The organism is Micromonospora echinospora (assembly GCF_014203425.1).
In the GTDB taxonomy this organism is placed as follows: domain Bacteria; phylum Actinomycetota; class Actinomycetes; order Mycobacteriales; family Micromonosporaceae; genus Micromonospora; species Micromonospora echinospora_A.
In genome coordinates, this window is sequence record NZ_JACHJC010000001.1 from 2,496,941 (window position 1) to 2,611,258 (window position 114,318).

At 70.7% G+C, this 114,318-nt stretch carries 104 protein-coding genes, 17 tRNA genes and 4 pseudogenes (2 of these 125 only partly in view); 71 read left to right on the plus strand and 54 right to left on the minus strand.

What is annotated here, in order from left to right:
* Positions 1-1,981: the 3' portion of an AfsR/SARP family transcriptional regulator gene (locus FHU28_RS11855; RefSeq protein WP_184683661.1), read on the plus strand. 1,016 nt of this gene lie to the left of the window's left edge; the window shows 1,981 of its 2,997 coding nt (coding positions 1,017-2,997); its start codon lies off the left edge, out of view; it ends in the stop codon at positions 1,979-1,981.
* Positions 1,982-1,993: 12 nt separating this feature from the next.
* Here the strand turns inward: FHU28_RS11855 and FHU28_RS11860 are convergent, their stop codons facing one another.
* A complete protein-coding gene (locus FHU28_RS11860) occupies positions 1,994-2,695 on the minus strand; it encodes an NUDIX hydrolase (RefSeq protein ID WP_184683663.1) in 702 nt (233 codons plus the stop codon).
* Positions 2,696-2,970: 275 nt separating this feature from the next.
* On the opposite strand from FHU28_RS11860, the gene FHU28_RS11865 reads away from it, so the two are divergent.
* The 10 genes and pseudogenes from FHU28_RS11865 to FHU28_RS32285 form a co-directional block, all read left to right on the plus strand.
* Positions 2,971-3,135 carry a hypothetical protein gene (locus FHU28_RS11865; protein ID WP_184683665.1) on the plus strand — a complete coding sequence of 55 codons (165 nt, stop codon included), beginning with the start codon at positions 2,971-2,973 and terminating at the stop codon, positions 3,133-3,135.
* A gap of 178 nt (positions 3,136-3,313) precedes the next feature.
* The gene (locus tag FHU28_RS11870) at positions 3,314-4,075 is read left to right on the plus strand and encodes a hypothetical protein (RefSeq protein ID WP_184683667.1); all 762 of its coding nucleotides are present in this window, start codon (positions 3,314-3,316) and stop codon (positions 4,073-4,075) included.
* 7 nt (positions 4,076-4,082) lie between these two features.
* Positions 4,083-4,511 carry a hypothetical protein gene (locus FHU28_RS11875; protein WP_184683669.1) on the plus strand — a complete coding sequence of 143 codons (429 nt, stop codon included), beginning with the start codon at positions 4,083-4,085 and terminating at the stop codon, positions 4,509-4,511.
* A complete protein-coding gene (locus FHU28_RS11880) occupies positions 4,508-5,347 on the plus strand; it encodes a hypothetical protein (RefSeq protein WP_184683671.1) in 840 nt (279 codons plus the stop codon). The genes FHU28_RS11875 and FHU28_RS11880 overlap by 4 nt, the downstream gene beginning before the upstream one ends.
* Positions 5,348-5,362: 15 nt before the next feature.
* A complete protein-coding gene (locus FHU28_RS11885) occupies positions 5,363-6,592 on the plus strand; it encodes an OmpA family protein (protein ID WP_184683673.1) in 1,230 nt (409 codons plus the stop codon).
* Positions 6,589-9,363: an ATP-binding cassette domain-containing protein gene (locus FHU28_RS11890; RefSeq protein WP_184683680.1), complete on the plus strand. Its 2,775-nt coding sequence runs from the start codon at positions 6,589-6,591 to the stop codon at positions 9,361-9,363. The genes FHU28_RS11885 and FHU28_RS11890 overlap by 4 nt, the downstream gene beginning before the upstream one ends.
* Entirely contained in the window at positions 9,345-10,046 is a 702-nt protein-coding gene (locus FHU28_RS11895; protein WP_184683682.1) for a PASTA domain-containing protein, read from the plus strand. The genes FHU28_RS11890 and FHU28_RS11895 overlap by 19 nt, the downstream gene beginning before the upstream one ends.
* Positions 10,043-12,007 carry a 5'-methylthioadenosine/S-adenosylhomocysteine nucleosidase gene (locus FHU28_RS11900; protein ID WP_184683684.1) on the plus strand — a complete coding sequence of 655 codons (1,965 nt, stop codon included), beginning with the start codon at positions 10,043-10,045 and terminating at the stop codon, positions 12,005-12,007. Before FHU28_RS11895 ends, FHU28_RS11900 begins: the two co-directional genes overlap by 4 nt.
* Before the next feature lie 154 nt (positions 12,008-12,161).
* Positions 12,162-12,771, plus strand: a pseudogene (locus FHU28_RS33320) (transposase family protein); the annotation flags it as partial.
* A pseudogene (locus tag FHU28_RS32285) lies at positions 12,710-13,072 on the plus strand (HNH endonuclease family protein); the annotation flags it as partial. The pseudogenes FHU28_RS33320 and FHU28_RS32285, both read left to right, overlap by 62 nt.
* A 189-nt stretch (positions 13,073-13,261) precedes the next feature.
* On the opposite strand, the gene FHU28_RS11915 reads toward FHU28_RS32285, so the two are convergent.
* Positions 13,262-14,017, minus strand: coding sequence for a DUF6745 domain-containing protein (locus tag FHU28_RS11915; RefSeq protein WP_184683690.1), 756 nt, complete (start codon positions 14,015-14,017; stop codon positions 13,262-13,264).
* Between the two features lie 399 nt (positions 14,018-14,416).
* Here FHU28_RS11915 and FHU28_RS11920 point away from each other — a divergent pair, with 399 nt between their 5' ends.
* Both FHU28_RS11920 and FHU28_RS11925 read left to right on the plus strand, forming a co-directional pair.
* Complete coding sequence (locus FHU28_RS11920; RefSeq protein WP_116508994.1) at positions 14,417-16,261, plus strand: Hsp70 family protein; 1,845 nt, start codon at positions 14,417-14,419, stop codon at positions 16,259-16,261.
* A gap of 46 nt (positions 16,262-16,307) precedes the next feature.
* Positions 16,308-18,254, plus strand: coding sequence for an AfsR/SARP family transcriptional regulator (locus tag FHU28_RS11925; protein ID WP_116508996.1), 1,947 nt, complete (start codon positions 16,308-16,310; stop codon positions 18,252-18,254).
* Between the two features lie 170 nt (positions 18,255-18,424).
* Here FHU28_RS11925 and FHU28_RS11930 read toward each other — a convergent pair whose 3' ends face one another.
* Together FHU28_RS11930 and FHU28_RS11935 are read right to left on the minus strand one after the other, a co-directional pair.
* On the minus strand, positions 18,425-19,039 hold the full coding sequence (locus FHU28_RS11930) for a hypothetical protein (protein WP_152037870.1): 615 nt from the start codon (positions 19,037-19,039) through the stop codon (positions 18,425-18,427).
* Positions 19,040-19,141: 102 nt separating this feature from the next.
* Positions 19,142-19,798, minus strand: a complete 657-nt coding sequence (locus tag FHU28_RS11935) for a NucA/NucB deoxyribonuclease domain-containing protein (RefSeq protein WP_184683692.1) — start codon at positions 19,796-19,798, stop codon at positions 19,142-19,144.
* A gap of 836 nt (positions 19,799-20,634) precedes the next feature.
* Between FHU28_RS11935 and FHU28_RS11940 the strand changes: the two genes are divergently transcribed.
* Positions 20,635-22,260, plus strand: a complete 1,626-nt coding sequence (locus tag FHU28_RS11940) for a polymorphic toxin-type HINT domain-containing protein (protein WP_184683694.1) — start codon at positions 20,635-20,637, stop codon at positions 22,258-22,260.
* 6 nt (positions 22,261-22,266) lie between these two features.
* Positions 22,267-22,800: a hypothetical protein gene (locus FHU28_RS11945; protein ID WP_184683696.1), complete on the plus strand. Its 534-nt coding sequence runs from the start codon at positions 22,267-22,269 to the stop codon at positions 22,798-22,800.
* Between the two features lie 630 nt (positions 22,801-23,430).
* On the opposite strand, the pseudogene FHU28_RS11950 reads toward FHU28_RS11945, so the two are convergent.
* Positions 23,431-23,859, minus strand: a pseudogene (locus FHU28_RS11950) (transposase); the annotation flags it as partial.
* Here FHU28_RS11950 and FHU28_RS11955 point away from each other — a divergent pair.
* The 4 genes from FHU28_RS11955 (at position 23,843) to FHU28_RS11970 (ending at position 28,041) form a co-directional block, all read left to right on the plus strand.
* On the plus strand, positions 23,843-24,601 hold the full coding sequence (locus FHU28_RS11955) for a formylglycine-generating enzyme family protein (RefSeq protein ID WP_184683705.1): 759 nt from the start codon (positions 23,843-23,845) through the stop codon (positions 24,599-24,601). The pseudogene FHU28_RS11950 and the gene FHU28_RS11955 overlap by 17 nt on opposite strands.
* Before the next feature lie 32 nt (positions 24,602-24,633).
* On the plus strand, positions 24,634-25,092 hold the full coding sequence (locus tag FHU28_RS11960; RefSeq protein WP_184683707.1) for a DUF3592 domain-containing protein: 459 nt from the start codon (positions 24,634-24,636) through the stop codon (positions 25,090-25,092).
* Between the two features lie 259 nt (positions 25,093-25,351).
* Positions 25,352-25,633 carry a hypothetical protein gene (locus tag FHU28_RS11965; protein WP_184683709.1) on the plus strand — a complete coding sequence of 94 codons (282 nt, stop codon included), beginning with the start codon at positions 25,352-25,354 and terminating at the stop codon, positions 25,631-25,633.
* A 254-nt stretch (positions 25,634-25,887) separates the two neighbouring features.
* Positions 25,888-28,041, plus strand: coding sequence for a tetratricopeptide repeat protein (locus tag FHU28_RS11970; RefSeq protein WP_311773569.1), 2,154 nt, complete (start codon positions 25,888-25,890; stop codon positions 28,039-28,041).
* Positions 28,042-28,575: 534 nt separating this feature from the next.
* Here FHU28_RS11970 and FHU28_RS11975 read toward each other — a convergent pair.
* The 7 genes from FHU28_RS11975 to FHU28_RS12005 form a co-directional block, all read right to left on the minus strand.
* Positions 28,576-28,725, minus strand: coding sequence for a hypothetical protein (locus FHU28_RS11975; RefSeq protein ID WP_184683711.1), 150 nt, complete (start codon positions 28,723-28,725; stop codon positions 28,576-28,578).
* A 126-nt stretch (positions 28,726-28,851) separates the two neighbouring features.
* Positions 28,852-29,088: an IS3 family transposase gene (locus FHU28_RS11980; protein ID WP_116509107.1), complete on the minus strand. Its 237-nt coding sequence runs from the start codon at positions 29,086-29,088 to the stop codon at positions 28,852-28,854.
* A gap of 25 nt (positions 29,089-29,113) precedes the next feature.
* Positions 29,114-30,184: an IS110 family RNA-guided transposase gene (locus tag FHU28_RS11985; RefSeq protein WP_116509105.1), complete on the minus strand. Its 1,071-nt coding sequence runs from the start codon at positions 30,182-30,184 to the stop codon at positions 29,114-29,116.
* Between the two features lie 201 nt (positions 30,185-30,385).
* Positions 30,386-31,099: an IS3 family transposase gene (locus tag FHU28_RS11990; protein ID WP_184683714.1), complete on the minus strand. Its 714-nt coding sequence runs from the start codon at positions 31,097-31,099 to the stop codon at positions 30,386-30,388.
* On the minus strand, positions 31,096-31,407 hold the full coding sequence (locus FHU28_RS11995) for a transposase (protein WP_013283497.1): 312 nt from the start codon (positions 31,405-31,407) through the stop codon (positions 31,096-31,098). The genes FHU28_RS11990 and FHU28_RS11995 overlap by 4 nt, the downstream gene beginning before the upstream one ends.
* Positions 31,408-31,608: 201 nt before the next feature.
* A complete protein-coding gene (locus FHU28_RS12000; protein WP_184683718.1) occupies positions 31,609-31,809 on the minus strand; it encodes a hypothetical protein in 201 nt (66 codons plus the stop codon).
* 314 nt (positions 31,810-32,123) lie between these two features.
* The gene (locus FHU28_RS12005) at positions 32,124-32,942 is read right to left on the minus strand and encodes a class I SAM-dependent methyltransferase (protein WP_184683720.1); all 819 of its coding nucleotides are present in this window, start codon (positions 32,940-32,942) and stop codon (positions 32,124-32,126) included.
* Positions 32,943-32,986: 44 nt separating this feature from the next.
* Between FHU28_RS12005 and FHU28_RS12010 the strand changes: the two genes are divergently transcribed.
* Positions 32,987-33,559: a TetR/AcrR family transcriptional regulator gene (locus FHU28_RS12010; protein ID WP_184683722.1), complete on the plus strand. Its 573-nt coding sequence runs from the start codon at positions 32,987-32,989 to the stop codon at positions 33,557-33,559.
* Positions 33,560-33,692: 133 nt separating this feature from the next.
* Here the strand turns inward: FHU28_RS12010 and FHU28_RS12015 are convergent, their stop codons facing one another.
* From FHU28_RS12015 to FHU28_RS12045, 7 genes are all read right to left on the minus strand, one after another.
* Complete coding sequence (locus tag FHU28_RS12015) at positions 33,693-34,664, minus strand: site-specific integrase (protein WP_184683725.1); 972 nt, start codon at positions 34,662-34,664, stop codon at positions 33,693-33,695.
* Positions 34,665-35,071: 407 nt separating this feature from the next.
* Positions 35,072-36,298, minus strand: coding sequence for an MFS transporter (locus FHU28_RS12020; protein ID WP_116509074.1), 1,227 nt, complete (start codon positions 36,296-36,298; stop codon positions 35,072-35,074).
* Positions 36,299-36,440: 142 nt separating this feature from the next.
* Positions 36,441-37,634, minus strand: coding sequence for a molybdopterin molybdotransferase MoeA (locus tag FHU28_RS12025; RefSeq protein ID WP_225980474.1), 1,194 nt, complete (start codon positions 37,632-37,634; stop codon positions 36,441-36,443).
* 86 nt (positions 37,635-37,720) lie between these two features.
* Complete coding sequence (gene narI / locus FHU28_RS12030) at positions 37,721-38,482, minus strand: respiratory nitrate reductase subunit gamma (protein WP_116509076.1); 762 nt, start codon at positions 38,480-38,482, stop codon at positions 37,721-37,723.
* Entirely contained in the window at positions 38,479-39,099 is a 621-nt protein-coding gene (gene narJ / locus FHU28_RS12035; RefSeq protein ID WP_116509078.1) for a nitrate reductase molybdenum cofactor assembly chaperone, read from the minus strand. The genes narI and narJ overlap by 4 nt, the downstream gene beginning before the upstream one ends.
* Positions 39,096-40,793, minus strand: a complete 1,698-nt coding sequence (gene narH / locus FHU28_RS12040; RefSeq protein ID WP_184683728.1) for a nitrate reductase subunit beta — start codon at positions 40,791-40,793, stop codon at positions 39,096-39,098. The genes narJ and narH overlap by 4 nt, the downstream gene beginning before the upstream one ends.
* Positions 40,793-44,458 (minus strand): nitrate reductase subunit alpha, encoded by a 3,666-nt coding sequence (locus tag FHU28_RS12045; protein ID WP_184683730.1) that lies wholly within the window; start codon positions 44,456-44,458, stop codon positions 40,793-40,795. The genes narH and FHU28_RS12045 overlap by 1 nt, the downstream gene beginning before the upstream one ends.
* Positions 44,459-44,651: 193 nt before the next feature.
* Between FHU28_RS12045 and FHU28_RS12050 the strand changes: the two are divergent.
* Positions 44,652-44,890 (plus strand): annotated as a pseudogene (locus FHU28_RS12050) (hypothetical protein); the annotation flags it as partial.
* Positions 44,891-44,939: 49 nt separating this feature from the next.
* Here the strand turns inward: FHU28_RS12050 and FHU28_RS12055 are convergent.
* The gene (locus FHU28_RS12055; RefSeq protein ID WP_064447300.1) at positions 44,940-45,380 is read right to left on the minus strand and encodes a hemerythrin domain-containing protein; all 441 of its coding nucleotides are present in this window, start codon (positions 45,378-45,380) and stop codon (positions 44,940-44,942) included.
* A gap of 129 nt (positions 45,381-45,509) precedes the next feature.
* Positions 45,510-46,316, minus strand: a complete 807-nt coding sequence (locus FHU28_RS12060; RefSeq protein WP_184683733.1) for a DUF2249 domain-containing protein — start codon at positions 46,314-46,316, stop codon at positions 45,510-45,512.
* Positions 46,317-46,365: 49 nt separating this feature from the next.
* On the opposite strand from FHU28_RS12060, the gene FHU28_RS12065 reads away from it, so the two are divergent.
* The 6 genes from FHU28_RS12065 (at position 46,366) to FHU28_RS32560 (ending at position 51,887) form a co-directional block, all read left to right on the plus strand.
* Positions 46,366-47,073 (plus strand): helix-turn-helix transcriptional regulator, encoded by a 708-nt coding sequence (locus FHU28_RS12065; protein WP_116509086.1) that lies wholly within the window; start codon positions 46,366-46,368, stop codon positions 47,071-47,073.
* Positions 47,070-48,197, plus strand: coding sequence for a hypothetical protein (locus tag FHU28_RS12070; RefSeq protein WP_184683735.1), 1,128 nt, complete (start codon positions 47,070-47,072; stop codon positions 48,195-48,197). The genes FHU28_RS12065 and FHU28_RS12070 overlap by 4 nt, the downstream gene beginning before the upstream one ends.
* Complete coding sequence (locus FHU28_RS12075) at positions 48,197-49,519, plus strand: hypothetical protein (protein WP_184683737.1); 1,323 nt, start codon at positions 48,197-48,199, stop codon at positions 49,517-49,519. The genes FHU28_RS12070 and FHU28_RS12075 overlap by 1 nt, the downstream gene beginning before the upstream one ends.
* 3 nt (positions 49,520-49,522) lie before the next feature.
* Positions 49,523-50,875 carry a multicopper oxidase domain-containing protein gene (locus tag FHU28_RS33055; protein WP_116509091.1) on the plus strand — a complete coding sequence of 451 codons (1,353 nt, stop codon included), beginning with the start codon at positions 49,523-49,525 and terminating at the stop codon, positions 50,873-50,875.
* 5 nt (positions 50,876-50,880) lie between these two features.
* Positions 50,881-51,639: a YwiC-like family protein gene (locus FHU28_RS12085; protein ID WP_116511761.1), complete on the plus strand. Its 759-nt coding sequence runs from the start codon at positions 50,881-50,883 to the stop codon at positions 51,637-51,639.
* A gap of 77 nt (positions 51,640-51,716) precedes the next feature.
* Complete coding sequence (locus FHU28_RS32560; RefSeq protein ID WP_225980475.1) at positions 51,717-51,887, plus strand: hypothetical protein; 171 nt, start codon at positions 51,717-51,719, stop codon at positions 51,885-51,887.
* A gap of 374 nt (positions 51,888-52,261) precedes the next feature.
* Here the strand turns inward: FHU28_RS32560 and FHU28_RS12095 are convergent, their stop codons facing one another.
* From FHU28_RS12095 to FHU28_RS12105, 3 genes are all read right to left on the minus strand, one after another.
* Positions 52,262-52,540 carry a tyrosine-type recombinase/integrase gene (locus tag FHU28_RS12095; RefSeq protein WP_260412906.1) on the minus strand — a complete coding sequence of 93 codons (279 nt, stop codon included), beginning with the start codon at positions 52,538-52,540 and terminating at the stop codon, positions 52,262-52,264.
* Positions 52,541-52,898: 358 nt separating this feature from the next.
* Positions 52,899-53,156 (minus strand): YrhB domain-containing protein, encoded by a 258-nt coding sequence (locus FHU28_RS12100; RefSeq protein ID WP_260413412.1) that lies wholly within the window; start codon positions 53,154-53,156, stop codon positions 52,899-52,901.
* 64 nt (positions 53,157-53,220) lie between these two features.
* Positions 53,221-54,159 (minus strand): hypothetical protein, encoded by a 939-nt coding sequence (locus tag FHU28_RS12105; protein ID WP_184683743.1) that lies wholly within the window; start codon positions 54,157-54,159, stop codon positions 53,221-53,223.
* A gap of 276 nt (positions 54,160-54,435) precedes the next feature.
* Between FHU28_RS12105 and FHU28_RS12110 the strand changes: the two genes are divergently transcribed.
* From FHU28_RS12110 to hpxZ, 6 genes are all read left to right on the plus strand, one after another.
* Complete coding sequence (locus tag FHU28_RS12110; RefSeq protein WP_311773570.1) at positions 54,436-55,101, plus strand: GntR family transcriptional regulator; 666 nt, start codon at positions 54,436-54,438, stop codon at positions 55,099-55,101.
* 104 nt (positions 55,102-55,205) lie between these two features.
* A complete protein-coding gene (gene atzF, locus FHU28_RS12115) occupies positions 55,206-56,996 on the plus strand; it encodes an allophanate hydrolase (RefSeq protein WP_184683747.1) in 1,791 nt (596 codons plus the stop codon).
* A gap of 39 nt (positions 56,997-57,035) precedes the next feature.
* Entirely contained in the window at positions 57,036-57,725 is a 690-nt protein-coding gene (gene biuH, locus FHU28_RS12120; protein WP_184683749.1) for a biuret amidohydrolase, read from the plus strand.
* Between the two features lie 9 nt (positions 57,726-57,734).
* On the plus strand, positions 57,735-58,427 hold the full coding sequence (locus FHU28_RS12125) for a cysteine hydrolase family protein (protein ID WP_184683751.1): 693 nt from the start codon (positions 57,735-57,737) through the stop codon (positions 58,425-58,427).
* A 12-nt stretch (positions 58,428-58,439) separates the two neighbouring features.
* A complete protein-coding gene (locus tag FHU28_RS12130) occupies positions 58,440-60,068 on the plus strand; it encodes a SulP family inorganic anion transporter (protein ID WP_260412907.1) in 1,629 nt (542 codons plus the stop codon).
* An 81-nt stretch (positions 60,069-60,149) separates the two neighbouring features.
* Entirely contained in the window at positions 60,150-60,545 is a 396-nt protein-coding gene (hpxZ, locus tag FHU28_RS12135) for an oxalurate catabolism protein HpxZ (protein ID WP_184683753.1), read from the plus strand.
* Between the two features lie 144 nt (positions 60,546-60,689).
* Here hpxZ and FHU28_RS12140 read toward each other — a convergent pair whose 3' ends face one another.
* Positions 60,690-61,319: a hypothetical protein gene (locus tag FHU28_RS12140; protein WP_184683755.1), complete on the minus strand. Its 630-nt coding sequence runs from the start codon at positions 61,317-61,319 to the stop codon at positions 60,690-60,692.
* A gap of 953 nt (positions 61,320-62,272) precedes the next feature.
* Between FHU28_RS12140 and FHU28_RS12145 the strand changes: the two genes are divergently transcribed.
* Positions 62,273-64,054 carry a hypothetical protein gene (locus FHU28_RS12145; protein WP_184683757.1) on the plus strand — a complete coding sequence of 594 codons (1,782 nt, stop codon included), beginning with the start codon at positions 62,273-62,275 and terminating at the stop codon, positions 64,052-64,054.
* 670 nt (positions 64,055-64,724) lie between these two features.
* On the plus strand, positions 64,725-65,633 hold the full coding sequence (locus tag FHU28_RS12150) for a zinc-binding dehydrogenase (RefSeq protein ID WP_184683759.1): 909 nt from the start codon (positions 64,725-64,727) through the stop codon (positions 65,631-65,633).
* Positions 65,634-65,972: 339 nt separating this feature from the next.
* Here the strand turns inward: FHU28_RS12150 and FHU28_RS12155 are convergent, their stop codons facing one another.
* From FHU28_RS12155 to FHU28_RS33250, 3 genes are all read right to left on the minus strand, one after another.
* A complete protein-coding gene (locus FHU28_RS12155) occupies positions 65,973-67,712 on the minus strand; it encodes a PQQ-dependent sugar dehydrogenase (RefSeq protein ID WP_184683761.1) in 1,740 nt (579 codons plus the stop codon).
* A 27-nt stretch (positions 67,713-67,739) separates the two neighbouring features.
* Positions 67,740-68,807 carry an SMP-30/gluconolactonase/LRE family protein gene (locus tag FHU28_RS12160; RefSeq protein ID WP_184683762.1) on the minus strand — a complete coding sequence of 356 codons (1,068 nt, stop codon included), beginning with the start codon at positions 68,805-68,807 and terminating at the stop codon, positions 67,740-67,742.
* Positions 68,808-69,039: 232 nt separating this feature from the next.
* Complete coding sequence (locus FHU28_RS33250; RefSeq protein ID WP_376700867.1) at positions 69,040-69,201, minus strand: hypothetical protein; 162 nt, start codon at positions 69,199-69,201, stop codon at positions 69,040-69,042.
* A 208-nt stretch (positions 69,202-69,409) separates the two neighbouring features.
* On the opposite strand from FHU28_RS33250, the gene FHU28_RS32570 reads away from it, so the two are divergent.
* The 6 genes from FHU28_RS32570 to FHU28_RS12190 all read left to right on the plus strand — a co-directional run bounded on the left by FHU28_RS32570 (position 69,410) and on the right by FHU28_RS12190 (position 70,385).
* Positions 69,410-69,541 (plus strand): hypothetical protein, encoded by a 132-nt coding sequence (locus tag FHU28_RS32570; protein WP_260413721.1) that lies wholly within the window; start codon positions 69,410-69,412, stop codon positions 69,539-69,541.
* A gap of 76 nt (positions 69,542-69,617) precedes the next feature.
* Positions 69,618-69,690: transfer RNA gene (locus tag FHU28_RS12170), tRNA-Trp, on the plus strand.
* A gap of 185 nt (positions 69,691-69,875) precedes the next feature.
* Positions 69,876-69,948, plus strand: a tRNA-Ala gene (locus FHU28_RS12175).
* 126 nt (positions 69,949-70,074) lie between these two features.
* Positions 70,075-70,148 (plus strand) — tRNA-Glu (locus tag FHU28_RS12180).
* 15 nt (positions 70,149-70,163) lie between these two features.
* Positions 70,164-70,236: transfer RNA gene (locus tag FHU28_RS12185), tRNA-Gly, on the plus strand.
* Between the two features lie 74 nt (positions 70,237-70,310).
* A tRNA-Leu gene (locus tag FHU28_RS12190) sits at positions 70,311-70,385 on the plus strand.
* Between the two features lies 1 nt (position 70,386).
* Here the strand turns inward: FHU28_RS12190 and FHU28_RS12195 are convergent.
* Complete coding sequence (locus FHU28_RS12195) at positions 70,387-70,557, minus strand: hypothetical protein (RefSeq protein ID WP_184683764.1); 171 nt, start codon at positions 70,555-70,557, stop codon at positions 70,387-70,389.
* Positions 70,558-70,620: 63 nt separating this feature from the next.
* Between FHU28_RS12195 and FHU28_RS12200 the strand changes: the two genes are divergently transcribed.
* The 13 genes from FHU28_RS12200 to FHU28_RS12260 all read left to right on the plus strand — a co-directional run bounded on the left by FHU28_RS12200 (position 70,621) and on the right by FHU28_RS12260 (position 73,190).
* Positions 70,621-70,696: transfer RNA gene (locus tag FHU28_RS12200), tRNA-Met, on the plus strand.
* A gap of 1 nt (position 70,697) precedes the next feature.
* A tRNA-Leu gene (locus FHU28_RS12205) sits at positions 70,698-70,781 on the plus strand.
* Positions 70,782-70,795: 14 nt separating this feature from the next.
* Positions 70,796-70,868, plus strand: a tRNA-Ala gene (locus FHU28_RS12210).
* Positions 70,869-71,024: 156 nt separating this feature from the next.
* A tRNA-Arg gene (locus tag FHU28_RS12215) sits at positions 71,025-71,097 on the plus strand.
* A 5-nt stretch (positions 71,098-71,102) separates the two neighbouring features.
* A tRNA-Pro gene (locus tag FHU28_RS12220) sits at positions 71,103-71,175 on the plus strand.
* Between the two features lie 168 nt (positions 71,176-71,343).
* Positions 71,344-71,416, plus strand: a tRNA-Lys gene (locus FHU28_RS12225).
* Positions 71,417-71,500: 84 nt separating this feature from the next.
* Positions 71,501-71,574, plus strand: a tRNA-Glu gene (locus FHU28_RS12230).
* A 100-nt stretch (positions 71,575-71,674) separates the two neighbouring features.
* Positions 71,675-71,746, plus strand: a tRNA-Val gene (locus tag FHU28_RS12235).
* Between the two features lie 20 nt (positions 71,747-71,766).
* Positions 71,767-71,840, plus strand: a tRNA-His gene (locus FHU28_RS12240).
* Positions 71,841-71,925, plus strand: a tRNA-Tyr gene (locus FHU28_RS12245).
* Between the two features lie 3 nt (positions 71,926-71,928).
* A tRNA-OTHER gene (locus FHU28_RS12250) sits at positions 71,929-71,992 on the plus strand.
* A 4-nt stretch (positions 71,993-71,996) separates the two neighbouring features.
* A tRNA-Cys gene (locus FHU28_RS12255) sits at positions 71,997-72,067 on the plus strand.
* 100 nt (positions 72,068-72,167) lie between these two features.
* Positions 72,168-73,190, plus strand: a complete 1,023-nt coding sequence (locus FHU28_RS12260) for a LysR family transcriptional regulator (RefSeq protein ID WP_260412909.1) — start codon at positions 72,168-72,170, stop codon at positions 73,188-73,190.
* Here the strand turns inward: FHU28_RS12260 and FHU28_RS12265 are convergent.
* The 8 genes from FHU28_RS12265 to FHU28_RS12300 are packed head-to-tail and all read right to left on the minus strand — an operon-like array spanning position 73,115 to position 81,296.
* Positions 73,115-74,350, minus strand: coding sequence for a vWA domain-containing protein (locus FHU28_RS12265; RefSeq protein WP_184683767.1), 1,236 nt, complete (start codon positions 74,348-74,350; stop codon positions 73,115-73,117). The two genes, FHU28_RS12260 and FHU28_RS12265, sit on opposite strands and share 76 nt — an antisense overlap.
* Positions 74,347-75,165, minus strand: a complete 819-nt coding sequence (locus FHU28_RS12270; RefSeq protein ID WP_184683770.1) for an SRPBCC family protein — start codon at positions 75,163-75,165, stop codon at positions 74,347-74,349. Before FHU28_RS12270 ends, FHU28_RS12265 begins: the two co-directional genes overlap by 4 nt.
* On the minus strand, positions 75,162-76,031 hold the full coding sequence (locus FHU28_RS12275) for an AAA family ATPase (protein WP_184683772.1): 870 nt from the start codon (positions 76,029-76,031) through the stop codon (positions 75,162-75,164). The genes FHU28_RS12270 and FHU28_RS12275 overlap by 4 nt, the downstream gene beginning before the upstream one ends.
* Positions 76,028-76,600 (minus strand): nucleotidyltransferase family protein, encoded by a 573-nt coding sequence (locus FHU28_RS12280; protein WP_311773571.1) that lies wholly within the window; start codon positions 76,598-76,600, stop codon positions 76,028-76,030. The genes FHU28_RS12275 and FHU28_RS12280 overlap by 4 nt, the downstream gene beginning before the upstream one ends.
* A gap of 8 nt (positions 76,601-76,608) precedes the next feature.
* The gene (locus FHU28_RS12285; protein WP_184683778.1) at positions 76,609-77,475 is read right to left on the minus strand and encodes an XdhC family protein; all 867 of its coding nucleotides are present in this window, start codon (positions 77,473-77,475) and stop codon (positions 76,609-76,611) included.
* 10 nt (positions 77,476-77,485) lie between these two features.
* A complete protein-coding gene (locus FHU28_RS12290; protein ID WP_184683781.1) occupies positions 77,486-79,876 on the minus strand; it encodes an aerobic carbon-monoxide dehydrogenase large subunit in 2,391 nt (796 codons plus the stop codon).
* Positions 79,873-80,421, minus strand: coding sequence for a (2Fe-2S)-binding protein (locus FHU28_RS12295; RefSeq protein ID WP_184683783.1), 549 nt, complete (start codon positions 80,419-80,421; stop codon positions 79,873-79,875). The genes FHU28_RS12290 and FHU28_RS12295 overlap by 4 nt, the downstream gene beginning before the upstream one ends.
* A 2-nt stretch (positions 80,422-80,423) precedes the next feature.
* Positions 80,424-81,296: an FAD binding domain-containing protein gene (locus tag FHU28_RS12300; protein ID WP_184683784.1), complete on the minus strand. Its 873-nt coding sequence runs from the start codon at positions 81,294-81,296 to the stop codon at positions 80,424-80,426.
* A gap of 116 nt (positions 81,297-81,412) precedes the next feature.
* Here FHU28_RS12300 and FHU28_RS12305 point away from each other — a divergent pair, with 116 nt between their 5' ends.
* Positions 81,413-82,486: an XdhC family protein gene (locus FHU28_RS12305; protein ID WP_184683785.1), complete on the plus strand. Its 1,074-nt coding sequence runs from the start codon at positions 81,413-81,415 to the stop codon at positions 82,484-82,486.
* Between the two features lie 20 nt (positions 82,487-82,506).
* Here the strand turns inward: FHU28_RS12305 and FHU28_RS12310 are convergent, their stop codons facing one another.
* Positions 82,507-83,610, minus strand: a complete 1,104-nt coding sequence (locus FHU28_RS12310; RefSeq protein ID WP_184683786.1) for an FUSC family protein — start codon at positions 83,608-83,610, stop codon at positions 82,507-82,509.
* Between the two features lie 248 nt (positions 83,611-83,858).
* On the opposite strand from FHU28_RS12310, the gene FHU28_RS12315 reads away from it, so the two are divergent.
* Positions 83,859-84,608 (plus strand): ABC transporter ATP-binding protein, encoded by a 750-nt coding sequence (locus FHU28_RS12315; RefSeq protein WP_184683787.1) that lies wholly within the window; start codon positions 83,859-83,861, stop codon positions 84,606-84,608.
* Positions 84,605-87,076 (plus strand): ABC transporter permease, encoded by a 2,472-nt coding sequence (locus tag FHU28_RS12320; protein WP_184683789.1) that lies wholly within the window; start codon positions 84,605-84,607, stop codon positions 87,074-87,076. The genes FHU28_RS12315 and FHU28_RS12320 overlap by 4 nt, the downstream gene beginning before the upstream one ends.
* 8 nt (positions 87,077-87,084) lie before the next feature.
* Here the strand turns inward: FHU28_RS12320 and FHU28_RS12325 are convergent, their stop codons facing one another.
* Positions 87,085-88,470 carry a MarR family transcriptional regulator gene (locus FHU28_RS12325; protein ID WP_260412911.1) on the minus strand — a complete coding sequence of 462 codons (1,386 nt, stop codon included), beginning with the start codon at positions 88,468-88,470 and terminating at the stop codon, positions 87,085-87,087.
* Positions 88,471-88,478: 8 nt separating this feature from the next.
* Complete coding sequence (locus FHU28_RS12335; RefSeq protein WP_184683791.1) at positions 88,479-89,726, minus strand: FAD-dependent oxidoreductase; 1,248 nt, start codon at positions 89,724-89,726, stop codon at positions 88,479-88,481.
* A 91-nt stretch (positions 89,727-89,817) separates the two neighbouring features.
* Here FHU28_RS12335 and FHU28_RS12340 point away from each other — a divergent pair, with 91 nt between their 5' ends.
* Complete coding sequence (locus FHU28_RS12340; protein ID WP_184683793.1) at positions 89,818-90,201, plus strand: PadR family transcriptional regulator; 384 nt, start codon at positions 89,818-89,820, stop codon at positions 90,199-90,201.
* A complete protein-coding gene (locus FHU28_RS12345) occupies positions 90,198-91,094 on the plus strand; it encodes a hypothetical protein (RefSeq protein ID WP_184683795.1) in 897 nt (298 codons plus the stop codon). The genes FHU28_RS12340 and FHU28_RS12345 overlap by 4 nt, the downstream gene beginning before the upstream one ends.
* A 139-nt stretch (positions 91,095-91,233) precedes the next feature.
* Here the strand turns inward: FHU28_RS12345 and FHU28_RS12350 are convergent, their stop codons facing one another.
* The gene (locus FHU28_RS12350; RefSeq protein ID WP_184683797.1) at positions 91,234-92,322 is read right to left on the minus strand and encodes an epoxide hydrolase family protein; all 1,089 of its coding nucleotides are present in this window, start codon (positions 92,320-92,322) and stop codon (positions 91,234-91,236) included.
* A gap of 85 nt (positions 92,323-92,407) precedes the next feature.
* Between FHU28_RS12350 and ygiD the strand changes: the two genes are divergently transcribed.
* Both ygiD and FHU28_RS12360 read left to right on the plus strand, forming a co-directional pair.
* Positions 92,408-93,379: a 4,5-DOPA-extradiol-dioxygenase gene (gene ygiD, locus FHU28_RS12355; protein WP_311773572.1), complete on the plus strand. Its 972-nt coding sequence runs from the start codon at positions 92,408-92,410 to the stop codon at positions 93,377-93,379.
* A 133-nt stretch (positions 93,380-93,512) separates the two neighbouring features.
* On the plus strand, positions 93,513-94,490 hold the full coding sequence (locus FHU28_RS12360) for a phosphotransferase family protein (protein ID WP_184683799.1): 978 nt from the start codon (positions 93,513-93,515) through the stop codon (positions 94,488-94,490).
* An 8-nt stretch (positions 94,491-94,498) separates the two neighbouring features.
* Here FHU28_RS12360 and FHU28_RS12365 read toward each other — a convergent pair whose 3' ends face one another.
* The gene (locus FHU28_RS12365) at positions 94,499-94,912 is read right to left on the minus strand and encodes a nuclear transport factor 2 family protein (protein ID WP_184683801.1); all 414 of its coding nucleotides are present in this window, start codon (positions 94,910-94,912) and stop codon (positions 94,499-94,501) included.
* 96 nt (positions 94,913-95,008) lie between these two features.
* Between FHU28_RS12365 and FHU28_RS12370 the strand changes: the two genes are divergently transcribed.
* The 6 genes from FHU28_RS12370 (at position 95,009) to FHU28_RS12395 (ending at position 100,881) form a co-directional block, all read left to right on the plus strand.
* On the plus strand, positions 95,009-95,863 hold the full coding sequence (locus tag FHU28_RS12370) for an aldo/keto reductase (protein WP_184683803.1): 855 nt from the start codon (positions 95,009-95,011) through the stop codon (positions 95,861-95,863).
* 47 nt (positions 95,864-95,910) lie between these two features.
* Positions 95,911-97,179 (plus strand): MFS transporter, encoded by a 1,269-nt coding sequence (locus FHU28_RS12375; RefSeq protein ID WP_184683805.1) that lies wholly within the window; start codon positions 95,911-95,913, stop codon positions 97,177-97,179.
* 145 nt (positions 97,180-97,324) lie between these two features.
* Positions 97,325-98,233, plus strand: a complete 909-nt coding sequence (locus tag FHU28_RS12380) for an ABC transporter ATP-binding protein (RefSeq protein ID WP_184683807.1) — start codon at positions 97,325-97,327, stop codon at positions 98,231-98,233.
* A 9-nt stretch (positions 98,234-98,242) separates the two neighbouring features.
* A complete protein-coding gene (locus FHU28_RS12385; protein ID WP_073827262.1) occupies positions 98,243-98,983 on the plus strand; it encodes an ABC transporter permease in 741 nt (246 codons plus the stop codon).
* A 3-nt stretch (positions 98,984-98,986) separates the two neighbouring features.
* Positions 98,987-100,249, plus strand: a complete 1,263-nt coding sequence (locus FHU28_RS12390; protein WP_184683809.1) for a sensor histidine kinase — start codon at positions 98,987-98,989, stop codon at positions 100,247-100,249.
* A 2-nt stretch (positions 100,250-100,251) separates the two neighbouring features.
* On the plus strand, positions 100,252-100,881 hold the full coding sequence (locus FHU28_RS12395; RefSeq protein WP_116509224.1) for a response regulator: 630 nt from the start codon (positions 100,252-100,254) through the stop codon (positions 100,879-100,881).
* A 53-nt stretch (positions 100,882-100,934) separates the two neighbouring features.
* Here FHU28_RS12395 and FHU28_RS12400 read toward each other — a convergent pair whose 3' ends face one another.
* Positions 100,935-101,144 carry a hypothetical protein gene (locus tag FHU28_RS12400; RefSeq protein WP_116509226.1) on the minus strand — a complete coding sequence of 70 codons (210 nt, stop codon included), beginning with the start codon at positions 101,142-101,144 and terminating at the stop codon, positions 100,935-100,937.
* Positions 101,145-101,336: 192 nt separating this feature from the next.
* Between FHU28_RS12400 and mraY the strand changes: the two genes are divergently transcribed.
* On the plus strand, positions 101,337-102,440 hold the full coding sequence (gene mraY, locus FHU28_RS12405) for a phospho-N-acetylmuramoyl-pentapeptide-transferase (protein WP_184683811.1): 1,104 nt from the start codon (positions 101,337-101,339) through the stop codon (positions 102,438-102,440).
* 21 nt (positions 102,441-102,461) lie between these two features.
* Here mraY and FHU28_RS12410 read toward each other — a convergent pair whose 3' ends face one another.
* From FHU28_RS12410 to FHU28_RS12435, 6 genes are all read right to left on the minus strand, one after another.
* Positions 102,462-102,791, minus strand: coding sequence for a cupin domain-containing protein (locus FHU28_RS12410; protein WP_116509229.1), 330 nt, complete (start codon positions 102,789-102,791; stop codon positions 102,462-102,464).
* Positions 102,792-102,878: 87 nt separating this feature from the next.
* Positions 102,879-103,658 carry an ABC transporter ATP-binding protein gene (locus FHU28_RS12415; protein ID WP_184683813.1) on the minus strand — a complete coding sequence of 260 codons (780 nt, stop codon included), beginning with the start codon at positions 103,656-103,658 and terminating at the stop codon, positions 102,879-102,881.
* Positions 103,655-104,674 carry a FecCD family ABC transporter permease gene (locus FHU28_RS12420; RefSeq protein ID WP_184683815.1) on the minus strand — a complete coding sequence of 340 codons (1,020 nt, stop codon included), beginning with the start codon at positions 104,672-104,674 and terminating at the stop codon, positions 103,655-103,657. The genes FHU28_RS12415 and FHU28_RS12420 overlap by 4 nt, the downstream gene beginning before the upstream one ends.
* A complete protein-coding gene (locus FHU28_RS12425) occupies positions 104,671-105,660 on the minus strand; it encodes a FecCD family ABC transporter permease (RefSeq protein WP_225980483.1) in 990 nt (329 codons plus the stop codon). The genes FHU28_RS12420 and FHU28_RS12425 overlap by 4 nt, the downstream gene beginning before the upstream one ends.
* Positions 105,650-106,465 carry a siderophore-interacting protein gene (locus FHU28_RS12430; RefSeq protein ID WP_116509233.1) on the minus strand — a complete coding sequence of 272 codons (816 nt, stop codon included), beginning with the start codon at positions 106,463-106,465 and terminating at the stop codon, positions 105,650-105,652. The genes FHU28_RS12425 and FHU28_RS12430 overlap by 11 nt, the downstream gene beginning before the upstream one ends.
* The gene (locus FHU28_RS12435) at positions 106,462-107,463 is read right to left on the minus strand and encodes an ABC transporter substrate-binding protein (protein WP_116509235.1); all 1,002 of its coding nucleotides are present in this window, start codon (positions 107,461-107,463) and stop codon (positions 106,462-106,464) included. The genes FHU28_RS12430 and FHU28_RS12435 overlap by 4 nt, the downstream gene beginning before the upstream one ends.
* A gap of 105 nt (positions 107,464-107,568) precedes the next feature.
* Between FHU28_RS12435 and FHU28_RS12440 the strand changes: the two genes are divergently transcribed.
* The gene (locus tag FHU28_RS12440) at positions 107,569-108,441 is read left to right on the plus strand and encodes a helix-turn-helix domain-containing protein (protein ID WP_116509237.1); all 873 of its coding nucleotides are present in this window, start codon (positions 107,569-107,571) and stop codon (positions 108,439-108,441) included.
* 40 nt (positions 108,442-108,481) lie between these two features.
* Here the strand turns inward: FHU28_RS12440 and fmdA are convergent, their stop codons facing one another.
* Positions 108,482-109,735 carry a formamidase gene (fmdA, locus tag FHU28_RS12445; protein ID WP_116509239.1) on the minus strand — a complete coding sequence of 418 codons (1,254 nt, stop codon included), beginning with the start codon at positions 109,733-109,735 and terminating at the stop codon, positions 108,482-108,484.
* A 21-nt stretch (positions 109,736-109,756) separates the two neighbouring features.
* Entirely contained in the window at positions 109,757-110,035 is a 279-nt protein-coding gene (locus tag FHU28_RS12450; protein ID WP_116509241.1) for an FmdB family zinc ribbon protein, read from the minus strand.
* Positions 110,036-110,241: 206 nt separating this feature from the next.
* Here FHU28_RS12450 and FHU28_RS12455 point away from each other — a divergent pair, with 206 nt between their 5' ends.
* Both FHU28_RS12455 and FHU28_RS12460 read left to right on the plus strand, forming a co-directional pair.
* Positions 110,242-111,432 (plus strand): cellulose binding domain-containing protein, encoded by a 1,191-nt coding sequence (locus FHU28_RS12455; RefSeq protein ID WP_184683817.1) that lies wholly within the window; start codon positions 110,242-110,244, stop codon positions 111,430-111,432.
* Positions 111,433-111,466: 34 nt separating this feature from the next.
* Entirely contained in the window at positions 111,467-112,594 is a 1,128-nt protein-coding gene (locus FHU28_RS12460) for a glycoside hydrolase family 53 protein (protein ID WP_116509244.1), read from the plus strand.
* Between the two features lie 25 nt (positions 112,595-112,619).
* Here FHU28_RS12460 and FHU28_RS12465 read toward each other — a convergent pair whose 3' ends face one another.
* The 3 genes from FHU28_RS12465 to FHU28_RS12475 all read right to left on the minus strand — a co-directional run.
* Complete coding sequence (locus FHU28_RS12465) at positions 112,620-112,958, minus strand: DoxX family protein (RefSeq protein ID WP_116509246.1); 339 nt, start codon at positions 112,956-112,958, stop codon at positions 112,620-112,622.
* A 101-nt stretch (positions 112,959-113,059) separates the two neighbouring features.
* Entirely contained in the window at positions 113,060-113,398 is a 339-nt protein-coding gene (locus FHU28_RS12470) for a hypothetical protein (RefSeq protein WP_116509248.1), read from the minus strand.
* A 179-nt stretch (positions 113,399-113,577) separates the two neighbouring features.
* Positions 113,578-114,318, minus strand: the 3' portion of a protein-coding gene (locus tag FHU28_RS12475; RefSeq protein WP_116509250.1) for a hypothetical protein. 1,779 nt of this gene lie beyond the right edge of the window; the window shows 741 of its 2,520 coding nt (coding positions 1,780-2,520); the start codon falls outside the window, past its right edge — the gene reads right to left on this strand; its stop codon occupies positions 113,578-113,580.

Consider the following 114,318-nt stretch of genomic DNA (forward strand, 5'->3'; position numbering starts at 1 on the left):
GGCGCAGTTCCTGCGTGCCTTCGGAGTGCCCGCCGTGCCGGACAGCGAGGCGGAGCGGATCTCGATGTACCGCACGCTGCTCGCCGACCGACGGGTGTTGGTGGTCCTCGACGACGCCGCGACGGGTGCCCAGATCAGCGACCTGATCCCCGCCAACCCCGGCTGCGCCGTACTGGTGACGTCGCGGCGGCGGCTCCCGGAGATCGCCGGCGCCCATCACGTGCCCCCGCTGGAGCCGCTGGACCACGGCTCCGCCACCGAGCTGTTCGTGCGTGTGGCCGTCAGCTCCGGCATCGACCTGAGCGGCGATCCGGGGGCGGTCGACCGGGTGGTGCGCCTGTGCGGAGGGCTGCCGCTCGCTCTGTGCATCGCCGGCGCGCTGCGGGTGCACGACCACCCCCGCCCCACTGCGGAGCTGGCCGAGCGGCTGGCGCGGCAGGGGCCGGAGGCCTTCGCGTACGGCGAGCAGAGCGTGGCCCGTGCGATCGGCGCGGGCTTCGACCGCCTGGACGAGGACGCACGCCTGCTCTTCCTTGGGCTCGGCCTGCTGCAGTTGCCCAGCTTCGGCCTGTGGACGGCGGCCGCTCTGCTTGACGGCACGGGGGTCGACGCGGCGGCGGCCCTGTCCCGGCTCGCCGCGAGCAACATGATCGAGCTGGTCGAGTCCGAGGTGCGGTACCGATTCCACGACCTGACCCGGGAGTACGCCCATCGGCGGGCGCTGAGGGCGTACGCCGACCCCCGAGAGCGGGATGCCATGGTGCTCCGGACGTACCGGGCGCTGTTGACACTTGCCAGGAGTGCGCATGCCGCGCTGTACGGCGGCGACTTCGAGGTGGTGCACAGCGACGAGCCCGACTGGGCGGCGCCTCCGATGGTGCTGGAAGAGGTCACGCAGGCGCCGCTCGGATGGTTCGAGAAGGAGCGGTTGACCATCCGCGCGGCGGTCGACCGTTGTGCCGAGCTGGGGGCCGTCGGCCTCTGCTGGGACCTCGCGGTGTCCGCGCACGAATTCTACACGGTGCGCGGGTACTTCGGCGACTGGTACGCCACGCACCAGGCCGCGTTGCGGGCGTGCCGGGACGCGGGGGACACGCGTGGTGAAGGCGTGATCCTCGCCTGCCTGGGCCAGCCGGCGCTCGTCGCGAGCCGACGCGGTGGCGTGTCCGGCCTTCCGGAGCTGAAGCGCGCGGTGGACCTGCTCGTCGAGTGCGGCGACCGGCACGGACAGGCGATCGCGTTACGCACGCTCGCCAACGCGCTGCGCCGCAGCGGTCATCTGACCCGACCCCTCGCCCTGTTCCGGGAGGCGCTGGCGTGCTACGAAGCGAGCCAGGACGCGGTGGGCACGTGGCAGACCCTCCGCTTCATCGGCCAGACGCACCTCGACCTCGGTGAACACGACGAAGCGTTGGAGGTGCTGCACCAGACCGGGAAGGTGGCCCAGATGCTCGGGCAGCCGCGCCTGCTCGCGCAGACGACGTACTGGCTGGGCCAGACCTGTCTGGCCAAAGGCGATGTGGCCAGGGCGTCATCCGCCTTCGAAGCGGTCCGCGAGGCGTACCCCGAAGCGACCGGAATCGGTCACGCGTACGCCGTGCACGGGTTGGGTGAGGTGGCATGCCAGACCGGCGCGTACGAGGAGTCCGGCCAGCGCCTCGCGGTCGCGGCCGACCTGGCTCGGGAAGGGGCCGACGCGGTGCTCGAAGGGCGGGTGCACGTCTCCATGGCCACTCTCCATGCCGCCCTGGACCGGCCCGGAGAGCAGATCTCCACACTGCAGCGTGCCGTGGAGTGTTTTGCTGCCTGCGGTGCCGTCTACCTCGAGGTGCAGGCCCTCGCTGCCCTCGCCGAGGCGCTCGCCGCCCAGGACGACGAGCACGCCGCACGCGCCGCCTGGGGCAGAATCGACGAGCGGTACGCGGCGACGGGCGTGCCAGCCGAGGACCGCCTTGCCCGACGGCCGGATCCGGCGCGGTGACCGCGAGGCGACCTAGCCGTCCGTACCGGGCGAGGCCCGCAGGATCGGCGGATGGAGAGCCTCGGCGCTCCCGCGCCGGTACAGCGCGGCGGGCCGGCCCGTCGGTGGTATCCGTCTGGTGCCGGTCGGTTCGATGAAGCCGGGTGTCTGCACCACCTTGCGGCTGAAGTTGCGGGGATCGAGAGTGACGTCCCACACCACCTCGTACACGTGGCGCAGGTCCCCGACAGTGAATGTCGGCCCGCAGAAGACCGTCGCCAGCGTCGTGAACTCGAGACGGGTGCGAGCCCGCTCGACCGCGTCCCGCAGGATCTGGTTGTGGTCGAACGCGAGATCGTCCCGGACATCCTCGACTGGTGCCCAGCAAGCTCGGGAGGCGTCCGACCCTGCGGTGGGGATCGGAAGGTCGGGAGCGATGGCCAGATAGGCGACGCTCACCACCCGGCCCCGTGGGTCACGGTCCGGGGCGCCGTAGGTGGCGAGCTGCTCCAGGTGCAGGACCGCGCCGTCGAGGCTGGTCTCCTCGACCAACTCCCGCTCGGCTGCCTGGCGCAGGTCCTCGCCGGCGCGCAGGAAGCCGCCCGGCAAGGCCATTCGCCCCTGGTAGGGGTCATTCGCGCGTTCGATCACCAGCACCTGCAACTGGCCGTCCCGCACCGTCAGGATCACGAGGTCGACGGCGAGACGGAGCCAGAGGTGTTCACGGTCGGTCACTCGACGAGAGTATCTTACTGTCCTCTTGACACAAAGCCGGGGCGAAACTTAGTGTCATTCTCACAGCAAGGCTGAAGCGGCTGGCCGTGGACGTACGACCGGTTGATGTGGAGGCCTTACATCGCCACCGGGGGACCTGTCGTCGGTGGCTCGGGAGCCAATCGCGCGCACGGCGCCGTGCAGGGGTAGGCCAGCCCCGCCCTCCCGTCCGGTCGGGCGGTGGGCAACGCGGTATCCCGTCCGTTGCTTCCCTGACGCATCCGGAAGGAATCATCATGCGCCCATCGCCCCGCCGTCGCCGCGCACTGCGGCTCGCGACCGCTGCCGTCGCGCTCGCCGCACTCCTCCCCGCACCGGTGGACCCGGCTCGCGGTGTCCTCGCCGGCGGCGTCTGCCCGACCGGCACCAACTGGGACAACCGCATCCGGGCGTGCCGGTAGAGCCCGGTAGAGATTCGGTAGAAGTTCACACAACGCTGGTACCGGAAGCAACCGAAACATGTTGGTAGCCGACGGCGCCGGTGGGTCCGGTCAGGACGGAACCCTCCGGCGCCGTCGCCACCGCCGCATAGGACCGCTGCGGCCGGCACCGAACGAGCTGGACGGCAGGTGGAGACACGTGAGGAAGACGTACGTCTATCGCAAATGGACAGCCGCGCCCGCGCGGCCGGTACGGTACCTGCCGCACCACGCTCTGGCCGACTGGTTCCACGGGTGGCGTGACGGGAAGCGCCGTGTCCCCGCGCTGCCCCGGCAGGCCACCGACGAGGAAGGCGAACCAGTCCAGGCCAGCACCGCCCCGGGATCCGACTTCGACGAGACCCGACGGTTGGTCACCACTCCTCGGCTCGAAGCCCTCCGCCGGCGAGCCGAAGAGCAGATCGCCACCGAGGACACGGTCTTCCTCGCCGTGCAGGACCCGCTCGCCCGGGAACTGCAGGCGCTGATACCGGTGGTGGAGGAGTGGCGTCGCAAGGTCGTCGAGGCCGCGGCCAAGCTCGACCTCGCACGCCAGGCCCCGGCCGACGAGGACCTCAAGGAGCGCCGCACAGCCGAGGCGGACCGTCCGGACAGTCTGGTGCGTCAGCGGCGACTGGCGGAACACGCACGGCGGCTGGCGAACGCCGAACTCGCCCACGAGCGGGCCTGCGACCACCTCGAGCTCCACCTGCGGCACCGGGCCGAAATAACCGAAACCCTCCGGCACCAGGAACGAGCCTTCCAGGCGCGCAAGCGCCGGCTCAAGGAACACGCGGGGCGTCGGGTGGCCACCTACTGGCAGCAGTTGGTGCGCTCGCACGACGACGGCCCCGAACTCAACAGCCATCTACGCCCCATCGGACCGGATCTTCCCGGCTGGACGGGGTCGGGAGACGAGTGAGGACGTCATGGCAGGAATGACGCTGGGCACGCCCCTGCGGATGCGCATCGGAATCGGCCGTCTGTTCGGCCGGTTCATGCTGGGCGGATCTCCGACCCCGAGGCCCTTCCGACCGCAGCCGGTCGACCCGGAGGCGGCGCGACGGGAGATCGACCGCTACGTCGACCGGCTCGCCCCGGAGGCCATCGACGAGTGCACGGGACACGCCCTGGACAACCTCATCAACGCGCGGGCGGACGCGTGGCTCGCCGAGTTGGCCGTCCACTACGCCGAGTACCAGGTCGACGTAGAGCGGTATCTCGCCGCGGCGGACGCCGTGGTGGCGTGGCAGGGCGCTCTCACCCGCTACTACTACCAACGGTACGAAGACCTCACGCTCGCCCACGACTTCGCTCACGAGCGGCTGGCCGGCGGTTACCAGGGGCGGCCGCGATGAGCCTGCAACGTACCGATCGCCAGCGGCCCGACTTCGACGGGCAGAAGGGCAACGGCTACGACGACGCAGCACTGCTCGCCGGCCGTCCGCTCGGCTCCGTCGTGCATCTGCTGGTGCTCGCCGCCGCGGCTGCCGCCGACTACGGCCAGTTCTACGGCGTAGTGAAGGTGGTGCTGCCGGAACTCACCGAACGCATGGCGCTGATGATCGTGGCCGGCTTCACGGCCGTCGTGCTCTTCCTCGCCCACGCCGCCGGCGCGACCTTCCGCGACCGGCGGGCCGGAGTCCAGTGGATCCGACGCCCACTGCCCTGGTTGTGCGTGTGCGGCTGGCTGGTCCTCGGCGCTGCCGCCTTCTACGTACGCCTGGCGCAGCAGCCGGACAGCGTGGCGGGCGTCATCCAACGGGAGGGCGAGCCGGCCGTGCCGGCCGCGGCCGGCACGGAACTCCACCTGGGGCCGGCGGCGATCGTGTTCGTCGCGTTGTACGTCGCCACCGGACTGGTCGCCGGAATCGGCGGATATCTCACTCACAACCCCGCCCACAGCGCTCACCTGCGTGCGCGTATCGCGAAGGCGCTCGCCGCCCGCCGGGCGGCCCGGGCGGCCCTGGCCATGCAGGTCGCCAACGGGAACCGGGAACTGCAGGAGTCGTACCAGCAGAAGGCCGTCGAGGTGCTCCGCCGGGAGAGCGATCGGCGCCTGGCGCTGGCAGAGGAGCTGAAGCAACACGCCCGGCTGGTCATGGCCCAGCGGGCCAAGGACCCCGCGCTGACCGACGCGCTCTTCGAACCCGACCGCAACCCCTACCACCCCCCACGGCCGCCAGAGGCCTGAGGCAAGGGAGAGATGATGATCCACCGCTCGACGAACCGAGTGCGACAGGTCGCGCCGCTGCTCGCCGCCGGCCTGGTGCTGACCGGCTTCTCCGGATGCGGCAGCGACGAGCCCGTCCCCGCACCGGGCGGTCCGACCGGTGCCACGGCCGTGGCGGACGGTTGCGAGCTTCCCACCGGGCCCCTCGCGGTGGCCTACGGCGCCCGGGCCAACACCCCCGATCCTCGCCTGCCTGAGGCGGTGTCGGATCTCATCGACCGGAGCCTGGACGGCGGACACCCCGTCTCGGCGATTCGGCTGGACGGGACCCCGGAGAAGGCCTTCTCCGCGACCTTCAAGTCCACGGCGGGCAATGGCGATGGCCGGGACGTCCAGTTGAAGCGGTTCCGGCAGAGCGTCGACGCCGAGTTCGCCAACGTACGGGCGGAGCAGCAAGAGGCCGACGTCCTTGCCGCTCTGAGTCTGGCGGCCCGGTCCGTTCCCGAGGACGGTGGCACCGTTGTCCTGGCCGACTCCGGACTGCAGACCACTGCTCCGTTGGACTTCCGTGACGGCGCGCTGCTCGCGGCCGAACCCACCGAGGTGACGACGTTCCTCAAGAAGCATCGGCTGCTGCCCGAGCTGAATGGGCGCGTCGTGGTGTTGGTGGGAATCGGCGACACGGTCGCCCCCCAACCGACGTTCGACCAGCGGACGCACAACAATTTGATCGCCATCTGGAAGGCGGTGGCCACCGAGGCCGGAGCCCGGTGCGTTGCGGTCTTCGACGGACCCGGGGCGAACCGGCCCCGGTCGGGACAGTTGCCGGCGGTGACTCCGGTTTCGCCCCCGCCCGAGCCGACGCCGGTGACGTGCGGACAGACCGTGCTGCCAAACAGCGGAAAGGTCGGCTTCCTGCCCGACCGGGCGGTCTTCGTGGACCCGGCGGCGGCCCGTTCCGCGCTGGCCGAGTTGGCACCGACGATGACTGCTGGTAACCAACGCATCGACCTGATCGGCACCACCGCCACCGACGGCACCCGGGAGGGGCGACGCCGGCTCTCACTGGAGCGGGCGGAGGCGGTGAAGAAGATCCTCGTCGAACTCGGTGTACCCGCCGTCCGAATCACGACGAAGGGTGTCGGCACAGAGTGGGACGGCCACGTTCCCGATCTCGACCGGAATGGCGTACTGATACCCGGACCCGCGGCGAAGAACCGGTCGGTCGTCGTCCGGCTGTACTGCCCGTCCGGGACCACCCGGTGAAACCCATCCGGTACGGGCCGTTCGCCCGGGCCGCCGACTGGTACCAGGGGTGGCGGGATGGCAGGTCCGGCATCCCGCCCAGACCCCGGACCCGAGGGCACCGGGTCACCACCGCCCACCGGGAGGTGCTGATCCGCCGGGCGCAGGACGCGTTCGACCATGAGTACCTGCGCATGGAGACGCTGCTGTTCGGCGCCGGGCAGACGATGGTGGGGGCGGAGGCGCGCAAGCGAGGCAGCCTAGCGATGCTGCGCCGGGCCGAAGCCGAGAGCGCCGCGCTCGGCCGCGAGCTCACACCCGAGGAACTCGGGCGACGGCGGACCGGTGAGAAGGCCGCCGACCCCCGGATCGTTGCAGACCGCCGAAAACGGGAGCAGCACAAGCGCCGCACGGGTGTGCTCACCATGATCCGTGACATACACCGGGAGGTGACCGACGCGGAGGTCCAGCTCGCCCGGGCCGGCCGCGAGGCGACCGTGCAGCGGGAGGTGGCCTATGCCCGGGTGCGACGCATTCACGAACACACCCACCGGCGACTGGCCGCCTACCGGCGTCGCCTGGTGCGGTCGCACCCGGACGGCCCCTGGGTGAACCAGGTGCTGGGCGTGCTCGACCCGGAGATCCCCCAGTGGGCGTTGCCGGAGCACGACGGGCCCGGGCACGAGCGGGCTGAGGTCGACTACCCGCCGCCGCCTCCTCGGTCCGTTGAGGTGATCATGCTGGTCCCGGTCACCGTGTTCGGATCGAAGGTGCCGCCGTCGGATGTGCTCGTGGAGGGCTACGACGTGAGCGAACGGCACTTCCGGATCGAGCGTGCCGGACAGGGGCTGCGCCTGCGGCACCTCGGGCACGGTCGTGAGCTCTACGTCGACGGCCGCGCTGTGCGGTCGGCGACGCTCCGACCCGGAGACTCGTTCGACTTCGACCGGTTTCGGTACCGGGTCAGCGAGGACGCCACGCACCTGCTGGTGACCCGCCTCGGCCCCGCGGGTCTGATCGTCCACGGGCTCAGCGACGAGACCGGTCGGTTGACCCGGATGTCCTTCGTGCAGCGCACGGGGACGGTCGTGGCCATCCTGGGACCCTCCGGGGCGGGGAAGTCCTCGCTGTTCGGAGCGCTGACCCGGGAACTGTCGACGGAGGCCGGGGGGTCGCTGTACTTCGCCGGCCTTGACCTGAACCGGCACGCCGAGCAGGTGCGGTCCATGCTGGGGTTCGTTCCGCAGGACGACAGCCTGCACACCACCCTGACCGTGCGTCGACTGCTGCGGTACTCCGATCGGCTGCGCTCGACCGGCCCCCGGCACAAGGGGGACCGTGAACGCCACATCGAGGAGATCTGTTCCTGGCTCGGCCTCACCAAGCATCTGGACAGCCTCGTGGCCAACCTGTCCGGCGGCCAGCGGAAGCGCGTGTCGATCGGCTTGGAACTGCTCTCCGACCCGACCCTGCTCATGCTCGATGAACCGACCTCGGGCCTGGACTCCCACATGGACCGCGAGGTGATGAAGCTGTTGCGCCGGTACGCCCATGCCGGCGAACGAACGGTCATCACCGTCACCCACTCGAACGAGCACCTGAATCTGGCCGACGCCACGCTCGTCGTCGGCAGCAGGGGCCGTCCCGTCTACTTCGGTGCGCCGAGCGGGGAGTGCGAAGCGCTGCAGGCGGCCAGCTACGCGGACCTGATGGCGACCCTCGCGAAACAGCCCGACGAGCCGGGTGGGGAGGTGGCCACCGCGCTCGCCGGCGCCTACCAGGCCGGACCGGAGGTCGCGGAGGCCGCGCGGGAGGCCGGCCTCGCCGCGCGGGAACCGGATGAGCGCGCCAACCGTATTCGTCGTCCGCACGCCGCCGTCGTGGCCGCCCGCCAGGTTCCGGTGTTGATCGCCCGGCAGTGGGCCCTGGTCCTGTCGCACGGTCAGCGCAAGAACCGCGCGGAGCGGGGCTTCCTCGACCGGCTGCGTACCGTGATGGTCGCGGCGAGCCCGATGCTCATCGCGGCGGTCACCGCGGTTCTGGCCGCCCTCGTGACCGGTCCCGACGGGCTCGGCCCGGCCGAACCCGGCGCACCGCGAGAGTCCGGCCCGATGGTGTTGAGCTTGCTGACCACTCTGGCCGTGCTGAGCGGTCAGGCTCTCACGTACAGCAACGTCGTCTCCGAGTTCGCGATCGTCCGGCGAGAGTACCGGACGGGGATGAAGCCATCCGCTTTGTTGCTCGCCAATTGGTCGGTGTACGCGGTCCTCGCGGTCGCGCAGGCCGCCATCGTGACCGTGGTCTTCACCCGGCTCAAGCCGGGACCCGTCCACGGGTTGTCCATTCCGCCGACCTGGCAGCTGTTCGTCACGCTCGCGCTGCTGAGCGTCACGGCGATGTCCCTCGGCCTGCTGATCTCGGTACACGCCAGGAAGCTGGAGCAGGCGGTGGCCTGGACAACGGCGGCATCCATCGCCCAGATCGCCTTCAACGGCGTGACCAGCGACATGTCGGGGGACCGGTTGTTGCAGGTCCTGGGGATGCTGATGCCGACCCGGTGGGGTCTCGGGGCGGCCGCCTCCGCCACCGACCTTCGCGCCGTTGCCCCGACGACGGCCTACCACGACGCGATCTGGTCGCACACGACCGGGCAGTACGCGTTCAACATGTCGATGCTCGCCGTACTCACCTTGCTCTTCTTCGTGCTGGCGGTTGTCCGCCTCGGGCGGCGCCTGCGCCCCCGACAGCGGATCAGTCGTCGTTGGTGGACCGGATGGAGGAGGTCTCCGTGAAAGGCCATGCCTCACCACTCGCTCTCGTCGCCTCCTGCGCGCTGCTCGTACTCGTCGCATGCGGCAGCGAGCCGACGAACGAGACGACGGACCCGGCCCCGACCCAGGCGGCGCCGACCTCGCCCGCACCGTCCCCGACCGACGCCGGGCCGTCGACCCCCACTCCGTCACCATCCGCTACCGACGACAGCACCGCGACGATCCCGGAGATCACCGGTCTGCGGTTGTCGGAGGGGGAGGAACGGCTTCGATCGCGGGGAATCCTGTCGATCAACGTCGTCGATGCGAGCGGCGAGGGGCGCATGATCCTCGAGAAGGACAACTGGGTCATCGTGTCGCAACGCCCCGAAGCCGGGACGTCCGCCGACACCGCCACCTCCGTGACGCTGAACGTCAGCAAGCCGACCGACCCGCAACCCACGATCAACGCCGTCGAAGGCAAGGTGCCCGACGTGGTGTGCCGCGACTTGCAGGCTGCACAGGACGCACTGCGAGCCGCCGGCTTCTATCTGCTCCTGCCGAAGGACGGACTGGGGCAGGGCCGGTTCCCGTTGGTGGACCGCAACTGGATCGTCGTGGGACAGTCCGCTCCGGCCGGCAGCAGCCCTGCGACGAGCACAAGGATCGAGCTGATGGTGGTCAAGTACGGCGAACCCACCGGGAACTCGGGGTGCCCGAGTTGATCACCACGCAGCCAGTGGCGGAGTGGCGCAGCAGCCCACCGTCGTACCGGGACTGCCGCGCGGCCGCGCGGTCGATCCGCGGTGCCGAGTTCGGCCGCGATGCGATGGACCTGGTCCGCCCGCGCAGTGTTCTCGGTGTGTTCCGAGGCAAGGCGCCACTGCCGATGGTGCTCTACGTCGCCGGCCACGAGGGGCGGCTGGTCTGGCGGAATCCGGATTCGCTCGCGATGCTGCAGCCGCCGGCGGACCACGCGGTCGCGCCGCTCGCCGGCCGGTTACGGGTGGCCCGAGGCTTGGTCCGGCACTGGGACGCCGTGCTGCTCACGGCGCCGCCGGTGGTGTGCCTGCTCGGTGCGCTGGTCGTCGCGCTCACCGGTGCCCTGCTCGGCCCCGCCTTCGTCCTTGTGGCGAGCCTCGCTCTGGCGCTGGTGGCGGTGGGTTACATCGCCCTGTTGATGACCGCACTGGTCCTGTACGCCGCGCGGTCGGTGCTCGGTGCCGTCCGCAATCCCCGTCCCGCGCCCGGCGCGGTGGCCGCGCGGACCCTGCCCGGCACCCGGTGGTCGATGGTCCTGTGTCACCACGTCGATCCGGCCACCGGCGGCGAGTTGCTGAGTCACGTCACCGCACGGCTGAGCCACCTGATCACCGGACAGGCAAAGCGGTGTCTGCAGGAGTTGGGTGCTCAGGCGCCGATCATCAACGTCACGGAGACACTCGTGTGCCTGACGCAGGGAATCACCAGCAGCCCGATGCGCCGCAGAGCCGCCGCCTGGTCCACCGGGAGCGTGGCCGCCGGCTCGGATCCCGAGGCCATGGTCAAGCGGCCGCTGCGCCAGCCCGATCGTCCGCCGCTACGTCTCTTCGACACGGGCACCGTCGCGCTTCTGTACCTGGTTGCCGTCGCCGTCGTGGTCCTCGGCGAGGCGGTGCTGATCGCCGGGTGGGAACGAGAGGAGTGCGCCCAGGCGGACTGTGCCGGAAGACCGGCGAACTACGGCAGCGCGGTGCGCTGGTTGGCGCAGCGGCTGCTGTTCAACGACCCACCCTCGATCACGCCGGCGACCGCCCAGTCGGTGATCGTTGGGTGGCTGACCAGCGTCATGTCGGCTGTCGGAGTCGTCGTGCTCGCCGTCGCCTTGTACCGCTACGCCCGACATCGGTCCTCGAACGCAAGGGAGTTGAGAGCAATGATCAACGAACGTAGATCGGTTGTCCTGATCCTCGTGGCCACGAGAACCGAACGCGATGCGTTCTTCGCGGCCCTGAAGGCGGCCAACGGCCGTGAGCCTGAGCCGCAGCCCCTCAACACCCATGTGGTGTTCGATCTCGGCGTGGTGTCCCGGGCGCAGGTCGTCCTCGCGCAGAGCGGACCAGGTGCGGTCGACCCCGGAGGCGCTGCGATCACCGCCGCCGCACTGATCCAGCGGTTGGCGCCGGACTTTCTGATCCTCGCCGGCATCTGCTTCGGTCTGCGCGAGGACGAGCAGAGCCTCGGCGACATCGTGGTGTCCCGGAAGCTGCGGGCGATCGACCACCGCAAGGTGATGGAGCCGGAACCGGGCCAGCCCCCGATCATCCGGATACGGGGCGACTTCGTCTCCTCCTCGGAGGCCCTGTACCAGCGTTTTGGCGCCAGCGAGTACACCTGGACCAGGTGCCCGGTGCACTTCGGCACCATCCTGTCGTCGAGCACGCTGGTCAACTCCCGCCAACTGCACCGGGAACTGCAGGAGATCGACCCCGAGGCCATCGCGGGCGAGATGGAGGGGGCCGGCGTCTACGCAGCCGCTGCTCCCGAGAAGGTCGACTGGATCGTGGTCAAGGCGATCGCCGACCGCGGCTACGACAAGTCGGACGACATGCAGCCGTTGGCGGCCCGGAACGCGGCCGACTTCGTCGTCCACACGCTGCGCAGCGGTGCCATGGACGAGCGGATCGTGACGGCGACGGCGTCCTGAGGAGGCGCGATCACACGCCGCTTCGGGGCATGACGGCTCTTCGAACTTGAGTGGGGTTCGCGGGCAGACGGTGACCCGGATGTGTAGGGCTCGCAGCCCATCGGTGATCATCCGGGTGTCGAGTTCGGATGGTCACATGTGAAGAGCTGCGAGCATGGTCAACGATACGGCCCTGCTACTGGGGCTGAATGGCCTGGTGGCCGAGCGAGTCGAGTTGGTTGCCGCCGGCATCCCGGTGGCGGACCTGTCCACCGGTTGTGAACAGGCACGATGCTGCCCGCAGTGCGGGCAGCGAGCAGTGCGGGTGAAGGAGTGGGCCACGACCCGGCCGCGGGACCTGCCGGTCGCCGGGCGGCCGGTGAGGCTGCGCTGGCGTAAACGACGCTGGTACTGTACTGACCAACGTCGGCCTGTCCGCGCAGGTCGTTCACCGGACAGGTCGCTCAAGTGCCGGCCCGTGCCAGGTTGACCACCCGGTTGCGGCAGGCGGCTGGAGCGGCGGGCGCACGATCGCGCAGTCCGCCCGCGACCACGGCATCCCGTGGCCGCTCGTCGCGGCCGCGTTCACCACTCACGCCACCGCGGTGCTGCCGGCCGAGCCCGAGCCCGTTACGGTGCTCGGAATCGACGAGGTCCGCCGGGGCAAGCCGCACTGGACCTGGGATGAGCAGGCCGCCTCCCGGACCACGACCGCGGACCGGTGGCACGTCGGCTTCTGCGACCTGTCCGGCGACCAAGGGCTACTCGCCCAGGTCGAAGGCCGACGTCGACATCGACCACGTCGTGCCCCTCGCGGAGGCGTGGCGTTCAGGCGCCAGTGGCTGGACCACCAGTCGACGGCAGAGTTTCGCCAACGACCTGACACGCCCGCAGTTGATCGCGGTGACCGACAACGTGAACCAGGCCAAGGGTGACCAGGACCCGTCGACGTGGCAGCCGCCGTTGTCGTCGTACCGGTGCACCTACAGCAAGATGTGGATCACCGTGAAGTACAACTGGGGGCTGAGCCTGCAGTCGTCGGAGAAGTCCGCGCTGCAGAGCATGCTGAACACCTGCAGCTCCTAACTCCTCGCACCGCCTCAGGCCTGACCGCACAAGCACCGACGCACGGCAACGTCTGAGCCATCCGTCATCGGCCCCGCCCGCGCGCCCGCGGACGGCGGCGCCGACGCGCTGGAGGGCGGGTCGCCACACGACCCGCCCTCCAGCGCCGAGGCGCAATCGGATGAGGCGCTGATCCCGCCGGCGGGGCGATCACCCGGTTGGGACGATGGCACCGTCACGGGCCCACAGGGTGCTGCCGTCGGGCCAGACAAGCGCCGGCTCGTCGGCGCCGTGCAGCAGGCCGTCGCCGGTGACTCGCAAAACGGTGGGGCGCTGCATCATCACGGCCACCCCCGATAGGGGCCACCACGGCCCAGCCGCCAACGCCACGTCACGGCACCCCTCCCACCCTGGGGTGGGTGCCGTGCCGAGCACCTGCTGGTAGGTGTCGATCGCGGCGAGCACAAGCCAGTCGGGGTAGAGGTTCCAGGCCGGATCGAAGAACCAGTCACGAGGATCCAGGCAGTAACGGATCACGGCGCGTCCCTCGTCGTTGCGCTTCACGATCGTCTGCTCGTCGCTCCAATACCAGACGAATTGCATGATGTAGCCGCCGGTGAGGGTACGGTCGACCGCCGCCCAGACCGGACCCAGCACCTGCTCATACACCTGCCGTACCGCCTGCAGTACCGGTGTGAGCGCGGACCGCTCGCCCTCGGTGACCGGGTTACAGAGGTACCGGTGCTCCATCAGGTTGTAGCGGGCCTCGAAGCCGTCGTAGCGCTGCTCGCCGTAGTAGCCGTGCCATTCCATGAAGTCGTGGAAATCGCCGAAGGCGGTGAACCGGTCGTGGTCGCTGGTCTGCTCCCAGATCGGGGCTCGTGCTGCTGCCAGCGCGTTGTTGAGGGCGTAGCGGCGGACCGAGGCGACCAGCGACGTGTGCCCGTCCTCGAGCAGTTGCCGCACCTGCTGCAGGGGCGGCCGGGGGAGAGGGGCACCACAGGAACCGCGACGGCTCGGGATGCCCGGCGCTGCGGTAGGCGAGGCGGACGGCTGCCTCCGCGCGCGCCTGGTCCGCGGGCTCGCAGGACAACGCCGCCTGCGTCCATCGGCTCGCCACGGCTTGTCCGTGCGCTGAGATCGGATTGGTGGAGTCACGCATGTCGTCCTCCCGACGAATGATCGATAGTGCGGCATGCCGTTGACGATGCCGCTGCAGGTCAAGTGGCCACGTGCGACCCAGAGGAACCAGGGCCGATCGTCGGTCCCGGCGTTCGCTGTTGTGGCCCTGCTGGGCACCGCGGCCGGTTGCGGTGAGTGATTCAGGGATGACGTGAATGAGATCCTCATGTTTGACTGACATCCATGCGATCGGGGCAGACGCGGCTGGCGATCGACTACGGCAGCGCCGACACCACCGCCGTACTGGCATGGCCGGACGGCACCTGGACGCCGCTGCTCTTCGACGGCGAACCCGCCCTGCCCAGCGCCGTCCTCCTCAGCGAGGACGGCACCACCGTGACCGGCCACCACGCCTGGCGGGCCGCGCCGGCCACACCGCACCGGTTCATCCCGCACCCCCGCCAACCCTCCGAACAGCGCCTCACCGTCGCCGACACCGACGTCGACCCGCTCGACCTGGTCGCCGCGACCCTGCGCCACGTCGCCGAGCAAGCCCACCAGATCACCGGACCCGGCATCGACGACGTACGGCTCGTCGTCCCGGCAGGCTGGGGCCCGCGACGACGCACCTGGATGCGCCACGCCGCGCACCGCGCCGGCCTCCCACCACCACAGTTGATCGACGCGCCGACCGCCGTCGCCGGGCACCTGCTCGCCACCGGCCTGCAGCTGCCCGTCGGCGCCTACATCGCCGTCTGCGACGTCGGCGCCACCGCCGAAGTCAGCGTCCTGCGCCGCGGCCCCGCAGGCTTCGAAGTCCTCGCCACCCTCGCCGACCCCAGCGCCGGCGGCACCGCCATCGACGACGCCCTCACCACCACACTCACCACCAACCCACCCGCCACCGGCGGGCAACGATGGGCCATGACGGCCAGCCTCCGCGCCGGCAAACACGCCCTGACCGACCACCCGGCCGTCACCGTGCCACTACCCGACGGGCCGGCCGTGGTGCTCCACACCGGCCTGCTCGACCAAGCCGCCCAGCCCGTCCTGCACCGCATCGCCCACCTCACCACCGAAGCGATCACCGCCGCGGAACTCACACCCCGCGACCTCACCGGCGTCTACTGCGTCGGCGGCACCGCCCGCCTACCCCTACTGGCACAGACCCTCACCGACGCCGGCATCACCCCCACCCTCGTCGACCAGCCCACCCTGGCCGCAGCCCGAGGCGCCGCCGACGCAGGCACCACCAACACCACCACCGACCCCACCACGACCGACGAGCCGATACCGCCGGTACGGCGCGCCGCCGCGATCGCCCTACCCGGCTTCGCATCCCTCGCCCTGGTCTCCCAGTTCCTGCTCACACCCCAGTGGCGCGGCTCCCTCATGTACCGCGAAGCGATCCTCAACTGGGGCGAGCTGACAATGGCCGCCGTCTTCGCCGTCATCGCCTGCCTCAGCGCCGGCACCGTCCTCGCCTCCACCATCGCCAACCGCACCACCACCCCGACCAGCCCCGGCACACACACCGGCACCGGCATCCTCGCCGCAGCCTCCCTCGGCGTCGCCGTCAGCGGCATGTACGCCGTCGTCGGAAGCCTCTACGTCGGCTACCCCGTCAACAGCTTCCTGCGCTGGACACTGCTACCCATCACCCCGACCATCACCGCCGCCGCCGTCATGGCCCTCATCGCCACCCGGCAATGGCGCACCCCCGCGGGCGGATGGTCGAAACTGCTCGCCTTCCCCACCAGCTCCGTGATCACCGCCGCCGCCGGCATGCTGCTCATCCAATACAGCCTGACCGCCGACCGGTGGCCCCACCTGATCCTCTGGATCGACCTCGCCGGCCGAGCCGGAGGCCTGCTCCTGGGCATCGGCACCGTCATGGCCGTCGTGTCCCAGCCGATCCTGCGCCTGATCCTCAGCGCACCCCTCGCCGTCATCACCGCCGCCCTGGTCTCCTGGCCCGCCTCCGGCATCCTCGGCGCCATCTACGCCATCGCCGTGACCACCTGGTGGCTACGCCAGATGTGGACCCACCTCCTACGCCCCCACCACCCCCACCGGCCGCCGCAATGACCCCACCAACCGGATACCGCCCAACGCACGTGGGGGAGGAGCCGCGGTGAACGGGGCCCGGCGACTCGCAGGCGCTACCGTCGTGCTGGCCGTCCTGGCGATACCACCGTGGCTGCTGACCACCCTCACCCGAGCGCACCTGCCCGGCTGGCCGACCAGCACGCAACTACGCGACTGGCTGACCGACCCGCTGACCCCGGCAACCCTCACCACAGGGCTCATCGCCGTGGCCTGGCTGCTGTGGCTCGGCATGACCTACACCGTCACCGTGACGGCCGCCCGCCGACTGCGCGCCGGCGCCCGATGGGTACGCCACCTGCCGCTACCCACCCCATGGCAGGCCGCCGCCACCAGCATCGCCGGCGCCGCCGCCCTCACCACCGCCCACACCCCCACCACCCATCCGCCGAACCCACCGACACCAGTCACCGCCGATGAACTGCAGCACCCCTCCGATACGCCCCAGACCGAGCGCGGTGGGGTGGTCGTGCCCGGCGGCTGGCTACCCGACGACACCGCCCACCACATCGCCGCCGCAGCCGCCCTGGTATGGCTACGCCGCCGTCGCGCCCACCAACCCGGCCAACCCGACACCAACGCCACCCAGCTGACACCCCTACCCGCCACCATCACCGCCGTCCAAGCAGTCATCGCCGACCAACCACCGCCGCCAACAGCCACCACCGGCGCAATGCAGGCGCCGCTGCCCCCAGCCGGCATTCGTCTCGCCGGTGACGGCGCCGACCACGCCGCCCGAGGCTTGCTCGTCACCAGACTCCTCACCGCGCTGCGCGACCCCACCGACACGACCCCGGTGATCATCACCAGCAATACCCTCACCAGGCTCCTGCCCAGCGTCGCCGAGACCGTCGCCACCATCCCGGGCCTGCACGTCATCGACACCCTCGAACATGCCGCCGTCCTGCTACCTGCATCCCGCACGTCGTCCACAGCCGACCGCCGTATACCCAGCCTCGTGATGACCGCCGGACCCGCGACGGCGGCACCACCGGACCTCCCGGGCGCCCGTGTCGTCACCCTCGACGCCGGAGCACCACTACCCACCTGGCGCGTCGACCGCCACGGCCACACCGTCGATCACCAGACCGGGCAACCACGGCCACGGATGTGTGTCCTCGACGGCACCGCCGCGGCGGACCTGCTCGCCGTCCTGGCCCAGCCCGCCACCGAAGTACTCGACCCCGCCGCCTCCGTACCAGCCCGGCCGGTCGACCGCGCACAGGCAAAGATTCCCCGCCAATCCAGCCGAGTCACACCGCCCACACCGCGGCAGCCCACCGAGACCACAGCAACCGCTATCCGGCTGCGGGTGCTCGGCCGTCCGGCGCTGCACATCGACAGCAACGAGGTCACCATCCGCCGCAGCGCCGCCCTGCAAATCCTCGTCTTCCTCGCCGTGCACCCCGACGGCGCCACCACCACGCAACTCGTACAAGCCCTCTGGCCCGGCCTACCCGCCCACACTGTCACCGGCCGCCTCTACACCACCCTCAGCGACCTCCGCTCGACCATCCGCGCCACCACCGCCGACCCCATGGTTGTCCACACCGAGGGCCGCTACCACCTCGACCCACGCGCCGACGTGGACCTGTGGCGACTGCAGGCCGCCGCCCACCACAGCGCCACCACAGACGCACCCGGCAGCTGGCAGGCCGTGATCGACGCCTACACCGGCGATCTCGCCGCCGGTCACACCTGGCCATGGATCGACCCACCCCGTGAAGCCACACGCCGCCTGGCCCTCGACGCCCACACCACCGCCGCAGCAGCACAAACCGACCCGCACGAGCGCCTACGGCTGCTCCAAGCGGCGATCCGCATCGACCCCTACAACCAACAGCTCCACCAGCTCGCCGCCGACCAACTGAACGCCCTCGGCGACTCCGCCGCAGCCGCCGACCTTCTCCACACCCACCGGCAACGCCTGCGCCTCGCTGGCATCCTCGACCAACCCATGATCACTGCTCGTTAGCCGGGTAGGTCCTCCGGTCGCGGCACGGCGACGTCGAACGAATCCTCGGTGGCGGCAACCAAATCCTTGAAGCCCTCGGCGAGGGCCTGTCTCGCGAAGGGCTCTGTCTCATCCACAGACCCCTCGGCGAGGAAATCGAGGAAGCCGTGGGCCAAGACCGCCACGGCGGTTCAGCCATCGAGCAGATTGCGCAACTGCATGGCTTGGCGTTTTGCCTCCGCGTCTTCGTCCTGCGTGACTTCAGGCGGTGGAGGCGCGAGTGGAAGGGGGGCTAGCCGCAGGCCGTAGCCGCACCGGGATCCGGCCTTGATGATCAGTGGGGGAGCCGGAGGTTCGGGCCAGGCGATGAGGTGAAATCGTTCATCTGACTGGTCGAGCACCTGGTCGTAGTGGCGGTCCCGGCCGCTGGCGTGTATCCGCAGCCGGTAGTGCCCGGGGCCCTGGATGCTGAGCATTGGCAGACTGACCCGCTCGTGTTCTGGTGGTTGCTCAAGTTCCTCGACGGTGAGGTGCCCGTTAGGCACGTACAGGCTGACCTCAGCGACGTCTTCCCAGGAGTCGAGTTCGTTCCAGCGCGTGCCGGTCTCCAGCGCGGGACGCTCGTCGAATGGTTCGGCGGTGACGAGGACGTGGCCGCGGTCGATGCCGGCGTACAGCAGCGCGGCGGAGGCCATGACTCCGGCTAGGCCCGTGCTGTAGTCCATGGTCCCGAACACGGTGTCAACATCGCGGTCGGTCACGAGGAAGCCGTGGTCCTGAACATGAACGCGCGCAGGATGCCTCATGACATCATCCTGCCCCACCTATCGGGCTGACAGCACATCGTTGCGAGGGCCACGAGTAACCGGCCCCCGCAACGATGTGCCCTTGCCGATGGTGTGCCGGTGTTAGCTGCTGATGCCGATGCGGAATGGGTCGCTGTGCAGTACGCGGTAGTCGTAGTAGAACGCGGCCATTAACCCGCCTTGGGCATTGTTTTCACTGGCCGTGATCATGCAGGCGCTGGCACCAGACGGTCCGGTGACGTTGGTCGGCGCGCTGATGTTGCAGCCGGAGAACGTGCGCCGGCTACCACCGAACGCCAGTCCTTGGAACGTTGAGGCCAGCGGATACTCGTCGCAGCTCTTGCCTGTGAGGCTGGGTGCGTCCCCGCAGGCGCGGCTGCGGTTGAGGTTGTTCGTGGCCGTGTCGACGTTGCGGTTGAGCGGGTTGGTGATGGTTGCGCCGGGCAGTCCGGAGCCTTGGGCTCGCGAGACATGCGAAGCCAGGCTCGGGTAGCGACTCTGGCTGTAAAGCACCTGTGCCGGGTACCACGGTACGACGCAGCCGACCCGCGCAGGCCGGGATCCGTTGGCTCCGGTGGCGTTGTCGCACATGATTTCCGCCATTGACGTCGATGCGGTCACGAGCGGGTAGCCGACGGGCTGCAGGCGCAGATTCCACGTTGTCGTACACTCGCCGACCGCGCCAACCGCGGTGGCGGTGGTCTTCGCGCCGGCTTCTCCAAGTCGGCTGGTGTTGTTTGCCGGTGCCAGCGACTGCAACGGGAACGATGACGTCGCGGACTGGCTGCAAGACTTGCCAGACGCGGTCGGTCTGGCTAGCTGGATCGCCAAGACAGTCCGGCACGTCGCTGAGCGGATGCGGCCGCAGAAGGCTGATGACCAGTGGTCGGAGGTGCGGGCGTTCGGCAACCTCCACGAACCGCTGCTGAACCACTTGCCGGCGCACGCGGTAGACGAGTTGCGCCTCGCGGCCCCGTTCTACGATCCGCCAGCCCGCGCAGCGACAGCCATCGTCACTCGGATGAAGCCGCAAGCCGTACGGGTTGCCGTGCAGCCCTCCATCGCTATGTTCGACGGTGCCGCCCTGGCCCGTGCGGCAGCGCCTGCCGTTGATCAGACCTTCACTCTGCTCAGTGCCGGGCGGGCCTGGCACGGAAAGCTGATTGAGTGGCGTACCCCTGACGGAAAGACCGCCGGCATGACCGGCAGCGCGAACATCACCGCTTCGGCGCTGCTGATGAGCACCGGACAGGGCGGCAACTGCGAGCTGGCTGTCATCGCACCGCACGGCGACGGGCTCTTCCCATCAGAAGGGGATCCTCAGCCGCCGAGCGCCATCCAGAACCTGAGGTCGACGCCGCCCGCTGGCAGCTCCGTAAGCGCCTCAGGACCCGTCCTTCTCGGCTGTGCCCTGGTGGACGGCACACTCATGGTGGAACTTGCCGTGGCGGCCGGAGACAGGGTCGTCATCGAGACCTCGCCGACCGGCGCGCCAGGGTCATGGACCGTCGCAGGGGCCGTTCCCGCCAACCAACAGTTCGCACGCCTCCTGGTGCCGGAGCTGACCGGAGGCGCGGTGCGCGCGGTGATGGAGGTTGCCGGCGCACGGCTGGCATCTGCGGCCGTCTTCATCACCGATAGCTCCCGCTGCCGGCCCCGCCAAGACACCAGCGACGAACCGCGCCTGCAACTCCGGCACACAAACCGTCACCCGCCGCTACCAAACCCCCTACGGCAACCCCCGCGGATCACAAATCCCCTGGGCCAACCCCAAGGGCTTCGTCGGCGGCGACAACGACCCCACCGGACTCATCCACCTCGGCGCCCGCGAATACGACCCAGGACTCGGCCGATTCATCAGCGTCGACCCACTGCAAGACCTCACCAACCCCCAGCAATGGCACGGCTACAGCTACGCCAGCAACAGCCCCATCACCCGCAGTGACCCCAGCGGCCTCATCGAAGAAGACTGCGCGATCTTCGACTGCTACGGCTACGACGTCGCAAAGGGAGACTGCCCCGGCGGATGCGGTTCGAGCGAAAACGAGGCATATGGCAAATCCCGGCACCTTACTGGTAGCGCGCCCCAAAGACCACGCACCAACCCGCGATCGCCCGCCAAGAATGTCAGCGTTCCCGTCTATGTCGACATCGACAAGTTCACCAGAGCGTGGAACAACCACCGTGGAGCCCACTTCGCCGCAGCCAGCGGCGGATGGGAAGTTTCCCCCGAATTCATGCTGCAAGCCGAAATCGAGCTAGCACTACTCGTATGCGATGAAATTGGCCGATCGGAATGCGGTGATTGGTACAATCAGCTGTTCGATGGTCGCGCCGACTCCGTCTGTGCCCAGGTCTGCGGCCTGGATGACCTACCAGGCATGCCCGGAGCGGTCGGCCTTCGACCGAATGTCAAGGCAGCGGCGGACGGCGGATCTGGTGGATCACCGGCGCTTGGGGGAAGCCGAGGCGCCTCTGGCGGCGCCTGTAGTTTCTCCGGCGACACAGAAGTCCTGCTCGCCGACGGCACCAAAAAGAGGATGAAAGACCTGCGGGTCGGGGACATAGTTGCTGCAACTGACCCGGAAACCGGGGAAAGTGGTGCCGAAAGCATCACCAACCTCTGGATCCACGAAGACGAGCTGCGCCTTCTGTCCCTCGATGGCGGATCGGTAGCGACGACCAACGACCACCCGTTTTGGAATGCAAGTGATCGCGAGTGGCAGCCCGCCGAGGAGCTCGATGCGGGTGATGCTCTTCTCACCCATGACGGTAGGCAACTGGTTATTAGAGGGATTGGCGCGAACTCTCGCTCCCAAGCGGCGTACAACCTGACGGTTGCCAACCTTCATACGTACTACGTTCTTGTTGGTGACACCCCAGTTTTGGTTCATAACACGTGCCCGAAGGGCGCGAAGCGGGGTCCCAAGCCGGCAGGAACCGGGCCGCATAATCTTAAAATCGAGGCCGTTGGCCGGTCTGTTGTCGATGGAGAGATCATCGCGGGCGGTGGTGTGTTGCCGGAACGAGCTATCGCAACGCCTGGGGGTTTCAAGGGGGCTCGACGCCCTGACATCCTTGTACGTCGTCAAGACGGCTCAATCTACGGCATCAACGTGGGGAAGAAGGCTGCGAACGGTGCGCCAATCAAGCGCGAAGCGGAGGCCATCTCTGACCTTGAGGGCGCGGGAGTCGAGATGCACTTCGTGGCTTACAATTGAGGCACTATGACGAAACTTTCTATGCAATTCCACGCCACGCAGGCCGAGGTTGCCTCATGGGTAGCTCATTGGGTTGAAGATTACCAACTGGCGCTCGCTGTTGAAGTATTCATTCCTGGATACCGCGTGCGGCCGTGCGAAAGGGATGCGGCGTTGGACGCGATCCGTGATCTGCCCGACATTAGCCGAGTCGTTCTGAATCTGACTCCCATGGATTTAGCGGTCGATTCGTCAATTCGCTTTCTTAGGGCAAATCCAGATGTTCTCACGGTGTCGCTAGGTGCCCAATCTCAAGATGAACTGCGTGAGACGGTTATTGGTGCGATGACGGATCATCGCGAAAGCCTCAAGACGTGGCGAGCGATAATTGCAGGGGCCAAGAAGTCAATGCTTACCGGCTCAATAGTTGTCAATCCCGTGACTGGGGCGAGGCAGGACGCAAGGGGCCATTACTACACTGCGGGTGCTCGCGAAATGGCCAAGCGTGGAGCCCGCCTGTTGGCCTCCGTGGGCTGGAATGAGTATCACGTAACCGAATAGAAGCCGTCACATGTTCAGGCTCACGTCAGTCTTAAAGCGTGTTGAGATCGGGTTGATCAGGTCCAGGTGAAGGTGCGGCGGGCTTGGCGGCGTGCGGGTCGGCTGCGGGTGATGCGGCGGGTCATGCCGGCGATGGCGGCCCAGCGGATTGGGCTTCGGAGATGGAGGGGTGCCGTTCGTAGTCGCGGGCGAGGCCGCGATACCGCGCCTGATGAGTCCGTATCCGCCCCGGTCGAAGACTACTTGCTCGTGGCGTGGCCGCCCCGGACGAGCCCGCACGGATCCTGCGGCAGACCGATGCTTGCGGCGCCGAGGTGCGCAGGGCCGAGGCCGCCGCGTCGTCTCCGGTCCCGCCACCGCCACCGCGGGCCGATTCGCTCCGCGAGCAACGCCGCCGGGCCCTGCGCGGGCTCGGCTAAGGAGCCGACGGGAGCGCGGGCGACCAACGGCGCAAAGGTTGCGAGCCTCAATGATGCTCAGTGGGTGGGTGACAAGGAGTTCAGCGCACGTGGGGGTGTCGCTACATTGATCCCGGTCTCAGAGGGCGGTTACGGAGATTAGGTCCTTTTGGGGCTGGAGTGAATATTCCTGGCTCACTCTCGGTGAGGACATTGAGGCTGAACAGGCGTTCTTGCCGGCGTCTTTTCCGGTCGTGGCGGCCGGGACGTGGTTCGCGGCCTTGATCGACTGGGTGTCCACCGCGACCGCGGTCGGGTCCTCGGCCCGGTCGGCCTTCTCCCGTTTCTGGCAGCGCAGCAGGTCATGGATCGCGGTGTCGGTACCGTCGTCCCGCCACAATCCGAAGTAGTAGTAGGTCACCGGCTTCTGCGGCAGGTCGTGCGGCAGATACGCCCACTGGCAGCCGGTTCGGTTCTGGTACAGGATCGCGTTCACCGTTTCCCGCAGATCCTGTTCCCCGTGGCGGCCCGCGACCGAGACCCGCTTGGCTCTCCAGGCGCTCAGGAACGGGCCGGTTAACGTCCACTGCTCGTCGTTTGAGGCCGTGCGGTTGGTGGCGCCTGGGCTGCTAGCGTTCGGCGTCGTGTGGACCGAGGAGATCGTGGCCGGGCGGCCGGCCTGGCGGCATATCCCGTCCGGCGTGGTCTTTCGGGCGGTGCCGGGCGGGACTTTTCGCATGGGTCTGTCCGAGGCGGAACTGGCGGCGGTGCGTGCGATCGAGCGCAGTGGGGGAGCCGAGGACACTCTTGAGTCGTTCTTCGCCGGTGTCGGGGACGCCCAGCCGGTACGTGAGGTGCGGGTCGAACCGTTCCTGGTTGCCCGGCACCCGTTGACGGTCGCGCAGGTCCAGCACTGGTTGCCCGAGTACGAGGACGACTACGCCAGCGCGGACTCCGGCGCGGCCCGGCTCGAGGGAGACCTGGACGAGTTGCTCGACGCGCTGCCGTTCCGGCTGCCCAGTGAGGCCGAGTGGGAGTACGCAGCCCGAGCCGGCACCACCACTTTGACCTTCCGCGGCGACGAGAAACCCGGCGAGGACCAACTGCTCGACGACTTCGGTGATGAGCGGCGGACAGCCGGCGCTGAGAACGCGTTCGGGCTGGCCGCGATGGGCTCGGCAGCCGAGATTTGCGCTGATGTGTGGATTCCCGGTTTCGTGGGCGCCCCGGCGGATGCCCGCCCACGCACCGGTGACGGGCCCAGGGCCGTACGCGGCGGTGCCGCCGACCTCTACCCGTGGCAGGGCTGCGACGAATGGCTGCTGCTGCTCGCCGCCACCCGGTATGAGCACGATCAGTTCACCGCGGTCCGCCCGGTCGCACCACTGCCACCCCGGAGTTAGCCAGGCCGCCGGACGAGACGCGAGGAGGGCCGGTGGTGGAGAGCCCGTTCGGCTGGCGGGAGTTGAAGCTGGTCCTCGTGGTTGTCCTGGGCACCCTTCTGATCGGCGCGGGGATGCTGCTCACCGGTCGGCTGAACGAGGCGATCGACGAGCGGGTTCGCGTCGGCGCCGAGACGACAGGCCAAGTGGTTTACGTCGAACGGTTCAGGATCACGCGTTCGTTCTCCGCCACGAGGCTGACTGTGGACTACACGTTCGACGGCGTGCGGTATCGGGAGCGGTTCTCCAGCGAACTCGACGAGAGTGAGTTCCGCGTCGGGGAGTTACTCGATGTACGCGTCGACAGGACAGATCCGACCCGGGCTGCCACGCCCGACGGGTACGCGACGGAGGATCTGCTCCTGCAGGCGCCGACCGTCCTGGCAGGCCTCGGCCTCGTCATGATCGTGATCTCGCTCGCGCTGATCAGAACGGGCCCCCGGCGCGACTAGATGGGGTGGCGGAACCCGACTGCAGCCCCGGCCGCGGATCGGGGCGGCACGTCCTCGCCCGGGGCGTCGTCGTCGAGGACCGTCGCAGCGGATCCCCTCACCGAACGCTTCGATTTCTCGGACACGATGACGGATCGAGCCAGCTTAGCCACGGTTGGTGTGTCCACTTCCTACAATCAGTAGTCCTGCTGAAGGCTGGTTGTTGGGGGAGGTTGACGTGCCATGTCGTAGCGCCCTGTGGCTGTGGGCTGGTCGGATCATGGCCGGTCTGGCCGTGGTGGGGCTTGTCGTCTACCTGGCAGTGGTCGGGTTGGATAAAGCGGACAAGCTGGGCAGCGCCGCTGGAGTGGTGGTCGCGATCATCGGGTTGTTGGCTCCGTACCTGCTTCCTCTTCGTCCACAGCAGTTGTCCGAAACCGGGCCGGTAGTGGCCGGATCCCAGCCGGTGCCACCGGGTGGGATCGACCTCAGCGCGAGCAAGGGCGCACAGGTCAACCTGGGCGGCACTAACACCCAGCACAACAGCTTCGGATCCCGGTGACCCGCCAGCCCGGCAACGGATCCGACGCCGTCCGTGATGGTGGTCCGCGGCCGGAGGTACACGCGCAGGGACTGCAGATCAACGTGGGCGGTACCAACACCCAGCACAACACCTTTCATCTCCCTTCTCGGCCACTGGTGACCTGGCCGCATCGAGTAGGTGTAGTGCCACCGGTGGTGCATTGCCGACAGGATCGCCCCGCTGACCACGAGCTCGACGCCGCGGCGGCGGGGGATGGGGCCGTGGTGTGTCAGGTGACGGCCGGACTCGGTGGGGTCGGGAAGAGCCAGCTGGCAGCCGGCCTGGCCCACCGGCTGTGGGACGGCGGGGTTCTGGATCTGCTGGTGTGGGTGTCGGCGACGTCCCGCTCAGGGGTGGTCACCGCGTACGCCCAAGCCGCCGCCGATGTCACCGGTATCGAGGACGCCGACGCGGACCAGGCCGCCGCCCGGTTTATGGCCTGGCTGGCCACCACCCCACGGCGTTGGTTGATCGTCCTCGATGATGTGGCCGACCCGAATGATCTGCGTGGCTTGTGGCCGCCGGCCACTCAGGTGGGACGGACGGTTGTCACCACCCGCAGCGCCGATAGTGCCCTCACCGCCGGCCGGCAGGTCATCAATGTCGGTGTGTTCACCCCAGACGAGTCGGCCGCCTACCTGAGCGCCAAGCTCGCCGGTGTCCCGGGCCGCCTCGAGGAGGCAGCCGACCTGGCCGTCGACCTTGGGCATCTCCCTCTGGCGTTGGCGCAGGCTGCGGCGTACATCCTGGACCGGACGAGCATGACCTGCGCCGGCTATCGCCGCCGCCTCGCCGACGGCCGCCGACAACTGGCCGACCTGGCTCCCCGGGCACTGCCGGATGACTACCCGTACCCGGTCGCGGTCACCTGGTCGCTGTCCATTGACCGCGCCGACAGCTTCATCCCGCCCGGTGTGGCCCGGCCGGTGCTGGAACTGGCCGCTCTACTCGACCCCAACGGCATTCCCATCGAGGTGTTCACCACCTCCACAGTTCAGACCTACCTGAGCACACGTACCGGCAAGCCGATCGACGTCGACGACCTCACCGACGCCTTGGACAACCTGACCCGCCTCAGCCTCACCACTGTCGATCACGCGGCTGGCATGGTCCGGGTCCACGGACTCCTGCAACGCGTGGTCCGGGAAGCCACCCCCACCGACCACACCGCGCAGCTAGCCGTCATCGCCGCCGACGCCCTGCAGGCCATCTGGCCGGAGATCGAACGCGACCGCGAGCACGCCCAAGCCCTGCGCGCCAATACGGCTGTCCTGCACGCCCAGACCGAGCCACTGTTGCTGAATCCCAGGCACGGGGCCCACACGATCCTGTTCACCGCAGGCCGTAGCCTCGGGGGCACCGGTCAGGTTGCCGCTGCCGTCGCCTACTTGCACACCCTGCACGAAAGCGCCGCCCACCAGCTCGGCCCCGAGCATCCCGACACCCTCGCCACCCTCAACAATCTGGCTCGCTGGCGTGGCGTGATGGGAGATGCCGCTGGTGCTGCCGCCGCCTTCGCGGAGCTGTTGGTTGTTGTGCTGCGGGTGTTGGGCCCTGACCACCACGGCACCCTTATGACCCGCGACAATTTGGCTCGCTGGCGTGGTGAGGCGGGGGATGCTGCGGGTGCGGCCACCGCCTACGAGGGCTTACTCGAGGACCGAGTGCGGGTATTGGGCTCTGATCACCCAGATACTCTCGCCACCCGTGACAATCTGGCTCGGTGGCGAGGTGAGTCGGGGGACGCCGCTGGTGCTGCCGTCGCCTATGCGGATCTGCTCGTTGATGTGCTGCGGGTGTTAGGCCCCAACCATCCCGGTACCTTGACCGCCCGCAATAACCTCGCTCACTGGCGTGGTGTGGCGGGAGATGCCGCTGGCGCGGCCACAGCCTTCGAGGGCGTGCTCGACGACCGGGTGCGCGTCCTGGGTCCCGACCATCCTGACACTCTCATCACTCGCGGCAATCTTGCTTCCCTTCGTGGCGTGGCGGGAGATGCCGCTGGCGCTGCCGCCGCCTTCGCGGAGCTGTTCGTTGTTGTGCTGCAGGTGTTGGGCCCTGACCATCCCTACACTCTCAACACCCGCAACAACCTGGCCCACTGGCGTGGTGTGGCGGGAGATGCCGCTGGCGCAGTCGCCGCCTTCGAGGGCGTGCTCGAAGACCAGCTGCGGGTGCTCGGCCCCGACCACCCCGATATCCGGGCCACCCGCAATAATCTCGCTGCCTGGCGTGGTGAGGCGGGAGATGCCGCTGGCGCTGCCGCCGCCTTCGACGATCTGCTCGTTGATGTGCTGCGGGTGCTGGGCCCTGACCACCCTTACACCCTCGTCACTCGCAACAACGTCGCCTTCTGGCGGGAGCGGGTCAACCTGGACGCCCCTTGACTCTACTGTGGATTGGTTCGCCGCGATCACTGAGGGAGAGGGTCCAGATTCACTCGCCGATCCGGGGTTCGATTTCAGGCGCGTAAGCACCGGGCAGAAACAGTCGATCACCCTCGTCTGCGTCCTCGCGGACCTCGCTGAGGTCTACAAGGAGTTGGGCGACCTGGCTCCGTGAGGACTAATGTTCGGGAAAGTCACGCTAAGGGTGATCTTGTTCCGGGTTGACCCGTTCCGGAAACAAGGGTTTCCGGGACGAGCCGTCGCGGGTTATCTGCCGAATTGGTCCGCGAGCACATCACCACGCTGGACACCGCTCAGCGAGTTGCCGCAGGCCATGCCCCGGTCCGGCTCATGGCGCACACCTCAACGGCGATGACGAGCCGATCGGCCAGCCCTACCTGGCCTCCTACGCCAGCCTGACCGGCATCGACCCGATGATGACCGACAACCCGATCTGGCACGGCGTGATCGCCTACGCCTTGCACCACGATCGACCCGTCAGCACTGGCAGCTGAACCAGCACCGGCTACTCGCCTACCCGAGGTACTCGACCTTGCAGAAGGCAGCGACGGCTGAACGGCCCTCCCCGCGTCCCGGGAGGCCGGTGTACTGCGGGGCCGGCAGATCAAGGAAGCGCTGCGCCTGCTCGACAAGCACCACCTGGGTGACCATCGGCGCGGACAAGGCCCGGTGGCTGAACGGCCAGGAAGCCAGAACAGCGCATGAGGATGTGGACTCAAGGTAGGGATCGTGGCCGGGAGGTGCGTGTACGTCGGACCCTGAGTTCCCCCCGCTTTGATGGAGCGGTGGTTACCTGCTGCCGGCTGGTGCAGGGGTGGCGATAGGTGGCTCGGCTGGCTCGGTTCGGTGGCTGTGCCAGGCGGTCTCGTACTCGTTTGGGCTGAGGTAGCCCAGTTCCTTCTGGATGCGGCGGGTGTTGTACCAGCCGTCGATGTAGGCGAAGATCGCGTTCTCGGCCTCGTCACGGGTCCGCCATGAGGTGCGGTAGACGAGTTCGATCTTCAACGTCGACCAGAAGTTCTCCATCAGCGCGTTGACGCTCCTATAGCTGTCAAGTGGCGATGGTGGTCGTGCGGAGAGGGCGGAGCAGGGCCCAGATCTCGCGGGCGAGGAGTCGTTTCAGGCAGCGGATGATCTCAGCTTTGGTCTTGCCGTCTGCGGTGCGGCGGGCGACGTAGGCGCGGGTGGGTTCGTGGTGTTGCATGCGGACGATGACGGCGCGGTAGAGGGCGGCGTTGGCTTGGCGGTGACCGCCGCGGTTGAGTCTGTGCCGGTTGGTCATGCCGGAGGAGGCGGGGATCGGTGCGACGCCGCAGAGCCTCGCCCAGGCGGGTTCTGAGCGGACCCGGTCGATGTTGTCGCCGGCGACGATGAGCATCTCGGCGGCGGTGTCGGCGCCGACGCCGAACGCGGCGACCAACTGCGGCACGAGCTGGCCGGTGAGCTCGACGAGTATCGCTTCGTGGGTTTTGATCTCGTCGTTGAGCTGTTGCCAGCGGCGGGCGATCGAGCGCAGGGTGTGTTTCGTTGCGGCGAGCACGGTGGTGACCGGACCGGGGCGCAGGCCGGCGCACCGTTCGATCAGGGCCATCTTCGACAAGGGCTGCAGAGGTTCACGTAGCTCGGGGCTGGCGGTGACCAGCACTGCCTTGAGGGTGATCATCGCGGCGGTGCGGGCCTTGACCGCGACGTCTTTGGCGACCTTGATCTGGCGGATCATCTCCACGATGCCGTCGTTGGTCTTCGGGACGCTGGTGGAGTTACCGGCCAGCACCGAGCGAGCGGCGTTCTCGGCGTCGAGGGTGTCGCTCTTGCCGCGTAGCCGACGGTCGCGGCGGTCGGTGCGCAGGACCTCGATGACTCCGAGGCCCCGTCGTCGGACAGCGGAGGTCAGTCCGGCGCCGTAGGAGCCGGTGCCCTCGATCGCGAAGATCAGCCTCTTCGCCTCGAAGCCGGCCGCCCAGTCGAGCAGCTGTTCATAGCCGCCTCGGTCGGCGGGGAATGAGCGGGCGTCGAGGCGGCCGCCGATGTCGTCCAGGGCGACGGCGACGTGGACGTGCTTGTGGGTGTCGACGCCGATGACGACTCGACGTCGACGCGGGTCGGGGCTCATGCTTGACATCGCGGGCTCCAGCTCAGACCAGGGCGACAGGGGTTCGTGACGCTGGCCGGCCGGGTGGACGGGACTGTGACGGGACCTGCTGCGATCAGGCTCCTATGAGGTCACTGCCCGCCCGGCCAGCACCACTGGTGCTGCACCGCCAGGCAGACGACAGATCAACAGCAAGGACACCCGAACTGCGGGGTCAGTCGTAAGCAAGAGTCAGGCCGCCTGACGGCGCCTCAAAGTCTCACAGTCGTAGGAGTCGCCGACGGATCCCATCAAGGGCAGGATCCCGTTGTCCTGTAAGCGTTCCGCGAAGCGAAACGACGTGTAGTTCGACCCGCGATCTGAGTGGTGGATCAACTGGCCGTCGCGGACGTCGCGCGACCAGATGCCGTATTCGAGGGCGGCGAGGATCAGGTCGGTGTCGCAGCGGTCGGAGGTCTTCCACCCAACGATCCGGCGGGAGAACGCATCGCGGACCGCAGCCAACCAGAACACGCCCTCACCGCAGGGGATGCGGGTGGCGTCGGCGACCCAGAGCCGGTTCGGCCCGTCGGCGGTGAACTGCCGGTTGACCAGATCCGGCGCCGGCGTGTGCCGGGGATCCTGGCGCGTGGAGCCGCCGCGCCAGCCTCGACGCAGAAACGCCCCCTGCCAGCCCTGCTGCGCCATCAACCGCTCGACCCGCTTACGGCCCACGCGGATGCCGTCACGGCGTAGCTGCCGGTGGACCCGGTCCGCGCCGTAGGTGCGCCCCGATGTCTCCCAGATCTCGTGGATGTTGGAGACCAGACCCAGGTCGACCACGTCGCGGTCGCAGGGCTGCTCGACCTGCTTCACCCACGCGTAGTAGGTCGAGGCGCCGATGTTCAGGACCCGTAGCAGGAGCGCGACCGCGAACTGGTCACGGTGTTCGTGGATGAACCTCATGACCGTCGCCGGGTCGGGTCGAGCTCCGCCGCGAAATACGCGCTCGCGGCCTTCAGGATCTCGTTCGCCCGCCGCAACTCGGCGACCTCCCTGCGCAGCCGGCGGTTCTCCTCCGCCATCTCGCTGGTCGGCCGGTCGTGACGCTCGTCGGCGTCGGCCTCGGCTTGGCGGATCCAGTTCCGCAACGCCTCGTGATGCACACCAAGCTGCTCGGCCAGGCGCCGGATCACCGGCTTCGGATCCGACTCGCGGTACAAACGCACAGCGCGCTGACGTAGCTCATCGGGGTACTTCTTCGGTGCTGCCACGGACAACTTCCTCCCCCACGGCCATCAGACCATGGTCAAGAAGCTCCATGAAAGCGGGGGTGGCTCAGCGTGCTGCTATCCGAGTTCAGCCGCCACCATGACGCCGTAAACGCTCTACTCCACGCGGCACTTTCCTCGTACGCCGTGAACAGCGTCTGGCCCCTCAACACTCTCAACCTGCTCGGACAGGAAATGACGCGCCTACCAGACAAGGCGTTCCAGCAAGCCATCACTGACATCATCCCCACAAGCCTTCGGAAGGAACTCCGGGACGCGAGCCTCAAAGCGGCTGGAATAGAGAGTGAAGAATAGTTCGCTGAGGTGGTCGCTGATGTCGACGCTCGTCACGCGCCCGGTCGTGCCGGCGCGGCCGGCGAGCAGCGCGGACTCGACGTCGTCCACGCCGACCTGGCCGCGCTCGGGTACGACACGAGCTGGCTATGCCTACGCGCATCCGACATCGGCGCCCGCATCGACGGGACCGGCTGTTCCTGCTTTATCTGGACACTTCCCCATCGTCGTGATGGAAATAACATTCGCATGTATCGATGGGACAGCGCCATTCGTGGATTAGGTCTAAATCTCGCTTGCAGAGGCGCTGGCGGTGGATCCTGAGCTGTGACTACGCGTAGCGCTGATCACGGGATCGAACGCTGCGAAGGGCTGCTCTCTGCCGGTCTGAGCGCGTTGTCAATGCTAGTCGACCGGATGTGGGACTAGGGCTTTCCCTCGCGGTGAGCGGCGTCGGTGGGTGACCTGCGGACAGCGGTCAGGCACCAGGTGGCATAGGCAAGGGTGACGTCGCCGTTGACCGCGTCGGCGACCGTCGACATGATCTCGGCGAGACTGTCCGGTGGCATGCTCGCTAGGCCGCCGGAAGTCGGGATAAGTTCGAGCAGCTCGTCGCGGGCGTAGGTGCGCTGCCAGTCGTAGCGGCAGATTTCGGGTTCGGCGAAGAAGCCGGATGCGCGGACTCCTTCGGCGGCGCGGTCGTAGAGGGCGCGGTAGCCGTCGAGGATGGAACCGGTCGGCGGTCGGTAGGGCAGGTCGGGCGCGGCCTGCCGCAGTCCTTCGGCGAGTGCTGCGGCGATTGGCGACGGTAGTTCGTAGACGTGGCCGAACGGCGCGAGGACGCCGCCTGGGCGTAGCACTTCGGCTGCCTTGGCGGCTCCGGCGACCGGGTCGATCCAGTGCCAGGCTGTGCCAGAGACGATCGCGTCGAAGGTGCGGCCGGCCGGTTCCCACGTCTCGAAGGTCGCGACCTCGACGTCGATGCCGCTCGCGCGGGCGAATTCGGCCATCCGGGGGTCGGGCTCGACGCCGAGGACCGTGCAGCCGGCGGCGCGGAACTGGCGGGCTTCGATCCCGGTCCCGCAGCCAGCGTCGAGGAATGCCGGGCCCGGCGCTGCGGCGACGATGTTCTCGATCAGCGGGTTCGGATACGGCGCCCGGTTGCGGTCGTAGCGCTCTGGATCGCTTCCAAACGACTCTGCGACGCGGCGTGCTTCGTGCGGTTGCGGCGGTAGAGTGACCATGCGCCCACTCTAATGGGCAATCGCCCACTAGAGAAGGGGCATCCATGCCGACCGGCGTAGCTCTGCGCGATCCGCGCCAGCAACTGTTCGACGCGGCCGCGAGGGTGCTCGTCCGTGGTGGCGTCACGGCGCTGACCAGCCGTGCGATCACGGATGAGGCCGGTGTGGCCAAGGGCGTGCTGCATCGGCACTTCGTCGACTTCGACGCGTTCCTGGTCGATCTGGTGCTCGAGCGCATCGCGCGGGTCGAGGCACAAGGTGCCGCGCTCCGCGATGCGGCCGGGACCGGGACCGTGGCTGGCAACCTCACCGACGCGATGTTCGAACTCTTCGAGCCGGTCATGTCCGCGATCATCGTGCTCACCATCGCTCGTGACGAGCTGCGCAACCGGCTACGCGCGGCCGGCACCGCCCGGATCCCCCTGGCGGGCGAGGCGGTCGCCGCGGTGGCTAGCTATTTGGCAGCCGAGCACGAGCGTGGCCGGATCGCCGCCGACGCGGACGTGCAGGTGTTGGCGCCAACCCTGATCGGCGCCGTGCAACTGCTATTCACCGAGCACTGCGGCGAGCCGCCAGTCGAAGATGTGCATAACGTCGTGGCGAGCGTCTTGCGCTGACGAGTACACCGGGGCGGGCCATGGGCTCACTCTCATAGCCGCGGACAACGCGTGGAGCGCCAGGCGTTGCGTCCCTGTAAAGGCGCCGTTGCTATCGTCGATTCACGACCTGGCGGGTGCGGCGGGGCCGAGTTCATCGAGGAGCCGGCGGATACGGTCGGCGGTGCAGCGGTGTCGTTCGATCTCGCGGGCCCAGCCGCGTTCGGTGGCGTCGGCGATGAGTCGTTCCTCGGTGCGCAGCCGTTCCTGTAGCCGACGAGGAACACATAGCCGGTGTCGGCATCGGCGGGACGTTCGTGCATGACGTAATCGCTGACGGCCGGCAACGCCCGGCCTTCAAGCAGGTCGACGGTCCGGTCCCGGCGCGATTTCTGCCGCGCTCCTGCCGGGTGATCGGCCCGGTGGCGCACCACGATTCGCCGGCGTCCGTAGGAGATGCCTCCAGCCGTAGGCCCAGGACCTCTCCTGGCCGCAGGCCGCCCTCCCACATCAGCTCCAGCAGAGCGCGGTCTCGCCGGGTGCGCAGCACACCCAGCACGGCGACATAGGTGTCGTCGGACATCGGTCGTGGCAGCGACTCCACCGTCTTGATCCGCAACGCACGCCGCACCGGCCTCCGCGGACTCGACGTCATCAGCGGCGCCCGAGGGCGGCCTGGGACTCGGGCCGCTGCCTGGTCAGGGATGGTCACGATCGGGTTATCGGCGCCGCCGTAGCGTTCGATGCTGATCAGGTACTCGAAGAACGACGACACCGCGGCCAGCACCCGGTTACAGGTTTTGGCCGCCAACAAGCGGCCGTTTCCGGCGGTCAGCGCGAGGTCCAGCCGCTGGGCCTTACGGCTGGACGAACGGGTTCGCAACCACTCGATGAAACTCAACGCCTGCGCAGGCCGGAACTCCCCGACCGTCAAGCCACGCTCGTGCAGAAACCGGTACAGCTTCTGCAAGTCGTACGCATAGGCACGAACCGTGTTCGGCGAGTAGTCCTGCACCGTCAATAGACGGAGGAACCCGGCCACATCGGCCACGGGCACGCCGACGTCGTCAACCAACTCCACGCCCGGCTGCCCGGCCTGCGCATCAACAACCTTCGTCACACGCACGCTGGACAACGTAGGGGCTCCACGAGCCGTTCGCAGAATCGCCAGAACCTCCACTGTCCAGATAAGAAGGTCGCCACCACCGGAGAGGGGAAGGGCAGGCGGCGCAGTAGATGAGGCCGCGGAAGACGTACGGGTTGCGGGTGCGCTGCCGCACGTGTTGTCCACCGGTTTCCCGGCCCTGCTGTGCAGGAGGGCTTGGGCCTGCTCGAAGGTCGCGTCGTCGATGAGTGGTTCGTGGGTGATGTCCTTGGAGACCACCCTCTTGTCGCGGGGTTCCAGCGCATGATGCCGGTGTGGGCCATGGCCACGTCGTCGACGACCCGGGTCACACCGTTCATTCGACGGACCCGGCCCTGACGAAGCGGTCAGTGGCCAGACCCGGCACCGGTCAGCCCGCACCGAGACCGTCAACCGGCGCGGCGGGCCAGGCCTCCCATCTTCACCGCGGTGAACACCGCGGCGGCCAGCGCCACGTCGGAGAGCAGCATCAGCCCGATGGCATAGGAGCCCTGCGACCCGTACACCCAGCCCATGACCAGAGGCGGCACGAACCCGCCGAGCCCGCCGGCGGCCCCGACCAGCCCGGTGACCGCGCCCACCTGGTCGGCGGGGGCGACCTTGCCGACCAAGGCGAACACCGCGCCGCTGGCTGCGCCGAGCAGCACCGCCATGCCGAGCAGCGCGACCGTGGCGACCGGCATCAGGGCCGGCTGGAAGGCCTGCACGACGGCGAACCCGGCCACCCCGGCGAAGCACCACACCAGCACCGGCACGGGGTGTAGACGGTCGGAGAGCCAGCCGCCCACCGGGCGGGCCAGCACGGCGAGCACGACGAACCCGGCGGTTCGCAGCGCACCGTCCGCGGCATTGAGCCCGTAGGCGGTGCGCAGGTACGCCGGCAGGTACACGCTGAAGGCCACGAACCCGCCGAACCCGACCGCGTACAGGAAGCACAGCTGCCAGGTGACGGTCAGCCGGGCGACGCCGGCGAGCCGCTGCCAGGCCGACCCGGTGGGCCGGGCCGGGCCCGGCGCGTCGCGCAGCAGCAGGAACGACAGCACCGCGTACGCCGCCAGGATCGCCGCGACCAGCAAAAACGGGGCCCGCTCCCCGTAGGTTTCGGCCAGCCGGACGGTGGTGAAGTTGGCGATCGCGGTGCCACCCATGCCGACACCGAACACGCCGATGGCGAAGCCGCGCCGGGCCGGCGGATACCAGCCGGACACCAGCGGGACGCCGACGGCGAAGGCGGTGCCGCCGATGCCGAGGAAGAAGCCGGTCACGATCAGCGCCGGGTAGGAGGAGACCGTGGTGAGGGTCAGCACCGGAACGATGGTGGCGACGGTGACCAGCGGGAAGACTACCCGGGCCCCGTACCGGTCGGTGAGCGCGCCGACCGGGATGCGGCCCAGCGAGCCCACGATCACCGGCACCGCGACGAGCAGGGACTGCGCGGCGAAGCCGAGCCCCAGCCGTTCCTTGATGCCGGGGCCCAGCGGACCGAGCAGGGCCCATGCCCAGAAGTTCACTAGGAAACCGAGGGTGGCCACGGCTAGCTGGAGGGCGGCGCCGGAGGTGGCCTCGGGATGCCCGACCGGGGCGGTGGACCCGGCTTGGTCACGGATGCTGGTCATCGTTCAACTCCGTCGGGATCGTCGTGCTGCTGTCGCGGCGTCAAAGGGGAATGCGGCGGTCCGCTTCACCGGTACGAGCCTCGCTCGAGCCAACCCACCCCGGCAGGGCCGGAAGACCCGGCCAGGAGGACGTCCCCACCTGTCACGGCAGGGTGCGCAGACCGACCGGGGTGCCGGGACGCCAACCGGGCGGCACCACGGCCAGCGCGTCGGCGTCCGCCGCCGCGCCCAGGTATCCCGGGTGCGCCCCGTCGACCAGCCGCAGGCCCCGCGCGCCGCGCCGGACCGGCACGATCCGGGTGTTCCGCTCGTCGAGGCGCAACGGATCGGTGAGGACGGCGGTGTCCAGATCGGCCGGCGGCCGTCCGGCCAGCCCGGTGAGCAGCGGGTCGATCAGGGTGAGCGCGGCGACCAGCGCCGCGTACGGGTTGCCCGGCAGGCCGACGATCCAGTGGGCCCCGGCCTGGGCCAGGACCTGTGGGTGCCCGGGCCGGCACCGCACCCCGTCCACGTGCGCAACGGCCCCGAGGTGCCGCAACGACGCGTGCAGCCCGTCCGCCGGGCCGACGGAGGACGCCCCGCAGACGACCGTCACGTCGGCGTCCCGCGTGCTGTCCGCGACCGCCTCGGCGAACCAGTCGGGCTGGTCGCCGACCATCCGCGGACCGAGGAGGTCCGCTCCCCAGGCGGACAGCAGCGGGGTCAGCATCGGGCCGATCGCGTCCCGTACCCTGCCCCACGGGGGACGTCCGGCGTGGATCACCTCGTCGCCGCTGATCACCAGGCGGGCCCGGGGTCGGGCCCGGACGGTGAGGTGGTCGAGGCCGACGCTCGCGGCCAGCCCCAGCACCGCCGGCGTGACCGGCGAACCCGCCGGCACCAGTTCCTGACCGCGGGCGGCGTACTCGCCCGCGCGCCGGATGTGCCAGCGGTCGCCCGGCGCCGCCCGCAGGACGTCACCGATGCGGTCGGCGACCTCGTAGGGCACGACCCGGTCCGCCCGGCCCGGGACGGGAGCGCCGGTGGCCACCTCGACCGCGGTCCCCTCGACCAGGGGCCCGACGGCGTGGGTCCGACCGGCCAGGACACGGCCTACCACCCGCCACGGGCCCGGCCCGCGCACCGCGTACCCGTCCATCGCGGAGTTGTCGAACCCGGGCAGCGGGACCGCCGCGACCAGTGGCGCCGCGAGGGTCCGGCCGGCGGCGGAGGCCAGCGGTACCGACTCCGCGGGCAGGGGAGCGGGGAGCCGGTGGGCCAGCGCCCGCGCCGCGGCCCACTCCGTCGCGGGTCGAGACGAATGGTGACTGTCGGTGTGGTGCGGTGCGATGGTCACCGGTGGTTCCTCCCTGCCGGGACGTCGGGCTGCCTGTTCGCCGGAGGCAGCCGGTGGCGGTCTCCGGGCGGTCGAGGCGGCGGTGGTCACCGGCGCGAGCGGGTCCGACCGCCGCGCGGGGTGGGCAGCCGAGGCGCCCCCTCCCATCCGGGGCGGGTCGGCCGCAGTCCGGGCCGGTCGTCCCGGCTTCGATAGACGACGTAGGGGCGGGTGGCGTAGCCGACCGGGGCGCTGAACGCATGGACGAGGCGGGTGAACGGCCAGAACGCGAAGAGCGCGAACGCGGCCAGGATGTGGATCTGGAAGCCCACCGGGGCACCGGCCATGATCTCCGGATCCGGGCTGAGGTAGAACAGCGACCGGAACCACGGGGAGATGGTCTCCCGGTAGTCGTAGCCGGGGCCGGCGACGTTGGCCCGCACCGTGGCCCAGAGGCCCAGCACGATCACCCCCGCCAGCACCACGTACATCGCCTTGTCGTTGCGGGTGGTGGCGGCGAAGACCGGCCCGGTCAACCGGCGGCGGGCGATCAGGATGCCCAGCCCGATCAGGGTGCAGAAGCCGGCCACCGTGCCGATGAACACGGCCATGAGGTGGTAGGTGTGCTCGGTGACGCCGACCGCCTCGGTCCAGGACTTCGGGACCACCAGGCCACCGATGTGTCCGATCAGGACCATCAGCACGCCGAAGTGGAACAGCGGGCTGCCCCACCGCAGGATGCTGCTCTCGTAGAGCTGGGAGGATCGGGTCGTCCAGCCGAACTTGTCGTAGCGGTGGCGCCAGATCAGGCCGCCGACGAGGATCGCGATCGACAGGTACGGGTACACCACCCACAGCAGGATGTTCATCGGCGTCCTCCAGTCGTGTCGACCAGTCCGAATGGTTCGAGTCCGACCTGCTCCACCGGCGGTCCGGTGCGGGCCAGCCGGGCGGCGGCGGCGATGTCCCCGGGCTGGGCGGGCGGCAGCATCTCCCGGACGGCGGCGACGGCCTGCCGGTACACCGACTTCTCCCGCCCCAGCGCCTCGACCAGCAGGTCGAGGCCGACGCGGTTCTCCCGCAGCAGCCGCCACCCGTCGTCGTCGGCGGCGGCCAGGTCGAGGACAGCGGGCAGGAAGTCGGGCAGCTCGCCGTCGACGACAGTCAGTCCGGCCGCCTTGTACGCGGCGGCGAAGTCGACCAGCGCCTCCCCCCGGCGACGGGTGTCGCCGCAGGTGTAGTAGGTCAGGTGCAGGCAGCAGCGGCGCCGGAAGTCGAACACCTCCACGTAGGCGGTCCGCAGGTCGACCGGCGCGGCGGCTTCCCGGTGGGCGACCACCTCGCGCAGCGGCCGGGCGACCTCGGCCGGCAGGCCGTCGAGCGCGGCCCGCACGGTGGGCAGCGCGGCGAGCACCTCCTCTTCGGGGTAGCGCAGCAGCAGGGACGCCGCGCGGGCGGCCACCGCCCGCCAGGTCGGCTGGCTCACGGGTTACCTCCGTCGACGGGTGCGGATTCGCGGCTGCGGGGCGGGAAGAGGCCCTTCGGGCTGCCCTTGCCGTCCCAGTTGAGCAGGTTGACCCGGCGGGGTTCGTCGCCCGGATCGGTGAAGCCCTCCGCGGTCTGCCGGTCGCGCAGCATGTGGAAGGTCTCCACCTGGACCGGCACCGGCGTGCCGGAGGACTCCCCGAAGGGCCCCTGGCCGTACGGGCCGCCGCCGCCCATCCCGGGGCCGCCCTCGTAATCGAGGCTGCACTCGGTGGCGATCTTCTCCAGCCGGTGCGCGTCCTCGGCGTGCGCGGCGGGGATGACGTACCGCTGCTCATACTTGGCGATGGCGAGCAGCCGGTACATCTCGTCCATCTCCGCGCCGGTCATCCCGACGGCGGCGGCGATGGACTCGTCGCGTTCCTCGCCCAGGTTGATCCGGCGCTGGTAGGCGCGCATCGCGGCGAGCCGGTTCAGCACCCCGCGCACCGGCTCCGGGTCGCCGGCCGTGAAGAGCTCGGCGAGGTACTCCACCGGGATCCGCAGCGCGTCGATGGCCCCGAAGAGGTTGCCGGCCTCCTCCGCGTCGTGGCCGGTCTCGCGCAGCACGTCGGCCACCGGCGACAGCGGCGGGATGTACCAGACCATCGGCATGGTCCGGTACTCCGGGTGCAGCGGCAGCGCCACCTCGTAGCGCATGATCAGGTCCCAGATCGGCGAGCGCTGCGCGGCGTCGATCCAGTCGTCCGGGATGCCGGCCTCGCGGGCGGCGGCGACCACGGCCGGGTCGTGCGGGTCGAGGAAGACCGACCGCTGCGCGTCGTACAGGTCGTGTTCGTCGGCGATGGCGGCGGCCTCGGCGACGCGGTCGGCGTCGTAGAGCATCAGCCCGAGGTAGCGCAGCCGCCCCACGCAGGTCTCGGAGCAGATGGTGGGCTGGCCGATCTCGATGCGCGGGAAGCAGAAGGTGCACTTCTCGGCCTTGCCGGTGCGGTGGTTGAAGTAGACCTTCTTGTAGGGGCAGCCGGTCACGCACATCCGCCAGCCCCGGCAGCGGTCCTGGTCGACCAGGACGATGCCGTCCTCGGCCCGCTTGTAGATCGCGCCCGACGGGCAGGAGGCCGCGCAGGACGGGTTGAGGCAGTGCTCGCAGATCCGCGGCAGGAAGAACATGAAGGTCTTCTCGAACTCCTGCTTCACCTGGCCGGAGACCTTCGCCAGCACCGGGTCACCGGCGGCGATCTCGTTGCCGCCGGCGAGCGAGTCGTCCCAGTTCGCGCTCCAGGTGATCTTCGTGTCCTCGCCGGTGAGCAGCGACTTCGGCCGGGCCACCGGGGTGTCGTCGCCGGCCGGCGCGTTGATCAGGTGCTCGTAGTCGTACGTCCACGGCTCGTAGTAGTCCTGCATGGATGGCAGCTTCGGGTTGGCGAAGATGCTGAACATCTTCTTCACCCGGCCACCGGAGCGTGGCTTGAGCTTGCCGGAGCGGGTCCGCACCCAGCCGCCCTGCCAGCGCTCCTGGTTCTCGTAGGTGCGCGGGTAGCCCTGCCCGGGGCGGGTCTCCACGTTGTTGAACCAGACGTACTCGACGCCGGAGCGGTTGGTCCACGCCTGCTTACAGGTGACCGAGCAGGTGTGGCAGCCGATGCACTTGTCGAGGTTCATCACCATCGCCATCTGTGCCATGACCCGCATCAGTACTGCACCTCCTGGGAACGGCGGCGGATCACGGTGACCTCGTCGCGTTGGTTACCGGTCGGGCCGAGGTAGTTGAACGCGAAGGACAGCTGCGCGTACCCGCCGATGAGGTGGGTGGGCTTGACCAGCAGCCGGGTCAGCGAGTTGTGGATGCCGCCGCGCCGGCCGTTGGTCTCCGACTTGGGCACGTCGATCACCCGTTCCTGGGCGTGGTACATGTAGACCGTGCCCTCGGGCATCTTGTGCGTCACCACGGCCCGGCAGACAACCACGCCGTTGCGGTTGACCGCCTCGATCCACTCGTTGTCCCGGACGCCGATCTTCGCCGCGTCGGCCTCGCTCATCCACATCGTCGGTCCGCCCCGGGACAGCGTGAGCATGATCAGGTTGTCCTGGTACTCGGAGTGGATGGACCATTTCGAGTGCGGGGTGAGGTAGCGGACGGTGATCTCCAGCTCCCCGTTGCGGCCGAGTCGCGGTTCGCCGAAGAGCTTGTGCATGTCCAACGGCGGCCGGAAGATCGGCAGCGCCTCGCCGGCCTCGTGCATCCAGTCGTGGTCGAGGAAGAAGTGCTGCCGGCCGGTGAGCGTGTGCCAGGGCTTGAGCCGCTCGGTGTTGATGGTGAACGGGGAGTAGCGGCGGCCGCCGTGCTCGCTGCCCGACCACTCCGGGCTGGTGATCACCGGCACCGGGCGGGACTGGGTGTCGGCGAAGGTGATCTGCTTGCCCTCGTGCTCGGCCGCCAGGTCCGCCAGGCGTACCCCGGTGCGCTTCTCCACGTCCCGGAAGCCCGCGGTGGCGACCCGCCCGTTGGTGGTGCCCGACAGCGCCAGGATCGCCTCGCAGGCGTGCGTGTCCTTCGCCAGCGACGGCCGCCCGTCCGCGGCGCCGCCGCGCACCTCACCGTTCTTGCGGCGCAGATACTCGACCTCCGGCCGCACGTCGACCGAGAAGCCCTTGCCGGTGGTGCCGAGGGTGTCCATCAGCGGCCCGAGCGCGGCCATCTTGTCGGCGATCGCGCCGTAGTCCCGCTCGACCACCACCAGTTTCGGCATGGTCCGGCCCGGCACCGGGGTCTCCCCGGTCGCCGCCCAGTCGCGGACCCGGCCGTGCGGGGTCGCCATCGCGTCCGGGGTGTCGTGCAGCAGCGGCGCCGCGACCAGGTCCTTGCGTACGCCCAGCCGCGGCCCGGCGAGAGTGGAGAACGCCTTCGCGATGCCGTGGAAGGCGTCGAAGTCGGTCCGGGTCTGCCACGGCGGGTTGATCGCCGGGGTGAAGGCGTGCACGAACGGGTGCATGTCGGTACTGCTCAGGTCGTGCTTCTCGTACCAGGTGGCAGCGGGCAGAACGATGTCGGAGAAGAGCGTCGTGGAGGTCATCCGGAAGTCCAGGCTCAGCAGCAGGTCGAGCTTGCCCTCCGGGGCCTCCTCCCGCCAGGTCACGTCCTTGGGCCGCAACTCCTCCGGCGCCTCCTCGGCGCGCAGGTTCGCGTCGGTGCCGAGCAGGTGCCGCAGGAAGTACTCGTTGCCCTTGGCCGACGAGCCGAGCAGGTTGGCCCGCCAGACGGTCAGCACCCGTGGCCAGTTCTCCGGCGCGTCCGGGTCGGTGCAGGCGAACGTCACGTCGCCCTCGCCGAGCCGCTCGGCCACCCAGCCCGCCGGGTCGTCCGGCCGGGCGGCGAGGGCCTCGTCGGCCAGGTCGAGCGGGCTGCGGTCGAAGGTGGGCATCGACGGCATCCACCCCGAGCGGGCCGACTGGGCCAGCAGGTCCATGGTGTGCTTGCCGGCGAACGCGCCGGTGCCGGTGGGGGAGGAGACCACGTCGGCGGAGTAGGTGTCGTAGCGCCACTGGTCGGTGTGCACGTACCAGAAGGCGGTGCCGATCATCTGCCGGGGCGGGCGGACCCAGTCCAGGCCGAACGCGAGCTGCGCCCAGCCGGTCGCCGGGCGGCACTTCTCCTGCCCCACGTAGTGCGCCCAACCGCCGCCGTTGACCCCCTGGCAGCCGGTGAGGGTGACCAGCGCCAGAATCGCCCGGTAGGTGGCGTCGGAGTGGAACCAGTGGTTCGTGCCGGCGCCGAGCAGGATCATCGACCGTCCGCCGGAGCGGTCCGCGTTGTCGGCGAACTCCCGCGCCACCCGGGCCACCTGCGCCGCCGGCACGCCGGTGACCGGCTCCTGCCACGCCGGCGTGTACGGCGCCTCGACGTCGTCGTACCCGGTCGGCCACTGGCCCGGCAGGCCGTCGCGGCCCACCCCGTACTGGGCCAGCACCAGGTCGAAGACGCTGGTCACCAACTGGCCCCGCACCGTGCGGGTCGGCACGCCCCGGCGCAGCGCCTGCGGGGTGTCGGTGTCGAACCGAGGCAGCTCCACCTCCACCGCGTCGCCCGCCCCGAGGCAGGTCAGCGCCGGCTCCAGGTCGCCCAGGTCCAGGTTCCACTGGCCCTGCTGCTCGCCCCAACGGTGGCCGAGGCTGCCCCGCGGCACGGCGGGAGCGTCGGTGGCCGAGTCCCAGAGCACCGTCCGGAAGGCCGCCTCCTTGTCCGTCTCGCCCAGGTCGTCGGCGGTGAGGAACTTGCCCGGCCGGTACGCCCCGTCGGCACCCGGCTCCAGGGTGACCAGGAACGGCAGGTCGGTGAACCTGCGGACGTAGTCGACGAAGCGCGGGGTGCGCTGGTCGACGAAGAACTCCTTGAGGATGACGTGCCCCATCGCCATCGCCAGGGCGCCGTCGGTGCCCGGCTGGGCGGGCATCCACTCGTCGGCGAACTTGACGTTGTCGGCGAAGTCGGGGCTGACCACCACGACCTTCTGCCCCCGGTAGCGCGCCTCGGCCATCCAGTGTGCGTCCGGCGTGCGGGTCACCGGGACGTTGGAGCCCCACATGACGAAGTAGGAGGCGTCCCACCAGTCCCCGGACTCGGGCACGTCGGTCTGGTCGCCGAAGACCTGCGGGGAGGCCACCGGCAGGTCGGCGTACCAGTCGTAGAACGACAGCATCGAGCCGCCGAGCAGGGACAGGAACCGGGCGCCGACGGCGTGCGACACCATCGACATGGCCGGGATGGGGGAGAAGCCGGCGACCCGGTCCGGGCCGTACTCGGCGATCACGTGCACGTGCGCGGCGGCGACCATCTCCTGGGCCTCGTCCCAGGTGATCCGCACCAGGCCGCCCTTGCCGCGGGCCTTCTGGTAGCGGCGGCGTCGTTCCGGGTCGGCCTGGATGTCCGCCCACGCGGCCACCGGATCACCGAGGCGGCCCCTGGCCTCCCGGTACATCTCCACCAGCACGCCCCGCGCGTACGGGTAGCGCACCCGGGTGGGGGAGTAGGTGTACCAGGAGAAGGCGGCACCCCGGGGGCAGCCCCGAGGCTCGTACTCCGGCCGGTCCGGTCCGACGCTCGGGTAGTCGGTCTGCTGCTGCTCCCAGGTGATGATGCCGTCCTTGACGTACACCTTCCAGGAGCACGAGCCGGTGCAGTTCACTCCGTGCGTGGAGCGCACCACCTTGTCGTAGGACCAGCGATCCCGGTAGAAGGCGTCCGCCTCCCGGCCGCCGATCTGGTGCAATGTCCGGCCGTCGGCGGAGACCTCGGCCCGGCGTACCAGGCCGCCCACCGCCAGCAGCGCCCGCCCCGCACTATCGGTGGCTCGCGACATACGCCTCATTCCTTCGATAGATGGCCGTACTGCCCCACGTTCTCGACAGATGCGCCGGAGTGCAACCCCGAGCGAGGGCGTAATGGCCATGGTGCCGACGTACAACCTCGGGAAACCGGGCCGAAGGTCCCGAGATCATCGGCTTTGAATCTGCGGGTTCGCGGCGGGACTTCGGGCCCGGTCGGGCGGTCACCGGCGGGGCACGGAGCGGGGCCCGGCCGTCTCGGCGTCACCGTCCGGGACGCCCACCCTCACCCGCGAGGCGCTCGCCGGGCAGGTCCGGGACCGGGGGCCACTGTGGAGCGTGTTCTTCCTGGTGCCGGTCGGGTGGGGCGCCGCGCTGGGCGGCCTCGACGCGGGCAGACCGAGGACGTGCTCGACGCCCTCTACGACCTCCGCGAGACCGTGCCGGTCAAGACCACCGAGGCGCACCGCCGGTAGCCGCGGGGCGGCGTCGGCAGCGGCCGACATCCGGGCCGGCTCACCCGGCCGCCGCCTCCGCCGGGGTGATCCGGTCCCAGGCCGGGATCGGCAGCGCGATCACCGCGGCCGGGAAGAGACCGTGCTCCTCGTTGTCGATGTGCCGGTGGAGCCGGTCCAGGGCGGCCAGCACTGCGGGCCAGTCCGGGGCGGCCCGGTCGACGCCGCCGAGCACGCCGTGGATGTCGTCGTGCTCCGCGCAGAGCTTCGCCACCGCCTCGGCCAGGCTGCCCTCGGCCCGCAGCTCCTCGAAGAGGCCGTCCTCCTCGGTGGCGGTGTGCGGCATCAGCAGCGCCAGCAGCGCGTCCAGCGCCACCAGAGCGTCCGGGCCGCCGGCCCGCACCGCGCCGCGCAGCAGGCCGGCCGCGTTCGCGATCGCCTCGTGCTCGGCCGAGAGCCGGCCGATCAGCGGGAACTCCCGACAGCCGCAGTAGTTGCACACTTCGTCTCCTGACCACGAGGGTGGGCGACTCCATCGTGCGTACCGGCAACCTCCGTCAGCAGGGCCGGACGGCCCGGTACGCCGGGACGGCGGGCCCTGACCCCCACCGCCCGGGCACCGACAGTCTGCTCAGACCGTCAACGGCCGGCGGGAGAGCCGGATCTGCCACACGTCCGGCCCGTCCTGCAGCCACTCGCTGGTCATGCCGTCGCCGTAGCGGGCTGCGACCTCGGCCAGCAGCGGGCGGGGTGCGTGCGGGGCGACCAGCACCAGCGCTCCACCGGCCGGCAGCGCCTCCAGCGCCGCCAGCACCCGCGCGTGGCGCTGGTCGTGCGGGAGCTGCCGGACGTCCAGCCGGGGATCGATGGTCAGGGTCGGTGCCGCCGCGTCGGCCGGTGCCCGGTCACCACCGCAGCCGCAGCCACCCCCGCCGCAACCGCCGCCTTTCGAGCCTTCCGAGGAGCCGAGCAGATCGTGCATCCCCTCCAGCAACTTCGCCAGCGAGACGTCGGCCGCGTCCACCAGCAGCGGGACGACCAGGTCGTTCTCCTTGGCCAGGTGGACGGCGAGGAGCGCGGCGAGGGCGCGCGCGGTGCCGGCGAGGCGTACCGGCCGGTTGCCGGTCTCCAGCTCGGCGACCAGGCCGGTGATTGCCTGGTGCTCGTCGAGCATGCCCCGGACCAGCAGCTCACCCTCGGCCCGCTCACCGGCGGCGGCGTAGAGGGAGTCCTCCTCGGCGTGCGCGTGCGGCAGCAGTTCGTCGCGGAGCCATCGGAGCAGTTCGTCGCGGTGCCGGAGCGCCCCGGCGGCGTCACCCTGGTCGGCCGCGGTCAGCAGGTTTCCGACGTGCCGGTCGAGGTCGGCGGCGAGCTGGGCGTGGTGCCGGACGACGGCCTGCGCGGCCTCGTGGTCGGCCGGGGAGCGTGAGGCGGACATGGAGCCCTCCAGGGTTTTGCGGGTGAACGACGTTGTAACGTTATCTAACGTGGAAACCCCGAGAACAGGGCCGGCCGGCGAGACCATCGACCCGCAACGCCACCGGGCCCTCGGCACCGCCAGCCGGGCCTCGATCCTGGAGTTCGTGCGCGCCGCCGGCGTCGGCATGACGATCGCCGAGGTGGGGGAACGGACGGGCCTGCACCTGTCCACCGCCCGCGCCCACCTCGACCGCCTGGTCGACGCCGGACTGTTGGTCAAGGCGCGGGCCAGTGGGGGCCAGCCCGGACGGCCGGCGTGGCGCTACCGGGTGGCCGTCGCGGAGGCCCCGGCCCCCGCGCCCTACCGGGCACTCGCCGCCGCCCTGCTCGACCACCTGTCGCGGCGTGGCCACGGAGACGTCCGGGCGGAGGCCACCCGCGCCGGCCAGGCCTGGGGACGCCACCTCGCCGCCGCCACCCCGCCCGGCGGGGAGCCCGTCGATACGCTGCTCGACGTCCTGCGCGGGCTGGGCTTCAATCCCCGCCGACACCGGACGGCCGACGGGGCGACCGAGATCCACCTGCACACCTGCCCCTTCCTGGAACTGGTCAACCGCAACCCCGACGCGATCTGCGCCCTGCACGTCGGCGTGGTCCGCGGCACGCTCGAACACGCCGGTGCCTCACCGGCCGGCGCCGTGCTCGAACCCTTCGGCGCACCCGACGCCTGCGTGGTGCGGCTGGCCCTGCCGAATATCACCGAAGAGCCGGCATGAACCCACGGCCGGTCGCCGTACGATGGCGTCTCCCCGTCCTCGCCGCGGGCGGCTTCGCCCTGGTGAGCGGTCTCTACGCCGCCCTGCTGCTGCTCGGCCTGCCGATGCCCGCGCCTCACGTCCCACTGGAGCAGGTGCACGGCCCGCTGATGGTGCTGGGCTTCGTCGGCACCCTGGTGGCGCTGGAACGCGCGGTGGCCCTCGGCACCCGGTGGGCCCTGCTCGCACCCGCCTGCTCCGGCGCCGGGGCGGTGCTGCTGGTGCTGACCGGGCCGAGCCTGCCCGGCCGGCTGCTGCTCATGCTCGCCTCGGTGCTGCTGCTGCTGATCTACCAGCGGCTGTGGTGGCGGCAGCCCGGCCCGGCGCTGCTGGCCCAGGTCACCGGCGCGCTGAGCTGGTACGCCGCTACCCTGCTCTGGCTCGCCGGCCTCAGCGTGCCGGAGATCGTGCCCTGGCTGGCCACCTTCGTGGTGGCCACCATCGCCGGGGAGCGTCTGGAACTCGCTCACCTCACGCTGCCCCGGCACGGCGTCGGCTGGTTCCTCGCCGCCCTCGGCATGCTGACCGCCGGCGCCACCGCCGCCGCGCTCTGGCCGACCGTCGGGGCGTACCTCTTCGGGGTCGGCCTGCTCGCAACGGTGGCCTGGCTGGTGGTCTGCGACGTCGCCCGCCGCACGGTGCGCGCCGTCGGCCTCCCCCGCTACGTCGCGGTCGGCCTGCTCACCGGGTACGCCTGGCTGGCGCTGGCCGGCCTGCTGTGGGCCGGCGCCGGGCCGGTCACCGGCGGCTCCCGTTACGACGCCACCCTGCACCTGGTCTTCCTGGGCTTCACCATGTCGATGATCTTCGCGCACGCTCCAGTGATCCTGCCGGCTGTGCTTCGCCGCCCACTGCCCTACGGACCGTGGCTGTACGCCCCGCTCGCCCTGCTGCACACCACCCTGACGATCCGGGTCCTGGTCGGCGACGTGCTCGGCGTGCCGGCCGGGTGGCGCTGGGGCGGCGTCGGCAACGTCCTGGCGGTGCTCGGTTTCGTCGGCGGAGTGGTGGCCGCGTTGGTCCGCGCCGCCCGGCGGCGGACCCGGACGGCGGTCGTCCCGCCGGTCGTGCCGGCGGTGCGGTGATGGCCGGCACCCGCGGCGACTCCGCCCCGACCGCGCCCTCGGGCCCGAGGCCCGGGCCGACCGTCTCGGCAGTCGCGTCGGCCGGTCCCGCCGCCCCGGCCCCCGGCCCGGTGACCGCTCCGGCCGTGGCGGCGGGCCTTCGGCGGGTCGGCTGGCACCGCCGGGTCGCTGCGCTGCCGTTGGCCTACCTGGCCGGGCTGGTCGTGCTCGCCTTCGTCCATCCGTTCCTCCCCGCGTGGCGCTGGACGGCCATCCACCTGCTGCTGCTCGGTGCGGTCAGCAACGCCGTCGTGGTGTGGAGCGCCCACTTCGCCGCCGCCGTGCTGCGTGCCCCCGCCCCGGACCGCCGCCGCGCCGAGGCGGCCCGGCTGGCCGCGCTCAACGTGGGCGTGCTGGCGGTCCTGACCGGCGGCACGGCCGACCGCCCCTGGCTGGGCGTGGCGGGCGCTACGCTGGTCTTCGTCGCGGTGACCGCCCACCTCGTCGCGCTCACCCGCCGGCTGCGCCGCGCCCTGCCGGCCCGGTTCTCCGTCACGGTCCGCTACTACCTGGCGGCGACCGTGGCCCTGCTCGCCGGCGTGCCGGTCGGCGCCGGGATGCTGGTGATCGACGACCCGCTGCGCCCCCGGCTGCTGCTGTTCCACGCCCACGTGAACCTGCTCGGTTGGGTGACGCTGACCGTCCTCGGGACGCTGCTGACACTCTGGCCCACCGTGCTGCGTACCCGGATGGCCGACGGTGCGGTCCGCGCCGCCACCGTCGCGCTGCCGGTGGCGACGACCGGACTGGTCCTGCTGGGCGTCGGCCTGCTCGCCTGGTGGCGGCTCGTCGCCGCGGCCGGGCTGAGCCTGTTCGCCCTCGGCGCGCTGATCGCCCTGCGCCCCGCGCTGGCCGTCGCGCGCACCCGCCCCCCGTACGCGTTCGCGTCCTGGTCGCTCGCCGCGGCCGGCGGCTGGCTGATGGTCGCCCTCGCTGTGGACGCCGCGACGCTGCTGCCCGCTGCGGACCCGGCCGGCGCGGCCGACCGCTTCGGTGCGGTGCTGCTCCCGCTGCTGGTCGGCTTCGTCGCCCAGGTCCTCGTCGGAGCCCTGACCCACCTGCTGCCCGTGGTGCTCGGCGGCGGACCCGCGCCGGTGCGCCGCCGCGCCGCCCTGCTGGAGCGGCACGGCCCGCAGCGCGTCGCGATGACCAACGCCGCCCTGCTGGTCCTCGTCCTGCCCACCCCGCCGTTCGTCCGCATCACCACCTCACTGCTGATCCTCGCCGCGCTGGTGCAGTTCCTCGTGCCGGCCGTGCGGGTCCTGCTCACCGCCCGGAGGTAACCCGTGTCCGCGCGCACCGACGCCCCCGTGCCCCGCCCGCTCGGCGGAGCAGCCGCGGGTCTCGCCCTCGTCCTCGTCGCCGTCCTCGTCGGGGTCGCCGCCCAACGCGTCTCCGGTGACGCACCCGTCCCCGCCGCCGCCACCGCCGTCACCCCGACCGGGCACACCACCACGGTCACCGTGGTCGCCGACGGCATGCGTTTCCACCCCGACCGGATCGACGTGCCCCGGGGTGATCGACTGGTCATCGAGCTGACCAACCGGGACAACCGCCGCCACGACCTCGTCCTGGCCTCCGGAGCGAAGACACCGCTGCTGACGCGGGGCGGCGACGCCCGGCTGGACGCCGGCGTGATCGGGGCGACGGTGGAGGGCTGGTGCTCCCTGCCCGCCCACCGGCAGGCCGGCATGACACTGCGGATCGTCCCGACGGGGGCCACGGTGGCCGCTCCGACAGGGACGGCCGCGGCGACGGAGGGAACGAGGCCGCGCCTCGATGCCATGGCCGACCCTGGCGCGGCCTTCGTCGCCCGGGACGCCACCGCTCCGCCCGTGCCGCCCGGCCGGCTGCACCGGCGTGAGCTGCACGTCCGGGAAGTCGTCCGGGAGGTCGCGCCCGGGGTACGGCAGCGGCTGTGGACCTTCGACGGAACCGTGCCCGGCCCGGTGTTGCGCGGCCGGGTCGGCGACACCTTCGAGATCACCCTGGTCAACGACAGCACCCTGGACCACGGCATCGACTTCCACGCCGGTGCCGTCGCCCCGGACGAGGTGATGCGCCCGATCGACCCCGGGCAGCGGCTGACCTACCGGTTCACCACGACCCGCGCCGGCATCTGGATGTACCACTGCTCGACCATGCCGATGCTGCACCACATCGGTAACGGGATGTACGGTGCGGTCATCGTCGACCCGCCCGACCTGCCCCGCGTCGATCGCGAGTTCGTGCTCGTCCAGTCCGAGCTCTACCTCGGCCCGGACGGCGAGCCCGGCGACCTGGCCGCGATGCAGGCGGAGCGCCCCGACGCCGTCGTCTTCAACGGCTACCCCGCCCAGTACGCGCACCGTCCGCTGCCCGCCCGGGCCGGTGAACGGGTCCGAGTCTGGTTGCTCGACGCCGGCCCCAACCGAGACAGCTCGTTCCACATCGTCGGCGCCCAGTTCGACACCGTCTACCGGGAGGGGCACTGGGAGAACCGGCCGACCGACCCCGGTGGAGCACAGGTGCTGTCCCTCACCCCGGCCGGCGGCGGCTTCGTGGAGACGGTCTTCCCCGCAGCCGGGCACTACCCGTTCGTCAGTCACGCCATGGTCGACGCCGAGCGCGGCGCCCGTGGCCTGTTCGAGGTCCGGTGACCACCATGAACACCGCTGTCGTAGCCGACCGCCCGGTAACGCGCCGCCGCCGCGTGCGCCAGTTCGTCCCACCCCAGCACGGCGCGTGGGCGATGCTCCTGCTGCCGTACACCGTGGGGGTGGCCTTGGCCGGCCCGCGCTGGCCGCACCTGCCGCTGCTCGGCGCCTGGCTGACCGGCTACCTGCTGTCGTATTACGCCTTCCAGGCGATCAAGAGCCGTCGGCCGAGCCGCTTTACCCCCCAGCTGCTGGTGTACGGCCTGTTGGCGGCGCCGCTCGCGGCGACTGTGGCGCTCGCCCGGCCCGCCGTCCTCTGGTACGCCCCGGGCTACGCCGCGCTGCTGGCGGTCAACGCCGGATACGCCTGGCATCGCCGGGAACGGGCACTGCTCAACGACTTGGCCTCGGTGGCGCAGAGCTGCCTGCTGGTCTTCGTCGCGGCGACCATCGCCGGTGTGTCCGTCACCCGGGTCACCCCGGCCTTCGCAGTGCTCCTGCTCTACTTGTTCGGCACTGTCCTCTATGTCAAGACGATGATCCGGCAACGCGGTGACAGTCGCTTCCTCCGTCTCTCCATCGGATACCACGTGCTCGCCCTGACCGCCGTGGTCTGGCTGCTGGATGTGCTGCTCGGTCCGGTCTTCCTGCTGCTCCTGCTCCGGGCCGCGCTGCTGCCGGCACGCCGGCTCCGCCCTGTGCAGGTCGGGATGATCGAGATCGGGTGCTGCCTGGTCGTTCTGGCCGGGGTGCTTGCGACGCTCTGACCGGCGCGCCCCCGTCCTCCGGAGTAGATGTTGTCGGGCAGCACGCTGAACGGGATCTTGACCTCGATCCGGCACCGGTGTACGGCTCGCTGGTCACGACCGAGGCGATCTGGACGCCCGGCGAGCAGTTTCGCCAGCGCGTCGACGAACTGGCCCGTTGGCTCGTCACGTGCTGCCTCCTGCTCGACCCGCAGCGGATCGTGCTGGTCGGCAGGGTGGCGACCGAAGCCCAGCCCGCGGTGGTCTGAGCGGTACGCGGGGCGCGGCTAACCGGCGCCGACGCCAGCCAAGGCCGCTCGGGTAAGCGGCCACGATCTCTGACGAACGACCTGTAGGACGCCCGTTCCAGCCTGGCTGCAGCAACCCGGTCACGGGCCCGGGATTGGGGGAGCAGGTTGGGAGCAACAGGGTGCACTGAACGGCCCTCAACCGCACCGAACGGCACCCAACGGTGCGCAACTGCACCCACCCCGGCCTGCGGCTTCTCGTTTCCGCAGGTCAGAGTCGGTGCAGCGTCCTGTTTCACACCGAAGAGGTCACTGGTTCGATCCCAGTATCGCCCACCACAGATATACGCAGAAGAGCCACCCTCGCGAGAGGGTGGCTCTTGCTGATTCCATCGTCAGTTGTCGTTGGGCGTCAGCGGATCGTCAGCGAACGCTTCCCGGATGCGTTGATCCCGCCCGTCCGACCGGTGGGTGTAGAGGTTCAGCGTGGTCGACGGCTTCTCGTGGCCCATCACCGCCTGGACGTCGTTGACCGGAACCCCGCGTGACACCAGTTCGGTGGCGTAGGAGTGCCGTAGATCGTGGGAGCGCAGCGCGTCCGGCGCCATCTTCGCCACGTGAGCGACGGCTTCCCGCTGCCGGTCGGCGGCGCTGGCAGCCTGACCGGGCCTCATCGCCGGAGCTACGGATCGGAAGGTGGCCATGCAGCCACCCGCACAGCAAGCCCGCCGACGCATCCCGCCCGGGACCGACGTTGACGCCGGGGAGCAGGCCCGTTCCACGATGTGCGGACTCACGGCGGAGATGGGCTTGAGGCAGAGGAGCGGTACGTGGCAGACGAGGTGTTCCCCAGCGATCTTTCCGGCCACTTTTGGGCAACGCTGGAACACCCGACGAAGAGGACCCCAGCATGGATTGGGTCGATGACTCGGAATGACTGGTGGCCCGCTGCCCCAGTGGTGCTGTGGGCGAAACCGCTCACAGCTACTGGTCTGGCGCTCGTAGCAGGTTGCTCTGGCGTCACCGGATGCCCTAGAGCCAATGCTGTCCCTCGTCGCCACGGCTCAGGTAGCGCGCTTGGCCCGTTCGCTTGTCCACCACGACGGGGACATTGCCGGCCATTGCCTGATGCCAGTCATCAGCTTCGACGTACGCCTTCCCGTTGTAGGGGAAGACGTACACCTCGCCGAGATCCTCGACGGCGTAGTCCACGATGACCACGGGATGACTGAAGCGTCCTCTGACCTCGGCGTCCAGGAACTGTTCGGCGGTCTTTCGGGCGGCTTCCATTGAGATCACCGTCTTAGTATCCCTTCGTCGCCGTGCCATCCACGTGCCGGTGGGACCGGCCCCGTCAGCGCGGGTGGTAGACGACCGCGCGGCTGACACCCCAGACCGGGCGGATCGACGCGGCGATGCGGCCGCGGTCATCGAGGTCGACGACCTCGCCGTCCGTGCTGACCCCGGCGAGGCTGAGGTCGTGCAGGATGCCGCGCCGCCACAGCGCCGGGCGGACGCTTCCGTCGGTGGCCTGGGAGCTGGCCAGGATCTCGCCGCGGTTGTTGATCGCCCGCAGCTGGGTGAAGCTGCCGCCGAGGGTGCCGACGTCCAGAGCGCGGCCGTGCCGCCAGAGGATGCCGCGCTCGAACTGCTGGGCCGAGAACTGCCAGCCGATCACCCAGCCGCGGTCGTTGAGGGCGTACGTGTTGCTGCGGTCGAAGGGGCCGGCGCCGAGGTCGGTGACCCGGCCACTGTGCCACAGGGCGGCGTGGAAGCCGCCCGGCACGTACACCCCGCCGGAGACCTGGCCGCGGTCGTTGACGTCGGACACCTCGCCGAGGGCCACGGGCCGGGCACGGCCGTTCGTCCACAGGACGGCGCCTGCGTCGGTGCGGCCGAGGACCTGGCCGCGGTTGTTGATCGCCACGGGCAGGGTGGACGGGGCGCCCAGCGGCCGCAGGACACCGCGGTGCCAGACGTACCCGCCGGAGCCGTCGCCGCGGGTGCCGACGACCTGGCCGCGGTCGTTGACGTCGATCGGGTTGAAGGCGCCGAGATCGATCATCCGGCCGCGGCGCCAGAGGAACCCGCGGTAGGTGCCGTCGGCGGCCTGGGCGCGGCCGACCACGTCGCCGCGGTCGTTCATGGCGCTGGCGTAGCTGCTGTCGCCGCCGAGGGTGCCGAGGTCCACCATGCGATAGCCGGCCAAAGCGCCGGGCGCGGCAGACGCGGCGACGGTGGGTGCGGCCGTCAAGGCGGCCGCGAGGAAAGCGGCGGCGAGGATGGATGGCATGAGACGGCTCCTTCCGGAGCGTCGCCGGACGAACGTGCGCTCAGCGTAGGCGTGTCCCAACGCTCCGCCAGGTTGCCGTCACGAATACGACATTCTCGCCGTCCGCTACGCGTCACTGGCACGCGATCGTGGGCGTGGCGTCCCCAGGGCAGGACAAAGCGGGCTGTCATCCGAATCGGACCGCCACAAGACCACCAAGAGGGCGACACTCCGCCGATGTCCGGCAGACCGCCGCCGACGGGTGGCCGCCGGGGAGCAGGTGGCAGACTTGTCGGAGTGAACGACGGGGTCGCATCGACTGTGGATGGTGAGCTGGAGAGCGTCAGTCTGGTGGACCTCGCCGTCTCCCGGCTGACCCGCGAGATCCTCAGCGGCAAGAGCAACCCGGGTGAACGCCTGGTGGAGGAGCAGCTGACCCGCCGGCTGGGGATCAGCCGGGCGCCGTTGCGGGAGGCGCTGCGACTGCTCGCCCAGCAGGGTCTGGTCGAGCACGTGCCCCGGCGTGGGGTGCGGGTAGCCACACTGTCGGACCGCGACGTGCGGGAGCTGTACGAGCTGCGTGACGTGCTGGAGCGTTTCTCGGTGCGGGCGGGGATCCCCGTCGGCCGGGAGGGCGATCTCGCCGCTTTGCGGGCGACGCTGGATCGGATGAGGGAGGCGACCCGGACCGGCAACCGTTTGGCGGTCGCCGAGTCGCACCGGCAGTTCCACTTCGAGCTGGTGGCGCTCGCCGGCAACCGGCAACTTTCCGCCGTGTACGGTTCGATCCTGGTGAAGTTGCAGCTCTACATGGCAGTCAACCTGCGCCGCGAGGCGGAGACGGCGCAGCCGCTGGACGGGGTTCACCGGCACGAGCGGCTGTACGAGGCTGTCGTCGGGGGAGACCCGGAGGAGGTGCTCTCGGTGCTCACCGGGCACGGAGCCCGCTCGTACCTCGGCTGAGGTGTGGCTCACCAAGGTCGGCCGGACGGCTCGCGCCACGCGCCGTCATATCGTCGTTACGTAGCGCGCGGTTTGCTGTAACAGGACAGTCGACAATCGACTGTATGCCAGATCCGGTGGGATCGATCTCCGACCTCCGTTCGGCGTACCGCGATGGCAGCCTGACCCCGGCGGACCTTGCCGAACGCGTTCTGGACGGGCTCGCCGGGCGCGACAGGGAGCCGGTCTGGATCAGCACGGTCCCGGCCGACCGGCTGCTTGAGCGCGCCCGGTCGCTGAGCCGTCACGGTGACCCTGCACTGCCGCTGTACGGCATCCCGTTCGCGGTCAAGGACAACATCGACGTGGCCGGCTTGGTCACCACTGCGGGCTGCCCCGACTTCGGGTACCTGGCGGCCCAGGACGCTCCGGTGGTGCGCCGACTGCTCGACGCCGGCGCGCTGCTCGTCGGCAAGACGAATCTCGACCAGTTCGCCACCGGCCTGACCGGGGCCCGCTCGCCGTATGGCAGTTGTCAGAGCGTCTTCGGCGGCGGCCTGATCTCCGGGGGTTCCAGCTCGGGCTCCGCGGTGGCGGTGGCGTCGGGCCAGGTCAGCTTCGCTCTGGGTACGGACACCGCCGGCTCCGGTCGGGTGCCTGCGGCGCTCAACGGGATCGTCGGCCTCAAGCCCACCCGAGGGCTGCTCAGCACCGCCGGCGTGGTCCCGGCCTGCCGCTCGCTGGACTGCGTGTCGGTCTTCGCCGCCGACGTCGCCGGCGCCGTCGAGGTGCTGCACGCGGCCCGTGCGGTCACCACGGCAGACCCCTGGGGGCGTCCGCTGCCGACGGAGCAGGTGGCTGCCCGCATGCCGGGAACGCTACGCCTCGGGGTGCCCGACTCAGCAGACCTGGAGTTCTTCGGCGACACCGGGCAGGAGGTCCGGTTCGCTGCGGGGGTGCAACGATTGCGGACCTTCGTCGGGTCGACCCGGTCGGTGCCGCTCGGCGCCTTCTTCGACGCGGGCGACCTGCTCTACCGCGGGCCCTGGGTGGCCGAGCGACTCGTCGCCCTGGACGACTTCCTGCGATCGCATCCGGACTCCGTGCACCCGGTCACCCGGGCCGTGCTGGAGACCGGGCGGCGCCACGACGCGGTCGACGCCTTCCGGGGCCAGCACCGCCTGCGTGAGCTGCGCGCGCAGGTCGGCCGGCTCTGGCAGGACATCGACGTGCTGGTGGTGCCCACCGTCGGCACCACGTTCACGCTCGACGAGATCGCCGAGGACCCGATCGGGCGTAACGCCATGCTGGGCCGCTACACCCAGTTCGCGAACCTGCTCGACCTGGCCGCGGTGACAGTGCCCAACGGCTTCACCAGCGCCGGACGACCGGCGAGCCTGACCCTGGTCGGCCCGGCGTTCACCGACACCACACTGGCCCGCCTGGCCGCCACCCTCACCGAGGGCGAGGCGCCCGGCGCAGCGGTCGAGGTCGTCCCAGCAGCGGCCGAGCTGCTGGTGGCTGTCGTCGGCCGGCACCTGGCGGGCGAGTCGCGTAACGCCGAGCTGGTCGGGCGCGGGGCATTCCTCGTCGGCGCCGCCCGCACCGCTCCGCTCTACCGGCTGTTCCGGATGGACACCCCGGACGGCGAAGGGCTGCCCGGTCTGGTGCGGGTGGTGCCGGACGGGCCCGCCGGCCATTCCATCGAGGTCGAACTGTGGCGACTGCCCGCGCAGGCGGTCGGTGGGCTGCTGGCCGGGGTGCCGGCTCCGCTCTCGCTCGGCTGGGTCCGGCTGCACGACGGGCGGGACGTGCTCGGCTTCCTCTGTGAGGCGTACGCGACCGGCCCGCCGGCCGAGGACATCAGCGCCGCCGGCGGATGGCGGGCGTACCGGGGCGCGCCCGTCCGGCAATAGGGCGGACAGACAACCGCGATCACGACAGGAGGCGAGAGAATGGGCAGCATCGGGCCGGTCCCGGCCAACCCCTATCCGTGGCCGTACGACGGCGTGGCGGACACCGCGCATACCGCACTGCTCTGCATCGACTGGCAGACCGACTTCTGCGGACCGGGCGGCTACGTCGACGCGATGGGTTACGACATCGGGCTCACCCGGGCCGGTCTGCCGGCCACCGCCCGCCTGCTGGAGCACGCCCGCGCGCTCGGCATGCTCGTCGTACACACCAGGGAGGGGCACGAGCCGGAGCTGTCCGACCTCCCGGCGAACAAGCGGTGGCGCTCGGCGCGTATCGGCGCCGAGATCGGCTCGGCCGGTCCGGCGGGTCGGATCCTGGTCCGGGGCGAGCCGGGCTGGGAGATCGTGCCCGAGGTCGCCCCACTGCCCGGCGAGGTGGTCGTCGACAAGCCGGGCAAGGGTGCCTTCTACGCCACGAACCTCGACCTGGTCCTCCGGACCCGGGGCATCACCCACCTGATCCTCACCGGTATCACCACCGACGTCTGCGTACACACCACCATGCGCGAGGCGAACGACCGGGGGTACGAGTGCCTCATCCTCGCCGACTGCACCGGCGCCACCGACAAAGCCAACCACGACGCGGCACTGCACATGGTCACCATGCAGGGCGGCGTCTTCGGCTGCGTCACCACATCCGACGACGTCATCGCCGCCACGGCCAAGTGAGGTGCGCCCATGCTGACCATCGCCACGGCGCGGCCCGGTCCGTACGCCTTCGACATCGCCACCACGGCGCTGCTCGTCATCGACATGCAGCGCGACTTCCTGGAACCCGGCGGGTTCGGTGAGAGCCTCGGCAACGACGTCGGCCAGTTGCGTTGCACCATCGCCCCGCTCGCGGCGCTACTGGCCGACGCCCGCGCCGCCGGCCTGAACATCATCCACACCCGCGAGGGGCACCTGCCCGACCTGTCCGACTGCCCGCCGGTCAAACTCCGTCGAGGTGCGCCGAGCATGCGCATCGGTGACCCCGGGCCCAACGGCCGAATCCTGATCCGCGGCGAGTACGGCCACGACATCGTCGACGAGCTGAGGCCGCTTCCCGGCGAACCGGTCATCGACAAACCCGGCAAAGGTGCCTTCCACGCCACCGACCTGGACGCCCTGCTCGCCGAGCGGGGCATCCGCAGCCTCCTGGTCGCCGGGGTCACCACCGAGGTGTGCGTGCACACGACAGTCCGGGAGGCCAACGACCGCGGGTACGAGTGCCTCGTGCTCGCCGACTGCGTCGGGTCCTACTTTCCCGAGTTCCAGCGGGTCGGCCTCGACATGATCGCCGCCCAGGGCGGCATCTTCGGCTGGGTCGCCGACTCGGCGCAGGTGCGCGCCGCGCTGCCCGCCACCCCCGTGTTGCAGCCCTCATCCTGACCGGGAGTAGTCATGGCCTCCACCACACCCACAGTCGCCCCGCTCCCGTACTGGGTACGCGGCGACACCAACGCATTCTTCGGCTTCGGCGTCAACGTCCTGGTCAACGTGCTCACCCTGACCGGACTCTGCCTCGCCGTGGTGAACCTTCCCGAGGGGGAGGTGTTCGGCACGATCCTGCCCGCGCTCGGCATCGCCCTGGTCGCCGGGAACATCTACTACACCTACCTGGCACGCCGGCTGGCCCGACGGGAGAACCGCACCGACGTGACCGCTCTGCCGTACGGGCCGAGCGTGCCGCACATGTTCATCGTCATCTTCGTCATCATGCTGCCGATCTACCTGCGTACCCAGGACCCGGTGCGAGCCTGGGAGGCCGGGCTGGCGTGGGCCTTCATCATCGGCGTGATCGTGCTGATCGGCGCGTTCGTGGGGCCCTACATCCGCCGGTACGCGCCCCGGGCCGCGCTGCTCGGCACCCTCGCCGGGATCTCCATCACCTTCATCTCGATGAACCCGGCCGGTCAGATGTGGCGGATGGCCTGGGTCGCCCTGCCGGTCTTCGCGCTGCTGCTGATCGGCCTGCTCACCGACGTGAAACTGCCGTTCAACTTCCCGATCGGGCTCGCCGCGCTGCTGCTGGGCACCGCGATCGGCTGGGCCGGCGGGGCGATGTCGGTACCGGACGTCACGGCCGCGGCCCGGGACATCGCGGTCGCCGTACCCTCGTTCAAGCTGGACCTGCTCTTCACCGGGCTGACCGACATGGCGCCGCTGCTGGCGACGGCGATCCCGCTCGGCGTCTACAACTTCACCGAGGGCATGACCAACGTGGAGAGCGCGGCCACTGCGGGGGACAACTACAACCTGCGCAGCGTGCTGCTGGCCGACGGTGCGGGAGCGGTGATCGGCGCCGCGCTCGGCTCGCCGTTCCCGCCCGCCGTCTATGTCGGGCACCCGGGTTGGAAGGCGGCGGGTGGGCGCAGCGGGTACTCGATGGCGACCGGTGTGGTGATCGCGGTGCTCTGCTTCCTCGGCATGTTCGGGCTGCTCGGGGCGATCTTCCCGACGGCGGCCATCGTGCCGATCCTGCTCTACATCGGGCTGCTGATCGGGGCGCAGGCCTTCCAGGCCACCCCCCGGGCGCACGCCGCCGCCGTGGTCGCCGCGCTGATCCCGAACATCGCGGCCTGGGCTACCGGTCAGATCGACAACGCGTTGGCCGCGGCCGGCACCACCGCCGCGGCGGTCGGCGACGACGCGCTCAACGGCGCCGGGGTGATCTACGACGGGCTGCTGGTGCTCGGGCAGGGCGCGATCCTCGCCGGGCTGGTGCTCGGCGCGGTGGTGGTCTTCATCATCGACAGGCGCTTCGTCCGAGCCGCGATCTTCGCCGGCTCCGGCGCGGTGCTGTCGTTCATTGGGCTGATCCACGGCGAGCGGATCGAGTGGAACGCCAACGGCCAGGTGGCACTCGGCTACCTCTTCGTGGCAGTGATCTGTGCGGTCTTCGCACTCGGCCGCCCGACGCCCCGCGAGCCCGACCCGGAGGAGGGTGATCCGGACCAGCAGCCCGATCGAGCTGACCTCGCCGGCGAGCGGACGGACACCGACCGGAGAACGTCCGCCCTGCCCGGCTGAGTGGGCGAGCCCGGTCGGAAGGTCACGGCTCCCGACCGGGCTGGCGGACGCCCGACCGGACGAATCGAAGGGACGTACCGGATGGAGATCGACCGGACCGAGGTCGTGGCCGAGGTGACGGCGGCCTTCGCCGACTACGAGCGGGCGCTGGTCGACGGCGACGCGGACCGGATCTGCGCCTTCTTCTGGGATTCCGAGCGGACCGTGCGGTTCGGCCTCGCCGACCACCAGTACGGGTTGGACGAGCAACGCGAGTGGCGGGCCACGCAGCCGCCACTGCCGGCCGGTCGCCGGCTGGTGGACCCGGCGGTAACCACGTTCGGCCGGGACCTCGCGGTGGTGACCACCCGCTTCGGGTACGCCGGCGGCATGCCCACCGGGCGGCAGACCCAGACCTGGGTACGCCTGCCCGTCGGCTGGCGGATCGTCACCGCTCACGTCTCCGTTCCACACTGCCCGGTGCGGGGAATTAGCTGATTCGGCGGGCGCGGTGCCCGGGACGCCGTGATCGTCTCGCTGGAGCGGCCGCTCGGGACACGGCTCCGACTTGAAGCCTAGTCTTGATCCCGCGCCGAGGTCTTGGTCCGGCGGCCGCACGGCCGCCGGGCGGGAGACGGTGGTTCAGGCCGTGACGAGCGCCTGAGCGTGGTCGCGGCGGCCGGCCGTGAACAGACCCGCGGCCAGGCCACCGCAACCCATCAGCAACAGGATGCCGGACAGGTACGTCGCCCACGGGCTGATGCCGCCGGCGACGAACTCCACGACGATCCAGGCCCACAGCACGGGTCCGGCCCAGCGCGGCTGCAGCCGCGCGCGGAAGTGGGCGATGGACAGCAGCAGGATGCCGACGACGGTGCAGAGGACACCGAGCATCGTGAACGGGGCGATGAGAGGCGAGGCCCACTGGGCAGCGAGCAGGTCGGCGTGGGCGTCACGATTGTCGACGTCGCCGGCCATGACGACCTGACCGAGTTGCAGACCACCGACCACGGTGTGACCGAAGGCGCCGAGCACCGCGAAGATGACGCCGGTGGTCGACAGGCGCGGGTACTGCGGCCGCAGCCACGCGGCCAGCCCCACCGCGCCGACGGCGAGGGGCAGTTGTGACCAGATCAGCAGTTGCGTCGCGGCGCCCGAGCACCAGCCGGCGTCGGCGATGGCCGCGAGCCAATGACTCTGGTCGTCGGGCAGGTCGGGTTGCAGCACGAGGAAGCCGAGGCTCAGCACCGCATAGGCGAGGAGACCGGCCATCGTCAGGAGGCGAAGTGAAGTGACCCCTATTGGCCGGACACCTCGATGTGTGTCAGGGACTCTCGGTGGATCTTCTCGTAGGTGTGAAGTGACCCTATCGGCTGGACACCTCGAGGTCTGTCAACAACTCGTCGTCGATCCTTCGCAGATCGAGCAGCGTCTCCGCTGCTGCAACCGCGGACACCCCGGCGCGACGCTCCCGTGGCGTAGAAGATCATTGGCCGTGTCGGCGGCAGCGGTACGGGTCGTCTGGCCCGGGTGCCTCCGCCGGATCATCCGCCGCCATCACGTCGAGCATCCGGACGATGGCCTTGGGAAGTCGGCCCGGCGGGCGAGGTGAGTGCCGCAACATCGGAAGAAGCTAACGGCGGACCACAGGTACTGGTCCCCTCGATGAGGAGCGACGCGTGCCCGAGCCCAGTGCAGCCGCGTGGGCCGCGACCTCTTCGGCGCGCCCGAAGGCGTCGACCTTCGGGCCATCGCCCTGGGATGCACGCTTGCTCATTGCCGATGAGCGGATGCGCGAGGGCGGCGACGCAGTGTTTCTGGGAATGAGCGCCTGACCGCCTGCGAACGGCTTGTACGTGCGGATGGGCGTTGCGATTGCGTCGAATGTCGTTATATCGGCGTCTTCGCAGAACTTCATGGCATCCGCGAGACCGTATCGATCTTCTTTATCTTTCCTCTGGCTCCTGGTAGAAGTGCGACATGCCCTCACGGCGTGTCACGTCACTGTTGGATGAGAGCGGATCGCGACGTGCTGGCTCATGGCTGTTGCGCGGGGCGTGCCTCGCCGGTGCGGGCGGCGCCTCGGGTTTCATGATCGGTTGACTGCTGCTCGCGGTGCTTAGTGCGGGCACCGATTCGGGGAATGGCGCTTTTCGCAGCTGGTCAGGGCAACTCTTCGTACAGCACTGGAGGTGGCTAGAGGTGTCGGTGATTGAACTAGCGCATTGCGTGAGCCGGCCTGCCGTTGCCGACGGTGTGACTCCAGACGTGTGATGAGCACACCTGCCGAGGTCGACCGCCTGCTCAGCGCCGCCGACGAGATCACCGCGCGGGCCGGTCTCGGCCCGGACACCCGGGCGGCCGTTGAGCGGGCCGTTGCCGCTGCCCGTGGCCTCGGCGATCCGGGGCGTCTGCTGCATGCTCTCGGCCGCGCCACCCTGAACCTCTCTCAGGAGCGGCTCGCCGATGGCGGTGACGTCACTGAGCTGCGGGAACAGGCCGAGGAGGTCATCGCGCTCGCCGGCGATCTGCTCTCCGATCCGGACCGGCATGCCGACGCCGTGGTCCGCTCCGTGCAGGCGGGCCAGATCCTGGCCGGCAGCGGACTCGTCGATCGCGGGCGCGATGTCGTCGAACGGGTGTGGCGGTTGGTCGCGCCCCGGCCCGCCGACGGCCTCGACGCCCGCCGCGCTCGGACCGCGGCACTGACTGGGCTGGTCACCCTGCGACTCGAGACGGACCCCTCGGTCCTGGGACCGTTAGCCGCCGAGATGGTCGACCTCCAGCGTGGACTCGCCCGCGACACCGGCGAGGCGGCCGCCGTGATCGACCTGGCGGACGCCCTCGGAATCTTCGCGCGGGTAGCCAGCACTCTGGGGCGGCCGGACCTGATGCGGGTGGCGCTGACCGAACAGTACTCGCTGGAACGGATGTTCCAGGGTTCCGGAGCGCAGAAGCGACTAGAGCGGATCGAGGCGTCGCTGGCGCAGCTGCAACAAGCCGCGCCGGAAAACCTGGTGGTGCCCGACTCGGGCGCATGGCGGATACGCCGCTCCTACCTGGATCTGCTGGCCCAGCCCTCACCATCCGGCGTCACCGCCGGCGGGTTCGCGGCGCGGCTGGCGGCGGAGTCGCGCGTGACCGGCCCCGCACCCGGCAACCGCCCGCCCGCTGACCCGTCGGTGATCGCCGATTGTGCCGCCCGGCTCGATCAGGGAATCTCTCTGGCCGACGCGGACCAGGTCATCGAGGCCGACCGCGTCCTCGCCGAGCTCGCCGACGAGTTGAGCCTGTACGACGGGGCGACGTCGGACCCGACCCGGCGGGACGTCCGGCGCCTCTGGTCCGCAGCCCTCTACCAGCGGGCGATGCTCCGGCACCGGATCGGCCACTGCGACGACGCCTGGGACCTTGCCTGGCTGTCCGTGGTCGTTGCCGTCCGGCGGCACGAGGGCCTGCCACGCGGGACCGCCACCGAGCGGGAGGCGCTGGCCGACGCGGTCACCCACATGGTCGACGCCGCCGTGGTCGCGGAAGCCACCGGACGTCACGAAGACCAGATCATGCTGCTGTCCGAGGTGATCGACCGCTGCGCGGACGCGGACGCGGCCCACCCGCGGCTGCGTCGAATCCTCGGCACGGCCCTGCACAATCTCGCCGCCGCGCTGCTCGAACGCCGGCAGACGGCGACCGCGGCGCCCTTGGCCGAACGTGCCTACGCCATCCGTCATGATCTGGCCGTGCTGGACCAGCGCGCAGCCTGGGAGTACGCGAACACACTGCTGCTCACCGCCGCCCTCGCCGTCGACCGTCAGGACTGGCGAATCGCCGTCGAACGTCTCAGCGCAGTTGGGCGGCTGCTGGCTGCCTTACAGACGTACCCGGAAGCGATGGCCGGATATGCAGGACAGCTCGTCATCGAGGTCACCGCCCAGGCACCCGAACTGGTGGACCGGGCCCGTGCCGCCGGCACCTGGCCATATCAGACTCGGACCCCTCAGGCGTAGCGCCCACACGTTCGGGGCCCGGCCGGCCGCCTTGGGAGCCCGCTCAACATCAGCGGGCCCTCCGCAGCCCGGCCTGACTCGAACGGTGCTGCCACCAGAGCGGGGGCGCATGGACAAGGATCCCCGGCATCTGGCTGATTGCCCGCACCGCACGCTCAGGGACCCCAGATCGGCAACCGCTGACCCGCCGGACCATCCTCGGCCTTGGCGCAGTGGTCGGTACCGTCGGCGGCATCTGCGGCATCGGCGGCGGCTCCCTGCTCGGCCCCGTTCTCGCCGGTCGCGGCACCCCGATGACAACCAGTTGGCTGCGCCGCAGGGCAGTCACGTTCCGCGCGCGATCCGTTGCCGCGCTCTGCTGCTGCGTGACGTGATGCTGTGTCGGCTGGCGCAGATGCTCTCCGCTGGTTCCAGGAGGGGAGTTGACCAGTCATTCCGGCGAACGTGTCCGGAGCCACGCGATGCTGGCTGGCTCCAGGGCTTGAAATCCTACTTCCTCGATAGGAAAATCGGCCCATGCTGCTTGTTCGGCTGTTCACCTCCCGCCGGGTCGTCGACCTGATGCGGGTCGCCGCGCAGCTCTGTCGCGTGGCGTTCCTTCCGGCCTGAGCGGCAGGGTCGCCATTGTGGGCCACCTGTCGGGAGCCTAGCGAGGACCTTAGGAGGTTGCATGCGTGCGATCGTCGCCGCTCCGGACGCCATCGGCGGGTTCCGGGTGATCGATGTTCCGGAGCCCGAATCCGGGCCGGGGCAGGTGCTGGTCGAGGTGCGGCACGCCGCCGTCAACGCCGGCGAGATCCGTCACCTCGATCTCTGGCCGGCCGGACGGGTGCTCGGGCACGATGCCGCCGGAGAGGTGCTGCGCGCCGCCGAGAGTGGCCCTGGTCCCCGTGTGGGAGACCTGGTGCTCGCCTTCGGGCCGGGCGCGTGGGCCCAACGCGCGGTGTTCGACCTGGACCGCGTCGCGGTGGTACCCCCCGATGTCGACCTGTCCGAGGTTGCCGCGCTGCCGATGGTCGGCCTCACCGCGCTGCGGACGCTGCGTGAGTCCGGTCCGCTGCCCGGGCGTCGCGTACTGATCACCGGGGCGTCCGGGGGAGTGGGCCGGGTTGCCGTCCAGCTGGCTCGGCACGGGGGTGCGTACGTGATCGCCGCGGTCGGGTCGGCGTCCCGGGGCGACGGGCTGGCGGCGCTGGGGGCCGACGAGGTGGTGGTTGGCCTGAAGGGTGTCGGCGACCCGGTTGACGTGGTGCTGGACACCGTGGGGGGCGCCCAGCTGGTGGCCGCGTGGGGCCTGCTCGCGCCGGGCGGGGTGGTGCACAGCATCGGCTGGGCCTCCGGTGAACCGGCCGTCTTTCCGGTGAACTCGACCTTCGTCCCGGGCGCATCCCGGACGCTACGGTCCTTCGGCGACACCACCGCCCCGGCCGCCGATCTGGCGTTGCTGGTGGACCTCGTGGCTCAGGGGGTGCTGCGGGCGCCGATCGGCTGGCGCGGCTCGTGGCGTCGCCTCGGGGTCGCTATCGAGGCGCTGCGGGAACGACGGGTGCCGGGCAAGGTCCTGCTCGATCTGGACTGACTGTGAGGCGCAGCGGTGAGTGTCCGGCGGATCGGTCCCGGCCCGGAGCGGGTCCAGGTCGACCCGCCGACCTTGCGGTCGACCAGCACCGCGCCCGGCTCGGGCCGTTCGCGTACCCCCACCCGCTGAACCGCCCGAAGCAGCGGTCATCAGCCCAGGTGCTCAGAGCGGGCCGGCCGGCCCTGAATCGAGTTGATCCTCCTCGGCATGCCAAGTCAGGGGGTCACTTCAAGTCGATTCGCCTTCTGCCGTTGCAGTACCAGCCCGGACCGCTCGTAGGGTGCCCGCGCGACGCGAGCACCCTACGAGGGCTGGCGGTGCCGGATTCCCGGCTCGCCCTCAGCTCGTGGGGCCGGACGCCGCCCCTCCGAGGGTCACCTTGAGGATCTTCTCGTTGCTGTTGTTCGGGGTGCTGTCCTTGTCTCCGCCGGTGCTTGTGGTCAGCCACAGGTTGCCGTCGAGGGTCGGTTCGACGGTGCGCAGCCGGAAGTACGTCCCGACGAAGTACTGCTGGATGTTGGTGAGCGTGTTGCCGCTGATCTCCGCACGGTACATCCGGTTGCCACGCAGGCAGGCGATGTAGAGCACGTCCCGGACGATCGCAATGCCGCTGCACGAGGCCTCGGCCACCGGGTACGTCCGGATCGGGGCCCTGAAGTTCGGGTTGGCGCAGTCGCCGGAGGTGCCCTCGCAGGCGGGCCAGCCGTAGTTGCCGCCCTTGACGATGATGTTGGTCTCGTCCGCGACGTTGTTGCCGAACTCCTGCTCGAAGAGCCGGCCCTGGGAGTCGAAGGCGAGTCCCTGCGGGTTGCGGTGGCCGTAGCTCCACACGTAGTTGCCGAAGGGGTTGTCCGCCGGCACGGTGCCGTCGGGGTTGAGCCGCAGCACCTTGCCGCCCAGGTTGGTGGTGTCCTGGGCCACGTCCGGGTTCTGTCCGTCGCCGGCGGCGGCGTAGAGCTTGCCGTCGGGGCCGAATCGCAGCCGGCCGCCGTTGTGGTACTTGTTACGCGGGATTCCCGTGACGAGCACCTGCTCGGTGTTGGTTTGCAGCGTGCCGTCGTAGCGGATGCGCACGATCCGGTTGTCGGTCGTGGTGGTGTGGTAGATGTACAGCCAGCGGTCGGTGGTGAAGTTGGCCGAGACGGCCAGCCCGAGCACGCCGCCCTCGCCGTTGGTGCCGGCCACGTTCGGCACGGTGCCGATGCTGTGCTTGTCGGTGCCGTCCGGGTTCATGGCGACGATGTCGAACAGGTCGCGCCGGCCGTAGAGGACCGTGCCGTCGGGCAGTTGCACCAGGCCCCAGGGCAGGTCCTTCTCGGTGGTGATCGCCGTGGCGCCGCAGACCGGGCTCGTGCAGCCCGAGCCGGTGTGCGCGGTGACCGCGACGCTCGCGCCCGAGACATTGCCCTGGGCGTCACGGGCGGTCACGGTGTACCGGTAGTCGGTGTCGGGCGTCAGCCCGGTGTCGGTGAACGTGGTCGCCGGCGGGTTCCCGGCGGTGCCGGTGGTGGAGCCGACCGCCGTACCGTTGCGCAGGATGGTGTAGCCGGTGACCGCGACGTTGTCGGTGGAGGCCGACCAGGTGAGGGTCACGGCCGTGCCGTTGACAGTCGCGGCCAGGTTGGTCGGCGTGCTGGGCGGAGACGTGTCCTGCTGGCAGAACGGCGGGGTGACCGAGAGCGTGGAGCTGGCCTGCGAGACGTTGCCGGCGGCGTCGCGGGCGTTGACGTACCAGCCCCAGGTGACACCCTGCACGACGCTGAGCGTGGCGGTCAGCGTCCGTCCCGAGACCGAGGTGACGAGCTGGCCGTCGTGGTAGATGTCGTAGAAGGCGACGCCGACGTTGTCCCGGGAGGCGTACCAGGCGAGCGTGACAGACTGGCAGGTCAGCCGGGTGCGGCGCAGGCCGGTCGGCCGGGTGGGCGGGCTGGTGTCGGCGGCGAGCCGGGCCGCTTGCTGGCTGCCGGTCGCCGGTGCGGCCGGCGCGGCGTTGGCCGGTACGCCGGTCACGACGGTGCCGGCGCAGATCAGCAGGGCGAGCGGGACGCGGTGTCGGAGCTGATGAGGACTAATCCGCACGGGTGCTTTCCTTCCCGGGGTTCTTGGTCAGTTCGGGTAGCCGGGGACGTTGAGCCGCACGCTGTACAGGCCCGAGTCGTTCGTTCGGCCGGAGGTGATGTAGAGGGTCTGCCGGTCGGGTCCGCCGAACGCCACGTTGGTGGTGCCGGTGCCGCCGGAGCGGATCGTGCCGAGCTGCGCGCCGGCGGGCGAGTAGACGTGGATCAGCCCGTCCGAGCCGGAGGCCCAGTACACGTTGCCGGCGCAGTCGATGGTGACCCCGTCGGGACCGCCGAGGTAGTTCACGAAGACGCTGCGGGCGCCGGTGCTGCCGTCGGGCTGGACGACGTACTTGTAGATCTTGTTCTCGGAGTAGGCGCCCACGTAGAGCGTGCTGCCGTCCGGGGAGAGCGCGATGCCGTTGGGTTGCCGCAGCCGGTCGTCCACCAGCGACACCTGGCCGCCGGAGACGCGGAAGACACTGGTACGTCCGCTCATCTGATCGGGTCGGTTGCCGCGCTGGAAGTTGGGGTCGGTGAAGTAGACGACGCCGTCGGAACGGACCGTGACGTCGTTGGGTGAGTTGAACGTCCGGCCCTGGTAGTCGGCGGCGACGGTGCTGCGGGCCCGGTCGCTCAGCCGGTATGCGGAGACGTTCCGCTGGTCGTGGGTGGCGGCGATGATCTGCTGGGCGTCGGGGCTGAGTGCCAGGCCGTTGCTGCCGGCGTTGGCGATGAAGGTGTCGAAAGTCGCCGGCGGGGTGAACCGGCGGATCGTGGAGGGCTGCACGTTGTTCGACCCGGTGCCCGCGGCCATGTCGGACATCAGCAGGTAGCCGCCGTCGGCGATCCAGACCGGTCCTTCGAGGAACGAGAACCCGCCCTGGATCTTCGTCGCGGACACGGAGCTGGCCGGCAGTGGTGGGCCGTACCCGGTGCCGCCCGGGCAGACCCCGGGGGGCGCGCCGGGTGGGCCGGCGAGCGGGTAGGTGTGAACGTTCACACGAGCGGCGTCCCGAGGTGCCGGGGGTGCGGGTGCGGCGCCGGCGGGGCCTGGTGCGGTGGTGAGCGCCAGGCACAGGCCGGTGAGAGCGGCCATGGTTGGACGCCAGGTCATCGGGTACTCCAATCGGAATCGGTGAATGCGGGGCCCGTGGTTGGCTGGACCGGCCCTGGCCACCGACGCCTTCTATTGATCATCATCGATGCATATATGACGCAGCTTAGGCGAGGAAGCGGCGTCCCGCATCAGTTCTCCACGATCACCTTCGACGCATGCCCCGAAGGTGCCCGATGACCTGGCCGGGTCGGTGGGGTCCGGCCCCCACCGACCCCGGTACACGGGTCGCTCAGCCCGTCGTGCCGGTCGCTGAGCTTCCAGACCTGGTCACCCGGTACGTCACGGTGGTGCCGCTCCAGAAGTGGAAGGACGCCGGCGTGACCGGGTACGACGTGCGCCGGGTCGACGCTGCCGGCGCCCCGTACCCGGTGACCGGGTTGAGCGCGGACACTCCGTACGCCTTCGTGGTGACGGCCAAGGTGGTTTGGAGGTTGCCCCGCGGGCAGGCGGCCTCGGTCTCTGCAACGACCTGCAGCGCGGTCCGCAGCGACTGAGGCGCCGCTCAGAGCTCCATGACGGTGGCTCTGGAATATTCATTGCCAACCGTGGACGCCGCCCCTACCGTGAATTGAACACCGAACCAACCCGAGGAGCTCCCCGTGTTGCAGTACGCCTCCACCGAAACCACGCGGTTCATGCCGCGCGGCGGTCTCGTGCTGTCCTCGATCGGGCGAGCCCACGACCTGTGCGCGAGCGAGCAGAACTGGAAGCCGGGGTGGCGGCGCGTATAGCGCCAGCGCAAGCTGCGAAGCCGCCCACCCCGCCAGGGACAGGGCGGCTTTTTCGTTACCCGCACACAAACTCCACAGGGGCGTAGCTCAACTGGTAGAGCATCGGTCTCCAAAGCCGAAGGTTGCAGGTTCGAGTCCTGTCGCCCCTGCTTCTCGTCCCGGCTGCGGCCGGCGGCGTCGCAGATTCTCAACTCCACAGTGGATGGCACAGCAATACCCCGGCCGGCGCCTGCGCGTGCCGGCCGGGGGCATTACCTCCGGGACGAGGGAGACGGCTGACCCGCTCGCTTTGGGAGCGAGAGAGACGGGGTTCGACACCCCGGTCCCGGACCATGGGGTTGTAGCTCAGCTGGTAGAGCGTCGGCACGGCACGCCGAAGGCCGAGGGTTCGAGTCCCTTCTACTCCACGTACCGATGCCCTCCTGGCGTACCCGGCAGCGTACGGGGGTGGATTCCCGAGGACTCCATTCAAGTCAGGGAGGGCGCGTAGGCGGATTCCTGGGCGAGCGGCCCGCGATCCCCGCCAGATCCATGGGCCGTTGGAGCAAGCTGGCAGCTCACCTGGTTCTCAGCCAGGAGGTTACGGGTTCGAGCCCCGTACGGCCTACGCACAAAATGCCATGCGGTCGTGGTGAACTCGGCGGACACGTCGGTCTTCCAAACCGAAGAAGCGGGGTCGGTGCCCGCCGACCGCTCAGCCATTCCCGGGTGCTCTTTCGGATCGGGAGGACGCAGCTTCAACTCGTCGCCACCGCTCTCTGCGGATCACGCCTCGGTAGCCCAACTGGTAGGAGGCAGCGCCTTCAAACCGCGCGCAGTGCGGGTTCGAATCCCGCTCGGGGCACTCACGCCGCTGGTTCGATCCCCGTCGTCCGCTCGCACGGATCACCGGCCACGACAGAAAGGAGGGCCCGCTGGACGCCGTTCTCGTCCTCAACGCCGGCCTGGGACCGCTGCACCGGGTCCCGATCAAACACGCGATCCGGATGCTCATGCGCCAGGTCGCCGAGATCCACGAAGCCGAGCCGGATCGGCAGCTCGCAGGCAGCCGGTTCGAGTCCGGACGTTGGCTCTTACATGCCGACGTAGCTCAGGTGGTAGAGCGGCCGGCTCATAACCGGCAGGTCCCCGGTTCGACACCGGGCGTCGGCACCACGCGCTCGTGGTGGAACTCAGGTAGACACGCCGGCCTCAGAAGCCGGTGCCGAGAGGCGTGGGGGTTCGACTCCCCCCGAGCGCACGTAGCAAGGCCATGGGGTCGTAGCTCAGTTGGTAGAGCGCTGCTTTCGCAATGCAGAGGCCGGCGGTTCGACTCCGCCCGATTCCACGTCCCTCGCCCCGTCTCCGGCTTTACGGGGGAACCACGAGGACCAGGTGCCCGCTCGCGAGGACTCGCGACGACGCCGTCACATCAGCCGGCCAAGCCCTGTCGGTCCAGCGGAGTGGACGCCCGCCTGTCGAGCGGGAGACCCGGCAACACCATGCCCCCGTGGCTCAGGGGATAGAGCACTGGATTACGGATCCAGGGGTCGCGCGTTCGAATCGCGCCGGGGGCACGTATTGGGATGTGGCGCAGTCGGTAGCGCGCCGGTCTGGGGGATTGGAGGTCGCCGGTTCGAACCCGGCAATCCCAACTCCTGGTGAGGCCACCCGACAGGTGACGGGTGCCGCCTCGAAAGCGGACAGGGCCGCAAGGCCTCGCGCATCGAAGCCGAGATCGAGAAGTGTGAGGTTGTGTGCGCGAACGACCACCGACGTCGGACTGCGCGCACCCAGAGATGGTTCGCCTCGGCGAACCTCAAGCGCCGCTAGCTCATGGGGTAGAGCTGCCGACTCTTAATCGGTAAGTGCAGGGTTCGAGTCCCTGGCGGCGTACCGACTTGCCCCGCTGGCTCAGCGGACAGAGCACCCGCCTCCTAAGCGGCAGGTTGCTCGTTCGATCCCAGCTCGCGGCACAGACGCGCGTTCGGTCATGGGTAGGCCCCTAGCCTTTCAAGCTGGTGAAGCGGGTTCGAGTCCCGCACGCGCGACCATTCCGGCAGTCGCCGGAGCAATGGAGGGGTCTCGGCGGCCACGGGAGCCCGTCGGAACCGGTGTCGAGGGCGGAAGCCGAACCCCACCCCTTCCGCGTATGCCCGCGTAGCTCAACGGGAGAGCACCTGGTCCACACCCAGGGGGTCGGAGGTTCGACACCTTCCGCGGGCACTGGCCTTCGGGCCGAGGTTGTGGCTGTAGCTCAATGGCAGAGCGCCGGGTTGTGGCCCCGGAGGTGCCGGGTCAGTACCGGCCAGTCACCCCAGTGGGTGCGCCACCGATGGAGAGGTGGGGCGGCCTGTAAAGCCGTTGCGTTCAACGCTCAAGGGGTTTGATTCCCCTCACCCGCACCTGCCCACGTAGCTCAGCGGATAGAGCACCAGCGGGTTGTCGGAGGTTCGAGTCCTTCCGTGGGCGCCTTGGTCGTGTGCCCGAGTGGTCAGGGAGCGGTCTGCAAAACCGCGTACGCCGGTTCGAATCCGGTCACGGCCTCGGCTGCCATCCACCGCGGACTGCAAGCCGACTCACCCACCCGGACCCGGACCTGGCGGTTCCGGGCAGTGTCGCTGGCGGCGAGGGCGGTCGGCGAGGAATGATCGGGGTACCCGCGGACTGCCCGCAGCAGCCCACGGCGCAGCAGAAGGGCGGGTCGACGCCGATGACGCCGACGCAGCTACGGGCCTACGTCGCTGTCGTCCGGCTGGGTTCCGTCAAGCAGGCCGCCGCGCAGTTGGAGGTCTCCGAGTCGGCGGTCTCGCTGCTCATCGGCCAGCTGCGCCGGGAGTTCGGAGATCAGTTGTTCACGCGGACGGCGGCGGGACTGGCCTTCACCCCCGGCGGGCTGCGGCTCGCCAGCCGCGCGGCCGAGATGCTGGGCCTGCAGGACCGTACGGTTCTGGAGGTCAGTTCGGCGGCACACGGCCGCCGACTGCTGCGGGTCGCCGCGTCCAGCGAGTTCGCCGAGTTCGCCGCGCCGAGACTGATCGAGCTGTTCGCCAGACGCGCGGCCGACCTCGACGTCGAGCTGAGCGTCTGCGACCCCGGCTCCTTCGAGTCGCTGCTGCTGACCCGGGCCGCGGACATCGCGATGGGGCCGTTGCCGCCGGTCGCTGATCCGGCGATCTCCTGCCGGCCGATGATGAACTACCGGCTGGTGACGGTCGTCGGCCCGGATCATCCGCTGGCCGGGGTGTCGGCGTCGCCGGGGCAGTTGCGTGACCAGACCTGGCTGCTCGGGCCTTCGGCCACCGACACCGTGTGCGCTGTCCCGGCGATGCTGCGCCGGCTCGGTGTGCCCGAGGAGCGACAGCAGATATTCCAGAGCCACGCGGCGGCGCTCGGTGAGGCGCAGCGTGGCCGGGGAATCGCCCCGGCGCTGTCGTTCACTGTCGCGCCGGACCTCCGCGGCGGCCAACTCGTGGCGTTGTCCGGACCGCACGCCACGGCCGAGGCGGTATGGCATTCGCTGGTGCTCGTCACCCCCGGCACACCGTCCGTGGCAGCCGAGCTGTGCCGCTTCGCGTCGACGCCCCGGGCGATTCAGGCGATGATGCGCGGCGTGGGCGTCGCGGTGAACCGTTTCCGGCCCTCGGTGCACGTGACGCTCTGGAGTTGACCGGCGGCGTCCAGCAGGTCCCGGAACGTCGCGGCCGGCAGCAGCCGGTCACAGTAGGGCAGGGCCGCGGCCATGCCCGCCACCAGGGGAGCGAAGCCGGGGGCGCCGGCCCGCGGGTTCAGCCAGACGATCCGGTGGGCGCGGCGGCTCAGCCGTGCCATCACGGCGGCGAGTTCGGCCGGTGGGTCGCTGTCCCAGCCGTCCGAGCCGATCAGCACCACCGCCCCGCGAACCGCGTCGCCGTGCGGGGACGCGAGCAGGGCCCGCAGGTTCGTCGCTATGCACGTACCCCCGAACCGGTCGGTCACGGCGGCGCTGGCGTGTGCGATCGCCGCGGACGCCGACGTGTGGCGCAGCGCGACAGTGAGCCGGGTGAGCGTCGTGGCGAAGGCGAACACCTCCGCGTCGGTGACCACCGCGAAGGCCCGCAGCAGGTGCAGGTACGCGTGGGCCTGGGCCCGCATCGACTCGCTGAGGTCGCACAGCAGTACGACCCGGCGCGGTCGGCGTACCTGCCGCTCGCGGACGACCTCGACCGGCTCCCACGCGGTACGACGGGCCCGGGCGATCGTCGGACGCAGCGCGACCCGCCGCCCGGCCGGGCCCACGGCGTGCCGCCTGGTGCGCCGGGACGGCCAGCGCGCGGCGGCCTCGCGCAGGGCGTCGCCGAGCAGCTCGACCTGGGCGGCGTCGAGGTCCTCGAACGGCCGGTCGGCGAGCCCGGCGAGAGCGCTGGGCCGTCGCTCGGGCAGCCGCACCCCGGCATCGGAGGGCTCCTCCTCGGCGACGGGCGCCGGCAACGTCGCCCACGGCAGCCCGCCACCGTCGCCGGTGGCGTCGGTGTCCGCGGGCACCGGCAGGTGGACGTCGTCCCGGGTGCCCGGCGGGGCCGCGGACCGGGTGAGCGGCAGCGGCGGCGCGTCGGCGAAGACAGCGGCGAAGACGCGGTCGAAGGCGGCGAGGTCGGCGTGCCGCCGCACGAAGCTGATCCGGGCGGCCCAGTAGAGCGCGCTCGTCTCCCCGGGCGTCCACACGGCGAGCGCCCGGACGAAGTCGCCGGCCTCGGTGAGCCCGGCGTTCACGCCGGCCCGCCGCAGCCGTCCGGCGAACGCCGTCGCGAACGCCGCGCGGTCGGTGCCGCGCAGCAGACCGGCACTCACCGGCGGGTGACCCGCCAGGCGATCACCGAGGCGACGACGACGACGATCCCGACGAGCACCGGCACGAGGCGCTTGACGACGGCACCACCGGCGATGTCGAGCAGGTCCAACGTCTCCGGCTCGGCGCGGGCGCCGGCCGCCGGCCGATCGGTGGACGCCGACGCGACCACGGGGGCGCCGGCCGCGGTGGCCCCGGGTGGGGTGGCGGACCGGGACGCGGCGGGCGAGGCGGCCACGTCGGCGTCGGCGTCGGCCGCGAGGGTACGGGGCGCTGCCGTGGAGGCGTCGGTCCTGGTCGCGGCGGGCGTGGGCTCGGGCGTGGCGGATGCGCCAGGCCCGCCGGCCGGTGGCGGGGCGGCCTCGCCGGTCTTTTCGGCCGCCAGCATTGCCTCCAGGTTGGTGACGAACTGGGCGAGCAGCTTGCTCGACACCTCCTTGATCATGCCGCTGCCGAACTGGGCCAACCGCCCCGAGATCTTCAGATCGGTGTCCACGCTGACGACTGTGCGCTGGTCGTCCGGCCGCAGTTGGGCGGTGACCAGAGCGGACGCGTTCGCCGCCGACCGTCGGTCTCGGCCCTTCGCCTCGATCACCCCCCGGTACCGCTCCTCGTCCTTCTCGACGAAACGCGCGGTGCCGGCGAACTCGGAGACGACCGGACCGACCTTGACCTTCACCGTGCCCTGGTGGACGTCGCCGTCGACGCCGGTCAGCTGGGCACCCGGCAGGCACGGCGCGATGCCCTCCAGGTCCGTCAGGACCGCCCACGCCCGGGCGATAGGGGTGTCGACGGTGAACTCGTTGGTGATCTTCATGCCGGCCTCTCCTGGTGTGCGGCGAGCGCGGCGGCGACGGCGGCGCGGTCGTCGGGGGTCTTGGCGATGGCGCCGATGGTCCGGACGACGTCGTCGGCGGCGAGGTCGGCGGCGCCGAGCACGGACAGTGCGGCGACCCAGTCGATGGCCTCGGCCATACCGGGCGCCTTGTCCAGGCCGAGGGCGCGTACGTCGCCGACGAAGGCGGTCGCCGTGCCGATCAGCCGCTCGGTCGCGCCCGGCACGGCCCGCCGGACGATCTCCGTGGCGCGGCCCGGCTCCGGGAACTCGATCCAGTGGTACAGGCAGCGTCGGCGCAGTGCGTCGTGCAGGTCGCGGCTGCGGTTGGAGGTGAGTACCACGACCGGCGGCGTGGTCGCGGTGAACGTACCCAGCTCGGGAATGGTGATCCCGGACTCGCCGAGGAACTCGAACAGCAGCGCCTCGAACTCGTCGTCGGCCCGGTCGATCTCGTCGATCAGCAGCACCGGTGGAACCGGTCCCGGGTGGCGTACCGCCCGCAGGATCGGCCGCTCCTGGAGGAACTCCACGGCGAACAGGTCGGCGTCGGTGAGCGAGGCGTGCCGGGCCTCGGCCAGCCGGATGGCGAGCAGCTGCCGCTGGTAGTTCCATTCGTACAGCGCCTCACCGGGGGTCAGGCCCTCGTAGCACTGCAGCCGGATCAGCGTCGTGTCCAGCGCGCGCGCCAGCGCCTTCGCCGCCGCGGTCTTGCCGACGCCGGGCTCGCCCTCGAGCAGCAGCGGCTTGCCCAGTTCCAGCGCGAGGAAGACGGCCATCGCCATGCCGTCGTCGGCCAGGTAGTCGACGGCTTCGAGTCGGCGCCGAACGGCAAGGGGGTCCTTCACCGCGCCTCGCCCGCGAGGAGCCGCCGGTAGTCCGCGCGGGTGTCCACGTCGATCGGCACCGGCCCGTCCACGGGTATCTCCGTGACCGGATGCCGGCCGGAGTGTAGCAGCTTCCACACCGCCTTGTCGCCGTGCAGGACACGCAGCTCCGGCAGGACGTCGCGGGCGAACCAGAACGGGTGCCCCAGACCGTCGGCGTACCGGCACACCGCGAGCGGGGTGGTCGCCGCCGCGACCCGGCGTACGTCGGCGGCCCGTACGCCTGGCTGGTCGCCGAGCAGGAGCACGAGCCCGTCGGCGCGCGGGTCGACCGCCTGCGTCGCGGCGCGGATCGACGAGCCGCAGCCCGTGCTGAACTCGGCGTTCTCGACGACCTGGACCCCGGTCAGGTCCACCCGTTCGCGGACCAGGTCGGCGGCGCCGCCGAGGGTCACCAGCACCTGGTCGAAGGCGCACGAACGGGCCAGGTCGAGGGTGGCGTCGAGCAGCGTCCGCCCGCGGTACGGCAGCAGCTGTTTGGCCTCGCCGAGGCGCACGGAGGCCCCGGCGGCCAGGACCAGGCCGGTCACGAACACGGCTACGCCGCCACGTACCGGTCGAGGCAGCCGGGGCAGCAGAACCAGTGGTCAGTGCCGTCGATCTGCACGTGCGGGGTGTCCGGCCCGATCAGCACGGTCATTCCGCACACCGGGTCGATGGCCTGCTGGGGGAGCGCGACGGGCGTTGCGGGGGAGGAGGAGAGGCCGTCCACGCGGAGCGCCCGCACCACCTCGGCCATGATCGACAGCGCGATCTCCTGCGGTGAGCGCGCCCCGATCTCCAGCCCGGCCGGGGTCCGGACCCGGGCGCGTTCGGCGTCGGTCAGCGTCAGCTCGTCGAGCACCGCGGCGCCGCGGGTACGGCTGGCGACAAGCGCGATGTGGCCCACGCCGGCATCCAGCGCGGCGCGGATGGCGTCCTGCTCGCCCTTGCCGAGGCCGGCCACCACGACAGCTGTCGCGCCGGAGTGGTCACCGGACGTCACCACCTCGAAGTCGAGGAAGGCGGCCAGGGTGGCCACCGCCGCGCTGATCGGCGTGTCGCCCACCAGACCGAGCACGGGCGCGGGCAGCACCGGGCGCAGGAAGATCTCCAGCGCGCCGCCCGAGTGGCACGGGTTGACCACGACCCGCGCTCCCGGGGTGTCGGGGAAGGCGGGCGCTCCGTCCGGCAGGACCCGCAGCAGCAACGCGCTGCCGTCGCGGAGGGCGTCCAGGGCAGCCGCCCGCACCGAGTTCTCGGCGCACACTCCGCCGACGAAACCCTCGATGGTGCCGTCCGGCAGGATCACGGCGTCGTCGCCGGGCCGGGCCGACGTCGGGTCCTGCGCCCGGACCACTGTGGCGTGCACGAACGGCGCGCGCGAGGCGGTCAGATCACGCGTACGGCGGGCGATCGTCGTCATGGCCACCTCCCTAGACCGGCGGGCGGGCGTTGCCGCGCATCGCGTCCCACACGCGTGAGGGCGTCAACGGCATGTCGGCATGCCGTACGCCGAAGGGTTCCAGGGCGTCGACGATCGCGTTGACGATCGCGGGCGGGGACCCGACGGTGGCAGACTCGCCCACGCCCTTCGCGCCGATCGGGTGGTGCGGGGACGGGGTGACGGTGAAGCCGGTCTCCCAGTCGGGCACCTCCAGCGCGGTCGGCAGCAGGTAGTCCATGAGCGACGCGCCGAGGCAGTTGCCGTCCTCGTCGAACGCGATCATCTCCATGAGGGCCATGCCGACTCCGTCGGCCAGCCCGCCGTGGACCTGCCCCTCGATGATCATCGGGTTGATCCGGGTGCCGCAGTCGTCGACGGCGATGAATCGGCGCACCTTGACCTGCGCGGTGCCGGGGTCGATGTCCACCACGCAGATGTACGCCCCGTGCGGATACGTCAGGTTCGACGGGTTGTAGCAGATCTGCGCCTCCAACCCGCCCTCGATGCCCTCGGGCAGGTCACCGGCGCCGTGGGCCCGCATCGCGATGTCCTGGATCGTCACGCTCTTGCCCGGGTCGCCCTTGACCCGGAAGGAACCCTTGTCCCACTCCAGGTCGGCGACCGAGACCTCCAGCATGCCGGAGGCGATGATCCGGGCCTTGTCGCGGACCTTGCGGGCGACCAGCGCCGCCGCGGCGCCGGAGACGGGGGTGGACCGGCTGCCGTACGTGCCGAGGCCGAACGGCGTGTTGTCGGTGTCGCCGTGCAGCACGTCGATGTCGTCCGGCGGAATGCCGATCTCCTCGGCGATGATCTGCGCGAACGTCGTCTCGTGCCCCTGGCCCTGGGACTGCACGCTGAGCCGGACCACCGCCTTGCCGGTCGGGTGCACTCGCAACTCGCAACCGTCGGCCATGCCCAGGCCGAGGATGTCCATGTCCTTGCGCGGGCCGGCGCCGACGGCCTCGGTGAAGAACGCGATCCCGATGCCCATCAGTTCGCCCCGGGCCCGCTTCTCCTGCTGCTCGCGCCGCAGGTCGGCGTAGCCGGCCATCTCCATCGCCAGCCGCATGGTCGGTTCGTAGTCGCCGGAGTCGTACACCCAGCCGGTCTTCGTCGTGTACGGGAACTGCTCCGGCCGGATGAAGTTCTTCAGCCGCAGCTCGGCCGGGTCCATGCCCAACTCGTCGGCGAGGCAGTCGACGATCCGCTCGACGAGGTAGACGGCCTCGGTGATGCGGAACGAACAGGCGTACGCCACGCCGCCGGGTGCCTTGTTGGTGAAGACCGCTGTCATCTTGCAGTACGCGGCCTCGATGTCGTAGCTGCCGGTGAAGACCCCGAAGAAGCCGGCCGGGTACTTCACCGGGGCGGCGGTGCCGTTGAAGGCGCCGTGGTCGGCGAGGACGTTGGTGCGGATGGCCAGGATCTGGCCGTCGCGGGTCGCCGCGATCTCACCACGCATGATGTAGTCGCGGGCGAAGCCGGTGCTGATCAGGTTCTCGAAGCGGTCCTCCATCCACTTCACCGGCTTCCCGGTGACGATCGACGCCACGATCGCGCAGACGTACCCCGGATAGATCGGCACCTTGTTGCCGAAGCCACCGCCGATGTCCGGCGAGATCACCTGGATCTTGTGCTCGGGAATCCCCGCCACCAGGGCGTAGAGGGTGCGATGCGCGTGCGGCGCCTGCGTGGTGGACCAGAGGCGCAGCTTGCCCTCGACGGCGTCGAAGTCGGCGACCGCCCCGCACGTCTCCATCGGCGCCGGGTGCACCCGGGGATAGACCAGGTCCTGGCTGACCACGACGTCCGCCCGGGCGAACACCGCCGCGGTGGCCGCTTCGTCGCCGGTCTCCCAGTCGAAGCAGTGGTTGTCGGTCTTGCCCTCCAGATCGTCGCGGATCACCGGGGCGTCCGGCTCCAGCGCGCGGCGGGCGTCGACGACCGGATCGAGGACGTCGTACTCGACGTCGATCAGCTCCAGCGCGTCCCGCGCCGCGTACCCGTCCTCGGCGACGACGAACGCCACCTCCTGACCCTGGAACCGCACCTTGTCGGTGGCGAGCACGGCCTGCACGTCGTTGGAGAGCGTCGGCATCCAGGCCAGACCCTGCTCGGCCAGCATCGCCCCGGTCACGACCGCCTTGACGCCGGGTGAGGCCTCGGCGGCGCTCGTGTCGATGCTCAGGATCCGCGCGTGCGCCACCGGCGAGCGGAGGATGGCCAGGTGCAGCATGCCGGGCAGCCGGACGTCGTCGACGAACCGGCCCCGGCCGCGCACGAACCGCGGATCCTCCTTCCGCAGCATGCGGCCGTATCCGACCGGCTTCTGGTCGTTGTCGTGGAAGGTGTCCACGCGCTCGTGCACGGTCGTCATGCGACGCTCCCGGCGGGCTGGCCAGCGTTGTCGATCTCGCCGGCTTCGGGTGATTCGGTGGTCTCGGTGACCGCGGCGGCCGCGTTGGCCTCGTGCACGGCGGCCCAGCGCACCGAGCGCACGATGGTGGCGTAGCCCGTGCAGCGGCAGATCTGGCCGGAGATCGCCTCGCGGATCTCCGCCTCGCTCGGGTCCGGGTTGCGGTTCAGCAGCGCACGGGCCGTCATCATCATGCCGGGCGTGCAGAAGCCGCACTGCAGGCCGTGACACTGCATGAAGCCCTGCTGGACCGGGTCGAGCTCCGCGCCTTTCGCCAGGCCCTCGACGGTACGCACCTGGTGGCCGCCGGCCATCGCGGCCAGCACGGTGCACGACTTCACCGGTTCGCCGTCGAGCCAGACGACGCAGGTGCCGCAGTTGCTGGTGTCGCAGCCCGAGTGCGTGCCGGTCAGGCCCAGCACGTCACGCAGGAAGTGCACCAGCAGCAGCCGGCCCTCGATCTCCCGGGTGACCTCGACGTCGTTGACGGTCATGGTGACCTGCATGATCAGCTCCTCGCCCGTTCCACGGCCCGGCGCAGGGTCCGTCTCGTCAGCTCGTCGGCCAGGTGCCGCTTGTAGTCGGCGCTGCCCCGCTGGTCGGTGGCCGGCTCGCAGCTACGCGCGGCGATCGCACCGGCCTGCTCGAAGAGGCTTTCGCTGGGCGTCTGCCCGCGCAGCGCCGTGGAGATCTCCGGAATGCCCGTGGTGTTCGGGCCCACTGCGGCCAGACCGACCCGGGCGTCGGAGATCACGTCGCCGTCGAGCCAGACCGCCGCGCCGGCCGAGACCACCGCCCAGTCGCCGGCCCGGCGCTCCACCTTCTCGTAGGAGCTGCCGCAGCCGGGCCGCACCGGCAGCCGCACCTCGACCAGGATCTCCCCGTCACCGACGGCCGTCTCGTACGGCCCGACGTGGAACTCCTCCATGGACAGCACCCGTTCAGCGCCGCCCGGCCCGCGGATCACGCAGCTCGCGTCCAGGGCGGTGCAGACGGCGGAAAGGTCCTCCGACGGGTCCGCCTGGCACAGGGAGCCGCCCAGTGTGCCGCGGTTGCGCACGATCGGATCGGCGATCACCCGCTCGGCGTCGGCGAAGATCGGAAAGGCCGCCGTCAGGGTGGCGGACTCGAGCAGCTCCCGATGCCGGGTCAACGCGCCGATGCGCACCTCGCCGGGGCCCGCCTCGATGTAGCCGAGCTCGTCGTGGAGATCGTTGATGTCGATGAGATAGTCGAAACTGGCCAGCCGCAGCTTCATCATCGGCAGCAGGCTGTGCCCGCCAGCGATCAGCCGCGACGTGCTGCCCAGCCGTTCCATCAGGCTGATGGCGTGGTCCACACTGGTGGCTCGCTCGTACTCGAACGGGGCCGGCACCTGCATATCGCACCTCCGGAAGTCGTCAATGTGGTGCCGGCTCCCGCGGAAGTCAACGCCGACCTAAGCAAGTCCTTAGGTCGCCGTTGACGGTGTCGCGGCCGCTCACGGATGGTGCGACTGTGCGAGACATCGTCGACGGGCTGACCGCGTGGCGTGCCGCCGGCGTCGGATTCGCCGTCGCGACAGTCGTCCGTACCTGGAAGTCGGCGCCCAGACCGCCGGGCGCGGCCATGGCGGTAGGCGCCGATGGTGAGGTCGTCGGCAGCATCTCGGGAGGGTGCGTCGAGGGCGCGGTGTACGAGCTCTGCCGGGAGGCGATACGGACCGGCCGGGCCTGCACCGAGACCTATGGTGTCGGCGACGACGACGCCTTCGAGGTGGGCCTGACCTGCGGTGGCACGATCGAGGTGCTGGTCCAGCCGGACGTCGTGCTGACCGAGCCCGACGCGGTGTTCGCCGCGATCCGGGCCGGTGCGCCGGTGGCGACCGCGTCGGCCGGGAATGCCCAGCTGGTGGTCTGGCCCGACCGGGTGGCCGGCACCCTCGGCGCCGCCGACCTGGACCGCGCGGTGGCGCGGCAGGTCGAGGGCATGCTCGCCCTCGGCAGCACCGGAACCATCCAGCTCGGTACGCGCGGGCAGCAGCGGCACGACGAGGTGTCCGTGTTCGTCCAGTCGTACCTGCCGCCACCACGGATGATCGTGTTCGGCGCGATCGACTTCGCCGTCGCGGTGGCCCGGATCGGCCGGTTCCTCGGCTATCACGTCACGGTGTGCGACGCCCGTCCGGTGTTCGCCACCCGCAAGCGCTTTCCCGACGCCGACGACCTCGTCGTCCAGTGGCCGCACACGTACCTGGAGTCGACGGTCGTCGACGGGCGCACGGTGCTCTGCGTCCTCACCCACGACCCGAAGTTCGACGTCCCGCTGCTCGAGGTCGCCCTGCGCACCCGGGCCCGCTACATCGGCGCGATGGGCAGCCGCCGTACCCACGCCGACCGGCTGCGTCGCCTGCGCGAGGCGGGTGTCGACGAGGCCGCTCTCGCCCGGCTCTCCTCGCCGATCGGGCTCGACCTGGGGGCGCGGACGCCGGAGGAGACCGCCGTGGCGATCGCCGCCGAGTTCGTCGCCCTGGCCGCGGGAGGCTCCGGCCGACGGCTGACGGACCTCGACACCCCGATCCATCACCGCTGACCGGGCCGGCGGCGTACTCGTCACCCCCGGCTCAGGCCGAGTGCCTCGTCCACCCGGTCCAGCACCGTCACGTCGTCGTGGCCGACACCGCGCAGCAGGTCGATCGCGGTCGCCCGGATCTGCCCGACGATCATGGTGACCGGCAGCGGCGGATCGGTCCGCAGCAGGCCCGCGGCGATCCGGACCGCCTCCAGCGCCGCCGCGTCGGCCCGCTGCGCGTGCCGGTCGGCGTCGGCACCGGTGAGGTCGTGGGCCATGGCCTCACCAGCCGACCGTACGGCGGAAGTCAGCGCGCCGATCGCGGCGGCCAGCTCCGGCGGCGTGGCGGTGTGCCGGCGGGTCAGGGTCACGCCGGCCCGGGCCAGCACGCGGATGTTGCGGGCGGCGTAGTCGAGTTGCCGCAGTGTGGCCTCCACCTCGACGAGCTTGCCCAGGTGCCGGCGGCGCAGTCCCAGCCGTAGCGTCTCGCCGGTGGCGAGCACCGCGGCCTGCATCTCGGCAACGCAGTCGTCCACCTGTCGCGCCCGGTCCAGCGCGGCGCGGGCGGCGTCCTCGTCGCAGCCGCGCAGCGCCGCGTTGACCTGGTCGAGCAGGTCGGCCAGGTCGGTGTAGCTGCGCCGGGCCTGGGCCACCAGTGGTGCCAGCGGGTCACGGGCGGCCATGAGCTGGCTGGCGGCAAGCGCCACGGCGCCGCCGATGAGCGCGTCGACGAAGCGGAACGGCATCAGCGTCCCGTTCGGCGCGGAAACCACGACCAGGTACATGGCCGAGACGCTGGCCTGCACGACCAGGGCGCGGCGGGCCCCGATCACCACGAGCGTCGTGGTGGTCAGCAGAAGCACCAGCAGGACCGTCTCGGTGCCCGGGCCCAGCGCGTACACCAGCAGCTCCGCGACGAGGACGGCGGCTGCCACGGCGAGCAGGATCTCGACGGTCTGCCGCAGCCGTCGACCGCGGGATTCGCCGAGCACGACGAGCGCGGCGGTCGGCGCGAAGAACGGATCCGGGTGACGGATCACCACCGTCGCCACGATCCAGGCGACCACAGCGGCGGTGGTCAGCTCGACCACTGTCATCCCGTCGCCACGCAACCGCGCGACGGCGTCGCGCACCCAGGTCCGCACCGGTGGTACCCCTCTCGCCGGGCGGGCCGCACCGGCCGCCGATTGATCTTCCGCGAGGAGGGCCACTACCCCGGCTGTGACCTGCTCAATCGCTCGGGTGGCGGGCGGAGGCAGGCGAGCCCCCGGGTCGGAGGTGGTGCCTGCTGTACCCGGGCTGGGCAGCCCGCTGGATGGTCCCCGTTCCTCCAGGTCAATAGCGTTTCTGGTGCGCGCAGCTCCTGCCGACGACACGGAGAGAGGCCACCAGAATGGGACAGCCCGTCGAACCGGCGGTACGCGTCGAACAACTCACCCGCGTGTACGGCACCGGCCGCAACCAGGTGACCGCGCTCGCGGGCGTCGATGTCGGCTTCGGCCGGGGGACCTTCACCGCGGTGATGGGGCCCTCGGGCTCCGGCAAGAGCACGCTGTTGCAGATCGCGGCCGGGCTCGACCGCCCCACGAACGGCCGGGTGGTCGTCGGCGGCACCGACCTGTCCGGGCTGTCCGAGACGCGCCTGACCGAGCTGCGCCGTACCCGGATCGGGTTCGTCTTCCAGGCGTTCAACCTGATCGGCGCGCTCACCGTCGAGGAGAACATCGTGCTGCCCCTGCGTCTGGCCGGCGTGCGTCCGGACCGGGCCTGGCTGACCCACGTGGTCGAGCGGGTCGGCCTCGCCGACCGGCTGCACCACCGGCCGGCGGCGCTGTCCGGCGGCCAGCAGCAGCGGGTGGCGATCGCCCGGGCGTTGGCCACCCGCCCCGAGGTGATCTTCTCGGACGAGCCCACCGGCGCCCTCGACTCGCGGACCGCGGCGGAGGTGCTGACGCTGTTGCGCGCGGTCGTGGACGAGCACGGGCAGACGGTGGTGATGGTGACCCACGACCCGATCGCCGCGTCGTACGCGGATCGGGTGCTCGTGCTGGCCGACGGCGCGATAGTCGCGGACCTCCCGCAGCTCGGAGCAGTCCGGATCGCCGAGCACCTGGCGTCGCTGGACGGGCGGGTCCTCCGATGACCGGCCTCGCCGCCCGCCTGCTGCGGCACCGCACCGGCCCCGCCGCCGCGACCCTGCTGGCCCTGATCGTCGGCGTGCTGATCCTGGTGGCGATGGGCACGCTCGTCGAATCAGGGCTGCGTTTCCGCCCGGAGCCGCGGCTCTGGGCGAGCGCCGACGTGGTCGTCGCCAACCGCACGATCAGCCACACGTTCCGGGAGTTCGACGGCGAGACCACCACGAGCACCGTGACGCTTCCCGAGGGCGGCACTGTGGACGCCGACCTGGTGGACCGGATCCGCCGGGTGCCGGGCGTCACTGCCGTCACCGGCGACGACAGGGTGCTGATCGGCTCACCCGCCGCCGTGGGACACGGCTGGGACACGTACGTCTTCACCGGTCGTCCCCTCGCCGCCGGCGCCGCGCCCCGGACCGACGACGAGGTGGTGGTCGACAGCCGGTTGGGCGTGGCACCCGGCGACCGCATCGAGTTGGTCGTGGGCGGGATCAACCGGTCGTACCGGGTGAGCGGAACCGTCGAGACCGGTACGGCGGGGGTGTTCTTCACCGACGCGCAGGCCGCGCGCCTGTCCGCCCACCCGGGCCGGGTGGACGCGATCGGCGTACGGATGGCGGCCGGCGCCGACCTCGGCGCGGTGCGCGAGATCGCGACGGCGGCCGGCGCCACGACGTACGCCGGGAAGGACCGCGGGAAGGCCGAGCAGTCGGAGAACCAGGCCGCCCGGAGCTTGCTGGTCGAGGCCGGGTCGGCCTTCGGCGGGTACGTCGTCCTGCTGATCGTGTTCGTGGTGGCCGGCACCATCGGGCTGTCCGTCCGGCACCGTCGGCGTGACCTGGCGTTGCTGCGCGCGGTCGCCGCCACACCGGGGCAGGTGCGCCGCATGCTGGTTGCCGAGGCCGCGCTGCTCGCCCTGGCCGGCTCCGCGACCGGCGGCCCGGCCGGCCTGCTGGCGGCCCGCTGGGTGCACGGCGAACTGGTCGGGCGCGGGTTCGTGCCGGCCGGCTTCCCGATGGCCGGCGGTCTGTTCGCGGTGCCGGCCGCCATCGGTACGGCGGTCCTCGTGGCGGTGGTCGCCGCGCTGATCGCCGCACGCCGGGTCACCGCCATCAGGCCGATCGAGGCGCTCGGCGAGATCGCCGTCGAACCTCGGCGCAGCGGCCCGGTACGGCCGATCGCCGGCGTGCTGACGCTGATGGCGGCCGGCAGCTCCGGGGCGTTCACGCTCGGCGCCGCCGGGTCGGCCGGGGCGCTGGCCGGCGCGGTCGGCATGCTCTACCTGTTCGTCATCGCGGTGGCGCTGCTCGCACCGCACATCAACGCGTACGCGGCACGCCTGCTCACCCCGGTGCTGCCGCGCATCTGGCGGGCCGGCGGCTACCTGGCCGCGGCCAACCTACGGGCCAACGCGCAGGGCATGGCCACCGTCCTGACCGCCCTCGTGCTGTCCGTCGGGTTCGGCGGCTCGGTCTGGTTCCTGCAGGACAACCTGGAACGGCAGACCGCCACGCAGAGCAGCGCGGGAACGCTCGCCGAGCGGGTGCTCGTCGCTCCGGGCGGACTGCCGGCGGACGCGGCGCGGGAGATCCGCGAGGTGGCCGGGGTGCAGGCGGCCACCGGGGTACGCCGCACCCAGGTCGTGGTGCGGGCGCTCGGCGGCATCGAGCCGGTCGGCGCGCAGTTGGTCGACCCGGCGGACGTCACGTCGACGCTGGACCTCGCCGTGCACAAGGGCACCCTGGCCGACCTGCGCGCGGGTACCGTCGCCCTGTCCACGATGCAGGCGTCCTCGTCCGGCTGGGACGTCGGCGACAAGGCGAAACTCTGGCTGGGCGACGGCACCCCGGTCACGTTGAAGGTCATCGCCATCTACGACCGTGGCCTCGGCTTCGGCGACGTCACAGTGGCTGCCGAGACGGTCGCCGGGCACACGGCGGCGAACACCGTCGACGAGGTGCTGGTCCGCGGCGGCCCGGACGCCGACACCGCGTTGGCCACGTGGGCGGCGGCACGGCCCGGCACCGAGATTCTCGACGCCGCCACCCGTACGCGCCTGCTCAGCACCGATCTGGCGCTGGGCGCCTGGCTGAACCGGCTGCTGATCGGCGTGATGGTCGGGTACGCGGCGCTGGCGGCAGCCACCACGATGGTGATGGCGGCGCTGGCCCGCCGCCGCGAGCTGGCATTGCTGCAACTCGTCGGGGTCACCCGCCGTCAGATTCGCGGAATGGTCCGGGCCGAACAGGCCGGGCTGCTCGGCACCGCGGTGCTGATCGGCGCGACGATCGCGGTGCTGACGCTGAGCGCGATCGTCAACGGACTGACCGGCAGCCCGATCCCGTACATCCCGCCGCTCGGGTGGGTGGCGGTGCTCGGCGGTACGACACTGCTGGCGTTGGCGAGCACGGTGTGGCCCGTCCGGCGGCTGCTCAGCGCTTCTCCGATCGACAACATCGGCCTGAAGGAGTAGGTGAGGTGTCACCGTCCATCAAACGGACCGTGGCCATCACCAGTGCCCGGGGCGTCATGCGGATCAGGGCGCTCCGCGGTCAGGATGGCGGCGCTGACCTCGTGCACGAACGCCCGGACGTCGTCGAACCTGCCGGGATCGCTGTCCTGGCCGGAGCCGTACCACCAGTCGCGCGCCCAGACGATGAGGTCCGCCCATCGCGGGAAGGCGGTGATGGTCTGGTCGGCGGCCTGTCGCTTGGACAGTTGCCGGCCGTTGCGCAGGCGCTGGTAGGCCCGGCAGAGGGTGAGCACCGCGTACGACTGCGCCCCGGGTGGTGTCATCTCGAGCACCCAGGCCGGCCAGTCGCGGACGTGGTCCCGCAGAGCAGCGCGGACGAGGCCGGGTTCGACGGCGGGCAGCAGCTCGCCTGCCGGCGGTCCCAGCAGCGTACGGCCGTAGTCGTGGACGGCGGCCCAGGTCACGACGCGGTGGGTGGTGGCTGGTAACAGGTGCAGCGTCTCCCCGGGACTGATCCGGGCGATCATGTGGTCCCGGCCGGGAACGGCGCGCACCGCGTCCAGTGACACGTATTCCACCTCGAGCCGGCCCGCCCACTGCGGGTGCCGCCGGTCGAGGTCCGCGTGCAGTTCGGCGAGTACGGCGAGGAGCTTCTCGTCCGGGTCACCGGCGAGCACCGCGAGCAGGTCGAGGTCGCTGCGGTTCACGTCGAAGTCGCCTGCCACGAGCGAGCCGTGCAGGTACAGGCCGAGCAGGCTGTCCGCCAGCGTGCGGCGCCACGCCTCGCGCAGGTCGGAGAGAACCGTGTCGGGTGGGGCCACCAGGTGATCCTGCGCGGTGGGTCGCCGTGGGGCCACCGATATAGCCGACCCACGCCGCCGTCCGGCAGCGGTGTACGTGCTACCGGATCCGTCGGTCGCGCCTGTGTCGTCGGTGTGGAGGTGGTCCAACTCGGCGAGGTACATGGCCTGCATGCGGTCGTAGTGCCGGACCAGCAGTCTGACCTCCTCGACGCTGTAGCCCTCGACGAGCCGTTCCGCCCGCTCGGCGAAGCGCTCGTACGGTCGCTCCAGGTCGGCGACCCGCTCCGGCCGCAGGGTGACGATGACCCGCCGCCGGTCTGCCGGGTCGCGCTCGGCCGTCACGTAGCCTGCCTGCTGGAGCCGCCGGAGCATGCTGGTGACCGCCCCGGTGGTGAGGTTGGTGCGCTCGGCGATCTGCCCCGCGGACGCGGAGCCGCTGTCCGCCAGGTAGTCCAGGCATTCCAGGTCGCTCACGGTGAGGCCCAACCGCTCCGCGATGGCGTACCGGAACACCATGGACAGCCGCGACATCTCCCGTCCGGCGCGCATGAGGTCGGCGATCGCGGACGTGCGGGCCGTCTCGTCGGGCATGCCGGCAATCATGCCTCCGGTACCGTGACCCGGTGCAGCCGAGGTAACACGCGGGTCAGCACCCAGTGTGGTGCGGCCGCGCCCCCGGTGAGGCGGCGCATCAGCCCGGCGGCGGTGTCGACGGCGCGGAAGGCGTAGTCCGTCATCTCGTCCTGGTAGGCGGCGATCGCCTCCTCCGCCGAGGTGGCGCCCGCCCGCGCCTCGACCAGCCGGCGGCCGAGCAGGGCGGCGTCGCGGAGCGCGGTGTTGCCGCCGTGGGCGCCGAAGGGCGGCATGACGTGTACGGCGTCGCCCATCATTGTGGCCCGGGGCACCGCCCACCGGTGCGGGCGTCGGCCGGTGGCGAAGAGGTTGAGCACCGTGGCGTCCAGCTCGGCGGTGTCGACAAGCCGCCGGATGAGCGGGTGGAAGTCCGTACTCAATCGGTCGGCCAGTTTCCACAGCGCCAGCAGGTCCCCGCGGACGTCGGTCGGCAGTTCCTCCTGCCGGAGCAGCAGTCCCCACATGACGTAGTCGTCGCCGGTGGGCGCGTAGTTGCCCGGGGCCAGGCGTGCGAATGCCTCCTGTGGGCTCTCGCCGAACCGCATGGAGGTGAAGAAGAAGGCGCTGCCCGGCCGGTCGGCGATGGCCAGGACCCCGCTGGTACGCAGTGCGTCGGGGATGACGCTCTCGCCGTTGCGCAGCAGGGGCGAGCGGCCGTAGATGCCCGCCATCGAGGTGTTCGCCGGGTCCGCGTCCGGCATGAGCTGCGGGCGCAGGGCTGAGCCGACGCCGTCCGCGCCCACCACGACGGTTGCCGCGGCGGCCCCGCCGTCGGAGAACCGCAGCCGCAGCCCTGCCGGGCCGCCGTTCTCCACCGCGACGGCGTCCTTGCCGTAGTGGATGCGCCCGTTCAGCCCGGACTGCAGGATCGACCGCAGGGTCAGCCGGTCGACCTGGCGGGTCGCCCCCGGCTCGTCCTTGAACGTGATGGTGAAAGCGTCCCGCAGCCGGCTGTTGGTGAAGCGCAAATGCCCGCCGGGCTCGTCGCCGGTGGCCAGCGCCAGGTGGTACAGCGAGCGGGGCAGGCTCTCCCGAAGCGCCTCCAGCCCGTACCGGTCGAGAATGATCCGGTAGCCCTGCCGCCGGATGAAGGGGCCCGGATCCCGCTCATAGACGTGCACGTCGATGCCGGCGCGCATCAGGTACTGGGCGAGGCAGAGGCCGGACAGGCCGGCGCCGGCGATCGCCACTGAGAAGTCCGTCGATGCACTCATGCAGTTATCTTAATCATTAAGATGATTTGGGCAAGGATCAATGTGAACAGTCACCTTGGACGGATACTCAAGTAGCTTGTATATTCGGCTCATGGGATCAGCTTCGCGTCCCGCGCTACGGGAACCGTCCTACTTCGTTCTTGCTGCTCTGCTCGGCGGACCGCTCCACGGCTACGCCGTGATCAAGCGGGTCAATGAGCTGTCCGACGGGCGGGTGACCCTCGCCGCCGGATCGCTGTACTCCGTGATCGACCGGCTGCTCGGCGAAGGGCTCGTCACCGCCGACGGTGAGGAGATCGTCAACGGGCGTGCCCGTCGCTACTACCGGCTCACCGACGACGGCTGTCGCGTCCTCACCGAAGAGGCCGACCGGCTCGCCCAGGCCGCCCGGGTGGTCATGGACCGCCTGCCGCGCCGCGTCTCATCGCAGGCAAGTGCCCGTCACCCTTCTACCGCGAGGATCAGACCAGCATGAGTTCCGATGTCCTGGAGAAGCGCTACCGGATGCTGCTGCGGGCCTACCCCGCCGACTACCGCCGCGAACGCGCCGACGAACTGATCGACACGCTGATCGGCGACGAACCCACCAACCGCCGCTGGCCCAGCCCTCGGGAGGCGGTCTCGCTCGTCCGGGGCGGCCTGCGGGTGTACGGCGGCGGCACCGCCGCCCGGCCCACCGCCGTGCTGTTCTGGCAGGGCATCCACCTCGGCGCCCTCGCGGTGCTGGCGCTGGGTGTCCTCATCGGCCTGGACGACATCGTCGAGGCGTTCCAGTTCGGCGGGCTCTCGGACCCCCTGACCGTCCTGCGGAATCAGGGCATCCACGAGATCGTGCTGATCGCCGCGCTGGTGGCGCTCGTCGCGGGCCGCGCCCGTACCGCTGCCGTCCTGGCGGTGACCGCGGCGGTGGTGCCGACCGTGATCTCGCAGTACCTGTTCCTCAACGGCCTGCCGCAGTGGTGGGCGCCGGTCGTCGCCACGCCGCTGATCGTGCTGGGCCTGCGGCGTCCGGCGGACGTGCCGCCGGCGCCCCGGGCCAACGCCGTTCTGGTCACCGCCGGCATCCTCGCCCTGCATCTGATCCCCGCGGGTGGCCTGCGCATGGTCGACGCCGGTCCGCGGATCGTCGCCGCTCTCATGGTGGTCGCCGGAGTGGCCGCCTTCCTGTGGGTGGCGACGGCTGACCAGCGACTGCTGATCGCCGTCGTCCCCACCCTCCTGCTGGGCACGCTCTACCAGCTGGACAACGGCGGGTTGACGGGGGAGATGCTGCGCCGCCCCGACGCGCTGCCGTCCCTGGTCGTCGCGGTCCTCATGGCGGTCGTCGCGGTCGTCTCGACCCGGCAGCGGCAGCGCACCCGCGCCTGAGCGAGAGACGGGCGGTCCGGCCGTGGCCGGGCCGCCCGGGCAAGAAGCGCCGGACCATCGTGGACGGCAGCAGACCGTGCGTGGGCCTGTCAGCGGATGCAGGCCGACCAGCAGCGGTGCCGCCGGTTGAGCTACTGGATCACCGCACCGCGCTGAAGAAGGTGCGCAGGTCGGCAGCGAGCAGGTCGGGCTCTTCCTGGGCGAAGAAGTGGCCGCCGACTGTGGGCTCGCGCCAGTGGGTGAGGTTGGCGTAGGTGCGTTCGGCGAACGACCGGGGCAGGCCGGCGTCCTCCACGCTGACGGTGATCCCGGCGGGCACGGCGACCATTGGCAGATGTGGGGCCAGGCGGTCGTCACGGTAGGGCCGGAAGGACGTGCCGATGCAGTTGGTGACCCAGTACAGCATCACGGTGGTCAGCAGCTCGTCGAAGCCGAACCGGCGGGAGATGTCACCGCCGCAGTCGCTCCAGCGCTGGTACTTCTCGATGATCCATGCGGCTAGCCCGGCCGGCGAGTCGCTCAGCGCGGCCGCGAGGGTGTCGGGCCGTGTTTCCTGGAGGATTCCGTAGCCCCAGTCATCTTGGGCCTTCGCGTCGAGCATGGCGATGAACGCCTCCTCGGCTGGGCTGAGGTCGCCCCTGCGGTCCGCCGGCGGGAACTTGATGTGCTGCGAGAAGACCCCGATGACCCGATCTGCGTGGCGGGCGCCGAGCCACGTCGACACGCCGGACCCGATATCGCCACCGTAGGCGCCGAAGCGGTCGTAGCCCAAACGGGTCATCAGCTCAGCCCACACGTCCGCGACAGCCGCCTCGGTCGTCGGGCCCTCGGCGAGTGGTCCGGAGAAGACGAAGCCGGGCAGGCTCGGTATGACGAGGTCGAAGTCTGCGAGCCGGGACACCAGGGGCAGCATCTCCGTGTAAGTGCTGGGCCAGCCATGGGTCAGGATCAGCGCCGTGGCGTCAGGCGATGCCGAGCGAACATGAACGAAGTGGACCGGCGCGCCTCGGACCGTGGTGACGAACTGAGGGTACCGATTGAGGGCACGCTCGACCGCGCGCCAGTCGAATCCATCGAGCCAGTACCGCACCAGACCTGCCAGGTACCCAGGGTCGGTGCCGGCGGCCCACGGCTCACCTGGGGTGGCTGGCGCGAGCCTTGTCCGCGAAAGCCGAGCCCGCAGGTCGTCCAGGACGGCTTCGGGCACATCGATGTGGAAGGGCGTCACCCGATCATGATTCCATCGCAAGGAGTCACTGGGCAGCCGCCCGAATGGGCAGGCTGCAGACTCGATCTCCGCTCCCCGGAGGAGCGTGATTCAGGCCGGAACCGCTGCGAGGTGGCACTATCGTGACATTCAGGTCCGGCAGGCCGCGCCGAACCGGTCCAGGAAGGAAGTTCACGTGCCTTCAGACGTACATCCGGCCTTGGATGTCTTGATGCCCGCGGCGTTCCTGGGCCACGGCAACCCCATGAACGCCCTCGAGGTCAACCGGTACACCTCCGCATGGAGAGCCTTCGGTGCCGCGGTGCCGCGTCCCCGCGCGATCCTGGTGGTCAGCGCCCACTGGTACATCAACGCCACGGCCGTCACCGCGATGCCCCGGCCGAGGACCATTCACGACTTCTACGGGTTCCCTCAGGAGCTGTTCGAGGTGCAGTACCCGGCGCCGGGGCTGCCCGAACTGGCTGAGGAGGTCAGTGACGTCGTCCATCCGACCTGGGTCGGGGCGGACGTCGACAGTTGGGGCATCGACCACGGCACCTGGTCGGTGCTGATGCACGCCTTTCCGGACGCGACGATTCCCGTCGTCCAGCTCAGCATCAACGCCGACAAGCCGATGGACTACCACCTTCAACTCGGCGCCCAGCTCGCCCCACTGCGTCGGCGCGGTGTGCTGATCGTGGCAAGCGGCAATGTGGTGCACAACCTGCGCGGCATGGACTGGGCGCTGACCGACGACGGCTTCGACTGGGCGCAACGCTTCGACGAGGACGCCAAGGCCCGGATGTTGACCGACCCGGGCGAGTACGCGACCCTCGACGCTCACGGGGACTTCCGCCGTGCGGTACCGACACCGGATCACTTCATCCCCGCGTTGTATCTCGCCGGTCTGGCCGCCGCCATGGACACCCCCGACACCGAGGTCCTCGTCGACGGCTACGCCTACGGCTCGTTGTCCATGACGGCCTACACCCTGGGCATGTCCTGTCCACCGGCTGACGGACGAGGCGGATCCCCGCAGCCACCGCCCGGCCTGCCGCCGGACGGCTCCAATATCTGAGGGAGTGCCGGCTGCTGGATGCTCATGGCTCAGCACCGGGGCGGGTCGGTCCGCGAAGTCCGGTGCGTCAACTCGGTTGTGCGTCGCTGCCCGGCCTGACAGCCTGGCCGCCTCGGTCTGACGAGAGGCGACCATGACGCGGATGTTCTTGCAGCCGGACGACCTTCACGGCCTGGTGTCGGAACAGTTCGGCTCCGACCGGCGACTCGCTGCCCTGGACCGGCTGACGGGCGGCACCAAAAAGGGCGTCTACCGGCTTCGGCTGGACGACGGGACAACCGTGATCCTGTACGTGTGGGCCGCGGGCGAGAACTACTGGCCGCCGTCACCGACAGTCCCGGACGACCCGTTCACCGACGCGTCGGGCGCGGATCTCTTCGCCGCCAGCCACGCGGCGCTCATCGCAGCGGGAGTGCGTGTTCCGTATCTGATGATGATCGACCGGGACAGCAGTCACCTCGACGCCGACATCGCGCTTGTCGAAGACGCCGGCGCGCTGAAGCTGGACGCGTTGCTGGAACACGACCCCGTCACCGCCGCCGCGCCGCTGGCCGCGCTCGGTGACGCCCTGCGCCGGATGCACACCGTCTTCGGTCCGCACTACGGCAAGGTCGCGGCCATTACCGGGGGTGAGGCGTCCCGGGCCCGGCGCGCGGAGGACGTGATCGTCGACCGGGCGCTCGGCCACCTGGACGCGGCAGCGGCCCGCGACGCCCGGCTGGCCGATGCCCACCAACGGATCACCGCCCACGTACGCCACCTCAGGAGCGCGGTCACCCCACGCGAGGAGTACGGGCTGGTGCACGGTGAACTCGGCCCGGATCACGTTCTCGTCACACCGGCCGGTGAAGCCGTCATGATCGATTTTGAAGGGCTGGCGTACTTCGATGTCGAATGGGACCACGCCTGGCTGCAGATGCGCTTCGGCGAGTCATATCCGGCGCTGCGCCCGGTCGATCTCGATCCCCACCGGCTGGAGTTCTACCGATACGCGCAGACGTTGTCCTTGATCGAGGGGCCACTACGGATCGCGGACACCGATTTCCCGGACCGGAAGTGGATGCTGGACCTGGCCGAGTGGAACATCACCAAGGCGCTCGCCGCGACCTGACGGCAACCTCAGTCGGCCGGGCCGACGTGCGCCGCGAGCAGGCGCCATTCCTCGTCCTGGTCGAGGATCCATGTGCGCGTGTAGCGGACCCGGGCGAGAAACGGCTCGCCGGCCAGGGTGCCTTCCAACGTGCCGAGGAACCACGTCACACCGGTGCCGCCGACGACGAGCACCGTCAGGTCCTCCTCGTCCACCCGGATCATCGTCTGCTGGCCGGATCGGTGCGCGTGCAGGTCGTCCTGCTTGGAGTAGAGACGGCCGTCGGGCCCGGTGAACACGAGGCGGTCGTCGATCAACCGATCCAACGCCGCGACATCGGAGGACAGTTGGGCGCGTTGAAGACGCCGTTCAGCGGCGCGTAAGTCCTCGACCCTGGCGCTGTCCGCGTCGCCGTTCCCAACGGAAAAACCATCGTCCTTCACTGCAAATAAGTTAACAGCGATCTCCGGGAATCGGTATCGGGCAGATGACCGGCTGTGCAGGTCATCGGGGATGGCTAGTTTCGCCCAGTGCCCAACATGATTACTGCGGCGTCCGCAGGCACCTGGACGCTCGGCGACCTGACTGTCAATCGGATCGGATTCGGCGCGATGCGCCTGACCGGCAAAGGCGGTGTGGCGAGCGACCGCGAGCGCGTCATCGGCGTGCTGCGCCGGGCGGTCGAACTCGGGGTCAACCACATCGACACGGCGGCGTTCTACTTCTCGCCACTGCGTTCGGCCAACGAGATCATCAACACGGCGCTCTCGCCGTACGCCGACGAACTGGTCATCACCACGAAGGTCGGGCCGGGCCGCGACCCCTCCGGAGAGTGGCTGCCGCTGGCCCGGCCCGACCAACTGCGCGGACAGGTCGAGGAGAACCTGCGCCAGCTCGGCCGTGACCACCTCGACGTCGTCAACCTGCGCCAGAACGGGCTGGAGTCGGTCGCCGAGCACTTCGGCGCTCTGGCCGACCTCCGCGACGCCGGCCTCATCCGGCATCTCGGCCTGTCGAACATCCGCCCGCAGCACCTCGCGCAGGCACAGGCGATCGCCCCGGTGGTCTGCGTGCAGAACCCGTACGGCGTCGACACCCGGCGCATGCACGACCAGTTCGTGCGCACCTGCGGCGAGCAGGGTGTCGCCTTCGTGCCGTTCTTCGCGCTCGCCGGCGACGGACGTGAGGCCGGTGGCGTGGCGACCAACGAGGCGGTGGCGGCCGTCGCCCGGGCCCACGGGGCGACGCCGGCGCAGGTGCGGATCGCGTGGACCCTCAGCCGCGGGCCGCACATGCTGGCCATCCCCGGCACGGGCAACCCCGACCATCTGGTCGAGAACCTGGCCGCCGGGGCGCTGCGTCTGTCCCCCGAGGAACTGGCCGGCCTCGACTAGCGGCGTCCTGCCACGGGTCCACGACTCTCGACGGAAGGTCCCACCCTGTGCGGGCAGCGGTCACGTCCCTCGCCACTCCTCCGCCGCACAGCTCATGGCTCGTGGCCCGAGGACTCGTCCCCGAGCGCGGCCCGCGGCGCGTCCTGGCCGTCGCGACCTTCGTCAACATGGTCGGAATCGGCGTCTTCATGACCAGCGCCGTGCTCTTCTTCACCCGTTCGGTGGGGCTTCCCCTCGCGCAGGTGGCCCTGGGCATGGGCATCGCGGCACTCGTCGGGATGCTCGCCGGGATTCCGACGGGGCATCTCGCCGATCGACGGGGTCCGCGCGAGATCTACCTGCTGACCCTGGTCGTCCGAGCCGTCACCACGGCCGCCCTGATCTTCGTCCACACGTTCTGGCCGTTCGTCGTCCTGGTCTGCCTCAACCAGCTCGCCCAGTCGGCGGGCGGGGCGTCACGCGGCCCGCTGGTGCGCGGCTTCGGCGGCACGAACCTGGCCCGGTTCCGCGCCTATCTCCGTTCGGTCGCCAACCTCGCCGGAGCTTGCGGCGCCCTCGTCGCCGGCGCCGCCGTGCAACTGGACACCCGCGCCGCCTACCTGACCCTGATCGTCGGCAACGCCGTCAGCTTCGTGGCGTGCGCCGCCGTCATCACCCGGCTGCCGTCACTGCCGCCCATCGCGGTGCCCCACATGACCGGACGCTGGATCGCGCTGAAGGACAAGCCGTACATGGCGGTCACCGTGCTCGACGCCGTCATGGGAATTCAGGGCCAGGTACTCGTCTTCGCGCTGCCGGTGTGGATCATCTCGCGTACCGACGCGCCGCGCTGGTTCGTCGGGGCAGCCGTGCTCGTCAACACCGCGCTCGTGGCGGCGCTCCAGGTCAGGGCGAGCCGGGGGATCGACACCGGTCCGGCGGCTGGGCGGGCCATGCGTCGCTCCGGGTTGGCGTTCCTGGTGGGGATGGCCCTGATCGCCGCCACGTCGACGATGCCCGGATGGCTCGCCGTGACGGTGATGACAATGGGAGTCGCCGCGCACACGGTGGGCGAGCTGTGGCACACGGCGGGCTCGCTCGAACTGCAGTTCCTCCTCGCGCCCCCACACGCGCAGGGGCAGTACACGGGAGTCGCCGGGCTCGGCACGGGCCTGGCCAACGTCGCCGCTCCTTCCATCCTGAGCCTGCTCTGCATCGCCTGGGGCGCCCCGGGTTGGCTGCTGATGGGCGCCGTCTTCGTCGCGGTCGGTCTGGTCGCCCCGGCGGTCGTCCGATGGGGGCAGCGGACGCGTCCGGACCCGGCGGAGGCCGTCTAGCCAGGCGGCTTCGTCGCGGCATGGTGGTGGGCCCGGCTGACGCCGGCATCAACCAGGTGGTTGACCGCCGCACCCACCGCGTTCCGCAACGGTCCTCGCCGCGCAGTCGATTCGGTGTACGGGCGCCGGACGGCACGCTTCTGCCATGGCAATCATCGAGGTGGACAGCCTCGTCAAGCGCTACGGCGGGCACACCGCTGTGGACGGCGTCAGCTTCGCCGTCGAGCAGGGCGAGATATTCGGCATCCTGGGCCCGAACGGGGCCGGCAAGACCACCACTGTCGAGTGCGTCGAAGGGCTGCGTACCCCGGACGGCGGCACCGTCCGGGTCTGCGGCATCGACCTGCAACGCGACACCGGCGAGCTGCGGCACCTGCTCGGCGCGCAGCTCCAGGCGAGCGAGCTGCCCGACAAGCTGACCGTCGGCGAGGCGATGGAGCTGTACAGCTCCTTCTACCGCCGGCCGGCCGACTGGCGGGCGCTCGTCGACACGCTGGGCCTGACCGACAAGCTCGGCACGCAGTTCCGGCGGCTCTCCGGCGGGCAGAAGCAGCGGCTGTCGATCGCGCTGGCGCTGGTCGGCGACCCGACGGTGGCGGTGCTCGACGAGCTGACCACCGGCCTCGACCCGCAGGCGCGGCGCGACACGTGGGATCTCATCGAGGGTGTCCGCGAGCGGGGGGTGACGGTCCTGCTGGTCACGCACTTCATGGCGGAGGCGGAGCGGCTCTGCGACCGGCTCGCCGTGATCGACGCCGGCCGCCTCGTCGCGCTCGACTCCCCGGCCGGGCTGGTGGCGCGCGTCGACGACCGGCAGCGGATCCGGTTCCGGCCCTCCGCGCCGCTGGACCACGCCCTGCTCACCGCGTTGCCCGAGGTCACGTCGGTCGAGCGGGCCGGCAGCCAGCTCGTGGTGACCGGTACGGGGAATCTGCTGCTCGCCGTGACCACCGTGCTCGCCCGCCACCAGGTCGTCGCGGCCGATCTGCGGGTCGAGCAGACCTCGCTGGACGACGCGTTCGTCGCGCTCACCGGCCGCCCGATCGACGCCTGAGGAGACAACGTGTCCGCGCTGTTCCGGCTCACCGCCACCGAGACCAGACTGTTCTTCCGCGAGCCGATGATCGTCTTCTTCGCGCTCGGGTTCCCGCCGCTGCTGCTCGTCATCTTCGGCGCGATCCCCGCGTTCCGGGAGCCCGACGCGGACCTCGGCGGGTTGCGGACGATCGACCTGTACGTGCCGATCATCGTCGCGCTGGGCCTCGCCATGTTCGCGCTCAACAGCCTGTGCCAGCTCCTCGCCACCTACCGGGAGAAGGGTGTGCTGCGACGGATGCGGACCACGCCGGTCCGGCCGGAGGCGATGCTCGGCGCGCAGTTGCTGATGTCCACCGCCCTGTCCGTGGTGACGATGCTGGTCGCGCTCGCAATCGGCCGGCTGGCGTTCGGCGTACGGCTGCCCCGGCACGTGCCGGCGTACCTGGCGAGTTACGTGTTGGCCGCGGTGACGATGTTCGCGATCGGGCTGCTCGTCGCCGCGCTCGCGCCCAGCGGCAAGAGTGCCGGGGCGGTCGGGACCGTACTCTTCTTCCCGGTCGTGTTCTTCGCCGGCCTGTGGCTCCCGCGCGACAGCATGCCCGGCGTGCTGCGGGCGATCAGCGACTTCACCCCGCTCGGCGCGGGCGTGCAATCATTGCAGGACGCCACCGCCGGTCAGTGGCCGCAGATGCTGCCCGTGGCCGTGATGCTGGGGTGGACGATCGTGGCCGGAGGGCTGGCCGCGCGGTACTTCCGCTGGGAGTAGGTCGTGAGCATCGAGGCCGAGCTACGGGCGGAGTTCGACCGCTGGGAGCGCAACGAGAAGGTGTTCTTCGCCGTCCTGCCGTACGCCCTCCTGTCGCTCTGCACGCTCATCACGCTGGTGCTGCCGTTCTGGGACGTGTCGCTGAACCTCCCGGTGGTGCTCGGGCTCACTGCCGCGCTCGCGCTCTGGACGGCCGGGTTCCACGCGCACCCGCGCTGGCGGCACAGCGGTTCGCTGACGGGCCTGTACTACGTGGGACTGATCGTGCTCGGGGCGAGCGTGGTGGCGCTCGCCCCCTGGTACGGCATCTTCACCTTCATCGGCTACGTCCACGCGTTCCTGTTCCTCAAGGGCGCCTGGCGGTACGCCGGGGTCGCCGCCACGGCGGTGATCCAGGCCGCGTCGTCCACCGGCGGCCTGTCCGGCGCCACAGTGGACGAGTGGCTGGTCCTGTCCCTGGTCATCATCGTGCTGGCCGCGGCGTTCTTCCGCTTCGCCGAACTGGACGACCGGCGCAACCACAGGCAGAAGCGGGCGCTCACCGAGTTGCACGAGGCGAACGTCAAGCTGGAGGCGGCGCTCACGGAGAACGCCGGCCTGCACGCCCAACTGCTCGTGCAGGCCCGCGAGGCGGGCGTGCAGGACGAGCGGCAGCGGATGGCCCGGGAGATCCACGACACGCTCGCCCAGGGACTCGCCGGCATCCTCACCCAGCTCCAGGCCGCCGAGCAGCACGCCGACCGGGCCGAGGCGTGGCGCCGGCACGTGGACAACGCCAGGAACCTGGCCCGCGACAGCCTCACCGAGGCCCGCCGGACGGTGCACGCGGTGCAGCCGGACGTGCTCGCCGAGGCCCGACTGCCGGAGGCGATAAGCGACGTGACCCGGCGCTGGTCGCAGGTGCACCGCATCGACGCGGTGCTGACCACCACCGGCGACCCGCGGCCGATGCACGCCGACGTCGAAGTGACGCTGCTGCGGGCCGCGCAGGAGGCGCTCGCCAACGTGGCCAAGCACGCCCGCGCCAGCCGGGTCGGGCTGACCCTGTCGTACATGGAGGATCTGGTGACGCTCGACGTACGCGACGACGGGGTGGGTTTCGAGCTCGGCGCCAGGCGCGCCGACGGCGCCGGGGACGGGGGTTTCGGGCTCGCCGGCATGCGGCAGCGGGTGCAGCGACTCGCCGGGCGGCTGGACATCGAGTCGGAACCCGGCGGCGGCACGGCGATCTCGGCGACCGTGCCGGCCATCCCCGCCGGAGCCTGATCGTGATCTCCCTGTTGATCGTCGACGACCACCCCGTGGTACGCAACGGGCTACGCGGCATGTTCAGCGCCGACCCGCGCTTCGAGGTGCTCGGCGAGGCGGGTGACGGTGCGGAGGCGATCGTCGCGGGGGAGGCGCTCCGGCCGGACGTGATCCTCATGGACCTGCGGATGCCGCGCGTCGACGGTGTCACCGCCATCCGGGAGCTGGCGAGACGAGGGGTGCCGGCCCGCGTGCTGGTGCTGACCACGTACGACACGGACAGCGACGTGCTGCCCGCCATCGAGGCCGGCGCCACCGGCTACCTGCTCAAGGACGCGCCGAGCGAGGAGTTGTTCCGCGCGGTGGAGGCGGCCGCGCAGGGGCAGGCGGCGCTGTCCCCAGCGGTCGCGACGCGGCTCATGCGGCAGATGCGGCAACCGGCCTCGGAGCCGCTGTCGCAGCGGGAGCTGGAGGTCCTTGAGCTGGTCGCCCGAGGCTCGACCAACCGCGAGGCGGCGAGGCAGTTGTTCATCAGCGAGGCGACTGTCAAGACGCACCTGCTGCACGCGTACGCGAAAGTCGGCGTCAACGACCGGGCGGCGGCCGTGGCGGCGGCGTTCTCCCGCGGTTACCTGACCCCGGAGCGGTGAGCACGACGGCCGGGCGTGGTGCTCAGGACCGCGCCACCGCGGAACACCCCGGCCTACGTGCTCGGCGGATTGCGGTGCCGGTCCGCGATGCCCGACGCGGCGTGGCGCTGCGCGTCATGCCTGCTCCGGTCGGTCGCGGCCTGGCGGACCGCAGCCGAGTCCTCGTCCGGCGAGCGCCTCGCCCGGTCCCGCCGGGTCACGAAGAACACGAGCGCGGCTACCACCACCAGGGCCACCGCGAGCGACACCACAACCGTCGTCATGCCGTCGACGCTACGGCGTGCGCGCCAGCGTCGGCGGGTCGCGAAGTACGGCGCGGCGAGGGTCAGGGGCTGCTCCGTGCGCCGCCGGATGGCAAGCTCACGTGTCGTGATCGATGACTTCGCGACAGGCCGTCCGCGCGGCGGGCCCGGATCGGTTCGTCAGGCGCAGGTCCGCAAGCCCGGGGTCCGCCCGTGAGGGCGATCATCGTCGCGGCCGCCGTCGCGTTCCTCATCGCCCTGTTCGGTACGCCGGTGGCGATCCGCGTCTTCAGCGCGCTCAAGGCCGGTCAGCCGATCCGGTCCATCGGGCTCGCCAGCAACGAGGGCAAGAAGGGCACGCCCACGATGGGCGGCGTCGTCTTCATCGTGGCGACGGTCCTCGCGTACGTCGCCGGGCACCTCGCCCTGACCACCCTGCCCGAGCGGCAGATCGCGCAGGAGGGGCCGACCATGACGGCCCTGGTGCTGCTCGGGTTGTTCGTCTTCTGCGGCGCGGTCGGCTTCTTCGACGACTTCCTCAAGGTGCGCCGGCGCAACTCCGACGGGCTGTCCGCCAAGGGCAAGCTGATCGGCCAGGCGCTCGTCGGCGGCGGGTTCGGCATGGCCGCGCTGTACGTGCCCAGCACGAACGGGCAGACGGTGGCCAGCGAGCACATCTCGCTCATCCGCGACATCAGCTGGCTGGACGTCGGCAAGGTCGGCGCGGTCCTGGTCTTCGTCTTCGTGATCACGGCGATGTCGAACGGCGTGAACCTCACCGACGGCCTCGACGGTCTCGCCACCGGCGCGTCGATCCTGGTGCTCGGCGCGTACTCGCTGATCGGCTTCTGGCAGTACCGGCACTGGTGCGCCGACGACGGGTACGCCCGCGTGAACGAGTACTGCTACCAGGTCCGCGATCCCCTGGAGATCGCCATGATCGCGGCGGCGGCGGCCGGCGCCTGCGTGGGCTTCCTCTGGTGGAACACCTCCCCGGCGCGGATCTTCATGGGTGACGTGGGCGCGCTCGGGCTCGGCGGCCTGATCGGCGGGCTCGCGGTGGTGACCCGCACCACGCTGCTCTCGATCCTGATCGGCGGGCTCTTCGTCATCATCACGACGACCTGGGTGATCCAGATCGTCTCGTACCGGACCACCGGCCGACGGGTCTTCCGGATGGTGCCGTTGCACCACCACTTCGAGTTGGCCGGGTGGAGCGAGTCCACCATCGTGGTCCGGTTCTGGATCGTGGCAGGCGTCTGCGTCGCGGCCGGCCTGGGCCTGTTCTACTCGGACTTCCTGGCGGCCGTCGGATGAAGGCCCCGGGATCCGGGGCCGTCAGCGCTTGGCGACGGTGAGCAGCACCGCGGAGTCTTCGAGCGCCTCCAACGTGTGCCGGCGGTCCGGCACGATCAGCAGATCGCCGGGTGCGCCGTCCCAGGACGTCTCGCCGGCGCCGAGCCGGACCCGGCCGCGCAGGACGTGGACGGTGGCCTCGCCGGGGTTCTCGTGCTCGCTGAGCATCTGGCCGGCGGTCAGCGCGATCACCGTCTGGCGGAGCTTGTGCTCGTGACCGCCGTAGACGGTGGAGCTGCTGCGGCCGCTGGAGGAGGTGTGCGCGCGCTCCAACTGCTCGCGGGCCAGCGCGGTCAGGGATGACTTCTGCATCAGGGTGTCCGTCCTCTCGTCGTACCGGTTCTTCCGAGCCGCTCAACCGGCTCACGTCGACTCTGGCATACCGACGCGGGCTTCCTGCTACACGGTCGGCACCACCATCGGGGTGCCGGTGACCGGGTTCGGCATCACCACGCTGGGCAGGCCGAAGACCTCCCGCATGAGGTCCGCGTCCACCACGTCGGCCGGCGGGCCCTGCGCGACGACGCGGCCGGCCTTCATCGCCACGATGTGATCGGCGAACCGGCACGCCTGGTTGATGTCGTGCAGCACGGCCACGACGGTCCGTCCCTCGTCGCGCAGCCGGGCGAACAGCGCCAGCAGCTCGTACTGGTGCGTGATGTCCAGGAACGTGGTGGGCTCGTCGAGCAGCAGGTACGGCGTCTCCTGCGCCAGCACCATGGCGATCCAGACCCGTTGCCGCTGCCCGCCGGAGAGTTCCTCCACGGGCCGCTCGGCCAGGTCGGTGACGCCGGCAACCGCCATGGCCGACCGGACGGCCTCCTCGTCGGCGGCCCCGCCTGCGCCGCCGAGCAGGGACTGGTGCGGGTAGCGGCCCCGGGCGACGAGCCGCCGCACGATGATGTTCTCCGGCGCGACGAGGCCCTGGGGCAGGAAGCCGACCTGGCGGGCGAACGGCTTCGGCCGGTGCTCGGCGACGTCCCGGCCGTCGAGGCGTACCGCGCCCGACGCCGGTGTGAGCAGCCGGACGAACGCCTTCAGCAGCGTCGACTTCCCGCAGGCGTTGGGGCCGACGATCGCCGTGAACGCGCCGTCCGGCACGGCCAGGCTCACCCGCGTCGACACCACCCGCTCGCCGTAGCCGAGCGTGACGTCTTCCGCGGTCAGACGGCTGGTCACCGTCGTTTCACCTCCATGCCGAGCAGCCAGATGAGATAGCAGCCGCCGATCGCCGTGGTGACCACGCCGACCGGCAACGCGACCGGCGCGAGCAGCAGTTGCGCGACGAGGTCCGCGGCGAGCAGCAGCACCGCGCCGGTCAGCGCCGCCGGCACCAGGGGTACGCCCGCGGCCCGCGCGAGCCGCCGGCCGATCTGGGGCGCCGCGAGCGCGATGAACACGACCGGCCCGGCCACCGCTGTCACTGTCGCGGTGCAGCCCACGCCGGCCAGGACCAGCAGCAGGCGGAGCCGGCCCAGGCGTACGCCGGTGGTGCGTGCGATCTCGTCGCCCAGCGCCGCCTGGTGCATGGCGTGCGAGATCACGACGAGCAGCAGGACGAACAGGCCGATGACGGCGAACGGGAGCCGCACCTCGGACCAGTCGACGCCGTTGAGCGAGCCGGCGTTCCACCCGGTCGCGGCGAGCGCCACGTCGATCTCGGCCCGCAGCACGATCCAGGAGTTGAGCGCGGTCAGCATGGCGTTGACCGCGATGCCGATGACGACCAGCCGGACGCCGCTGAGCCCGGAGTCCAGCGACAGCAGGTAGATGAGCGCGGCGGCGAGCAGCCCGCCCGCCACCGACCCGGCGGCGAGCTGCCCGGCGGTGCCGTTCAGCACGGTGATCGCGGCGAGCGCGCCGGTGTACGCGCCCGCGTCGAGACCGATCACGTCGGGGCTGCCCAGCGCGTTGCGGGTCAGGTTCTGGAAGACCGCTCCGGCCAGACCCAGCGCGGCGCCGAAGACCAGCGCGGCGGCCACCCGGGGGAGTCGCCACTCCCGGATCACGAAGGCCGCGTCGCCGCCCCGGAACAGGGCGTCGAACACCTCGGCCGGTGTCGCCCACTCCGGCCCGTGGCTCAGCGTCACCAGCGCGAGGGCCGCCGCGGCCGCGACGAGCCCGGCCGAGACGGCGGCCGAGCGCCGTTCGACCTCGATCGCGAGCCGTCCCGCCCGCAGCCGCACAGTGCTCACAGCGCCGCCGCCCCGTAGCGGCGGACCGCCCAGATCAGCACCGGAGCGCCCAGGAACGCGGTGACGATCGACACCGGAACCTCGCCAGTGGGCAGCAGGACCCGCGAGCCGACGTCCGCGACGAGCAGCAGGATCGGCCCGAGCAGCATCGAGTACGCCATGATCCACGGGATCGAGTCGACGGCCAGCCGCCGCGCCAGGTGCGGAACCATCAGCCCGACGAACGCGATCGGGCCGGCGACCGCGGTGGCGACGCCGGTGAGCAGCGTGACGAGCACCAGGACGGTGACCCGGGTCCGGGTCACGTGGGCGCCGAGCGAGTGGGCGACGTCCTCGCCGAGGGCGAGCGCGTTCAACGGCCGGGTCGCGGCCATCGCGGCGGCCAGGGCGGCGACTGTCACCAGCACCGGCAGCACCAGCGGCGTCTGCTCGGCGCCGGCCAGCGCCCCGACCGACCAGAACCGGTACCTGTCGAAGACGTCCGGGAAGCCCAGCCGCAGCCCGAGCGAGACGCCCATCAGCACCCAGCTCAGCGCGACTCCGGCGAGGACCAGCCGCAGGGGTGAGGTCCGCCCGACGGCGTAGACGGCGACGGCGGCGAGCGCGGAGCCGGCCACCGCGAGCACGAGCTGCCCGGCCTGCGACCCGGCGACGCCCGCCAGCACGCCCAGGTTGATGGCGAAGCCGGCCCCGGCTGTCACGCCGAGGATGCCGGGCTCGGCCAGCGGGTTGCGGGTGAGCGTCTGGATCAGCACCCCGGCCGCGCCGAGGGCGGCGCCGACGCAGACGCCGAGGATCGTGCGGGGCAGCCGGATGTCGCGTACGACGAGGTGGTCGGTCGTGGCCGCGAAGTCGGTGAGCGCGCGCCACACCTCGACCGGCGCGACCGGTCGCGCGCCCACGGCCATGCTCGCGCCCGCCGCGACGACGAGCAGCGCGGCGGACACGAGCAGGAACGCCGCCCGGCGGGGCAGGTCAGTCTTCAAGCCCGGCGACTCCGCGCTTCCAGTACCCGGTGATCAGTGAGTCGAGGCGGCCGGCGCTCCAGGCGCGTAGCGGCCTGATGTCGTTCGCCTCGCCGGCCGCGAAGAGGAACGCCCGCCCGGCCGGCAGGCGCAGCGACCTCACCTGCTGCGCGAGCGTGGACCCGGTGGCCGCGCGCACCAGCCACGTCACCGCCACCCCGTCGCGGTGCGCGAGCGGGTATTCCCGTTCGGCCGGGTCGTCGACCTCGGCGACCACGTGCGCCGACACGTCGGCCGGGGACTCCTCCAGCCATCTGGCGACGGCCGGCAGGGCGGTGGCGTCGACGGCGAAGACGTAGTGGTCGTAGCTGTGCGGGAACGCCTTCGCGCCGGGCGGGCCCGCGATCGTCACCCCGTCGCCCACCGCCGCCGTGTCCGCCCACGCCGACGCGACACCGCCGTCGTGCAGCACGAAGTCCAGGTCGATTTCGCAGGCGGCGGGATCGTAGCGGCGCACCGTGTACTTGCGGGTGGTCGGCAGCGGGCGGGGCCAGTCGAGCATGCCCCGCCCGTCCGGGACGGGATCGCGCCGGGTGCCGTCCGGATCCGGGAAGACGAGCTTGACGTGGTCGTCCGCCTGGTAGGTGTGGAAGCCGGCGAGGGCCGGGCCGCCGAGGGTCAGCCGCACCATGCGCGGGGTCAGCCGCCGCCGGGCGACGACCCGGACCTCGCGTACGCCGATCGGGTAGCCGATCCGGACCGTGCCACTGCCCGCGCGGTGGTGGGCAACGACCCGGCCGGCCGGGTCGTGACGGTCGACTGTCATCGGGCCAACAGCGGCGCGAATGCCTTGTCGACGGAGTCGAGCGTCCGGAGGGCCGACTCGTACGTCGCCGCTTCCGTGTACTGCAACGGGAACACCCGGCCGGCCTTGACCGCGGGCAGGTTTTTCCACAGCGCGGAGTCGAGCACCTGCTTCACCGCCTCGGCGGGGGTGCCGTCGGGCTGCACCGTGTACGTGATGGCGTCGGCCTCGCCGAGGCTCGTCGGCAGTTCCTCGATCGCCGGGTACTCGGTGACGTCGAGCCCGCCACCGCCCTTCTCCTTGACCTCGCCGTAGTAGGTCACGCCCGCGTCCTGGGCGATGTTGGTGCCCCACGAGCCGGCGAACTCCCGGTGGAAGGTGCCCTTGGCGATCTCGCCGTAGCTGCCCACGTGCCCGAACTTCAGGCCCGCGAGGGCGGCGCCGTACTTGTCCTTCAGTTCCGCGGCCCTCTTCTCGTACGCCTCCTTGGCCGCCTGGAAGTTCGTGCCGCGACCGGCGGCGTCGGACTGCCGGCGGGACAGCTCGCGCCAGGCGGCGGGCGTGGTGGGGCCGATCGCGACGACCGGCGCGATGCTCTCCAGCCGCTTCATGTCGATGCTGCCGAGAGCCGGCTTCGGCACCCCGATCACGATGAGGTCCGGCTTGGCGGCGGCGACGGCCTCGTAGTTGGTCTCGGCAGCCGCCTCGCCGGCGACCTTCGGCAGCCGTTCGTAGGTGGCCCGGTCCTGCTCGGCCATCAGCGCCAGGCCGCGCTTCCAGCTCGAGATCCCCACCAGTGCGGCGTCCGCCTCGATCAGGACCGGCACCGCGTAGCCGGTGGCGACGACCCGCTGGGGGGCGACCGGGATCGTGATCTCGCCGTTGTCGGCGGCGAAGACGCGGGTCGCGGCGTCGCCGGACTTCGCGGCGGAGTCGCCGCCGTCGGATCCGCAACCGGTGACCACGGTGAGCGTCACCGCGGCGGCGGCGATCACGCGCCAGTGCTGTCGTACGGACATCTGCCAGTTCCTTCGGGGTCTCAACACAGAGGTGCAGCCCTGCTGGGCTGCAGAGCTTAGGCTAGCCTTACTTCTGTGGGCGGAATGTCGCCGAGAGGTCAACCGATGTCGGGGAGAGGTCAGAGCGTGATGGTCACCGGCCCGATCACGGCGGATCCGGTCAGCTGCGAGGAGTTCGGCTACGGCCTCGGCCGCCCCGACGGCATCCTCCTCCTGCGCTACCGGTCGGTGACCCGGCTGGCGTTCGCCGAGAACCGGGAGGACTTCCTGCACCAGCTCTACTGGTCACCCGACGGTCTGCTCTCCGCCCGCCACGGTCGGCACACCACCTTCCTCGGGCCGGACGAGGTCTTCTGGGTGCACCGGGCCGTGACCCACGAGGTGCACGCGGCGGACCGGCAGACGGTCTACCGGATCTGCCTGCGCGAGGTGCCCGGTGCCCTCGACGGGCTGGGGGCCGGCGTCGCCACCATCGACGCCGAGGCCGCTCGGCTCGTCCTCGCGCTCACCACCGCCGGCTACGACGAACGCGACGCCCTCGCCGCCCGCAGCCGCATCATGGCCGGGCTCGCCGCCCGATCCGACCCCGACGACCGGCAGGCCGGCGGTACGGGCGTCGCGCTGGCGGTCGCCACGGCCCTGGCCCGAGACCCGGGTGACACGACAGGGCTCGCCGAGTGGGCGGACCGCCTGCACGTCAGCGTCAAGACGCTGCAACGTGACTTCGACCGCGAGTTCGGCATGTCGTACTCGCAGTGGCGCACGAAGCTGCGCCTGCGTGCGTCGCTGGCGCTGCTGGAGACCCGGCCGGTCGGCGAGGTCGCCCGCCGCATCGGGTACGCCAGCCCGTCCGCGTTCATCTCCGCCTTCGCCAGGGAGTACGGCTACACGCCGGGTCGCGCCGCCGCGATGCGGCGTACCGCCGACATCCCCGCGCCCCGCGCGGCGAGGAGCTTCCGGCGCCCACCCGTCCCGTGATCAGCCCGGTCCTGCCGAAAACGGTGGCGCGGTCACCTGCTCAGCTCATGGTGGCCTTCGGGGCGCCGCTGCCCGGATCGATCCGGGTCGGACCGGAGGCCGAGGGGCGGATGTCGAAGTCGAAGATCTCGGTGGGCAGGTAGACCGTCGCGCAGGAGTTGGGGATGTCCACCACGCCGGAGAGCCGGCCCTCGATCGGTGCGGCACCGAGCAGCAGGTACGCCTGTTCCGGCTGGTAGCCGAAGCGGGTCAGGTAGTCGATGGCGTGCAGGCAGGCGCGCTGGTAGGCCAGCTGCGAGTCGAGGTACCGCTGTTCGCCGTCGAGGGTGACGGAGATCCCGGAGAAGGCCAGCCACCGGGAGAACTGCGGCGGGGTGTCGCCCGGGATGAAGATCGCGTTCTCGGCGACGCCGTACGTCTGCATGCCGTTCTTGATCAGGTCCACGTGCAGGTCGACGAAGCCGCCCATCTCGATCGCGCCGCAGAAGGTGATTTCCCCGTCGCCCTGGGAGAAGTGCAGGTCGCCGAGGGACAGGTTGGCTCCCGGCACGTACACGGGGTAGAAGACCCGGCTGCCGACTGTGAAATTCTTGATGTCCTGGTTCCCGCCGTTCTCCCGGGGCGGAGCGGTCCGCGCCGCCTCCGCGGCTACCCGGTCGAAGTCGGCGCCGGTGAGGCGGCCGAGGATCGCGTCCTGCGGCTCGGGGGGCAGGGCCAGGGGCGGCACCCGGTCGGGCGCGGTGGCGATCAGCGCACCCTCGCGCCGGTTCCACGTGGCCAGCAGCGACGCGGACGGGGCGGTGCCCATCAGCCCTGGGTGGGCGATCCCGGTGAACGAGACTCCGGGGATGTGCCGGGAGGTGGCCTTGCGGCCGGAGAAGTCCCAGACCGCCTTGTACGCGTCGGGGAACTGCTCGGTGAGAAAGCCGCCGCCGTTGCCGGTGGGGAAGATGCCCGTGTAACCCCAGCCCTGGCCGGCCAGCGGACCTGACTCCTGCGGGATGGGGCCCATGTCGAGGATGTCGACCATGAGCAGGTCGCCCGGCTCGGCGCCCTCGACCGCGAACGGGCCGCTGAGCGCGTGGACCCGGGTCAGCGGAGCGTCCCGGATGTCCTCGGCGGAGTCGTCGTTGTGGATCGCGCCGTCGAACCACTCGCGGCAGTGGACGCGGAACGACTGTCCGGGCCGTACCGTCGCCACGGGCGGGATGTCGGGATGCCAGCGGTTGTGCCCGACCTTCTCCTGGTCGGTGAACCTCTTGGCGGAGTCGAGGGAGAACAGCAGTTCAGGCACAGCGTTGAGCCCTTCTCGTGGTCACCAGCGGGGCAGACGGGCGTGGGCCGGGTTCGTCGAGCGGCGTGCCGGGCGACCGCCGGGTACCCGCCCGACCACCTCCGGCTGTTCCGCGCTGCGCTCGGTCCGGTCGATGGCCTCGCGCAGCGCCGCCGGCATGCGGGCCAGCCGTGGCGCGGAGAACACCCGTGTCGCCGGGAACCCGCACCGGGGGCAGCTCGTCGACGGTCCCGCGGTGCCGACCGGCAGTACGACATCGAAGCTGCCGTCCTGCTGGCAGCGGTACTCGAAGGTGGCCATCGCCGCTTCCCGTCCAGTCGTGCGTGCGGTGGCCGTTCCACAGCGGCTCACCCTGTATTTCCGATTGTTGCTGATTACGCAGATAGGCGGCGTAAAACGACGAATGAGGCAGAGGTCGCGCCCCGCGACGGGTTGCCGGGCCGCCGCGCCGACCGAGTCGTGGGATACGTTGGCGATCATCGATGTATCGGCGGCATCGTCGGCGTATGGCAGCCGTCTCGTCGTCCTCGTCGTTCCGCCGACTCCGGCCGGGTCTGCTGGCCGCCGTCGTGCTGTCGGCAGCGGTGCTCGCCACCGCGCTGAGCGCCGTACCGTCGGCCGACGCCGACGCCGGCACCGCGTACCCCGCTGCCGCGCCGGCTCCCGGCGGCGCCGCGGTGCCCGTCGCGGATCCGACCGGGACCGTGGCGCCGCCCACGTCGACGCCCAGGACGCCCGACCCGCCCAGCACCACGCCGTTCCCGCCGAGCGCGCCCACGAACCTGACCGCCACCCAGGTACGGACCACGTCGGTCACCCTCACCTGGACGGCCGCCACGCGCGGCTGCTGCCCCGTCGTCGGGTACGACATCACCTACTACCAGGCGTTCGACGACGTGGTGTACGGCGTCAGCCTCGGCGACGTCACCACCGCCACGATCACCACCTCCATCCAGCCGGGCCGGCAGTACTCGTTCCGGGTCTCGGCCCGCGACGGCGACGGCCGCCGTTCGCCCTCCACCGACCCGCTGACGGTGGTCACCCCGGTGACGGACACCGGCCCGGACACCACCCCGCCGAGCGCACCGCAGAACCTGACAGTCGGCGAGGTGACCGCCTCGACCGCCACGCTGTCCTGGGCGCCGTCGACGGACAACGTCGGTTTGCTCGGGTACAACGTCTACCGGTTCGACGGCTGGTACACCTCGACGCTCGTCGCCACCGTGCCGGGCACGACGTACACGGCCGCGCTGCCCCCGGAGACGCCGCTGCGCACCCTGTACTACGTGCGGGCCCGGGACGCCGTCGGCAACGTGTCGATCGCCTCCAACACGGTCACCGTGCCCACGACGACCACTCCGCCGCCCCCGCCGCCCTCGACCTGCCGGGTGACCTACCGGAACCAGTCCGAGTGGGCCGGCGGCTTCGTGGCCACGGTGACGGTCCAGAACACCGGGACGGCGCCGGTCGACGGCTGGATCGTCACGTGGGGCTTCCCCGGCGACCAGCAGATCACCAACGCGTGGAACGCCACGGTCGGGCAGACCGGCGCCACAGTGACCGCCCGCAACGTCGACTGGAACCGCGTCATCGCGCCGAACGGATCCGCGACCTTCGGCTTCCAGGGGCGGTGGGGCGCCAGCGACGCGCCGCCGACCGGGTTCTCGCTGAACGGCGCTCCCTGCACCGTGGGCTGAGCGCGGCCCGCAACCCGACCCGAGAGGGAGCCCTGTGAGCACACCCCACCGCCGCCGCCGGACCCTGGCCGGGGCCGTCACGGCCGTCGTCCTCGCCGTCACCACCACGTTCGGGGGTACGCCGGCGCCCGTCTCCGCCGCGAACACGCTCAGCATGCGGGGCGCCGACGTCTCGTCGTTGCAGCGCAGCCTGGACCTGGGGGCGAAGTACTACGACGCGGGCGGGGTCGCCCGTGACCCGCTGGACATCCTCAGGTCCGCCGGCGCCAACTACGTCCGGTTGCGCGTCTGGAACAACCCGGCCAGCGGCTACAACAACAAGAGCAGGGTACTGGCCCAGGCGAGCGCGGCCAGGGCGAAGGGCCTCAAGGTCCTCATCGACTTCCACTACTCCGACACCTGGGCCGATCCCGGCAAGCAGTACAAGCCGGCCGCCTGGGCCGGGCACAGCCTCAGTCAGCTGCGCAACGACGTGTACGCCTTCACGTACGACGTCTGCGCCGCCCTGCGGGGGCAGGGCACCCTGCCGGACAGCGTGCAGATCGGTAACGAGATCAACGTCGGGATGCTGTGGAACGAGGGGAAGGTCGTCAACAACGACTTCGCCCCGCTGGCCGGCCTGCTGAAGCAGGGCTACAACGCGGTGAAGGCGTGCGGCCGCGGCATCCCCGTGATGATCCACACCGCGAACGCGGACAGCAACGCCAACGCCCGGTGGTTCTACGACGGCATCCGCGCCCAGGGCGTGCAGTGGGACATGACGGCCCTGTCGTACTACTGCATGTGGCACGGCAGCCTGGCGAACCTCTACAACAACATCGTCGACCTGCGGAACCGCTACGGGAAGCCGGTGGTGATCGTGGAGACCGCGTACCCCTTCACCCGGGACGACGCGGACGGCCAGCCGAACGTCATCGGCGACGCCACCTGCGACGGCATCAGCGCGACGTGGGCCGGGCAGGCCCAGGAGTTCGACTGGGTGCAGAACACCGCCCGCAACGCCGGCGCGATCGGGGTCTTCTACTGGGAACCCACCTGGTACGCCGTCCCTGGCAACGGCTGGGACCCGGCGAACATCAACGGCACCGGAAACGGGTGGGACAACATGGCCGTCTTCGACTGGTTCGGGCGGGTGAACCCGGGGGTGCGCTGGACGCCCTGACCGGCCGCCGGACGCACCCCCTGCGCTATCGCCTGAGGAGACGGCCGATCGAGTCGCGGCGGCCCCAGGCGATGAACACGAACAGCACGAACAGCACCACCGGTGTGAGGACCAGCGCGCCGCCGTCGAGGATGAACGCCTGGGTGACGGCGGCGCCGATCATGAGCAGCGCCAGCCCGACGAGGTAGCGGAACCAGGGCGCGGTGCCCATGTCCTCGAAGGACTGCACAGCGTTCGCCTCGCCGAACAGCTTGGGACCGGCCGAGGCGACTATGAAGAAGACGCCGAGAAAGCCCTGGAGCACCCACAGCGTGCGGTGCAGTCCACGGGCGACGGGCGGGGGAGTGGTGTCGACAACGCTCATGGCTCTCGTCCTCCTGACGGTCGGCCGGTCCGCGCATCCGATCGGATGCACCAGCTCAGACCGGCCGGGACAGGCGAACTCATCGCTGATCCGGCGCACGGCTACCAGGCCTTGCCGCGGATCGGGGGCACGTCGAGATCGTGCTCGCCGCCCCGGTGCTCGGCGAGCAGCCGACGGCGGACCGAACGCCAGGCGACGCGTTCCTGGCGGCGGCCGAGCCTGCGGTACGCCTGAAAGGTGCAGAGCCGGCAGCCGCAGAGGTTGGGAGCCTGCGCCGTCACCTCACGGTAGCAACGGGTGCGGATCCAGTCGGGCGAGGCGAGGAACTCGGCCAGGTCGCAGGCGCCCAAGTGGTGTCGGTGGATGTCGGTGAACCAGCGGCGCAGATACGGATCCCGCTGCTGCACCCGCTCGGGTCGGTGGATGTCGGTACGGGCCATGTGACGACCGCCTTCCGGCCGCCCGCGCACATGCGCGGGACTAACGCCTCTCTGGCATGCCGATCACCTCCCATTGCCGGTGGACGCCCTCATTCTGCTGATCATGGACCGGGCCACGCATCCGATTTCAGGGGCCAGCCGATGGGCCGATCAGCCGTCGACAGGGCCCTCCCCGGCCACTACCCGGGGACGGCCGGGTTCAGCTCGGCGTCCTCCTGCAGATGGACGAGGGAGGTGGGGGAGACCACCTCCCACGGCTCGTCGACAGCGACCTCACCGTCGGGCCGGTCGTTGGCGTCCGCGATGAGGTCGTCGACCATCGGGTACCTGGTCGGCTCACCGCGCCACGGCTTCGGCCCCCAGGCGGGGACCTTGCCGGTCTGCAGGTAGCGGACGGCGGAGCGTTCGAAGCCCTCCCGTACCGGCACGACCACCCGCGCGGCGCCCGCTTGCAGGAACGCCTCGTACAACGGGTCGGTGCTGGTGCGCGCGGTGAGTTCGGCCCAGCGGTGCCGGCCGGCCCACTGGTACGGGTAGAACAGGTACGTCATGAGCGACCAGTCGAAGACGTCGGAGAAGAACGCGATCGCGTCGGCCTCGGCCCACGACTCGTCGAGGTCGATCCGGGGCGGCTCGTCCGGCGGGCTGTCAAGCGAACCGAACTGGTCGAAGTCCTGCCCGGTGAGGATGGTCTGGCAGCCGCGTGTGAGTTCGCGGACCTCGATCGCCCGGTTGACCTCCGGCGGCGCGCTCACGGCGTAGCCCTGCCGCACCTGCGCCACCGACACGGCGGTGTCGTAGGCGGACTGCAGGGACAGGAACGCCTGCTGGATGAGGTCGAACGTGGACTGCTGCCACGCCTTGAACGCCTCAGGGGTGCGGTAGGCGATCACCCGCACCGCGATCGCCTGCCCGTTCAC

Bases quoted from the DNA above. Each gene is read 5' to 3' on its own strand.
- FHU28_RS11865 (WP_184683665.1), top strand. From the start codon at position 2,971: ATGCGCCCATCGCCCCGCCGTCGCCGCGCACTGCGGCTCGCGACCGCT.
- FHU28_RS11875 (WP_184683669.1), top strand. From the start codon at position 4,083: ATGGCAGGAATGACGCTGGGCACGCCCCTGCGGATGCGCATCGGAATC.
- FHU28_RS11880 (WP_184683671.1), top strand. From the start codon at position 4,508: ATGAGCCTGCAACGTACCGATCGCCAGCGGCCCGACTTCGACGGGCAG.
- FHU28_RS11885 (WP_184683673.1), top strand. From the start codon at position 5,363: ATGATCCACCGCTCGACGAACCGAGTGCGACAGGTCGCGCCGCTGCTC.
- FHU28_RS11895 (WP_184683682.1), top strand. From the start codon at position 9,345: ATGGAGGAGGTCTCCGTGAAAGGCCATGCCTCACCACTCGCTCTCGTC.
- FHU28_RS11920 (WP_116508994.1), top strand. From the start codon at position 14,417: ATGCGATCGGGGCAGACGCGGCTGGCGATCGACTACGGCAGCGCCGAC.
- FHU28_RS11930 (WP_152037870.1), bottom strand. From the start codon at position 19,039: ATGAGGCATCCTGCGCGCGTTCATGTTCAGGACCACGGCTTCCTCGTG.
- FHU28_RS11945 (WP_184683696.1), top strand. From the start codon at position 22,267: ATGACGAAACTTTCTATGCAATTCCACGCCACGCAGGCCGAGGTTGCC.
- FHU28_RS11965 (WP_184683709.1), top strand. From the start codon at position 25,352: ATGGCCGGTCTGGCCGTGGTGGGGCTTGTCGTCTACCTGGCAGTGGTC.
- FHU28_RS11980 (WP_116509107.1), bottom strand. From the start codon at position 29,088: ATGGAGAACTTCTGGTCGACGTTGAAGATCGAACTCGTCTACCGCACC.
- FHU28_RS11985 (WP_116509105.1), bottom strand. From the start codon at position 30,184: ATGTCAAGCATGAGCCCCGACCCGCGTCGACGTCGAGTCGTCATCGGC.
- FHU28_RS11990 (WP_184683714.1), bottom strand. From the start codon at position 31,099: ATGAGGTTCATCCACGAACACCGTGACCAGTTCGCGGTCGCGCTCCTG.
- FHU28_RS12005 (WP_184683720.1), bottom strand. From the start codon at position 32,942: ATGGTCACTCTACCGCCGCAACCGCACGAAGCACGCCGCGTCGCAGAG.
- FHU28_RS12010 (WP_184683722.1), top strand. From the start codon at position 32,987: ATGCCGACCGGCGTAGCTCTGCGCGATCCGCGCCAGCAACTGTTCGAC.
- FHU28_RS12020 (WP_116509074.1), bottom strand. From the start codon at position 36,298: ATGACCAGCATCCGTGACCAAGCCGGGTCCACCGCCCCGGTCGGGCAT.
- narI (WP_116509076.1), bottom strand. From the start codon at position 38,482: ATGAACATCCTGCTGTGGGTGGTGTACCCGTACCTGTCGATCGCGATC.
- narH (WP_184683728.1), bottom strand. From the start codon at position 40,793: ATGCGGGTCATGGCACAGATGGCGATGGTGATGAACCTCGACAAGTGC.
- FHU28_RS12045 (WP_184683730.1), bottom strand. From the start codon at position 44,458: ATGTCGCGAGCCACCGATAGTGCGGGGCGGGCGCTGCTGGCGGTGGGC.
- FHU28_RS12060 (WP_184683733.1), bottom strand. From the start codon at position 46,316: ATGTCCGCCTCACGCTCCCCGGCCGACCACGAGGCCGCGCAGGCCGTC.
- FHU28_RS12070 (WP_184683735.1), top strand. From the start codon at position 47,070: ATGAACCCACGGCCGGTCGCCGTACGATGGCGTCTCCCCGTCCTCGCC.
- FHU28_RS12075 (WP_184683737.1), top strand. From the start codon at position 48,197: ATGGCCGGCACCCGCGGCGACTCCGCCCCGACCGCGCCCTCGGGCCCG.
- FHU28_RS12085 (WP_116511761.1), top strand. From the start codon at position 50,881: ATGAACACCGCTGTCGTAGCCGACCGCCCGGTAACGCGCCGCCGCCGC.
- FHU28_RS12095 (WP_260412906.1), bottom strand. From the start codon at position 52,540: ATGAGGCCCGGTCAGGCTGCCAGCGCCGCCGACCGGCAGCGGGAAGCC.
- FHU28_RS12100 (WP_260413412.1), bottom strand. From the start codon at position 53,156: ATGGAAGCCGCCCGAAAGACCGCCGAACAGTTCCTGGACGCCGAGGTC.
- FHU28_RS12105 (WP_184683743.1), bottom strand. From the start codon at position 54,159: ATGCCATCCATCCTCGCCGCCGCTTTCCTCGCGGCCGCCTTGACGGCC.
- atzF (WP_184683747.1), top strand. From the start codon at position 55,206: ATGCCAGATCCGGTGGGATCGATCTCCGACCTCCGTTCGGCGTACCGC.
- biuH (WP_184683749.1), top strand. From the start codon at position 57,036: ATGGGCAGCATCGGGCCGGTCCCGGCCAACCCCTATCCGTGGCCGTAC.
- FHU28_RS12125 (WP_184683751.1), top strand. From the start codon at position 57,735: ATGCTGACCATCGCCACGGCGCGGCCCGGTCCGTACGCCTTCGACATC.
- FHU28_RS12130 (WP_260412907.1), top strand. From the start codon at position 58,440: ATGGCCTCCACCACACCCACAGTCGCCCCGCTCCCGTACTGGGTACGC.
- hpxZ (WP_184683753.1), top strand. From the start codon at position 60,150: ATGGAGATCGACCGGACCGAGGTCGTGGCCGAGGTGACGGCGGCCTTC.
- FHU28_RS12140 (WP_184683755.1), bottom strand. From the start codon at position 61,319: ATGGCCGGTCTCCTCGCCTATGCGGTGCTGAGCCTCGGCTTCCTCGTG.
- FHU28_RS12150 (WP_184683759.1), top strand. From the start codon at position 64,725: ATGCGTGCGATCGTCGCCGCTCCGGACGCCATCGGCGGGTTCCGGGTG.
- FHU28_RS12160 (WP_184683762.1), bottom strand. From the start codon at position 68,807: ATGACCTGGCGTCCAACCATGGCCGCTCTCACCGGCCTGTGCCTGGCG.
- FHU28_RS12260 (WP_260412909.1), top strand. From the start codon at position 72,168: ATGATCGGGGTACCCGCGGACTGCCCGCAGCAGCCCACGGCGCAGCAG.
- FHU28_RS12270 (WP_184683770.1), bottom strand. From the start codon at position 75,165: ATGAAGATCACCAACGAGTTCACCGTCGACACCCCTATCGCCCGGGCG.
- FHU28_RS12285 (WP_184683778.1), bottom strand. From the start codon at position 77,475: ATGACGACGATCGCCCGCCGTACGCGTGATCTGACCGCCTCGCGCGCG.
- FHU28_RS12290 (WP_184683781.1), bottom strand. From the start codon at position 79,876: ATGACGACCGTGCACGAGCGCGTGGACACCTTCCACGACAACGACCAG.
- FHU28_RS12295 (WP_184683783.1), bottom strand. From the start codon at position 80,421: ATGCAGGTCACCATGACCGTCAACGACGTCGAGGTCACCCGGGAGATC.
- FHU28_RS12300 (WP_184683784.1), bottom strand. From the start codon at position 81,296: ATGCAGGTGCCGGCCCCGTTCGAGTACGAGCGAGCCACCAGTGTGGAC.
- FHU28_RS12315 (WP_184683787.1), top strand. From the start codon at position 83,859: ATGGGACAGCCCGTCGAACCGGCGGTACGCGTCGAACAACTCACCCGC.
- FHU28_RS12320 (WP_184683789.1), top strand. From the start codon at position 84,605: ATGACCGGCCTCGCCGCCCGCCTGCTGCGGCACCGCACCGGCCCCGCC.
- FHU28_RS12325 (WP_260412911.1), bottom strand. From the start codon at position 88,470: ATGCCCGACGAGACGGCCCGCACGTCCGCGATCGCCGACCTCATGCGC.
- FHU28_RS12335 (WP_184683791.1), bottom strand. From the start codon at position 89,726: ATGAGTGCATCGACGGACTTCTCAGTGGCGATCGCCGGCGCCGGCCTG.
- FHU28_RS12340 (WP_184683793.1), top strand. From the start codon at position 89,818: ATGGGATCAGCTTCGCGTCCCGCGCTACGGGAACCGTCCTACTTCGTT.
- FHU28_RS12345 (WP_184683795.1), top strand. From the start codon at position 90,198: ATGAGTTCCGATGTCCTGGAGAAGCGCTACCGGATGCTGCTGCGGGCC.
- FHU28_RS12360 (WP_184683799.1), top strand. From the start codon at position 93,513: ATGACGCGGATGTTCTTGCAGCCGGACGACCTTCACGGCCTGGTGTCG.
- FHU28_RS12370 (WP_184683803.1), top strand. From the start codon at position 95,009: ATGATTACTGCGGCGTCCGCAGGCACCTGGACGCTCGGCGACCTGACT.
- FHU28_RS12380 (WP_184683807.1), top strand. From the start codon at position 97,325: ATGGCAATCATCGAGGTGGACAGCCTCGTCAAGCGCTACGGCGGGCAC.
- FHU28_RS12400 (WP_116509226.1), bottom strand. From the start codon at position 101,144: ATGACGACGGTTGTGGTGTCGCTCGCGGTGGCCCTGGTGGTGGTAGCC.
- FHU28_RS12410 (WP_116509229.1), bottom strand. From the start codon at position 102,791: ATGCAGAAGTCATCCCTGACCGCGCTGGCCCGCGAGCAGTTGGAGCGC.
- FHU28_RS12430 (WP_116509233.1), bottom strand. From the start codon at position 106,465: ATGACAGTCGACCGTCACGACCCGGCCGGCCGGGTCGTTGCCCACCAC.
- FHU28_RS12435 (WP_116509235.1), bottom strand. From the start codon at position 107,463: ATGTCCGTACGACAGCACTGGCGCGTGATCGCCGCCGCCGCGGTGACG.
- FHU28_RS12440 (WP_116509237.1), top strand. From the start codon at position 107,569: ATGTCGGGGAGAGGTCAGAGCGTGATGGTCACCGGCCCGATCACGGCG.
- FHU28_RS12450 (WP_116509241.1), bottom strand. From the start codon at position 110,035: ATGGCCACCTTCGAGTACCGCTGCCAGCAGGACGGCAGCTTCGATGTC.
- FHU28_RS12455 (WP_184683817.1), top strand. From the start codon at position 110,242: ATGGCAGCCGTCTCGTCGTCCTCGTCGTTCCGCCGACTCCGGCCGGGT.
- FHU28_RS12465 (WP_116509246.1), bottom strand. From the start codon at position 112,958: ATGAGCGTTGTCGACACCACTCCCCCGCCCGTCGCCCGTGGACTGCAC.
- FHU28_RS12470 (WP_116509248.1), bottom strand. From the start codon at position 113,398: ATGGCCCGTACCGACATCCACCGACCCGAGCGGGTGCAGCAGCGGGAT.